Source organism: Amycolatopsis roodepoortensis (assembly GCF_024628825.1).
In the GTDB taxonomy this organism is placed as follows: domain Bacteria; phylum Actinomycetota; class Actinomycetes; order Mycobacteriales; family Pseudonocardiaceae; genus Amycolatopsis; species Amycolatopsis roodepoortensis.
Genome location: NZ_CP102415.1, coordinates 2,325,840 through 2,438,937, shown reverse-complemented (window position 1 = coordinate 2,438,937; position 113,098 = coordinate 2,325,840). Strand labels below are relative to the sequence as shown.

Here is a 113,098-nt window from a genome sequence, read left to right as displayed (position 1 = left end):
CCCGTCCAGAGACGAGGGCGGCGGTGTCGCCCCCGGACCCGGCTGCTCCGGCTTCGGCCGGTTGAGCCGGTCCACCTCGGTCTTGAGCGCCGCCGCGTGCGCGGCCCGCGCGGTGGCGACCGCTTCGCCCTCGGCGCCCAGCGCCTTCGCGCCGGCCGCGTCGTTCTCCGCCGCGCGCAGCAGCGGACCCAGCGGGTCGGGGCTTTCGTCGAAGCCGGGGGAGCAGGCGGACGCCAGCGGCACGGCCAGCGCGGCCAGCGCTCCCATCCGCAGGAAAGTGCGACGGCTCGGCTCTGTCGATCTTCCGGTCACGCCGCCCCATCCTGCCAGTACCCCGCGCGGGGCCGCCGCTCGCGCGTCACGCGGGGGTGACCGGATAAGCTGGTCCACTACCGAACCCGGATCCACGCCGCCGGGTCGCCCACAGCCGAACAGGAGCGCTCCACCGTGCCCAACGACCTCGCCAGCAGGCTGGAGCCCATCGTGGCCGAAGCCGTCAAGGCCGCGGGTTTCGACCTCGATTCCTTCGAGGTCCAGCAGGCAGGCCGCCGCCAGCTGGTCAAGGTCGTCGTCGACGGGGACGACGGCGTCGGGCTGGACGAGGTGGCGAGCGTCAGCCGCGCCGTCTCCGCCGCGCTCGACGAGAACGAGCACGTGATCGCGAGCGCGTACACGCTCGAAGTCACGTCGCCGGGTCTCGACCGGCCACTGACCGTGCAACGGCACTGGCGGCGCGCGAAGTTCCGCCTCGTCAAGATCACCCCGGCCGAAGGCGCGGCGTTCATCGGCCGCGTCGGGCACGCGGGCGAGAAATCCGCGCGAGTGCTCGTGGACGGCGAGATCCGGGACGTCACCTACGCCTCGGTGACCAAGGCGGTCATCGAGATCGAGTTCAAGCAACCACCTGCCGAGGACCTGAAACTGTTGGAAAACGATGCGTCGGCCCTGAACGCCGCCACCACGGAGCCGAAGGAGGAGCCGAAGTGAACGTCGACATCGCCGCGCTGCGCGCGATCGAACGGGACAAGGACATCCCCTTCGAGACGGTGATCGAAGCGATCGAAACCGCGCTCCTCACCGCGTACAAGCACACCGAAGGCCACCAGCCGCACGCCAGGATCGACATCGACCGCAAGAGCGGACTGGTCCGCGTCCTCGCGCACACCCTCACCCCGGACGGCCAGACCGACGAGGAGTGGGACGACACCCCCGAGGGCTTCGGCCGGATCGCGGCGACCACCGCGCGGCAGGTCATCCTCCAGCGGCTGCGCGACGCCGAGCACGAGAAGACCTTCGGCGAGTTCTCCGCCAAGGAGAACGAGATCGTCGCCGGGGTGGTGCAGCGCGACGCCAGGGCCAACGCCCGCGGCATGGTCGTCATCCAGGTCGGCGACATCGAGGGCGTGCTGCCCGCGATCGAGCAGGTGCCCGGCGAGACCTACGAGCACGGCGACCGGATCAAGGCCTACGTCGTGACCGTCTCGCGCGGCAACCGCGGCCCGCAGATCACGCTGTCCCGTTCGCACCCGAAGCTGGTGCACAAGCTGTTCGCCCTCGAGGTCCCCGAAATCGCCGACGGCACGGTCGAGATCGCCGCCGTCGCGCGGGAGCCGGGACACCGGACCAAGATCGCGGTCCGCTCGACGGTGCCCGGCGTCAACGCCAAGGGCGCTTGCATCGGCCCGGTCGGCGCGCGCGTGCGCAACGTGATGAGCGAGCTGGCCGGCGAGAAGATCGACATCATCGACTTCTCCGAGGACCCGGCGAAGTTCGTCGGGAATGCGCTGTCGCCCGCGAAGGTTGTTTCAGTACGGGTCGTCGACGAGAAGGCCAAGACCGCTCGCGTCGTCGTCCCGGACTACCAGCTTTCGCTCGCGATCGGCAAGGAAGGGCAGAACGCCCGCCTCGCCGCCCGGCTCACCGGCTGGCGTATCGACATCCGCAGTGACGCCGCCCCTGAGCAGGGTGACGAAGCACACGCCGGGCAGGCGCGGCCCGCCGCGGCAACCGGTTCGGCTGAGTGAAGGTCGAAGCGCTAGACTTACGAGTGGTTCAGAGCCCGCGGCCGGGAACCGACCTCCAGCATGACCGGGAAACTCCGGTCCGCACGTGTGTGGGTTGCCGTAAGCGGGCCTTGATCGGCGAGTTGCTGCGAGTGGTCGCGGCGGACGGGCGGCTGATCGTCGACGAACGTCGGCGGTTGCCGGGCCGGGGTGCTTGGTTGCACCCCGTGCCGGACTGTCTGGCCAAGGCCGAGCGGCGCAGGGCGTTCCCCCGGGCACTACGTGTTCCAGGGCCGCTCGACGCCCAGGGTGTCCACGAACGCCTGGAGCGGCACGCCGAAGGCTAAAGGGCGCCGGGACATCCCCGGTGCCGGATGGAATCAGGAAGCAGGTCGACCCGTCATGAGTCAGCCGTGAAGCTGAATCAATGAACGCGCGACAATAGGACGAGGTCTGCGGGTCTGCCGCCGGCCTCCCCAGATGAGGAGAGCTGTGCCAGGCAAGGCCCGAGTACATGAGCTCGCGAAAGAGCTCGGCATCACCAGCAAGGAAGTTCTCGCCAAGTTGAAGGAACAGGGCGAGTTCGTGAAGTCCGCGTCGTCCACCGTCGAGGCGCCGGTCGCCCGTCGTCTCCGTGACGCGTATCCGTCCAAGGACGGCAAGAAGAAGCCGGTTCCGACCCCCGGCCCGCGTCCTTCACCCGCGCCGCCCGCGAAGCCCGCTGCCCCGGCTCCGGCCGCGAAGCCCGCTCAGCCCGCGCCCGCGGCGAAGTCCGAGGCCCCGGCCGCCCCCGCGGCGTCCGCTCCGGCGGCGTCGGAGAAGCCGGCCCCGGCCCAGCAGCCGTCCCGGCCCGCCACCCCGGGTGTCCGCCCGGGTCCGCGCCCCGGCCCCCGGCCGCCGGCGCCCAAGGAAGAGGTCGCTCCGGCGGCGAAGGCCGCTCCGGCCGAGCCGAAGAAGGAGACCCCGGCGGCACCCGCCACCCCGCCCGCGTCCCAGACGCCGTCGCAGGGTTCGGTCGTGCCGCCGAAGCCGCAGGGTCCCAAGCCCGGCGGCCCGAAGCCCGGCCCGCGCACTCCGCGCGTCGGCAACAACCCGTTCGGTGTGGGTTCCGGTTCGCCCGCCCCGCGTCCGTCCGGTCCGCGTCCCGGTGGCGGCAACCAGCAGGGCGGCGACAACCGTCCGCCGCGTCCCGGTGGCGGGCAGGGCGGCGACCGTCCGGCCCCGCGTCCCGGTGGCGGCGCTCCCGGTGGTAACCGGCCCAGCCCGGGCAACATGCCCCCGCGCCCGAACCCCGGCATGATGCCGGGCCGCCCGGCCCGTCCGGCCGGTGGTCCCGGTGGCGGCCGTGGTGGCCCCGGTGGCGGAGCCCGTGGTGGCCCCGGTGGCGGCGCTCGTGGCGGTCCCGGTGGCGGCGGCGGAGGTTTCCGCGGCGGTCCCGGTGGCGGCGGCGGTGGCGGTTTCCGTCCCGGCGGCGGCGGTGGCGGCGGTTTCCGTCCCGGTGGCGGTGGCCCCGGTGGCGGCGGCGGTGCCCCGGCCGGTGGCGGCGGTTTCCGTGGCGGTGGCGGTCGTGGTGGCCCCGGTGGCCGTGGCGGTACCGCGGGTGCCTTCGGGCGTCCCGGTGGCCCCTCGCGCAAGGGCCGCAAGTCGAAGCGGCAGAAGCGCCAGGAGTACATGGACAACATGCAGGCGCCCAGCGTCGGTGGTGTCCGTCTGCCCAAGGGGCAGGGCGAGACGATCCGCCTGCCGCGTGGTGCCTCGCTGACCGACTTCGCCGAGAAGATCGACGCCAACCCGGCTTCGCTGGTGCAGGTGCTGTTCCACCTCGGTGAGATGGTCACCGCGACGCAGTCGGTGTCCGACGACATCCTGGAACTGCTCGGCGGCGAAATGAACTACAACGTTCAGGTCGTCAGTCCCGAGGAAGAGGACCGGGAGCTGCTCGAGACCTTCGACATCACCTACGGCGAAGACGCGGGTGAGGAAGAGGATCTGCAGGTCCGTCCGCCGGTCGTGACCATCATGGGTCACGTCGACCACGGTAAGACCCGCCTGCTCGACACGATCCGCAAGACGAAGGTGCGCGAAGGTGAAGCCGGTGGCATCACCCAGCACATCGGCGCCTACCAGATCGAGACCGAGCTCGAGGGCAACCCGCGTCTGATCACCTTCATCGACACCCCGGGTCACGAGGCGTTCACCGCCATGCGTGCCCGTGGTGCCAACTCGACCGACATCGCGGTGATCGTGGTGGCGGCCGACGACGGTGTGATGCCGCAGACGGTCGAGGCGATCAACCACGCGCAGGCCGCCAAGGCGCCGATCGTGGTCGCGATCAACAAGATCGACAAGGAAGGCGCGAACCCGGACAAGATCCGGCAGCAGCTGACCGAGTACGGCCTGGTCGCCGAGGAGTACGGCGGCGACACGATGTTCGTCGAGATCTCCGCGCGGCAGAACATCAACATCGACGGCCTGCTCGAGGCGATCCTGCTGACCGCCGACGCCGCGCTGGACCTCCGGGCCAACCCGGACATGGAGGCCCAGGGTGTCGCGATCGAGGCCCACCTCGACCGCGGCCGCGGTCCGGTGGCCACGGTGCTGGTCCAGCGAGGCACGCTGCGCGTCGGTGACTCGGTCGTGGCGGGTGACGCCTACGGCCGCGTCCGCCGGATGGTCGACGAGCACAACGTCGACGTCACGGAGGCGTACCCGTCGCGTCCCGTCCAGGTCATCGGGTTCACCTCGGTGCCGGGCGCGGGCGACACCTTCCTGGTGGTCGACGAGGACCGCGTCGCCCGGCAGATCGCCGAGCGCCGTTCCGCCCGGACGCGCAACGCCCTCAACGCGTCGCGCCGCAAGCGGGTCAGCCTCGAGGACCTCGACTCCGCCTTGAAGGAGACGAACAGCCTCAACCTGATCATCAAGGGTGACAACTCCGGTACCGTCGAGGCGCTCGAAGCCTCGCTGGTGCAGCTCGAGGTCGGCGACGACGTCGAACTCAACGTCGTGCACCGCGGTGTCGGTGGCGTCACCGAGTCCGACATCGACCTGGCGACCGCGTCCGACGCGATCGTCCTGGGCTTCAACGTCCGTGCGCAGGGCAAGGCGACCGAGCGGGCCACCCGCGAAGGCGTCGACGTCCGGTACTACACGGTCATCTACCAGGCGATCGAGGAGATCGAGCAGGCTCTGAAGGGCATGCTCAAGCCGGAGTACGAAGAGGTCGAGCTCGGCAAGGCGGAGATCCGCGACGTCTTCAAGTCGTCGAAGATCGGCACCATCGCCGGTTGTCTCGTCGTCTCGGGCGAGATCCGCCGCAACGCGCGGGCCCGTCTGCTCCGCGACGCGACCGTCATCGCCGAGAACCTGCCGATCAGCTCGCTGCGGCGGTTCAAGGACGACGTGGTCGAGGTCCGCGACGGATTCGAGTGTGGTCTGACTCTGGGGTCGTACAGCGATCTCAAGGTCGGCGACATCATCGAGACCTACGAGCAGCGCGAAAAGCCGCGTGCGTAAGTGACAAAGCGGCGCTCTCCCGCATCTGGGCGGGGGAGCGCCGCTTCACCTTCTAAACAACCCAGAACCCCCCATGTTCGTAGGAGCTCTTGAGCTCGACATCCTGCTGGGCGACGTCCACTCGCTCAAGCAGAAGCGATCCGTGATCAAGCCGGTGCTGGCCGAGGTACGCAGGCGTTTCGACGTCTCCGTCGCCGAAGCCGGCCATCAAGACCTGCACCGGCGCGCGCTGATCGGTGTGGCCGTGGTCGCGGCGAGTGGCGAGCACGTTCGTGACGTGCTCGACTCGTGTGAGCGCCTCATGGCCGGGAGGCCGGAGTTCGAACTGCTCTCCACCCACCGCCGGCTGCTCGGCCCGGACGACTAGCAGAAGACCTTTCGAGGAGACGAAATCCCATGGCCGACCCCGCTCGGGCTCGTAAGCTCGCCAAGCGGATCTCACAGATCGTCGCGCACGCGATCGAGCACGACATCAAGGATCCGCGGCTGAACCACGTGACGATCACCGACACGAAGATCACGGCGGATCTGCACGACGCCACGGTCTACTACACGGTGCTCGGCGAGAATCTGGAGTCCACGCCCGACCACGCCGGCGCCGCGGCGGCGCTCGAGTCCGCCCGCGGTGTCCTGCGCACGAAGGTCGGGCAGGGCACGGGTGTCCGCTACACCCCGACGCTGGCCTTCGTGGCCGACAGCATTCCCGAGGACGCCAAGCGCATCGAAGACCTCCTCGCGAAGGCCAGGGAGGCCGACGCGGAGGTCGCCCGGCGGGCGACCGGGGCGCAGCACGCCGGTGAACCCGACCCGTACAAGCCACCGCGGGAAGAGGCCGAAGACGATGAGTTCGCCGACGAGGAGACCCGTCGCTGAGAGGGTGGACCACGCCGTGAGCCGGCGTGGCCTGCTGCTGGGGGCCGCGGCTCTCGGCGGCTCGGCGCTGCTTTCCGCTTGCGGCGCCGAGAAACCGCCCCTGGTGGGGCCGCCTCCGGTGGCCCCGCCGAGCACCCCGACGCCGCTCACCGAAGCGGTCACGGTGCAGAAGATGCGGTCCGCGGCGCGGAACCGCGACGTCAACCTCGTCATCATCGCGCCGGACGGGGTGTCACGGGTCGGGATGCCGGTCTGTGTCGCCCTGCACGGGCGCGGCGCCGACGCGCGCACGTTCCTGGACCTCGGTGTGCAGGAAGCGCTGAACCAGGCCGTCGCGGCCGGGCGGCCCGGGTTCGCGGTGGCCGCCGTCGACGGCGACAACTACTGGGTGGACGTCGGCAAGGGCGACGATCCGCAGCGGATGCTGTCCGACGAACTGCCCGGCTGGCTCGCCCAGCGTCAGCTGCGGCCGCCGTCGGCGATGTTCGGGATCTCGATGGGCGGGTTCGGCGCGCTGCGTTACGCCCGTGACCACAAGGACCTGAAAGCCGTCGCCGTCGCCAGCGCGGCGTTGTTCGTCAGCTGGCCCGATGCCAAGTCCCGCAAGGTCTTCGCGGATCGCGCGCAATGGGAATCGCATGAGCCGCTGCTGCACACCGGCGACCTTTCCGCCGGATCGACCGGCGTGTGGTGCGGGAACTCGGATCCCTTCGCCGGCGCCGACCGCAAGCTCATCAAGGCGCTGAACCCCGCCGTCGCGAAGATGGCCCCCGGCGCGCACAACGACGACTACTGGCGCGAGATCATGCCGGACGTGCTGAAGTTCGTGGGGGAACGCATCGTCTGACCCCGAAATGCGTGAGGCACGAGGGTGACCTTCCGGCGCCAGTGTCGCGAAAGCCACTTTCGGGACACCAGACGTCGCGAAAGTGGCTTTCGCGACATGCTCACCGGGGCCATTCGCGCCAAGCCCCGGACATGGTGCGCGATGCCGACTACCGCATTCAGAGGACGAAACGCCTGGAGTCAGGCGGGTTTCGCGGCGACGATCAGGTCCCGCACGATCGCCTGGTCCACCCGGTGCGCGAACTCCGCGAACGGCCCGTCCTCGCGGACCACCAAACCCGCCTTGTCCAGGATCGCGGCGAGTTCCTCGCGGGGCGCGACGTTGGTGTTCCAGGAGATGCCGAGCGCGCCGCCGGGCCGCAGCACCCGTGTCCACACGGGAACGGCGGCCGCGAGCAGGTCGCGCGGGCTGCGCGCGAGCGACGCGTCCTGGGTGCGGTGGCTGCCGTGCTGCACGCCGTACGGGGCGTCGGTGACGATGAGGTCCACCGAGTTCGGCCGCAGCAGTTCGTCGGTGGTGAGCGTGTCGCAGTTGAGGTAGCTCAGCTTGCGGACGTCACCGGCCTTGTACCGCTCCTTGGTGATCCCGAAACCGATGTCGAGCCGCCTGCCGAGGCGGACCTTGTTGCGGCGCACCTGACCGGATTCGGCGCTGTGCTTGATCCGCTTCTGCTTCAGCCAGGTCTTGATGAACAGCTCGTAGGAGTCGAAGTCCTTGCCGTCGACGTCGAGGCCGGTCGCGTCGAAGCCGTACATCATCGCCTGGTTCAGCGTGGTGCCTCGGCCGCAGAGCGGATCGAGCAGGTGCAGTGGTTCGTCCAGCATCGCCGCCGGGTTCGCCGTCGACATCAGGGTGACGTTGACGAGGAGCTTGGTGAACAGCTCGTTCGTCTTGCCAGGGTACTTCTGGATGGTCAGCAGATCCGAGTCGAAGTTCGCGAGCGGGCCGATCGTCACCGGCTTCAGGACGCCGTCGCCGAGTTCGAACAGCGCGTACAGCGCGGAAAGGTTCGAAAGGAGCGCGAGATCGCGTTCGCTCAGCGGGGCGGGCGTGGTGAAGGTGAGGTAGCCGACGCCGCCGAGTTCCGTCTCGCCGATCTCGGAGACCTCGGTCTCCAAAGCGGACAGACCGAACACCGCCAGCTCCGCCCGCAGCAGGGCCGGAGTGGAGTCGGTGTAGACCCGGTTGGCGGACGGGTAGACCAGGATCGCGTACTCGGACATCCGGTAGAGCGTAGCTTGACTGATTGTGACAACCACTCCAGTGCCGAACCTGAAGGAAGCCGCCGCCCTGCTGGCACGCGCGAACGACGTGACCCTGCTCGGCCATGTCCGCCCGGACGCCGACGCGCTCGGCAGCGCGCTGGCGCTGGGCCGGGCGCTCCAGCTGCGCGGCGGCGTGAAGGTCCGTGTCTCGGTCGGCGAGCCCGAGGAGATGCCCGAAACCCTGCGGAGCCTGGACGCGGGCGCGCTCTTCGTCCCCGCGAGCGAGCTGCCGGAGAGTGAACAGCTCCTGGTCGCGCTGGACACGCCCACCCCGGGCAGGCTCGGGAAGCTCGCGCCGCGGGTGGACGCCGTCCGCGCGGCGGGCGGTGACGTCCTGGTGATCGACCACCACGCGTCCAACGTCTTCTACGGCACGCATCACGTCGTCGACGACACCGCCGAAGCCACCGCCGTCCTCGTCTTCGCGTTGCTGGAGGAACTCGGCACCGAGATCGACGAGCCGATCGCGCGCTGCCTGTACGCGGGGCTCGTCACCGACACGAGCGGGTTCCGCCGGGCCCGTCCGTCGACCCATCTGATGGCCGCGAAGCTGCTGGAAGCCGGAGTCGACCCGGACAAGGTGGTCCGCGAGATCGTCGACGATCACCCGTTCGCGTGGTTGCCGATGCTGTCGGACGTCCTCGCGGGTGCCCGGCTCGAACCGGACGAGGCACGCGGTTTCGGCCTCGCCCACGCCGTCGTCACCCTCGACGCCGCGCGATCCGTGCGCGCCGAGGAGGTCGAGGCGGTCATCGACGTCGTCCGGTCCACTCGCGAGGCCGGGGTCGCCGTGGTGCTCAAGGAGGCCGAACCGACGGGGCCGCGGCAGCGATGGACGGTCTCGCTTCGCTCGGCGGGCGGCGTCGACGTCTCGGCGGCCGCGGGGGAGCTGGGCGGCGGCGGGCATCGCCAGGCGGCCGGGTGCACCGCGGAAGGCACGGCGGACGAGGTGCTCGGCAAGCTGCGGGAGGCCCTGTCGAGGGCGCCGCTGCTGTGATCCGCTGACGAGCGGTGTCATCGTAATTTCATCGGTCGTTCCTAACGTGATCCCCACGATGAACGACCGAGACTCCCTCCGCCGCCGGATCCTGGTCACGCTGGGCGTGATCGCGCTGTTCCGGCTGGGCCAGAGCCTGCCCACCCCGCATGTGACCGTCCGCGCGCCGGAAGCCGATCACCCGGTGCGCTGGATCCTCGACCTCCTCACCGGCGGCGGCCTGGCCACCCTGCCGGTGTTCGCTTTGGGTGTCCTGCCCTGCTTGGCCGCACCGCTGCTCCTGCGAGGACTGATCGCCCTGATCCCGCGGCTGGCCGCGCTCCGGGCCGAAGGCGAAGCCGGCGCGCGGGTACTGAAGCGGTACCAGCGGCGGCTCACCGTCGCGCTCGGTCTGCTGGGCGCAGCCGGGGCGCTCGTGTTCCGCGGCCAGAGCGTCCTCGACGGACACGGGGCCATCGCCGTCGTGTGCCTGACCGCGGGAACCGCGGTGGTCCTCCGGCTGACCGAGGTGATCACCGACCGGGGTTTCGGCGACGGCGTCCGTATCCTGCTGCTCGCGCAGGTCCTGGCGGTGCTGCCGCCGGAGTTCCTGCGGCTGTACGAAAGGACGGGCTGGGCCGCGATCGCGGTGACGATCGTGGTGACGCTGTCGATCACGGTGCTCACGATCGTCCTCGCGCAGGGACAGCGCCGTGTTCCGGTGCAGTACGCCAAGCGGATGATCGGCAGGCGCGCTTTCGGCGGGACGCCGACCTACGTTCCCTTCCGGTTCCCGCAAGCCAACAGTCCGGCCGTTCTCGCCGCGGTGCTGCTGTCGGTGCCGGCGTTTTTCTTCGGCCTGGGAGATCACTGGTGGATCGCGGGCTACTTCGTCCTCGTCTGCCTCTTCGCCTTCGCGAGGGCGGCCGTGCGGCAGGACATGGACAAGGTGGCGGGCGAACTGGTGCGGGTGGGCGGTTTCGTCCCCGGGATCCGGCCGGGCAACCCGACCGCCCAATACCTCGACCACGTGAGCCGCCGGATCATCGCCTTCGGCGCCCTCTGCTCGGGAGTGGTCGCGTTGATCCCGGCCGCCGGCCTGGCCCTGCTGGACGCGAGCCCGATGCCGCTCGTCGCCGGGGTCACCTTGCAGGTGGTCCTCGTCTTCCTCGTCAGTGTCTCGCTCGACACCACGCGGCAGATCGAATCACTGCGCCAGCAACGCCGCTACGCACCGTTCCTCCGCTGAAGTGCGGGAGCCGGCCGCCGCCGAGGGCGTCGGCGCCTACGTCACCGGTGCGAAGCAGGCCCGCTTCGGCCCGGCCGGTTTCCCGGCGACTGGGACTGTCGTACCAGACGTCTAGTCTGCATCGGTGCCTGAAGCTTCCGAACCCGACGAGCGCGTCCCGCCGAAACGCGTGCTCGGTCTCGCCGTGCCCGCGCTCGGCGTTCTCGCCGCCGAACCGCTGTACGTCCTGGTGGACACGGCCGTCGTCGGTCACCTCGGCGCGCTGCCGCTGGCCGGGCTCGCCGTCGGCGGTGTCGTGCTGTCGCAGGTTTCGAGCCAGCTGACGTTCCTGTCGTACGGCACCACGGCGCGGACGGCGCGGCTGCACGGCGCGGGCCGCCGGGGCGACGCGGTCCGCGAAGGCGTCCAGGCGACCTGGCTGGCGGTGATCGTCGGGCTGGTCGTGATCGTCGCCGGGCAGCTGCTGGCCGCGCCGATCGCCCGGGTCCTTTCCGGCGACGCCGCGATCACCGACGCTGCCGTCTCCTGGCTGCGGATCGCGTTGTTCGGCACGCCGTTCATCCTGATCACGATGGCGGGCAACGGCTGGATGCGCGGCGTCCAGGATTCCGCCAAACCGTTGCGCTATGTGCTGGCGGGCAACGGGATCTCCGCCGTGCTGTGCCCGGTGCTGGTGTACGGCGCGGACTGGGGGCTGGAAGGGTCGGCGATCGCGAACGTCGTCGCGCAGGTGATCTCTGCGTCGCTGTTCATCGCGGCGCTGGTGCGGGAGCGGGTCCCGCTGCGCCCGGAGCCGAAGGTGATGCGCGCCCAGCTCGGCCTCGGCCGGGATCTGGTGCTCCGCAGCCTCGCCTTCCAGGCGTGTTTCGTCTCCGCCGCCGCGGTCGCCGCGCGGACGTCGACCGAGGCCGTCGGCGCGCACCAGGTCGTGCTGCAGCTGTGGACCTTCCTCGCGCTGGTGCTGGACTCGCTAGCGATCGCCGCGCAGTCGCTCGTGGGCGCCGCCCTCGGTGCCGGCGCGAGCAAACGGGCCCGCGGGCTGTCGAGGCAGATCACCGGCTACGGGCTGGTGTTCGGCTGCTTCCTCGGCGTCGTGTTCGCGTCGGTGGCCGGGGTGCTGCCGCGGGTGTTCACCTCCGACGCGGCGGTGCTCGGCCAGATCCCGCACGCGTGGTGGTTCTTCGTCGCGCTGCAACCGATCGCCGGCGTGGTGTTCGCGCTGGACGGCGTCCTGCTCGGCGCGGGCGACGCCGCCTTCCTGCGCAACGCGACCCTGCTGAGCGCGGCGCTCGGGTTCCTGCCGCTGATCTGGCTGTCGCTCGCGTTCGGCTGGGGGCTGGCCGGGATCTGGACCGGGCTCTCGTTGTTCATGCTCCTGCGGCTGGCGACCCTGCTGGTGCGGTGGCGCTCGGGGCGGTGGGCCGTCGAGGGCGCCGTCCGCGTTTAGTCCTCTGGATGCGGTCCTTGCGCGGGCGACTACCGCATCCAGAGGACGAAATGCGGGAGGGGAGGCGTGTGGCGAAAAGCACCCGGGTAACGGCTATGTTTCGTCGTTGCTTACGCGCTACAACTATATGAGGCGGCAGTGCGGGCGTCTCCACGCCCGAACCGTGCTCAAGGAGGAAATACTGTGACAGGCCGAGCCACCCGCCGGTCCTGGTTCATCTGGTTCGCCGCCGTCACCGTCTACCTCCTCGCCGTCTTCCACCGCACCTCGTTCGGGGTCGCCGGGCTCCAGGCCGCCGACCGCTTCGGCGTCGGCGCGGCCGCGCTCGGCACGTTCACCGTCCTGCAGGTCGGCGTCTACGCCGCGATGCAGATCCCCACCGGCGTCCTCGTCGACCGTTACGGCCCGCGCCGCGTGCTCACCGCCGCCGTGTTCTTCCTCGGCCTCGGCCAGACCCTGCTCGCGGTCGCGGATTCGTACCCGCTCGGACTGATCGCCCGCGCGGTCGTCGGCTTCGGCGACGCGTTGACGTTCGTGAGCATCATGCGGCTGATCGCCGCGCATTTCCCCGGCCGCCAGTACGCGCTGCTCGCCGCGCTGACCGGGGCCATCGGTTACGTCGGCAACCTCGCCGCGACGGTCCCGCTCGGCCTGCTGCTCGACGGCCCCGGCTGGACCCCGACGTTCCTCGCCGTCGGCCTGGTGACCGCGCTGTACGCCGCCGTCGTCGCCCTTCGCGTCAAGGACTCCCCGCCCGGCGAGCCGGCGCCCGTGCGCGAACGGGTGCACCCGAAACTGCTGGGCCGCCAGGTCGCCGCCGCGTGGCGCACCCCGGGCACCCGGCTGGGTTTCTGGGTCCACTTCAGCACGATGTTCGCCCCCAACGTGCTGACCATGCTCTGGGGTGTCCCGTTCCTCGTGCAGGGGCAGGGCTATCCGAAGGCCACCGCGAGTTCGCTGCTGATCGTGTTCGTGTTCGGCTCGATGCTCGGCGGACCGTTGATCGGCGGACTGATCGGACGGCGCCCGTCGCTGCGGATGCCGCTCGTCGGCGGGTACATCGGCGGCGCCGCGGTGATGTGGGCGGTCCTGCTCGGCTGGGGCGGGACGATCCCGGTCGCGGTCCTGGTCCCCGTGTTCGCGTTCCTCTCCCTCGGCGGCCCGGCGTCGATGATCGGTTTCGCGCTGGCGCGGGACTACAACCCGCTCTCACGCGTCGGCACCGCGACCGGGGTGGTGAACGTCGGCGGCTTCGTGGCCACGACGATCTCGGCGCTCGCGGTCGGCGTGCTGCTGGAGTGGACTGGCGGCACGTTCCGCCTGGCGCTGCTGTCCGTGATCGCGGTGCTCGCGTTCGGCACCTTCCGGATGCTCGTGTGGTGGCGGCGCACCCGCGCCGTGCTGTTCGAGGCCGAAGCCCGCGGCGAGGCGATCCCGGTGCAGATCCGGCGCCGCCGCTGGGACGCCGAAGCACCGCTGCCCGTCTCGTCCTGGGCGAGAGGCTGAAAGATAGGGTTCGGCCCGTGTCGCGCCCCAATCAGGCTCAAGCCAAGAAACGTCCCGCCCCGCCGCCCGGCCTCGTCATCGTCGACAAACCGTCCGGGATGACCTCCCACGACGTCGTCGCCAGGGCGCGGCGCTTCATGGGCACCCGCAAGGTCGGGCACGCCGGCACCCTCGACCCGATGGCCACCGGCGTCCTCGTGCTCGGCATCGAACGCGCGACGAAACTCCTCGGCCACTTGGCGCTGGACCGCAAGACCTACCTCGCGACCCTCTCCTTGGGACTGTCCACCACGACCGACGACGCCGAGGGCGAGCCGATCGCCGAAGCCGCCCCGGACGTCGTCGAGAAGATCACCGACGAAGCGATCGCGGCCGGGATCGCCGCGCTGACCGGCGACATCCAGCAGGTGCCGAGCGCGGTCAGCGCGGTCAAGATCGACGGCAAACGCGCGTACGCCCGGGTCCGCGCCGGCGAAGAGGTCGTCATCCCGCCGCGTCCGGTCACCGTGCACCGCTTCGACCTGCTCGCCACCCGCCGCGAGGCGGGCCGGATCGAACTCGACGCCGTCGTCGAATGCTCGTCGGGGACCTACGTCCGGGCGCTGGCCCGCGATCTCGGCGCCGGGCTGGGCGTCGGCGGGCATCTGCTCGCGTTGCGGCGCACCACGGTCGGGCCGTTCACGCTCGCCAAGGCCCGCACCCTCGACCAGCTCGAAGACAAGCCGGAACTGTCGCTGGACCTCGACGCCGCCGTCGCCGCCGCGTTCCCGCGCCGCGATCTGGACGTCCGCATGGCGCAGGCGGTCCGATATGGACAGAGGGTGCCCGCGGCCGGGATCGAGGGCACGTACGGGATGTTCGGACCGGACGGCCGGGTGCTCGCGCTCGCCGCGGACGAAGGCGAACTGGCCCGGTCGGTGGTCGTGTTGCTGCCCGCCTAGGGTATTGACCGGAGCGGGCTTGAGGAGACGGGGCCAGAAGTGCAGCGTTGGCGTGGTTTGGGTGACCTCCCCGGGAGCTGGGGACGGTGCGTGGTGACGATCGGCGTCTTCGACGGCGTGCACCGCGGTCATCAGGAGCTGATTTCGAGGACGGTCCGCGCCGCCGCCGAACGCGGCGTGCCGAGCGTGGTGCTGACCTTCGATCCGCATCCGTCGGAGGTGATCCGGCCGGGCAGTCATCCGGCGCAGCTGACCACGTTGCGCCGCAAGGCGGAACTGGTCGAGGGCCTGGGCGCGGACGTCTTCTGCGTGCTGCCGTTCACGCTGGAGCTGTCGCGGCTGACGGCGCACGAGTTCGTGCACGAGGTGCTGGTGGACAAGCTGCACGCGGCCGCGGTGATCGTGGGGGAGAACTTCACCTTCGGCGCCAAGGCGGCCGGCGACGTCGAACTCCTTCGCACGCTGGGCAAGCGGTTCGGTTTCGTGGCGCAGGGAGCGGAACTGCAGGGACTGCTCGCCCAGGAGCAGGCGGACAACGACATCACCTTCTCCTCGACCTACGTCCGCTCGTGCATCGACGCCGGCGACGTCGTCGCCGCGTCCGAAGCGCTCGGCAGGCCGCACCGGCTGGAGGGCATCGTCGTCCGGGGCGACGGCCGGGGACACGACCTCGGCTACCCGACGGCGAACCTGTCGACGCCGCGGTTCGCCGCGGTGCCCGCCGACGGCGTCTACAGCGCCTGGTTCACCCGTTCGTCGGATTCCGGCCGACGGCTGCGCGCCGCCGTGTCGGTCGGCACCAACCCGACCTTCTCGGGGCGGGAACGCACCGTCGAGGCCTTCGTCCTCGACATCGACGAGGATTTCTACGGGCAGCACGTCGCGCTCGATTTCGTCACCAAGCTGCGGGATCAGGTCCGGTTCCCGACCTCGGAGGGGCTGGTGGCGCAGATCGACGAGGACGTCGCCCGCACCAGGGAACTGCTCGGCGAGCAGGACTGACGGTTCCGGCCTTGGCCGGGATGACAATCGGCAAACACACCCGCTCACGTGCGTTCCGGTGGCAAGATGTCACGGACCGCGCATGGCGTTCGATGGGGTTAAGGGGAGCGGACCAAGGTGGAGGACCACAAGATCGTCCAGCGGAACATCGCGCTGCAGAAGGAGTGGTACGGGGAGCCGCTCGGCGATCGCGTGCGGAGACTGGTCGTCGCCTTCGACATCTCCCAGGCCTTCCTCGCCGAGGTCCTCGGCATCAGCGCGCCCATGCTCAGCCAGGTGATGAGCGGGCGCCGCGCCAAGATCGGGAACCCCGTAGTCCTCGCCAAGATGATCATGCTGGAGCGCAAGGTGCTGGTCCCGGCGGTCGCCGCGGGGGACCGCAAGGCCATGCAGGAGGCGCTCGAGGACGTCCGCGACTCGCGGCCGACGGTGGGCCGGGACAGCATCCCGGTCGGCGCCGTCGCCGACGACCAGGGTGTGCTCGTGGCGCTGCGGGACATCGGCGAGGACGAAGACCTCACCGAAGCCGCGAAGCTGCTCGACGAGGACTTCCCGTCCCTGGCGGACCTGCTGCGCCGCGCCGCGCGGAACGGTTCCTGACGTAACTTGCGTGCTTGGCGGCGTAACTCGCGTGTTTGGAGGCGTAACTCACGAGTTACGCCTCCAAACACGCGAGTTACGGCTCTGATCACGTGAGTCACGCGCCCATGACGCTCTTCAGTGCGTTGATCCCGCCGGACGACGTCCTCGACGAGGTCGCCGCCGCCCTCGGCACGCCCGAAAAGGGCGATTTCCGCTGGTCACCGCGGGAGGACTGGCACATCACCCTCGGGTTCTACGGCCGGGACGACCCGGCGGACCGAGGCGACTGGCTCGCCGCGCGGCTGGACGGCGCGGCCCCGGTCGACCTCCGGCTGGAAAAGGCCGCGACATTCCCCGGGGTGCTGTGGTTGAGTGTGTCCGGAACCGGGCTCCACGAGCTGGCCCTGAAGGCCGGCGCGGAGAACGAGGGCAGGCCGTACGTGGCCCACCTGACACTGGCCCGCTTCCCCCGCGACCGGCCGCGAGCCGCGAGCGCGTGGGAGGAGCGGCTGGCCGGGTTCACCAGTGAGACCTGGACGGCGACCGAGGCCGTCCTGATGAGCAGTGACCGTGAACAGGGCGTTTCCCGCTACCGGGTGATCCGGTCGTACGCGCTGGACCACGCCCGCGCCTGAAGCCGCTGATCACGAGGCTGGTAGCCTTGATGATTGGGTCCGGCTGCAGTCCGTGGCGGCCGTGACCGTCTCACCCGGCGTGAAGACATCGTCCGGGCCGCACGGCACAGATATCTAGGAGCACCACTGTGGCTTTGTCCACCGAAGAGAAGAAGTCGATCCTTGCCGAGTACGGCGTGCACGACTCGGACACCGGATCCCCGGAGGCCCAGGTCGCGCTGCTGACCAAGCGCATCGTCGGCCTCACCGAGCACCTCAAGGCTCACAAGCACGACCACCACTCCCGTCGCGGGCTTCTGCTGCTGGTCGGCCGCCGCCGCCGGCTGCTGAACTACGTGATGAAGGTGGACATCGAGCGTTACCGTGCGCTGATCCAGCGTCTCGGCCTGCGCCGATAGCTTGAACCCGAGGGGGAGTGACCACAACGGTCGCTCCCCCTCGGTCCAAGTACAGAGAGCTCTGTCTTTTCGAAGAGCGTGGCGCGAGCGCGCACGAGGAACCGTCCGCCGGTCCTCGGTAGTGGTTCCCGGGCAACGGCCCGGGGGCTTCGATCGAAGACCGGCCTCACTCCTCGAGCGTCCGCAGGCGAAACAGGTCCCAGGGTGGGAGACTCGCGCCGTTACAGAGGATCAAAAGAGGAGATACACCCTATGACCGACTCCACCGGAGTCACCGTGCACGAAACCGAAGCCGTGATCGACAACGGCCGTTTCGGCACTCGCACCGTCCGCTTCGAGACCGGCCGCCTGGCCCGTCAGGCCGCCGGTTCCGTCGTCGCGTACCTCGACGAAGAGACCATGCTGCTGTCGGCGACCACCGCGTCGAAGCACCCGAAGGACCACTTCGACTTCTTCCCGCTGACCGTGGACGTCGAAGAGCGGATGTACGCCGCCGGCCGCATCCCCGGCGCGTTCTTCCGCCGTGAAGGCCGCCCGTCGACCGACGCGATCCTGACCTGCCGCCTGATCGACCGGCCGCTGCGCCCGTCGTTCGCCGACGGTCTCCGCAACGAGATCCAGGTCGTCATCACCGTCCAGAGCCTCAACCCGGACGACCCGTACGACGTGCTCGCGATCAACGCGGCCTCGGCCTCGACCCAGATCGCCGGTCTGCCGTTCTCCGGTCCGGTCGGCGGCGTCCGCGTCGCGCTGATCGAGGGCCAGTGGGTCGCGTTCCCGACCTGGAAGCAGCTGGAAGAGGCCACCTTCAACATGGTGGTCGCCGGCCGGATCGTCGGTGACGACGTCGCCATCATGATGGTCGAGGCCGAAGGCACCGAGAAGACCCTCGACCTGATCGCCGACGGCGGCAAGGCGCCGGACGAGATCGCCGTCGCCGAGGGCCTCGAGGCCTCGAAGCCGTTCATCAAGGTGCTGTGCGAGGCCCAGCAGCAGCTGGCCGAGCTCGCCGCCAAGCCGACCGGCGAGTTCCCGGTCTTCCTCGCCTACGAGCAGGACGCGTACGACGCCGTCGCCGCCATCGCGACCGACGACCTCGCGAACGCCCTGACCATCGCGGGCAAGCAGGACCGCGACAACGCGACCGACCAGGTCAAGGCCGCGGTGCTGGAGAAGGTCGGCCTCGGCGAGGGCGAAGCCTTCCAGGGCCGCGAGAAGGAGATCGGCGCGGCGTTCAAGGCCCTGTCGAAGAAGATCATGCGCAAGCGCGTCCTCACGGACAAGATCCGCATGGACGGCCGCGGGCTGACCGACATCCGCTCGCTCGCCGCCGAGGTCGCCGTGATCCCGCGGGCGCACGGTTCGGCGCTGTTCGAGCGCGGTGAGACCCAGATCCTGGGCGTCACCACGCTGAACATGCTCCGCATGGAGCAGCAGATCGACTCGCTCTCCCCGGAGACCACGAAGCGGTACCTGCACCACTACAACTTCCCGCCGTTCTCCACCGGCGAGACCGGCCGCGTCGGTTCGCCGAAGCGGCGCGAGATCGGCCACGGCATGCTCGCCGAGCGCGCCCTGGTCCCGGTCCTGCCGAAGCGGGACGAGTTCCCGTACGCGATCCGCCAGGTCTCCGAGGCGCTGGGCTCCAACGGCTCCACCTCGATGGGCTCGGTCTGCGCCTCGACCATGGCGCTGCTGAACGCGGGTGTCCCGCTGAAGGCGCCGGTCGCCGGTATCGCCATGGGCCTCATCTCCGACGAGGTCGACGGCGAGACCCGCTACGTCGCGCTGACCGACATCCTCGGTGCCGAGGACGCCATGGGCGACATGGACTTCAAGGTCGCCGGCACCAAGGACATCATCACCGCGCTGCAGCTGGACACGAAGCTCGACGGCATCCCGTCGGAGGTCCTCGCGGCCGCGCTGAAGCAGGCGAAGGACGCCCGTCTCACCATCCTGGAGGTCATCGCCGAGGCGATCGACGGCCCGGACGAGATGAGCCCGTTCGCCCCGCGCGTCACCAGCGTGAAGATCCCGGTGGACAAGATCGGCGAGGTCATCGGCCCGAAGGGCAAGATGATCAACTCGATCACCGAGGAGACCGGCGCCGACATCTCCATCGAGGACGACGGCACGATCTACGTGGGCGCGGCCGACGGCCCGTCGGCGGAGGCGGCGATCGACAAGATCAACGCCATCGCCAACCCGCAGCTGCCCAAGGTCGGCGAGCGCTTCCTCGGCACCGTGGTGAAGACGGCCGCGTTCGGCGCGTTCGTCTCGCTGCTGCCGGGCAAGGACGGCCTGGTGCACATCTCGAAGCTGGGCAACGGCAAGCGGATCGCCAAGGTCGAGGACGTGGTCAACGTGGGCGACAAGCTCCGCGTCGAGATCGCCGACATCGACAACCGCGGCAAGATCAGCCTGATCGTGGTCCAGGAAGAAGACGCCAAGGCGGCTGAAGGCGACAAGGCCGAGGCCCCGAAGGCCGACGCCCAGTAATCCTGGCTGAACCGATGTGAAACGTCGGGAAAGGGTCGTTCGGGACAACTTGTGTCCTGAACGACCCTTTCCTGACATGTGAGTAAGGAATCCGTTGGCTCGTCAGGTTCCCGGGCACGAACAGCCCGTCGGCAGCACCCGTACGCTGGAGTCCACTTCGGACGGTGCGGTGGTCAAACGCAGTGTGCTGGCCGGTGGCCTCCGGGTCATCACCGAGCACGTACCCGCCTCCCGGTCCGCGACGGTCGGGCTGTGGGTCGGGGTCGGATCGCGGGACGAGCCGTCGTCGGTCGAGGGCGCGGCGCATTACCTCGAACACCTACTGTTCAAGGGCACCACGAACCGGGACGCCACCCAGATCGCCGAGGAGATCGACGCGGTCGGCGGCGAGTTCAACGCGTTCACCGCGAAGGAGCACACCTGCTACTACGCGCAGGTGCTCGACGAGGATCTGCCGCTGGCGATGGACCTCGTCACCGACGTCGTGTTCGAGGCGCTGTGCACGGACAAGGACGTCGAGACCGAACGCAGCGTCGTGCTCGAAGAGATCTCGATGCGTGACGACGACCCCGAAGACCTGCTGCACGAGACGTTCGTCGGCGCGATCCTGGGCAGCCACGCGCTGGGCCGTCCGGTGCTGGGCAGCGAGAAGTCCATCGTCGAGATGTCCGCTTCGGCGTTGCGCGGGTTCTACCGGCGCCGCTACACCCTGCCGCGGATGGTGCTCGCGGTCGCCGGGAACGTCGAGCACGCCCAGGTGCTTCGCTTGGTGCGCAAGGCTTTGCGGACCAGGCTGACCGGGGCGGCGACGCCGGTGCCGCCGCGCGGCGGGCGGGCGCGGATCGCGATGGCGCCGAAACTCGCGCTGCACACCGACGACACCGAACAGGCGCACGTGATGCTCGGCCTGCGTTCGCTGTCACGGCACGACGACCGCCGGTTCGCGCAGTCGGTGCTCAACGCCGCGCTCGGCGGCGGGATGAGTTCGCGCCTGTTCCAGGAGGTCCGGGAGAAGCGCGGGCTGGCGTACCAGGTGTACTCGTCCGTCGCGAGTTACGCCGACACCGGGCACATGGCCGTGTACGCGGGCTGCCAGCCGGAAAAGCTCGGCGAGGTCGCCGGGGTGATCCGCGAGGTGCTCGAACTCGTCGGCAAGGACGGGCTGAGCGAAGCCGAGGTCGCGCGCGCGAAGGGGCAGTTGCGGGGCGGGCTCGTGCTCGGCCTCGAAGACACTTCGTCACGCATGTCGCGGATCGGCAAGAACGAACTCAACTACGGCCGCTATCTCGGCGTCGACGACACGGTGGCGCGGATCGACGCCGTCACCACCGAAGAGGTCTGTGCGCTCGCTCGCACTCTGCTCGCCCGCCCTGGTGGCGTCTCGGCGGCGGCGGTGGTCGGGCCGTACGCTCACGCCGACGACCTTCCGGACGATCTGCACGAGGTGATCGCATCATGACCGCTGGAATTCGCGTCGGTGTGCTGGGCGCACGCGGCCGGATGGGCCAGGAAGTGGTGAACGCCGTCGATGGCGCCGACGACATGGAGCTCGTCGCCGCGCTCGACGCCGGTGACGACCTCGCGGCGCTCAAGCAGGCGCAGGTCGTCGTCGACTTCACCCATCCCGACGCGGTGATGGACAACCTGGAGTTCCTGACCGGCAACGGGATCCACGCCGTGGTCGGCACCACCGGGTTCAGCGAGGAGCGGCTGGAGAAGCTGCGCTCGTGGCTCGCGGCCGACCCGTCGCTCGGCGTGCTGATCGCGCCGAACTTCGCGCTCGGCGCGGTGCTGGCGATGCGGTTCGCCCAGCAGGCGGCGCGGTTCTACAACTCGGCCGAGGTCATCGAGCTGCACCACAACCGCAAGGCCGACGCGCCCTCCGGCACGGCCGCGCACACCGCCCGGCTGATCGGCGAGGCCCGCGCGGCAGCCGGTCTCGCTCCCGGTGAAGACGCGACGACGTCCGAAGTGGACGGTGCCCGCGGCGCGCTCGTCGACGACGTCCGCGTGCACTCGGTGCGGCTGCCCGGACTGGTGGCGCACGAGGAGATCCTGTTCGGTGGCGAGGGAGAGACCTTGACCATCCGCCACGATTCGCTGCATCGCACGTCGTTCATGCCGGGTGTGCTGCTCGGTGTGCGTTCGGTGCTCACGCGGCCCGGCCTCACGGTCGGTCTCGAGAACATCCTCGACCTGTGAGGGCCCGCAACTTCGCGCTGGTGATGACGGCGGCGCTCGCCGTCTACGTCGTCCTGCTGGCGGGCCGGGGCATCGCGCTGGTGCGCACCGGCGAGACGGTGCCGGTGCTCTTCGGCGTCGGGGTCCTGCTGCTGCCGCTGCTCGGGATCTGGATCATCGTGACCACCTGGCGTTCCGGCGTCCAGATCCAGCGGCTCTCACGGCGGCTGGACGAGGAAGGCGGCCTGCCCGACGTCTCCGATCTGCCCCGGCGGCCTTCGGGCCGGGTGGATCGCGACGCGGCCGACGCCTGGTTCGAGGAGCGCCGCGCCGAAGTCGAGGCGGACCAGGAGAACTGGCGCGTCTGGTACCGGCTGGCGTACGCGTACGAGATCGCCGGCGACCGGAAACGGGCCCGCGCGACGATGCGTCGCGCCGTCGAACTCGAAGCCGCTTCCCGCACTTAGTCCTCTAAATGCGGGGCCGTGGCACCCTGAGACCGCCCGCCAGGGCATCGGTCCAGGTGGTCGTGAGTGGCGTTTCGGGTTCTAACCCGAAACGCCACTCACGACCCAGGGTCAGTAGTGGAACCAGCCCGCGAACAGGGCGGGGGAGGCGGCCAGCAGGCTGAAGCGCAGCCAGCGGCCCAGGAAACCGGTGGCCAGGAACGTCGCCAGCGGCATCCGCACCAGCCCCGCGAGGACACTCGTGGCCATGTACGGCGGCAGGCCGACGACCGAGCTCACCCCGTACGTGCCCGCCATCCAATGCGGATGCCGGTGGCACCGTTCGCGCAGTGCGTCGAGCCGGGCGCGCATCTTCTTGGTGCGCGCCCGCCATCTTTCCCGGCGCGCGGTGGGCGGCCGCTGCCGGTGCAGGCGGTCGTGCAGCGGTTTCGGCAGCTTGATCGTGCCCTTCGCGGCGAGGTAGTAGAGCGTCTTCCCGCCCACCTGACCGGCCGCGACGATGGCGCCGAGCAGCAGCCACGGCATCGTCGGCTGGCTCGCGCACAGGCCGATGAGGAACATCTCGATGCTGACGACGGGGAGGATCGCGGAGCCGAAGGCGACGCCGAACGACAGGAGCAACCAGCCTGCCATCGTTGCCTCCCCGTTATCTTCGTTCTCTCCAAGCTATCAGTTGAAAACCAGGACGCACTGGGGCCAGCCCCCGTTCCCGGCTTCCGGGCCGCACCAGAAGATCACCTGTTCGTCGGCTCGCGGCCACCTGCCGCTGCCATGCTGAACCCGTGGCCGACGTGCACGACGCGGTCCGCGGCAAAGGTTTCGCGGATCGCTTCGCCGACTTCTGCGCGGCCGTGGTGCGGCGCCTCCCCTTCGGGCTTTCCCGGCTGGTGGCGCCGAGTTTCCTCGGTTTCGCGCTCATCAACGGGTTCACCTTCGGGGTCGACCTGATCCTGCTGGTGCTGCTCCGGAGCTGGCTCGGCCTGCCGGTGTGGCTGGCGATCACGCTCGCGTACGCGACGGCGTTCGGTCTGAGCTTCGTGCTGAACCGCAGCATGAACTTCCGTTCGCACGCGCCCGTCGGCAGACAGGCGGTGCTGTACGTCATCGCGATCGTCATCAACTACGTGGCGTTCCTGCTGGGTGTCGGCGCCGGGCTGGCCGCGCTGGGCGTCGACTACCGCCTCTCCCGGCTCATCGCCGGGGCGTGCGAAGGCGCCTTCATGTACTCGGTGATGCGCTGGGTCGTGTTCGCGAAGTCACGGAGCGAGCTCGAGGTCGAGACCGCCGGTGAGCCGGACTTCGCGCACGTTCGTGCTTCCGGTGTCGAGGATGCGGACGGTCCCGTCGGGCGACCAGCCCGCGCGGCGGAAGAAACCCAGTGACGCGTGATCGGTCTGGGCGACCCAGCTGATCCCGCGCGTGGCGCCGTCCTCGCGCAGCCAGGCGGACGCGTTCGCCAGCAGCCGTCCCGCGTGCCCGCGCCGTCCCCAGCGCGGCTCGACCAGCAGCGAGGCGATGAGCGCCGTCGTCGAAGCGTCGTCGGGCAGTGAGCCGTCGGCGGTGGCGACCTCGCTCTCCGGAGCGCGGCCGGCGACGCAGAAACCGACGGTGAACTCGCCTTCGGTGGCGAGGAAGACGCGCGTGCCCGGGTACTCGATCGTTTCGGTCCAGGTCTTTTCGAGTTCGTCGATGTCGAGCCCGGCGACGGCCGCTTCGCCGAGCAACTCCGTGTAGGCGCTTCGCCACGTGTCACGCTGGATGCGGGCGATCTCGGGGGCGTCGGACACGACTGCTGGGCGGACTTCGGCGGCGGCCATGCTGCGCAGATTAGCGGTGCGGCCGGAAACTGTCGGTGGTGGATGGCAGCATGCGCAGGATGAGCACTACGACCATCAGCGGGCCGGTCGCGCGCCGGATCGCGCTGGCCGCACAGGGGTTCGCCGAGGCGCGTCCGGGCGGAGCGGCGACAAGGCGGCATCTGCAACGCGTGCTGTCGCGAATCCAGTTGCTGCAACTGGATTCGGTGAACGTCGCGGTCCGCGCGCACTACATGCCGCTGTTCTCCCGGCTCGGTGCGTACGAGCCCGCGCTGGTGGACGACGCGGCCTGGTCCCATTCCGCGCGCAAACCCCGGCTGCTGGTCGAAACCTGGGCCCACGAGGCGAGTCTGCTGCCGATCGCGGACTGGCCGCTCCTGCGGTCCGGGGCGAAACGCATGGGCTGGTGGACGAACTACGCGCGGGTGCTGGAGCAGACGCCCCAGCTGGTGGACGACATCCTGACCGTGGTCAAGGAACTCGGGCCGATCGGCGCGGGCGGTATCGAGCGGGCGCTGGAGGGTAAGGGGACCGGCACGAAACCCGGCTCGTGGTGGGAGCGGTCGGAGGTCAAGAAGGCCTGCGAGTGGCTCTTCGGCATGGGCCAGCTGACCACCGGCACCCGCCGGTCGTTCGAGCGGCTGTACGACCTGACCGAACGCGTCGTCCCGCCGGAGATCCTGTCGCGGACCGTCAGCCCGGAGGAAGGCGCCCGCGAGCTGATCACCCGCGCGGCCGTCGCGCTGGGCATCGGCACCGAACCGGATCTGCGGGACTACTACCGGCTCGGGCCGGACGTCAGCAAGCGGGCGGTGGCCGAACTGGTCGAGGCGGGTGTACTCGAACCGGTGACCGTGGACGGCTGGCCCGCCCCCGCGTACCGGCACGTCGCGGCGAAGGCGCCTCGCCGTGTCACCGGCCGGGCCCTGCTGTCGCCGTTCGACCCGCTGATCTGGGAACGCGCCCGCACCGAGCGCATCTTCGACTTCTTCTACCGCATCGAGATCTACGTGCCGGAGCCGAAGCGGATCTACGGGTACTACGTGTTCCCGTTCCTGCTCGACGGCGAACTCGTCGGCCGGGTCGACCTCAAATGCGATCGGGCCGCCGGGGTGCTTCGCGTTCAGGGCGCCTTCGCGGAGCCCGGTGTGGATGTCGCGCGCGTGGCCAGTGAGCTGGCGGGCGAGCTGCGGCTGATGGCGGACTGGCAGGGGCTGGACGGGGTCGTGATGGGGGAGCGGGGCGATCTCGCTCCGGTGCTTTCACGCCTGGTGCAGTGAGGCTTTGACCACCGAAGTACATGAAGGCCCCCTTCCTTGCGTCAGGCGCAAGGAAGGGGGCCTTCATGTACTAGCTGGATACCTGGACGCCTCGGCCGCTCGTACCCCACGCCAAGGTTGCGAAAGCCACTTTCGCAACCTTCAACGTTGCGAAAGTGGCTTTCGCAACACGCCACCGGCAGCATGAAGAAATGAGCGAGGGACCTTCGCTCCCACCCCCGTGGAAAAGTGAGAGCAAAGGTCCCTCGATCCCCCTGCGGTCCGCGACCTCAGCTGGCCGCGCTGGTCACCACCGCGTCGCCGGTGCCGGTGCGCGCCCGCACCTTCAGCGAAACCTCCGCGGGCGCGGTCTCCGCGACCTCCAGCTCGCTCGACACCGACCCGGTCGTCGACGAAAGGTCGATCTCCGCCTGAACGCCGCCGCGGATCCCGACGCGGACTTCACCCGATCCGGTGGTCAGCTCCAGCGTCCCGGAGGCGGCGTCCGCCACCGAGAGGGAGCCGCTGCCGGTGCGCGCCAGGACCTCGCCCGCGACCTCGCCGAGCCAGACGTCACCCGTGCCGGTGGCGAGCGTGACCGAACCGCTCACCGAGGCCGCTTCGACGGAGCCGCTGCCGGTGCGCAGCTGGAGACCGGACAGGGTCGGCCCGAGTTTGATGTCCCCGGTGCCGGTGCGGACGATCGCCGAACCGTCGGCCCGTTCGAGGCCGATCTTGCCGGCGCCGGTCAGGAGGTCCGCCCGCCCGGCGGAGCCGGTCACCGTGACATCGGCCGCCCCGGCCCGCACCTCCAGATGCGAACCGGCGGGGGCCCGGACGGTGACGGCGAGCGGGACGTTCTTCAGCTGCCAGGCCTTCGGCGCCTGGACGACCAGCCGGTTGCCGACCTTCTCGATCCGAGTCTGCGCCACGGCGTCACCCGCCGACCCCACCGGTGAACCGCCGAGCTGATCTCCGAAACGTTCCCCGACCCAGCTGAGCAGGCTCGTCATCCCGTCCACCCACGGCTGCTGTTCGCCGCCGTCCCGGCGGACCTCGGCGTGGACGCCGCTCTCGCCGGTCAGTTCGATGGTCACCCGGCCGATGCCCACGCTCACGTCGATCTCGATCGGGCCTTCGGCCTCGAAGTCCTCGACGCGCACGGTCTCTTCACCCGCGGGAGTGTTTTCCTCGGTCATTTCCGTCCCCCTCAGCCCTGGACCCAGCCGTGCAGGTGCGACCCCGCACCGCCGCCCGGCTTCTGCTTGTAGTGCCAGTGCTCGCTCCCGCTCTTGCCCAGCGCCCCCTGGACGGCCTGCGAGACGAACGTGTTCAGCGAAACGCCCTGAGCGGCGGCCGCGGCTTCGGCCTGGCCCTTGACCTGCTCGAACAGGCGCAGCGTGATGCGGGTGATGTCGCCCGTGTCCACCTTGGGCGCGCGTGGCGCCTCCTGGCGTGGCGCGGACTGCTCGGCACCCTCGGCCGAGCCGGAGCCCGCGCCGGTGACGACGACGCGCACGTCGCGGCCGTCGAGCCGGACGTCGACGACGTGCCCCGGCAGCGCCGAAGTCACTTCGGCGGCGAGGTCGGCGAGGGCGTTCATGATGGTCAGGCGGGCGGCCGGCTCCAGCGCCGACGACAGCAGCGCGGCAGCGCGCCGCGTCTGCTCGTCGCCGGCCGAAGCCGTGTTCGCGAGGTCCTCGCGAAGGCTTGTGATGTACGGCGTCAGATCCATGACGCCACTATGGTGTCACTTGTGATGTCACGTCAAGGAGAGCTGACGTCACCGTGATGTCTCCCCGGCGTCGAAGACGCTTGCGGTTACGCTGCCCGGAGTCGTGGAGCAGGGGTCGAAAAGGAGTGCGAACGTGGCCGAGACCGTGTCACCCAAGGTTCAACTGATCGCGAAGACGGAGTTCTTCCCGCCGTCGGACGTACCGTGGTCGACCGATGCCGACGGTGGTGAGGCGCTGGCCGAATTCGCGGGCCGGGCCTGCTACCAGTCCTGGAAGAAGCCGAACCCGAAGACGGCCACCAACGCCGGCTACCTCGAGCACATCATCGACGTCGGCCACCTTTCGGTGCTGGAGCACGGCTCCGTCAGCTTCTACATCACCGGGATCTCCCGGTCGCTGACGCACGAGCTGATCCGTCACCGTCACTTCTCCTACTCGCAGCTTTCGCAGCGCTACGTGCCGGAGCGCGACGCCGCGTTCGTCGAGCCCGACGTCATCGCGCAGGACCCGGAGCTGCACGCGAAGTTCCTCGCCGCCTCGCAGGCCGCCGTCGACGCCTACACCGAGCTGCTCGCCGGGCTGGAGGAGAAGTTCGCCGACGTGCCGAGCGCGACCCTGCGCCGCAAGCAGGCCCGCCAGGCCGCCCGCGCCGTGCTGCCGAACGCGACCGAGACCCGCATCGTGGTCACCGGCAATTACCGCGCCTGGCGGCACTTCATCGCGATGCGCGCCACCGAGCACGCCGACGTCGAGATCCGCGCCCTGGCCATCGAGTGCCTGCGCGAGCTGCAGAAGGCTTCGAGCAACGTGTTCGCGGACTTCACCATCTCCGCGCTGCCCGACGGCACCGAGGTCGCGTCCAGCCCGAAGGTCCTCGAGGGCTGATGCGACGCCTCGCGATCGACGTCCGGCCCGGCGAGTACACGGTCGCCCGCCTCGCCCCGGACGCGCCGGTTCCGGCGAACCTGCTCGACCCCGGCGAGCCCGTGCTGATCTCGATCACGCGCACCCCGGAAGAGTTGTCGGTGATCTGCCCGGCCGGTCTCACGCCGGCCGGGGCCACCGTCGAGGACGGCTGGCGGCTGCTGTCGGTGCGCGGGCCGCTGGCCTTCACGCTGACCGGCATCATCGCGGCGCTGTCCAGCGAGCTGGCCGCCGCCGGGGTGGCGCTGTTCTCGATGTCCACTTTCGACACCGACCACGTCCTGGTCCGTGCCCCGGAGCTGGAGCGTGCGGTGAAGGCGCTCCGGGAAGCCGGGCACGAGGTCACGGTCTGATTCACGAGCCAGGCGAAGGAACCTTTCGGCGCGCGAACGGGTCCGAGTTAGCATCCTGCGCGAACCGAAGGAGCACCGAACCTTGACCGACGAACAGACCCGTCCGTACGGGCCGCCCCAGCAGACGCAGCAGGCCTCCGGCGCGCGGATCGTCGCCGGCCGATACGCCCTGCTGGGCGAGCTCGGCCGCGGCGGGATGGGCATCGTCTGGCGCGCGCAGGACCAGGTGATCGGCCGTCAGGTCGCGATCAAGGAGCTCAAGTTCCCGAACGCGCCCGAGGACGCCTCGGTGCTGTCGGAGCGGATGCTGCGCGAGGTCCGCTCGGGTGGGCGCCTCAACGACCCGGCCGTCGTGACGGTGTACGACGTCGTCACCGAGAACGGCGCGACCTACATCGTGATGGAGCTGGTCGAGGCGCCGACCCTGGCCGACCTGGTGCGCGACCACGGCCCCTTGCCCGCCCAGCAGGTCGCGCTGGTGGGAGAGCGGGTGCTGTCCGCGCTGCGCGCCGCGCACGCCGCCGGGATCGTGCACCGCGACGTCAAACCCGCGAACATCATGGTCGCGCCGGACGGCCGGGTGAAGCTCACCGACTTCGGTATCGCGCACGCCGCCGACGACCCGCGCCTGACCACCAGCGGCATGATCGTCGGCTCGCCCGCGTTCATGGCGCCGGAACGGGTCGAGGGCCGCGACGCGATGCCCGAATCCGATCTCTGGTCACTGGGCACGACGCTGTTCTTCGCCGCGGAGGGCATCGTCGCGTTCGAACGGTCGACCACCGCCGCGACACTGCACGCGATCATGACCGAGGCCCCGTACCTGACCAGGGTCCAGGGCCCGCTGGCCGCCGCGATCCTCGGCCTGCTGGTCACCAAACCCGAGGCGCGGATGTCGTACGACCAGGTGCGCAGCCTGCTCGCGGCCGCGCAGGGCGTGCAGGCCCAGCCGACGCCGCCTTCGGGCGGCACGGCGATGATGCCGCAGCACGGACAGCCGATGACCCGGCTCGCCCCGGCCCCGGTTCCGGCGAAGCGCAACCTGCGCCCGCTGTGGCTGAGCCTGGCCGCGGTCGCCGTGATCGGCGCACTGGTCGGCGGCATCTTCCTCGGCCGCTGGATGGCCGCGCCGGAGGGGAGCAACCAGGCCCAGCCCACCCTGACCTACGGCATCAACGGGCAGATCAAGCTCGGTTCCTCCGGTGACTGCTACAACGTGCCGCTCAAAGAGGGCGTCAACCTGAACGACGGCATCAGCTGCGGCAAGGACCATCTGCTGGAGGTCTTCGCCAAGGGCAGCCTGCTCGAAGTCCAGTCCTATTCGGACGACGAAGCCCAGGTCGCGGTGTATCCCGGCGCGGACGCGGTCAACCGGATCGCCGAGTCGCTGTGTTCGGCGACCTTCAATTCGAACGTCGTGCCCGGGGCGCAGCGGGCCTCGCTGACCTGGCGGGCCGTCGTGCCGACCGAAGCCGAATGGAACCGGCCGCCCAACGAGGACGACCGGAGCTATTCGCGCGGCTACTACTGCCTGCTCGCCAAGACCGACGGCAGCCAGATCCCCGCGCAGATCACGACCAAGGTCAAATAGCTCACAGAGAGTTTGCGCCGAGTTCGCCTTCGTCGCGGAAAATCTCCCGCATTCGGCGGGAGCGACCACGTCGGCAAGGGGTTCGGCGCTGGCAGGAGGTACCTTCACAGCATGTCCACTCCACCCACCGCAGCGCCGGGAAGACCGTTCGGGCGCGTGCTCACCGCGATGGCCACCCCCTTCGACGCCGACGGCGCGCTGGACCTGAAGCGGGCGCAGGAGCTGGCCGAACATCTCGTGGAACTGGGCAACGACGGTCTCGTCGTGAACGGCACGACCGGGGAGAGCCCCACCACGACCGACGCCGAGAAGAGCGAACTGGTCCGGGCCGTCGTCGAGGCCGTCGGTGACCGCGCGACGATCGTCGCCGGGGCCGGCACGAACAACACCGCGCACAGCATCGAGCAGGCGAAGCAGGCCGAAGCGGCCGGCGCCCACGGCATCCTCGTCGTCACCCCGTACTACTCGCGGCCCAGCCAGGCCGGGCTCTACGCGCACTTCACCACGGTCGCCGATGCCACCGAGCTGCCGGTGATGCTCTACGACATCCCGCCGCGCTCGATCGTCCCCATCGAGGTCGACACGCTGCTGCGGCTGGCCGAGCACCCGCGCATCCTCGCGGTCAAGGACGCCAAGGGCGACCTGATCGCCGGCTCCGAGGTCATCGCGAACACCCAGCTCGCCTACTACTCCGGTGACGACGGCCTCAACCTCCCGTGGGTCTCGGTCGGCGGCACCGGCGTGGTCAGCGTGATCGGGCACGTCGTGGCGGGCCGCATCCGCGGCATGATGGACGCCTACGAGTCCGGCGACACCTCCACCGCGCGCACCAACCACCGCGGCATGCTGCCGGTCCTGCGGGCGATGTCCCGGGTCGGCGGCGTCGCCTTCTCGAAGGCGGCCCTGCGGCTGCGCGGATTCGACATCGGTGACCCGCGGCTGCCCATCGTGGCCGCGAGCGACGAGCAGCTCCAGGCGATTTCCGCGGATCTCGCCCAGGGGGGCGTGCCGCTCGGGGAAAGCGCCGCCAGTGACTGGCATGGTGCACGAGTGGCACAAGCAGATTCAGCGGCGGCCTACACGGCGCCGACCTCACATACCAGCGTAGGGACCATGCCTCGGTGAGTTCATTGCCAACCGGACCCGGACCGACCACCCCACCGCCCGCGCTGCCCGAAGGCGCCTTGCGCGTGGTCGCGCTCGGCGGGATCGGCGAAGTCGGCCGCAACATGACCGTCTTCGAGTTCGGCGGCCGCCTGCTGATCGTCGACTGCGGGGTGCTCTTCCCCGAAGACGACCAGCCCGGCGTCGACCTGATCCTGCCCGACTTCCGCGCGATCGAAGACCGCCTCGAGGACATCGACGGCCTCGTCCTCACCCACGGGCACGAGGACCACATCGGCGCCGTCCCGTTCCTGCTGCGGCTGGTCCCGGACCTGAAGATCTACGGCTCCCGGTTCACGAACGCGCTGCTCGCGGCCAAGGCCAAGGAGCACCGCCAGCGGCCGAACCTGATCGAGGTCCGCGAGGGCGAGCGACGCAAGGTCGGCGAGTTCGACCTGGAGTTCTTCGCGGTCAACCACTCGATCCCGGACGCGCTCGCGGTGGCCATCCGCACACCCGCGGGTGTCGTGCTGCACACCGGCGACATCAAGCTCGACCAGCTCCCGCTCGACGGCAGGCTGACCGACCTCGCCGGGTTCTCCCGGCTCGGCGACGAGGGCGTGGACCTGTTCTGCGTCGACTCGACCAACGCCGAGGTGCCCGGGTTCGTCATGCCGGAACGCGACATCGGCCCGGTGCTCGACGACGTCGTCCGCAAGGTCGGCCAGCGCGTCATCGTCGCCTGCTTCGCGAGCCACGTGCACCGCGTCCAGCAGGTGCTCGACGCCGCCGTCCGCCACGGCCGCCGGGTCGCCTTCGTCGGCCGCTCGATGGTCCGGAACATGGGGATCGCCGCCGACCTCGGGCTGCTGAACGTGCCCGACGGCCTGCTGGTCAACCTCGACCAGGCGGGTGACCTGCCCGAGAGCAAGGTGCTGTTCGTGTCGACCGGTTCGCAGGGCGAGCCGCTGTCGGCGCTGTCGCGGATGGCGCGCGGCGAGCACCGGCAGATCTCGATCCGCGCCGGCGACACCGTCGTACTGGCCAGCTCGATGATCCCGGGCAACGAGACCGCGGTCTTCGGCGTCGTCAACGGCCTCACCAGGCTCGGCGCGAACGTCGTGCACCAGGGCAACGCCAAGGTGCACGTGTCCGGGCACGCGTCGGCGGGCGAGCTGCTGTACCTGTACAACGCGGTGCGCCCCAGCAACGTCATGCCGGTGCACGGCGAGTGGAAGCACCTGCGCGCCAACGGCGAGCTGGCCGTGCGCACCGGTGTCGCGCCGGAGAACGTGGTCATCGCCGAGGACGGCGTCGTGGTCGACCTCGTCGACGGCAAGGCCACGCGGACCGGCCGGGTCGAGGTCGGGCACGTGTACGTCGACGGCCTCTCGGTCGGCGACGTCGGCGAGTCGACGTTGTCGGACAGGCTCGTGCTCGGCGAAGGCGGTTTCATCGCCATCACGGTCGCCGTCGACACCAGCACCGGCCGCGCGGTGACCCGCCCGACGGTGTCCGGGCGCGGGTTCTCCGACGACCCGAAGGCGCTCGACGCCGTGCTCCCGATGGTGGAGATGGAACTCGCCAGGACCGAGGCCGAGGGCATCACCGACACGCACCGCATCGCGCAGGCCGTGCGCCGCGTCGTCGGCCGCTGGGTCGCCGACACCTACCGGCGCCGCCCGATGATCGTGCCGACGGTCATCCCGGTCTAGTCCCGAACGCGCGTGAAGGCCCCCTTCCCTCGGCTCAGCCGAGGGAAGGGGGCCTTCACGCGCGAGTGGCGGCCGCCAGCAGCAGGGCGAAGGCGACCGTGAGCGCCTGGCCGAAGAGGGCGTTGCGGGCTTTGCGCTGTTCCGCACGAGTGGGCCGGTTCATCACGAATTCCCCCGGTTTCGAGTGCTTTCCTTACCGGGCAAGTGTTCCGCGCCCCGCGTCGGGGCACCTCCCGCCTCGGTGGGGTCTTTCTCCGCCGAAAGTCGCGGCCTTCCCCTAGGGTTGCGGTCGGCGTACCCTCGGACGCTCCTCGATCCCCATGCCGGGAGACCGGGAGAGTTCATGGGACGCCACGCCACCGCCCGGACCCGAAGACGGATACTGCTCCCCCTGCTGGCGATCGCGCTGGCGGCCGTGCTCGGCGCGGCCACCTGGGCCGTCGTGGCGATGGCGAGGTCCGATCCCGGCTGCGAGCCCGTGCGGGTGGTCGTCGCGGCGTCGCCCGACATCGCCCCCGCGGTCACCGAAGCCGCCCGCGCTCTCGATCTCGCCTGCGTCGCCTTCGACGTCCAGCCCAGGGAATCCCACCAGGTCGCGGCCGAGCTGTCCGGGACGGCGTCCCGGCCGCAGGCCTGGATCCCGTCCTCGACGTTGTTCCTGAGAAAGGCCGGCGGCGTTCCCCTTTCCGGGCCGTCGATCGCCAGTTCGCCGGTGGTGCTCGCGGTCGCGGAGCCGGTCGCGCGGGAACTCGGCTGGCCCCGTAAGCCGCTGACTTGGCCGGAAGTCCTCGCTCACACCGGAATCGTCGCCGGGATGCCGGATCCGGGACACGATCCCGCCGGGGTTTCAGCGCTGGTGGCACTGCGCGAGCTCACCAAGGACGCCTCGGATCCGGCCGCCGCGTACGTGGCTTCGCTCCGGCATTTCTCGCCCACCACATCCGGCGCGACGGTGTTCCCCGCGGCCGAGAACGCGGTGCTGCGGCACAATTCCGGGCTTCTCGAAGGCGAGACCGCGTCGGTGGCGGTGTACTCGTCCGCCGCTCCCGCGCTCGACTACCCGTTCGTCGAGGTCGAGGGGGCGACCGCGCAGCAGGGCAAGGCCGTCGCGGAACTGAAACGCGCGCTGCTCCGCGGTGCCGCGACCGGCCCGAGGTCGGAGCTGCGCGCCGCCGGCGGGCAGGCGTTGCGGCTCACCGAAACCGATCAACGCGTCGAGGCCCAAGGACAGCGCAGCGCCGAAATCCCGGACGCCGCGGAGGTCGCCAAGGCGCTCAGCCAGTGGGCCGCGGTGAACGCGAGCGCCCGGGTCCAGGTGCTGATCGACGTGTCCGGTTCGATGAGCGCGCCGGTCCCGGGAACGGGCAAGTCCCGGCTGCGGATCACGCTTGAGGCGGCGGAGAACGCCCTGCACCTGTTCAGATCCACGTCACAGGTCCGTTTTCTGGCCTTCGCGACCAAAGTGGACGGTGACCGCGACTACCGGGAGATCCTGCCGATGGCGCCGATCCGTCAGCAGCTGGCCGCCGTCGACCGGCTGCGCGCGGTCCGCGCCGTGCCGGACGGGCAGACCGGGCTGTACGACAGTGTCCTCGACATCTACCGGCTGGCGCACGAGGAATGGGAGCGGGGGAAGCTGAACCTCGTCATCGTGATGACCGACGGCCGCGACACCGATCCCGGTGGCATCAGCCGCGAGAACCTGGTGGCGGAACTGGGAAAGCTGAGCGACCGGGACCGCCCGGTGCCGTTGATCGCCATCGGGATCGGGCCGGAGGCCGACGAGACCGAACTCCGTCAGCTCGTCGCGCCCGCCGGCGGCCAGGCCTTCCTCAGCCGTGATCCCGCGAAGATCGGAGAGGTGTTCTACGGTGCTCTGGGCCGGATCGCCGGCGCTGGATGAAGTAGACGCCGAGGATCACCGCCAGGCTGATCAGGCTCAGGTACAGCTGGGCCCGCGTGTCCGCGTCCACGAACAGCATCGACGCGACCACGGCCAGCGTCCCGGCGAGGGTGAGCCAGCTCAGCCACGGGTAGCCCCACATGCGCAGTTTCAGCCGCTCCGGTGCCTCGGCCTCCAGACGGCGCCGCATCCGGAGCTGTGAGCCGGCGATGATCGCGTAGACGAACAATGCGACCGCCCCGGCGGAGTTGATGATGAAGTAGAAGATCTTGTCCGGGGACACGAAGTTCATCACCACGGCCACGTAGCCGACCGACGTGGACACCAGGATCGCCTTCCACGGCACGCCGCGCCGGTTCGTGTCCGCGACCCATTTCGGCGCCCAGCCGTTGCCGCGCAACGCGAACAGCATGCGGGAAGCGGTGTACAGGCCCGAATTCAGCACCGACAGCACGGCCGTCAGCACCACCGCGCTGACCACCGTCTCGGCGGCGGGGATGCCGAACCGCCCGAACGCGGCGGCGAACGGGCTCGTCGTGGTCGGGATGTCGCGCCAGCCGGTGATCATCACCAGCAGCGTCACGGAGCCGACGTAGAAGACGATGACCCGCCAGACGATCGACGAGGTCGCCTTGCGCACGGCCGTTTCGGGCTCGCGCGATTCGGCGGCGGCGATGGTGACGATCTCCGCGCCGAAGTAGGAGAAGATCACGATCACCACGCCGTGCACCACCGAGAACGGGCCGTGGGCCAGGAAACCGTCCTGCGCGATGTTGCCGACCGAGAACGATCCGCCGGGCCAGGCCCCGAGCACGAACAGGACGCCCACCACGAGGAACACCACGATCGTGGCGATCTTGACCGACGCTAGCCAGAACTCCGTCTCCCCGAAGGAACGGGCCGAAGCGAGGTTGGTCGCGGTCAGCAGCAGCATCAGCACGAGCGAGAAGATCCATTGCGGCACAACGGGAATCCACGTCTGCAGGATCTTCGCCCCGGCGACGGCCTCGAACGCGACCACGCCGACCCAGAAGTACCAGTACAGCCAGCCGACCGTGAAGCCCGCCCAGCCGCCGAGCGAGGTCCGCGCGTATTCCATGAAGGAACCCTGCGACGGCGCGGCCGTCGCCATCTCGCCGAGCATCCGCATCACCAGCACGACGATCAGGCCGCCGATGGCGTAGGAGAGGACGGCCGCCGGGCCGACGGTGTGGATGACCGCGCCGCTGCCGATGAACAGGCTCGCGCCGATGATGCCGCCGAGGGCGATCATCCGGACGTGGCGTTGCCGCAGGTCCGGGCGCAGACCCGCCCGTTCGGAACCGGCTTCTGCACCCATGTCGCGGTTACCTCCTGTCGGAGTGACGGCGGATCGCGGGATTGTCGCACCGCGAGGCCGGGAGGAAAAGTGTTTGCGCAACCCCAGGTGAACAGGCCGATGTGGACTCTGCCAACCTAGGCACCTCCACCGCGCGTTCCGAGGAGCTCTTCGATGCCGCACGCCGTCCTCCGGTTCCTGCCCGCCGTCGCCCTGGCCGCCGCGCTCGCGGGCTGCTCGGACGAGGCACCCCAGTCGCAGACGGCGCCTCCGGCGTCATCACCGGTGGCGCAGCAGGCCGCCGTTCCGTTCAACGACGCTGATGTCGCGTTCGCGCGGCAAGCCCTCGCGCACCACCAGCAGGGCGTGGATCTGGCTTCCCTGGCGGAAACCCGCGCGGCGAACGAGCAGCTGAAGGCGCTCGCGAAGCGGGTCATCGACACGCACGAACCGGAGATCGCGCGGCTGTCCGGGCTCATCGAGGCGTGGGGTCAGCCCGCGCCGGACGACCCGAACCTCGAGCACATCCAGCGCGACGGGTACATCAGCCCGGGTGACATGGCGGCACTGGCCGGACTGTCCGGAAAGGACTTCGACCGGCAGTTCGCCGCGCGGCTGCTGCGCCAGCGCGAAGCGGGTGTCCGCATCGCCGACGCCGAAACCCAGCACGGCCGCAACCCCGACGCCCGCGATCTCGCCGCGACGACCTCGCGTTCGCAGCAGCAGGAGATCAGCGACCTACGGGGCTTCCAGCAGGGTTGAGTCCGTCTGGACCACGTTCGAATTCAGCTGGACGATGTACGCGCCGGTCAGCAGCACCACCGCGCCGGCGGCTTGGATCCAGCTGAGGGCCTCGCCCAGCAGCAGCCAGGCCGCGGTGGCCGCGATCAACGGCTCCACCAGCCCGACGACGCTCGCCACCGGCGCCGGAAGATGGCGCAGCGCCGCCATCCCCGTCGCGTAGGCGAGGACGGTCGCGATCAGCACCAGCGCGATCAGCAACGACCACACCGGCGGCTCCCACGGCCCGAACGTCGCCGGGGTGTCGAGGACGCCCCACGGGATCGTCCACGGCGGAGCGACCGCGCACACCAGGACCGCGCCGATCGTCATGCCCCAGGTGACCATGCCGAGCGGGTCGCGGTCCGCGACGCCTCGCTCGCCCAGGAGGAAGTAGCCCGCCGAGCAGACGGCCGCGCCCAGCCCGGCGAGCAACCCGAGGACGTCCAGGCTGAGCCCCTCCCAGACCTGCGCGACCAGCATCAGCCCGATCATCGCCAACGCGATGCCCGCCCACATCACCCTCGGCAACCGCACGCGGCGCACGAACCGCACCCACAGCGCGATCAGCACGGGAGAGGTGAACTCGAGCAGGATCGCGATCCCGACCGGGATCCGGCCCGCCGCCAGGAAGTACATGAGCTGGACGCCCGCGACACCGAGGGAGCCGTACGCGAGCAGCAGCGGCCACTCGTTCTTCGTGACTTTGAGGAGCTTCGGCCGGAAGACGGCGACCAGCGCGAGCAGGACGATCGCCGAGAGCCCGATGCGGATCGCCGCGACCTGCTCCGGGGACAACCCGGCCTGCATCGCCGGTTTGCCCAGCACACCCGAGGTCCCGAAGAAGAGCGCGGCGAGCAGGATCAGTGTGATGCCCCGGCCGCGATGCGCGACGTGCTGGCTGGGGGCGGCGGCGAGTTCGGCGGTCACGGCCGGAGGGTAGAGGCCGGGTGGCGGCGGGTCGACCCGTTTTCCCAGCTGCTGGTCTTCGGCCCGGGTGGTCGTGAGTGGCGATTCGTGTTCTAACCCTAATCGCCACTCACGACCGGCCCGCGGGCGCGTTCACCGGAAACCGCGAGTAAGGGAAGGCCGCGAGCCGGTCAGAAGGAGGTGCCGCCGTCGGTCCAGTCGGTCTGGGCGAAGTCCTCGTCGTCGACGGGGGCTCGACGCGGTTTGCGGACCGGTTCTGGTGGCGGGGGAGCGGCGACCGGCTGCTCGGGTTCGCCGGCTTCGAGGGCCTGGGGTTCGGGCGTGCCGTTCGGCCAGACGCAGGGGGAGGTCGCGCCGACGTAGAACTTGCCGAGGTCGTTCGCCTTGATCGACATGTCGAAGGCATCGCCGGTGTTGCGTGCGAAGACATACTGATCCGTCGGCCGGGCGTCGGTCAGGATCTTGAAGGCGTTCGCTTCCCACCACCGAGTGATCGCGGTGAAGTGCTCGGCGAACCGCGCGGAGTCCAGGCCGACGATCTCGTAGGTCGCTGAGATCTCGAAGCGGCCCAGCGGGCCCTTGTCGGTCGGATCGGTGCATTCCGAACGGTTCCGCGTGAACGGCTTCAATTCGGCGTCGGCGGGCAACGCCGACAACGCGCCTTGGATGTACTGCTCGACCTTGTCGCGAGCCTGCTGTTCGGTGATCGTCGATTCCATGTCGTCCCCACCTCCAGGGGAACAGGCCGCCGAGAACATCAGCGAGGCGAGGATGAATGTTCGTGCCCGGTTCACGTCGTCGGTTTCCCGGCGATGATCTGGCCGAGATTGTTCAGCGACGGGTTGTTGTCCTCCCAGTATTCGCTGTGCGCCTCCGTGCTGTACCCGCCCCACCCGTCCGTCCCCGGCGCCGAGGTGAACACCTGCCCGCCGAAGTCCGCGTCGGTCGGGTCCTGGCCGAGGATCGGGTCGTACCCCGCGATCTCGACGTTGGCCAGGTTGATCATGTCGTGTTCGGCGACCGTCGCGTGCACGTGCTTGCCGATCTCGTCCTGATTCACCCCGTCGAGGTGCAGCTCGCTCACGTCGTGCGCGCCGACACCGGGGCTCGCCACGAAGACGAGTTCGTCCGCGGCGAGGCCGCCGTCACCGGCCGCGTGCCCGACGACGGTGGTGCCGTAGCTGTGCCCCAGCACCGTGTTGTGCGACGGCGGTCCTTGGTGCGTTTCCCGCAGCCCGTCTTGGAACTGGTCGAGGGCCGCCTTGCCACCCTCGGCGTACTTGTCGCTCGCGGCGTCGGTGAGCTCGTTCGGCGCGTCGTAGCCGAGCCAGGTGATCACGGCCGTCGAGGGCGAGCCCGACGTGGTCGCCGCGGCCCACATCTTGTCCGACCGGTTGAGATCGCCGCCGATTTTCGACAACTCCGAACCGGTCCCCGGCACGTACGTCGCCACGTTCGCGGCGGTGTCGGGATTCCCCGCGGACACGATCGCCTTCCCGTCGCCGCTGGTGTCCAGTCCCAGCAGGAACGCCTGGGGGTCCGACCGGTCCAGCCGCTGTTGGATGGCTTCGAGTCCCCTGAGTTTGGGATCGCCTTGGAGCCGCGCGATCTCGCGCGCGAGGACGGCGCGGTTGGCGGCGTCGCGGTCGGCCGCCGGGATCCCGTCGAGATTGCCGACGAGCCCCGGATTTCCTTGCAGCAGCGCGACTTTCGCCGTGTCCGACAGGCTCGCCCACCAAGCCTTGTTGTCGCCGGGGGTGCCGTTCTCCGGTGGGCCGATGATCGACAGCCCGCTCTGCGCGGCTCCGGCTTCGGCCGCTTGGGCGAGCGTGCCGCCACCCTCTTCGGTGATCTCGCCACGTAAGGCCCGCCGCAGGATCTCGGCGAAATCGGCGTCGACGTCTGCCGCGCGGCGCAGGCCCTGTTCGATCCTGTCGGCCAGTTCCACCAGCACGCGTGCCTGGTCCGGCTGTGGAACGCCGACCGAAATGTCGCCACCGGCGCCGATGGTCAGGCCGTTCCGGTGGGCCAGTTCGTCGGTCTCCCGTACGAACGCGACGATCCGGTCCAGTGCGATCTGCACTTCGTGAGCGCCTCGCCGGACCGCGGAAGCCTCGGCGACGAGCCGTTCCAAGGTGGAGGTCAGCGACGCGCCCCGCGTCGCCGCGGCGGTGGCCGCGTCGCCGGTCCAGCCCGGGAAGCGGGTCATGGCCTCGACGTCGTCGTTCGCGGCGATGATCTTGGTGCAGCCGTCGTTGAGCGCGTCGGCGACGCGGCCGATCGCGGCCGGATCCCACCGGCGCACGTCTCCCCAGGTGAGCATCAGACGGGAAGTTCCCGCGACGCCGCCAGTTCGTTCGAGCGGTAACGCGCGGCCGCCGCGTCGAGCCGTGCGGAGTAGTCCGCGGTGTTCTCGGCCCAGCCGGGCACCGCGCGGCCCCAGGAGTCCGCGAGCAAGCGGGCCGCTTCACCGGACACGCCACCCGGCAGACCCGCCGCGACGCCGGAAAGCGCGGCCGCCAGGTTCACCTTCCCGACGTCGTCCGACGCCCGTTTCGCCGCGCTCGACGCCGCGCCGATCGCCTCCAAGGCCACCTCGTACCCGCCGGTCATCCCGCTTCCTCCCCGTAGCGTGACGCTGTGTGACCACACTATGACGCGGGAGCCGGACGCGCGGTTCCCTTCACCCGTCCTTGAAAAGACCGTCGGCGATGTAACCCGAAACGGTGGCGAGGCGCCGCCCCTGGAGACGGAGGGCGTCCAGGGCGAGATCGTCCGGTTCGGCGGACTTGCGCGAGACGAACGAACCGCCGTACGGATTGCCCGATTCGAGCAGCCGCGGATCGGTGTAGCCGAGCGGCAGGACGATGGCGCCCCAGTGGTAGAAGATGTTGTTCGTCGCCAGCACGGTTGCTTCGAGGCCGCCGTGCGCGGTGGAGGCGGTGGTGAACGATGTCGCGACCTTGTTCACCAGCTTTCCCTTGGCCCACAGGCCGCCGGTACTGTCCAAAAAGGACTTAAGCTGGGCGGCGGGCCCGCCGAAGCGGGTCGGGCTCCCGGCCGCGAACCCGTCGGCCCACTCCAGGTCTTCCAGCGTCGCCGTCTCGTGGTGCGGCCCCGCGTCCACCCACGCCTGCCAGCGCGGATTGCTCGCCACCGCGCCGGGCGGGGCGGTTTCGGGAACCGTGCGGACGCGGACTTCGGCCTCGGCCTCGCGGGCGCCGTCGGCCAGCGCCGACGCCAGTTTCGCGGTGTTGCCGGTCGCGCTGTAGTAGACGACGAGGATGCGGGTGCTCACGTCCGCCGACCTTAGGCGAGCGTGAGCACCCGTCTCAGGATCCGGACTCAGTACTTCTTCCAGGGGCTGACGGTGTCCGTCGGCCGCGTCGGGTCGTGGAAACGCGGCTTGTCCAGTTCGTCGCGGCGCAGCGGGACGAGACCGTCGGTGATCGCCTGCATGATCTTGGCGTGCGCGCGGACTCCGGCGCCCGGCCGCTCCGGCTCGACCTCCGACAGATCCACCGGATCGCCGAAGTGCACCTTGAACCGCGGCCGCCGCATGGGCGCGCTCAGCCCGGACTTCGCGAGCGGCACCAGATCGGCGGGGCCGTTGACGGTCTCCGTGCCCCAGTACACGGCTTCGTGCGCGCCCCACTGGCTGATCGGGATCACCGGCACCCCGGCGGCCAGCGCGAGCCGCGCCGCGCCGGTCTTGCCGCGTTCCGGCCACAGACCGGGGTCGTGGCTGATCCGGCCCTCGGGATAGACGATCAGCGGGTCGCGGGTGGTCCGCAGGGCTGCGGTGGCTTCGGCGAACTGGCCGATGGCCGTCGACGCCTGTTTGCGGTCGACCCGCAGGTGACCGCTGAGCCGCAGCGCGGGGCCGATGACCGGCGCGTCCAGGATGCCGCCCGCCAGCATGAACCGCGGATTGATGCCGATCCGCTTGCAGGCGGCCATCAGCACGAACGCGTCGAAGACGCCGATGTGGTTGGCCGTCATGAGCAAGGGCTTGCGGCGCAGTTCTGCCGGGACACCGCCGGTCACGGTGAGTTTGCCGACGAAGTTGACCAGCCCCCGGTCGATGTTCAGCATCGTGCGCCAGATTGCCGGGGCGCGGCGAGCCGAATTCTCATCCTGATGCAGCGCGAACATGGGGCAGAGCATGTCATGGCCCGCTTTTCACCCGGATGGCCGCTCAAGCTGTGACCTGAGACGAATGTTCCGGATGTGCTCCGAGTGGCAGCCGGGGCTGGAGGGTCGAGGCGGTTACCGTGGAGACATGGCTAGCGGGTCGACGACCAGGAAACGGAGTACGGCGCGAAGCGGCGGCAGCAAGGGGCCGGCGCGAAAGCCGCGTACCCCGGCGAAGCCCAGGTCAACGGCTGCGAGGAAGCCCGCTCCACGGCGTCCGGCGCCGCGGAAGAAGTCGTCCGGCACGTTCGCGAAGGGCGTGCGCGGCACCTGGAACCTGCTCGCGAAGGGCCTCGGCACCCTCGCGCGGACGGTCGGCCGCGGCCGCGAACTCGAACCCGAGCACCGTCGTGACGGTCTCGCGCTGGGCCTCATCGCCCTGGCGCTGGTGATCGCCTTCGGTGTCTGGTGGCGGGCCGCTGGCCCGATCGGCGGCTGGGTCGAGGTCGGTGCCCGCTCACTGCTGGGCGCCGGGGCCGTGACGCTCCCGCTGGTGCTGACCGTGGTCGCCGTCGCGCTGATGCGGTCGGAACCGATGCCGGAGGCCCGGCCGCGGATGGTCATCGGCACCCTGCTGGTGGTCCTGGCGGTACTGGGCCTGCTGCACATCTTCACCGCGCTGCCCGAGACCAACGACGGCCGGATGTACGCCGGCGGGGTGATCGGCGCGTTCTCCGGCGGCCTGCTGACCATGGGGGTCACCACTTGGGTCGCGGTGCCGCTGCTGGTGCTCGCGCTACTGTTCGGCACGCTCGTGTTCACCGGGACGCCGGTCCGAGAGATCCCGCACCGCCTGCGGAACTGGGGTCTCGACCCCGAAGAGATCGAAGAGGCCGAGGCCGAGCGCAAGGCCATCCACGACGAACGCGACGCCGTCACCGAAGCCGACCCGAAGTCGGTCCGCCTGCGGAAACCGTCGCGACGTCGTCAGGCCACGGGCGACCACGAGGGCGAGCAACTCGACATCGAGGCCGCGCTGGCCGAAGCGCCGACGCCGCTGCGCCCGCCGAAGCCGGCTCCCAAGCCTGTCGAAGAGAAGAAGCCGAAGAAGGCCGAGGCACCGCTGGCGGTCACCAGGACCGTCGAAGGCGACTACCAGCTCCCGCCGCCGGACCTGCTGAAGCTCGGCGACGCGCCGAAGTCCCGCAGCAAGGCCAACGACGCCATGATCGAGGCGATCACCGGCGTGCTGGAGCAGTTCAACGTCGACGCGCAGGTCACCGGCTTCACGCGGGGCCCGACGGTCACCCGGTACGAGGTCGAACTCGGCCCCGGCGTGAAGGTCGAGAAGATCACCGCGCTGACCAAGAACATCGCTTACGCGGTGGCGACCGACAACGTCCGGCTGCTGGCGCCGATCCCCGGCAAATCCGCGGTCGGTATCGAGGTGCCGAACTCCGACCGCGAGATGGTGCGCCTCGGCGACGTGCTGCGCGCGCCGTCGACGGTCAAGGACAACCACCCGATGGTCATCGGGCTCGGCAAGGACATCGAGGGCCATTTCGTCACCGCGAACCTGACGAAGATGCCGCACCTGCTGGTGGCGGGGTCCACCGGTTCCGGTAAGTCGAGCTTCGTGAACTCGATGCTGGTGTCGCTGCTCGCGCGGTCGACGCCGGACGAATGCCGGATGATCCTGATCGACCCGAAGATGGTCGAGCTGACCCCGTACGAGGGCATCCCGCACCTGATCACGCCCATCATCACCCAGCCGAAGAAGGCCGCCGCGGCGCTGGCCTGGCTGGTGGAGGAGATGGAGCAGCGCTATCAGGACATGCAGGTCAACAAGGTCCGGCACATCGACGACTACAACAAGAAGGTGCGCTCCGGCGAGATCACCGCGCCGCCCGGTAGCGAGCGCGTCTACCAGCCGTACCCGTACATCATGGCGATCGTCGACGAGCTCGCCGACCTGATGATGACCGCCCCGCGCGACGTCGAGGACGCGATCGTCCGGATCACCCAGAAGGCGCGTGCCGCCGGTATCCACCTGGTGCTGGCGACCCAGCGCCCGTCGGTCGACGTCGTGACCGGCCTGATCAAGACGAACGTGCCGTCGCGGCTGGCGTTCGCGACCTCTTCGCTCACCGACTCGCGGGTCATCCTCGACCAGCCGGGCGCGGAGAAGCTCATCGGTATGGGTGACGCGCTGTACCTGCCGATGGGTGCCGGGAAACCGGTCCGGATCCAGGGTGCCTTCGTCGGCGACGAAGAGATCTCCGCGGTGGTGAACTTCGCCAAGGAGCAGGCGCAGCCGGACTACCAGGACGGCGTCACCGCGGCGAAGGCCGGCGAGAAGAAGGAAATCGACTCCGACATCGGCGACGACCTCGACGTCCTGCTGCAGGCCGCCGAGCTGATCGTCACCTCGCAGTTCGGCTCGACGTCCATGCTGCAGCGCAAGCTGCGGGTCGGCTTCGCCAAGGCCGGTCGCCTGATGGACCTGCTGGAAAGCCGTGGCGTCGTCGGGCCTTCGGAGGGCTCGAAGGCGCGGGACGTGCTGATCAAGCCGGAGGAACTGGAGTCGGTGCTGTTCATGATCCGCGGCGGCGGGGACGCGAACGGCGGCGACGTCTCGGACGACTGAACCGAACCCCTGTGGTGATCCTCAGGCCCGGGTCCGTGAAGGCCCCCTTCCCTCGGCTCAGCCGAGGAGACTCGACCTTCACACCCCTCCCCGAAGTACATGAAGGCCCCCTTCAGTGCGCTAGACGCAAGGAAGGGGGCCTTCATGTACTTCGGGCCGGCAAGAACTCTGGTCTCACGAGGCTTTTGGAGCGCGGGTGCAACGGACCGGAGCCTCCGCTACGTCCAGAGCACGTGGACCTCAAGAAGCTGCTCGTCGTCTTCTGCGCCCTGGTCGGCCTCGCCTGCGGAGCCGGCAGCTCCGCCGCGCGCGAAGAACCCGCCGCGAGCCGGGCGCCGGTGGCCCAGCCCGCGCCGGTACAGCGGCCTGTTCAAGGGGCCGTCGAGCTGGGGGAGACCGTCGACCTCAAGGCCGGTGAAACGACCGAGGTCGCGTCGAAGGACGTCAGCATCCGTTTCGCTCGCCTGGTGTCCGATTCCCGCTGCGCCGAGGGAATGGTCTGCGTCTGGGAAGGGGAGGCCGTGATCGAGCTGACACTGGCCGAACCGGGACGCGGCGAGCGGACGACGGCGGCCCTCGCCTCCACCGGGCGTGGGGGCAGGCAGTCCGTCGAGTTCGCCGCCTGCCGGGTGGACCTGGTCGCCGTGAGTTCGGGGGGCGACCAGGTCACCCTGCGGGTGTCGAAGGCTTAGCGTCCGTGCCTCCCCGAGTACATGAAGGTCCCCATCCTTGCGCCTAGGTACAGGATGGGGTCCTTCACGTACTTCGGGCAGGCTCCGGCACGGACTGCTTCACTGGAGCGGGTTGCCCCAGCCGTCGAGGTACGCCACTTCCGACACCGGCACCCGCGCCGCAGGTTTGAAATCCGGCACCGTCGTGTAGGCGACCGGCAGCAGCCCGACCTGCGTGACATCGGCGGGGATGCCGAGGATTTCGGCCGCCTCCGCCTCGTGGGTCAGGTGGTACGTCGTGAGCGTCGAGCCGAGGCCGCGTGACCGCAGCGCCAGCTGGAAGTTCCACACCGCCGGGAAGATCCCGCCGTAGAACGCGGCGTCGGCGGCGTTGTCACCGCTGGGCCTGCCGGTCAGGCACGGGATGACGAACACGGGCACGCGGTCGATCACGTCGATCAGGTGCTGCCCCGACGCGAACGCCCGCGCCACCGAAGGCTCGGTGATCGCTTCGCCCAACGCCGCCGCGTTCGTCTCCAGATACGCCTTCCCGACCCGCCGGAACAGCTCCGACAGCCGGTCCTTCACGCCCTGATCCCGCACCACGAGCCATCGCCACGCCTGCTGGTTGCCCGGCGTGGGCGCCTGGAGCGCGAGCCGGAGGCACTCTTCGATCACCTCGGGTTCCACCGGCCGGTCCAGGTCGAGCTTGCGGCGCACCGCGCGCGTCGTGCTGAGCAGGTGGTCGGTGACCGAGGTGTCCATGAGCCGCCTTTCAGAGATGTTGCGCGAGGAAGCGGTCGATCAGTTCGCTGATCGGTTCGAGGTCCTCTTCCAGTGCGAAATGCCCGGTGTCGAAGAGGTGAACCTCCGCCGAGGGAACATCATTCCGGAACGCTTCGGCGCCCGCAGGGACGAAGAACGGGTCGTTGCGCCCCCACACGGCGAGTACGGGTGGCTGGGCTTCGCGCAGCCAGGCCTGGAAGCGCGGGTACGCGGGCGGGTTGTTCCGGTAGTCCCAGAACAGGTCCAGCATCGCCTCCGCCCGGCCGGGCAGGCCGAGGAAGTACTGGTCCAGCAGGTGGTTCGCGGGGTCGACGGTCTCCGGATCGCGGGCGCCGCTGTACTGGAACCGGATCTGCTCCGGTTCGAGGATCGCCTCGAACCCGCGCCGCGCCTCGGTTTCGTCGGTCAGGGAAGGGAAGTCCGGCATCGCCGGGCCGAGCCCTTCGACGTAGGCGTTGCCGTTCTGCGTGATCAGCGCCGTGATCTGGGACGGGCGCGAGACGGCCAGCCGCAGGCCGGTCGGGGCGCCGAAATCGAAGACGTAGAGCGCGTAGCGGCGCAGCTCCAGCGCGTCCACGAAGTCGCCGACCACCTCCGCGAGCCGGTCGAAGGTGAACGTGAAGCCCTCGGGTGTGACGGTCTGCCCGAAGCCGGGCAGGTCCGGTGCGATGAGCCGCCACCGGCCGGCGAGACGGCGCATCAGCCGCACGAACTGGTGTGAAGACGTCGGGAAGCCGTGCAGCAGGAGCAGCACGGGTGCTTCGGGGTCGCCTGCTTCGCGATAGAAGACCTCGACGTCGCCGACTTTGACGGAACGGTGCCGGATGGCGGCCATGGACACTCCCTAATGGTTAAAACTGTCTCGAACCATTAGTACCTGATAGTGTCACGGCATGCTCGATCTCGACTCGCTTCCCGGTGACGATCTCGCGGTGAACCTCGCCGACACCGTGATGCTGGCCGTCTCACCGCCGATCGACCTGCTCGACGGCGGTCACGCGAAGTTCTGGGCGACCCAAGATTTGCCAGAAGGCGCCCGGGCGCCTTCGGTCGAGCAGACGAGGCGCCTGCGTTCAGCGGTGCGTGAACTGCTGGAGGCGACCGTGGCCGCAAGGGAGCCCGAGGCGTGGGCGGTGGAGCGGGTCAACGCGGCCGCGGCGGCCGTCCCGACCAGCCCACGGCTCACCGCCGACGGAGCGGAGACGTGCTGGCATGGCGAGGACGGCGGCGAGATCGCGCTGGCCGCCGTGGCGGTCGCGGCGATCGATCTCGTTTCCGGGCCGCGTGCCGCACAGCTGCGGCGATGCGGCGCGCACGACTGCTCGATGCTGTTCGTGGCGGCCAACAGCAGGCGGGTGTGGTGCACGCCGTCGCTGTGCGGCAACCGGGTGCGAGTCGCGCGCCACGCCAAGAAGGGCTGAAAGCGCCTCTTCATGAGGTTTCGATCTGGGTACCCGCTGGTCTGGTGTCTCCAATGGCGCATTCGGGACACTCAGCGTCTCCAATGCGACATTGGGGACACTGGGCGTGGGGCTCTCTGGGCAACTGAGGGCTGAAAGCGTCCTTCGCTGAGTGCATGCGGTGAAAGCGCCCTTCATCAGGTTCGATGTGGGTGTCCGCTGGTCTTGTCCCTGTCGCATTGGGGACGGGGAGCGTGGGGCCCTCTGGACGGCTGAGTGGTGAAAGCGCCCTTCGCCGCGTCTCTCGCGGCTGAAAGCGTCCTTCAGCTAGAGCTCCAGCAGCATCCGGCTGTTGCCCAAGGTGTTCGGCTTCACGTACGGCAGGTCCAGGAACTCCGCGACACCCGGGTCGGCCGAGCGCCGCATCTCCTCGTAGACCTCCTGGGTCACCGGGGTGCCGTCGATCTCGACGAACCCGTGCCCGGCGAAGAAGTGGGTCTCGAAGGTCAGCACGAAGAGCCGCTTCAGCCCGATCTCGCGGGCGAAATCGATCAGCTGCGCCACCAGCGCGTGCCCGATGCCGCGTCCCCGGGAGTCCTTGTCGACCGCGATGGTGCGCAGCTCGGCGATGTCCTCCCACAGCACGTGCAGCGCGCCGCAGCCGAGCACGTCGTCACCGTCTTCGACGACCCAGAACTCCTGGACGCTCTCGTAGAGGGTGACGAGTTCCTTCTCCAGCAGCACCGTCCCGGCGTCGGAATCGACCAGCGCCTTGATCTTGCGGACGTCCGCGATCCGCGCCCGGCGGACGGTGGGGCGGCGGCGCGGGAGAGGGTCTGAGGGCACGTCCACCATTAAGCCATCCCCGGCGCCCGGGCCGGCCGAGGGCTCGCCCGAGCGAGCGATCGCCGGCCCCGTGGGCAGGCCAGCTACCCTAAGGCACGTGCCTTCTCCCACCACTGATCCTGTCGCCACCCGTCGCGTTTCCTTGTTGACCCTCGGTTGCGCCCGCAACGAGGTCGATTCCGAGGAACTCGCCGGACGGCTGGCGGCGGGCGGCTGGGAGCTCGCCGCCGAGCCCGAGGACTCCGACGTCGTGGTGGTCAACACCTGCGGCTTCGTCGAGTCCGCCAAGAAGGACTCGGTCGACACGCTGCTCGCGGCGTCCGACACCGGCAAGAAGGTCGTCGCCGTCGGCTGCATGGCCGAGCGCTACGGCAACGAGCTGGCCGAGAGCCTGCCCGAGGCCGACGCGGTCCTGGGTTTCGACCACTACGCCGACCTCGCGGAGCGGCTCGACGACGTCGTGGCAGGCCGCAAGGTCGAGTCCCACACCCCGTCCGACCGCCGCAAGCTGCTGCCGATCAGCCCGGTCCAGCGCCCGACCGCCGCCGAGTCGGTCGAGGTGCCGGGGCACGCGCAGCACGGCTGGGGCCCGCGTGTGCTGCGGACCAGGCTCGACACCTCCCCGGTGGCCGCGCTGAAGATCGCCTCCGGCTGCGACCGCCGCTGCTCGTTCTGCGCGATCCCGTCGTTCCGCGGGTCCTTCGTGTCCCGGCAGCCGGACGAGATCGTCGCCGAGGCGATGTGGCTCGCGGAGAACGGCGTCAAGGAGGTCTTCCTCGTCTCGGAGAACTCCACCTCCTACGGCAAGGACTTCGGCCGTGACGGCGCCCGCGCGCTGGAGCTGCTGGTCCCGCGCCTGGCCGCGGTGCCGGGGATCGAACGCGTCCGCGTCTCGTACCTGCAGCCCGCCGAGACCCGTCCCGGCCTGGTCAAGGCCATCGCGACCACGCCGGGCGTCGCCGACTACTTCGACCTCTCCTTCCAGCACTCCAGCGAGACCGTGCTGCGCCGCATGCGCCGCTTCGGCTCCACGGACTCCTTCCTCGCGCTGTGCGACCAGATCCGGGAGTACTCGCCCAACGCCGGCATCCGCACCAACGTCATCGTCGGCTTCCCCGGCGAGACCGAGGAGGACCTCGCCGAGCTGGAGCGCTTCCTGACCGGCGCGCGGCTGGACGCGGTGGGCGTCTTCGGGTACTCGGACGAGGACGGCACCGAGGCCGAGACCTTCGACGGCAAACTCGACGAGTCCGTGGTGGCCGAGCGGGTCGCGCGGATATCCGCGCTGGTCGAGGAGCTGACCTCGCAGCGGGCCGAGGACCGGATCGGCGACTTCGTCGACGTCCTGATCGAGCAGGCCGAGGACGGCGAGGACCCGATCGGCCGCGCCGCGCACCAGGCCCCCGAGGTCGACGGCGAATGCGTCCTGATCGAGACCGAGGACCTGCCCCCGCTGGCGGTGGGTGACTTCGTGCGCTGCGAGGTCGTCGACTCCGAGGGTGTCGACCTGATCGTGCGGCCCGCGCCGCCCGAGGCCGACCGGTGAATGCCGCCCCGAGCGACGCCGGGGCCGGTGAGGGGACGGGCGGTGAGCACGCCCGGGTCCCCGAGGCCACCCCGGTCCCGACGCTGAACCTGGCGAACCTGCTCACGATGTCGCGGCTGGTGCTGGTGCCGCTGTTCGTGCTGGCGCTGTTCACCGGCGACGGGGCGGACACCTTCTGGCGCGCGATCGCCACCGCGCTGTTCGCGATCGCGTCGTTCACCGACCAGGTCGACGGCTGGGTCGCGCGCAAGTACGGGCTGATCACCGACTTCGGCAAGATCGCCGATCCGATCGCGGACAAGGCGCTGATCGGCGCCGCGCTGATCGGGCTGAGCGTGCTCGGCGAACTGGGCTGGTGGGTCACCATCGTCATCGCGGTCCGCGAGATCGGCGTGACGCTGCTGCGGTTCTGGGTGATCCGGCACGGCGTCATCCCGGCCAGCCGGGGCGGCAAGGCCAAGACGCTCGCCCAGATCGCGGCCATCACGGCGTACCTGCTGCCCCTGCCCGAGGCCGCCGAGCCGGTGCGCTGGGTGCTGATGGGGCTCGCGCTCGTGCTGACCGTCGTGACCGGGCTCGATTACGTCGTGCGCGCGGTCCGGCTGCGCGCGGCCGGAAGGCGTGCCGCGGGCGCATGAAACCTGAGACCTTGATCACTCACCTGATCGAGCGGGGGGAGACGGTGGCGACGGCCGAGTCGCTGACCGCCGGACTCGTCTGCGCGACGCTGACCGAGGTTCCCGGTTCGAGTGCCGTCGTCCGGGGTGGACTGGTGGTCTACGCCACCGACCTCAAGGCGAAGCTGGCCGGGGTCGACGAAGACCTCCTCGCCGCGCACGGCGCCGTCCATCCCGAGGTCGCGGCGCAATTGGCCGCCGGCGCGCGGGATCGATGCGGCGCCACCTGGGGCCTCGGCCTGACCGGCGTCGCGGGTCCGGACGGGCAGGACGGCGTCGCGCCGGGCACCGTCCACGTCGGCCTCGCGGGCCCGGAGGTGCTCACCGTTCGCACACTGGACTTGAGCGGTGATCGAGCTTCGGTCAGGGCCGGGTCGGTCTCGGGCGCGTTCGCCCTGCTGGGGGAACATCTCGCATGATCGCCGCGTTCGCCCTTGGCGTATTGCCGTGTCAACACCTGCGCCCGGGGCACCGCTCTGGGTAACGTAGGGGGTAGTCAGTCCTGGAAGGGAGGCGCGTGATGACCGTGCTGTTGCGCGAGGCGATCGGCGACCGGCTCCGACACGCCCGCACGAACCAGCGTCGAACGCTGCGGGACATCTCCCGCGCCGCCAGGGTGAGCCTCGGTTACCTGTCCGAGGTCGAGCGCGGGCAGAAGGAGGCGTCCAGCGAGCTGCTGGCGTCCATTTGCGAGGCCCTGGACCTTCCGCTGGGCGAACTCCTGCACAAGGTCGCGGCGGACGTCTCGGCGATGGACAACGTCGAGGTCGCCCCGGTGGACGAGAAGGTCGAAGCGGGCAAGCGGCGCGCTCCGGAGCGGGAAGGCGCCGAAGCGGGCGAGCTCGAAGGCGGCCGCCTGGTGTCCGAGCTGATCGGCAACGACCTGGCCGACCTGCGGATCTCGCCGCCGCCGCGGATGAGCCCCGCGCTGCGGACGACGATCTCCGCACCGAAGATGGTCGCCGCCTAGCGACGCTGTGAACGGCAAGAGGCCCCAGGCAGTCCGCCTGGGGCCTCTTCCGTCAGTTGTCGAACGTGCCCGGCTGGTAGGAGCCGCCCTTGGTGTGGGTGACGACGAGCAGCCGGTTGGCGGCGTTGATCATCGCGACCAGGTAGATCAGCGCGGCGACCTGGTCGTCGTCGTAGTGCTCGCGCACCTGGGCCCAGGTCTCGTCGGAGACGCCCTGGTGCGCGTCGGCGATGCGGGTGCCTTCCTCCGCGAGCGCCAGCGCGGCCTGCTCGGCCTCGGTGAACACCGTGGATTCGCGCCAGGCGGCGACCAGGTTGACGCGGACCGCGGGTTCGCCGGCGGCCGCCAGGTCCTTGGCGTGGGCGTCGACGCAGAAGCCGCAGCCGTTGAGCTGGCTGGCCCGCAGCGACACCAGCTCCTGGGTGACCTTCGGCAGGGTCGAGCCCTTGATGGCCACGCTGACATTGGCGAAGCGCTTGCCGAGCTTGGCGCCGAGCTCGTTGGCGTTCAGATCGAAACGGGAATCCATGATCGTCCTCTTTCGTGGTCGTCTGCTGAACCGGACGACCACCAGATGCCGGTGGCCCGGCGCCGCTGACAGCACCAGGGCGTGACGTGTGTCACGGCACTGACATGTCAGAAATCGAGGGGACGCGGCGTCTGGTGGTGGCACCTTCGCCGAGAACAGGAGCCGTCCATGTCCGACACCGCCACGGAGGCGTTCGTCGCCCACCGGAACCTGCTGTTCACCGTCGCCTACGAGATGCTCGGCTCCGCCGCCGACGCCGAAGACGTCCTCCAGGAGACGTGGCTGCGCTGGTCGGGCGTCGATCTCGGCACCGTGGAGAACCCGAGGGCGTACCTGGTCCGCATCACCACCCGGCAGGCGCTCGGGAGGCTGCGCACGCTCGGCAGGCGCAAGGAGTCCTACGTCGGTCCGTGGCTGCCCGAGCCCCTGCTCACCAGCCCCGACGTGGCCGAAGACGTGGAACTGGCCGACAGCGTCTCGATGGCCATGCTGCTAGTGCTCGAGACCCTCACCCCGACCGAACGCGCGGTGTTCGTGCTGCGCGAGGTGTTCGACGTGCCCTACGCCGAGATCGCCGAAGCCGTCGGCAAGACCCCGGCCGCGGTCCACCAGATCGCCCACCGGGCGCGGGCGCACGTCGCCGCGCGGAGGCCCCGTGGTGCGGCGTCGCCCGGCGAGACCAAGGGCGTGCTCGACGCGTTCCACCGCGCGGTCCGGACCGGTGACCTGCAAGGACTGCTGGACGTCCTCTCGCCGGACGTCGTCTTCCTCGGCGACGGCGGCGGAGTGGCGCAGGCCCTGCTGGAGCCCGTGACCGGCGCCGCGCTGGTCGCGCCGCTGCTGGCCGCGAGCCGTCCGGTGCGGGACGACGCGGCGACGATGCGGACGGCGCAGGTCAACGGGTATCCCGCGCTGATCCTCCGGCTCGGTGACGAGGTCGACACCGTCGTCGCGCTGCGGGTGGAGGACGGGCTCATCACCGGGCTCTACGCCGTGCGCAATCCCGAGAAGCTGTCACGCATGGACGAGGAGACCGCGCTGCGCCGCTGACGGAGGGCCGAGCCGAAAGGTCGTGGACATCACAGTCAGGGGGATCCCTGAATTCCGTCGGGGTCGCCTGGAACGCGGGACGCCGACCTGACACGATGGAACTCAACGCCGGGGTCGGGACGTTGCAACATCACAGAGGGGACGCCCCACCTCGAGGTAACAGCCCGTGGGATGCGAGAAGGCAGGCGGAGGAGATGGCCAACCCGTTCGTGAAGTTCTGGAAGTACATGATGGCGGCGTTCTCGTCGAAGATCGACGAGCACGCCGACCCGAAGGTACAGATCCAGCAGGCCATCGAGGAGGCGCAGCGCAACCACCAGGCGCTGACCCAGCAGGCCGCCTCGGTGATCGGTAACCAGCGTCAGCTGGAGATGAAGCTGAACCGCCAGCTCGGCGACGTGGAGAAGCTGCAGGCTTCGACCCGCCAGGCGCTGGTGCTCGCCGACGAGGCGCGTGCCAAGGGCGACGAGCAGAAGGCGACCGAGTTCGAGAACGCGGCGGAGAGCTTCGCCGCGCAGCTCGTCACCGCCGAGCAGAGCATCGAAGACCTCAAGACCCTGCACGACCAGTCGCTTCAGGCTGCGGAGCAGGCGAAGAAGGCCGTCGAGCGCAACGCGACCATGCTGCAGCAGAAGCTGGCCGAGCGCACCAAGCTGCTCTCGCAGCTGGAGCAGGCGAAGATGCAGGAGCAGGTCTCCGCCTCGCTGAACCAGATGAGCCAGCTGGCCGCGCCGGGCAACACCCCGTCGCTGGAAGACGTTCGCGACAAGATCGAGAAGCGCTACACCACCGCGCTGGGCTCGGCCGAACTCGCACAGAACTCCGTCCAGGGCCGGATGATGGAGGTCCAGGCCTCCACGACGCAGCTCGCGGGGCACTCGCGGCTGGAGCAGATCCGCGCGTCCATGAAGGGTGACTCCGTCGCCCAGGTGACCGACGGCAAGACCGCCGCCGCGCCGGCGAAGGGGTCGAGCTCCGCGGACATCCAGCGTGAGATCCAGGCACGGGTTCAGGCCGAACAGGGCAAGAACCCCGCCTGACACACCAACGGGAGCCGGTCCCGCACCCCGCGCGGGTGCGGGACCGGTCTCACCAGAAGACAGGGGAGAGGGCAATGGGCCAGGGCAGGCGCAAGGACTTCGGGGAGTTCACCGCCAAGCTTGAGAAGCACATCGAGAAGCTGCCCGACTACGCCCAGCGCGCGCAGGAGAAGCTGCAGCGCTACATCCCGCCCTCCGAGCAGGGTTCTCCGCGGCCCGCTCAGCCGGCGCCGCCCAAGCCGCGCCCGCAGATGCCCGCGATGCCGGCCATGCCGAAGATCTCCCAGCAGCTGACGTCGATGGCCGCGGGCCAGATCCCGGTCGTCGCCGACGCGAAGGCCAAATGGGCGCGCTGGAACGAACCCGCCGCCAAGCTGGAGCGCCGCAAGCGCCGCACCTCGCGGGCGCTGACGTTCTGGATCCTCCTCACCTTCCTTTGTGGACTGTTCGCCGTCGTCGCGGGCACCGGCCTGTTGAAGGACGGCCAGGCCGACGTCCTCCAGGCCATCGCGGGCGGCGCGTTCGCCGTCATCTTCGGCACCTTCGGAGTCAAGTCGGGGCTGCGGCTTCGGGAGCTCAAGCGCACCGTGCTGCCCGCGGCGCCCGCCGCTCCGCCGCCGCTGCCTCCGGCGCGGTCCGTCGCGCGGGAGCCGATGGAGCGCCTCGCCGAGAGCGAGGCTTCGCTGGCGGAGCTGCTTCGCCAGCTTTCGCAGCCGACGTCGCTCGGCACCATGCCGGTCTCGGAGATCGCCGTCGCGGACGCCCGGACCACCGCCGCCGAGGCGGCGCAGGCCCTGCGCGGGCTGGCAGGCCGGATCCAGGCCATCGAACGCGGACGTGACGCCGCGCCGGAGCGGGAACGCGGCGCCCTCGACGCCGCCGTCAAGCAACTCCGCGAGCAGCTCGACGACGGTCTCGACGGCTACGGCGGTCTCGTCGCGGCCGCCGGCCACACCGTCGCCGCGAGCTCGGACGGCATGACGTCGTCCAAGGAGCAGCTCTCCGACGCGACCGACAAGCTCGCCGGCCTCGCGATGGCCCTGCGCGAACTGTCCTGACGCGTAACTCGCGTGCTTGGAGCCGTAACTCGCGTGTTTGAAGGCGTATCTCTTGAGTTACGCCTTCAAGCACGCGAGTTACGCGTTCGATCACGCGAGTTACGGAAACGGGTAGGCTCTGAGCAGGCGCTTTCCTGGACCATCGTCTCATTCGTCGTCGCTAATACTCCATTGCGTAACGACATGCTCACTGTGTGATACCGAAACGCTCGCGTAACCCGAAACCGCTGGTGAGGGCGACTCGCGATGCCTAACGTTTCCTTCATGCACGTAGTGCTCTTCCCAGCTCGGGCCTGAACCCAGCCCGCGTGAGCGGGCGTCCCAGGGTGGCGGACCGGACACAGTGGATCTCGCGCAGTGGTCTTTCTCGTCCCCACCGAGGAAAGGACGCCCAGTGACGACGCTCCCCCCGGAACCAGAACCGACCCCCGCTCCTCCTCCCAGTGCCTATCAGCGCGTCATCGCCGCCTACGACCGGATCGTCGAGGTCGACCGGCCCGACGTCTGGATCACCTTGCGTCCCGTGGAAGACGCCCTCGTGGACGCGAAGGCGGTCGACGAACGTCTTCGCGCGGGCGCGGAACTGCCGCTCGCGGGGACGTTGGTGGCGGTCGCCGACGTCATCGACGTCGCCAGTGCCACCTCCGTCTCCCGCCTGACCGCGGCCGGCGCGGTCGTGATCGGCAAGACCAACTGCGACCGGTTCGGCAGCGACCTCGAACACACCCGCAGCCCATACGGCGCCGTGAGCGCCGCGCTCAACACCGATCGGGTCTCCGGGAGCGCGAGCAGCGGCGCGGCCGTCGCCGTCGCGCTCGGCCTCGTCGATCTGGCGGTCGGCACGGACACGGCCGGCGCGGGCCGGGTTCCCGCTTCCCTCAACGGGATCGTCGGGTTGAAGCCGACGCTGGGGCTCGTGCCGAAGACCGGCGCCGCGCCGTGCGGCGGGATCGCCGTCTTCGCCCGCAGCCTCACCTTGGGACAGCGCGCCCTGGGGCTGATGACCGGTCCCGACGGGATCGACCCGCTTTCCCGTGACTGGCCGCCGGACGTCCGGCTGTCCGCGGGCGACCGGCCGCGGGTGGCGATCCCGGGCTCCGGCACGCTCACCGGCCTGTCGCTGCAGTCCCGGTCCGCCTTCCTCGGCGCGGTTTCCGCGCTTCGGGCGTCCGGCGCACGGGTGGAGACCGTGGAGGTCTCGGCGTTGCTGACGGTGGGCGGGTTGATCCACGACGACGGCTTCACCGCCGACCGGGTGCGTGTCGCCGAGGCCGGGATGCTCGCGCTCCGAATGCTGTCGGAGTACGACGCCCTCGTGCTCCCGACGGTCGCGGATCACCCCTCGGTCGCCGAGGCACTGTCCGATCCGGACGGTGTCGCGAAACGGCTGGAGCGGTTCACCGCGTTCGTCAACCTGCTCGACCTCGCCGCGGTCACGGTGCCGTCGTCGCCGTCGGATCTGGGGCCGTACGGGGTTTCCGTGGTGGTGCGGCCGTTCGACGACCAGGTCGCCATCGACCTCGCCGCCGTGCTGACCGACGAACAGGCCGATTTCCCTTATCCCGCACCGGGTGCGGATCTCGTGGTGTTCGGCGCGCATCTGCGCGGCCAGCCGTTGAACGGAAGCCTGGTCGCCGCGGGGGCCCGGTTCACCGGCCTGGTCCGGACCGGCGAGGGCTATCGGATGTTGTTGCTGCCCACCGATCCACCCCAGCCGGGAGTCGTGCCGGTGAGCGCCACGGGCGAGCACACGATGCTTTCGGGTGAACGGTGGCGGCTCTCGCCAGCCGCGCTCGGTGCCTTCGCGGCGACGCTGCCCGCCCCGTTCGTCCTGGGCCGGATCCGGTTGGAGCACGGGGAAACCCCGCTGGCGGTCCTGTGCGACCAGGCCGCCGCGGCGACGGCGACGGAGTTGACGAGATACCAGTGCTGGCGTGCCTACCTGAGGTTCGTCAGTACGGCCGGGCCGCGAGACCTCGGGCGACCCGCTTGACCAAACCGGGGCCGTGCAGGGCGAAACCGGTGTAGAGCTGGACCAGTCCGGCGCCGGCGTCGAGCATCCGGGCGGCGGCGCCGGCGTCGAAGATCCCGCCGACGCCGATGATCGGCAGCTTGCCGCCGGTCTCGTCGTGCACGAACCGCACCACCTCGACCGAGCGCGCGGTGAGCGGGCGGCCGGACAACCCGCCCGCCTGCTCGCCGATGGCCGCTTCAGTCGGGGCGATTCCTTCGCGTGACAACGTCGTGTTGGTCGCAATCAGCCCGGCGACACCGTGGTCGAGGCAGACCTCCAGCAGCTCCGCGAGCGCTTCGTCGGTGAGGTCGGGGGCGACCTTCACCAGCACCGGCGTCGGCTTCGCGTCCCCGGCGAGCTCGGCCGAGGTCTTCCGCAGCTCGGCCAGCAGCTCGGCCAGCGCGGACTTGTCCTGCAGCGCCCGCAGCCCCGGCGTGTTCGGGGAACTGACGTTGATCGCGAAGTAGTCGGCGTACGGGTACAGCGCCCGCAGCGAGAACCGATAGTCCTCGACGGCTTCGTCGAGCGGGGTCACCTTGGACTTGCCGATGCTGACGCCGAGCGGCACGGGCGGTTTCCCGGTCGCGGCGAGACGGGCGGCGAGCGCCTCCGCGCCCTCGTTGTTGAAGCCCATCCGGTTGATCACGGCGTCGGTCTCGGCGAGGGTGAACAGCCGCGGTTTGTCGTTGCCCGGCTGCGGATGCCGGGTGACCGTGCCGACCTCGACGAAGCCGAAACCGAGCGCGGGCCAGGCGTGCAGGGCGCGGCCGTTCTTGTCCATCCCGGCGGCGAGGCCGACCCGGTTCGGGAAGCGGAGCCCGAGGAAGGTGACCGGATCGTCCGTCCGGTAGACGCGGCCGAGCGCGGCGAGCGCGGGGGAGACCCGGCTCAGCCTGGCGAGCGTGCCGATGGTGCGTTCGTGCACGGTTTCGGGGTCGCTGCCGGAGACCCGGTAGAGAGCGGGGCGGACGATCTTGTCGAAGAGCACGGCCCCATCATGCCTGGTGGGTTCCGGAGTCAGTCGCCGAGTTCGCCGAGCCGGACGCGGGCCAGGGAGAATCCCCGGTCCAGCAGCGTGACGCGGTCCGCCGTGCCCCCGGATCGCAGCCATTCGGCCGACACGGCTTCGAGTACGGCCGTGGCGGCGTTCGTGAGCAGGTCCGCGGTGAACGCGTCCAGACCGGCACCCGGCCGGTCACGGAGTGCGTCGCTCACCCGCCTCCGCCATTCGGTCCGCCGCTGATACAGCCGTCCGCCCAGCGCCGGCGTCGCTTCGATGAGCCGGTGGGTCGCCAGCGTTCGTTCACTCGCGTGGATCTCTTCCTGCCAGTGCCGGAGGACGTGCTGCAGGGAGGTCCACGGGTCCTCCTCGGCGGGGCGGGCGGCGATGGCGGAGACCACGTTCTCTCCGGTGACGTCGATGCTGTCGAAGACGGCGTCCTCCTTCGTGGGGAAGTAGCGAAAGAAGCTGCGTTTGGTCAGCCCCGCCGCGCGCGCGATCTCGTCGACGGTCGTCTCTTCGAAGCCTTGGCGGGCGAACAGTTCGATGGCCACGTCGGCGAGTTCGGCCCGCACCGCGCGGCGCGTTCGTTCGCGTAGTCCTTCCGGCATGCACCGCAGTCTACTTTGCGTCATGTAGTGTCTATTATGACACCAAGTGACAGCTTTGGAGGCCGGATGAGGACGATGGACGGAAAGACGGTGCTCGTGACCGGGAGCACCGGCGGCATCGGCAAGGAAAGTGCCCGGCGGCTTGCCACCCTCGGGGCCCGGGTGATCCTCGTCGGCCGCGACAAGGCACGAGCCGAGGAGGCCGCGAAGGAACTACGCCGATCGAGCGGGCACACGAAGGTCGACGCGATCACCGCGGACCTGTCGCGGCTCCGTGACGTACGCCGGCTCGCCGAACAGGTCGCCGACCGGGTGGACCGCTTGGACGTGCTGATCAACAACGCCGGGGCGGCCCGGTCCCGGCGTGAACTGACCGAGGACGGGATCGAAACCGCCTTCGCGGTCAACGTCGTGGCGCCGTTCAGCCTGACGCATCGGCTACTGCCCACGTTGAAGCGGTCGGAGGCCGCTCGCGTCATCAACATCACGGGGGGCATCCCGCGCGGACGGATCGATCTCGACAATCTGCAGGGAGAGAAATCGTATGTGGGACTGTCGTTCTACAACCAGACCAAGCTGGCCCAGATGGCGATGAGTCATACCTTCGCGAAGCGGCTCGAAGGGACCGGCGTAACGCTGAACGTCGCGTATCCCGGCCATGCCCACACCTCGATGAACAAGGACCTCACCGCCGATACCTACCCGCCACTGGCCCGCCCGATCGTGCCGCTGCTCCGGCTGGTCATGCCCGTCCTCTACGGCCATCGCGCGGTGCTCAAAGCGACGAAGTCGAGCGTTCATCTCGCCTCCAGCCCCGAGGTCCGGGAAATCACCGGGGCCTATTTCACCAGCAAGGCCGTCCGTGCTCCTTGGCCCGAGGCCGTCCTTGACGAAACCACTCGTGGCGCGATCTGGGACCTCTGCGAGAAAATGTGCGGTGACCGGGCCTAGCGGCTCGCCTTCCACTCGTCTTCGAGCATCGCGAAGACGAGCTCGTCACACCACTCGCCCTTCACGATCTCGTTCTCCCGCAGATGCGCTTCCTTCTTCATGCCGAGGCGTTCCATCAGCGCGGCGGACGCGGTGTTGCGCCCGTCACAGCGGCCGATGATCCGGTGCAGGCCGAGGTCTTCGAACCCGAGCCGCAGCACCTCGACGGCGGCTTCCGCGGCGAGCCCCTTCCCGTGGTGATCGGGATGGAAGACGAATCCGATCTCGCCTTGGCGGTGCTCGCTGCTGAGGTATTCGAGGTTCAGGTCGCCGATCAGCCGACCGGTCTCGGTCAGTTCCGCTGCCACCGCGAGGAACTGGCCTTCCTTGGACACGGTGCTGCTGTGCACCCGTTTGGCGAGCGCGGCGGCGGATTCGGCCCGGCTGCGCGGGCCCCAGTAGAGGTAACGGGCGACGTCGGCACGGGACTGGAAGGAGTTGAGTTCGTCGAGATCCGCCGGCGTGAAGGCACGGAGGGTCAGGCGCTGGGTGATGATCGGGAAATCGGGCCTCAGCATGGCGTCAGGCTATCGAGTCGGCGAGGTTCCTGGGGGCGGAACCGCGGCGGACGGTCCTTCGGGGCGGCGGACGGCGCACACCCCGGAAATAGGGGTACCCCCGAGGCGGCTCCCGGACGCCGGAATCGGCGGCCGGGCCCGAGCCGGACCGGTGCTCGGGAACCTCGGGGGCCCGGTGACTGCCTGGTATTCGCTATCAGGCATCACGCGAAGCAGAGACGACGAGCCGAAGGTGGCTCCAACTTGCGTTGTATCGCTGCTCTGAAGTCCTACGCGTGGGGTCCGCTAGCGGACAGCCACCTCACGAGTCCTGTTGGAATACAACTTTGGACCACCTCCTCTCTCGTGTACCGCCACGCTATGCGAGGAGTTCGGGGTCCTGCAACAAGATTTCTTCGATCTCCGTCACCAGGACGGTCTTGTCCGCCGACGGCAGAAAAGAGGCGTCCACGGCATTCTTCGCGAACAGGGCGATTTCGGCCGCCGTCAGGCCCAGGGTCTCGGCCACCGCCACGTACTCGCCGTCGAGGGTGGCGCCGAACATCGGCGGGTCGTCGGTGTTGAGCGTGACCAGCACACCGTGATCGAGCAGCCGCCGCACGGGGTGCGCCGCGATCGACGCGAACTGCCCGGTCCGGATATTGGAAGTCGGGCAGACCTCCAGCGGGATCCGTTGCACGGCAAGGTGTTCCAGGAGCGCCGGGTCGGTGTGCGCGCCGACGCCGTGCCCGATCCGCTCGGCGCCGAGATCGTGTACCGCAGACCAGACGGTGGCGGGCCCGGTGGTCTCGCCCGCGTGCGGGACGCTATGCAGCCCCGCCTCCCTGGCCGCGGTGAAGAACGGGGCGAACTGGGCGCGGCCGACGCCGACCTCGGGGCCGCCGAGCCCGAAGGAGACCAGTCCTTCGGGGCGTTCGCGGAGCGCGAACACCACCGTCTCCCGGCCGGCCACGACGCCCTTCTCGCCGGGAATGTCGAAGCACCAGGCCAGCTCCACGCCGTGGTCCGCCCGTGCCGCCGCCCGTCCGGTGGCGAGACCGGTGAGGAGATCGTCCGCCGACATGCCGTCGAGGACGTGGTTGTACGGCGTCACGGTCACCTCGGCGTAGCGGGCGTTCTGCGCGGCCAGATCCGCCGCCAGCCCGGTGACGAGGGTGTGGATGTCGCGGGCGTCGCGCACCAGCGACGTCACCGCCAGGTAGTTGCGGAGGAAATGCGGGAAATCGCGGAAGGTGAAGAACTCGGCGAGCGCCGACGGCTCCGTCGGCACCCCCGCGGACGGGCGGCGGCGGGCCAGTTCCAGCACCGTGGGCAGGCTCGCCGAACCGACGAGGTGGACGTGGAGTTCGACCTTGGGCAGGGCGTGCACGAACGCGCGCAGCGCCGTGCCCGTGAGAATTCCGGGCATGACAAAGCTCCCTGGGAGAGAAGAGAAAGGTGACGTGCGGAGGGAGCGGGCGGCTCAGGGAGCGAGGTCGCCGCGTTCGGTGTCGGCCCCGTAGAGCGGGAGCTTGAACAGCGTCACGAGGCCAGCTTAGCCGCTCGGGGCGGGCCCGGACTGGCATTTCGGGCAGAACCACGTCGGCCTCGCCTGATGCCCGGCGCCCTGGGGTGCGACGCGAAGCCGTCCGCCGCAACGGAAGCAGCCCTGCTTGGTCCGCTCGTAGACCCAGTGCTCGCGGCCGCGGCGCAGATCGCCGGTGGTGGTCTGCGACGTGCGCCAGGCGTTGCTCTTCAGTAGCTTCCGGCCGAGCGCGACGGCCCTCGCCGGGTCCACTTCGGACACCGGTGTCCACGGCGTGACGCCGAGCAGAAAGCACATCTCGACCTTGTACATGTTCCCGATCCCCGCCATGATCCGCTGATCCAGCAGGGCATCGCCGAGTTCGCGGGCCGGATCCGCGGCCAGCGCGGCCGCCGCCCGTTCCGCGAGCTCGTCCGTCCATTGTGGATCGAGCAGATCCGGGCCGAGGTGCCCGACCAAGCGGTCTTCCTCATTCGTGGGCACGAGTTCCAGGTCGTGCACACGGAAACCGATCGCCTGCAGCTCCTCGGTGGCCAGGATGACCCGCGCCTGATGCGCCGGATGCCGCCAGCGCGCGCCCGCCCGGTAGACGTCCCACTTGCCGTCCATGCGGAGATGGCTGTGGAGGGTGAGGTCGCCGGAGAGGCGGGTCAGCAGATGTTTGCCGACCGTGCCGACGCCGAGCACGTCGCGTCCGGCGAGATCCGTCGTCGCCAGCTGGGGGACCCTGAACTCGCCTCGCAGCAAGGTCTTGCCCGCCAACGCCTTGTCGAGGACCTTGCCGGCGAGGAAGACGGTGTCGCCTTCGGGCATCGGACGTCAGCCCGTGCCGGTGTCGCTCAGCTTGGCGGGTGCCTCGGGCTCTTCTTCGCCGCGGACGCGATGCCGCCCGGCCCGGCCCGAGCGCAGGACCTTCGCGAGCACCATGTTGAAGGTGAGTGCGATCTCCTGCGCGCCGGGGGAATGCCACTCGTGGATCGGGCTGCACGCGCCCTGTGCCTGCTGCACGGCGAGCCTGTCCGGGATGGCCGTCGGCATCACCAGCGGGCCGAAGTTCTCCCGCAGCTCGGCCACGCGGAACTGGTGCTCGTAGGAACGCACGCGGAGCTTGTTGACCACGACGCCGATCGGCCGCAGCCCCGGGTTCTGCTCTTCGCGGATCTTCTCGATCGCGTCGAGCGCGCGGCGTGCGCCGGAGACGGCGTACATCGTCGGCTCGGTGACGATCAGGGCGCTGTCCGCGGCCACCAGCGCGGAGCGGGTCAGCCTGCCGAGCGACGGCGGGCAGTCGAGGATCACCAGTTCGTAGGGTTCCTCGCGCAGCGGGTTCGTGTGCAGCTCGTCGAGCGCGCGGGAGAGGTTCTCCAGGCGGCGGCTGTCGGCGTCGGGCTCGTTGAGCATCTCCAGCTCTTCGGCGCCGACGAGGACGTCGATCTGGTCGCTCCACACGCTGGGCGCGATCGCGCGTTCGAGCACCGAGCGCACCGGCGTCTCCAGGACGTCGGCCAGCGTGCGATCCGTGAAGGGCGGGTCCAGCGAGGTGGTGGCGTTGCCTTGCGGGTCGAGGTCGGCCACGAGAGTCCGGGCGCCCCTACGCAGCGCGGCGGACGCGACACCGAGGGCGACCGTCGTTTTACCGACGCCACCCTTCAGGCTGAGAACAGCGACCGTGTGCACTCGATACAGCCTACGGGCAGTCGGCGGGGTGGCTCCGTGGCAAGGTGTCGAACACCGCATCGGACTACACCCGGCGGGCCGGCGAAGGCGGGCATTACCCTGTGCGTTTATGAAGACGGACACCGTGGCCACGCGGGGATCGGGGGCGGTTCGCCGGGTTCTCGAAGCAGAACTCCGGGCCGCACGGGCGCGAGGCGCACAACAGCCGCACGTCGTCGACGTCGGCGGCGGCAGCGGCGGCTGGGCGGTGCCGCTGGCCTCGGCGGGTTGCCTGGTGACCGTGGTCGAGCCGAACCCCAACGCGCTGGCGACCCTGCGCCGCCGCGCCGAGGAAGAGGGCGTCTCCGGCAGCATCACGGTGATCGCCGACGACTCCGACGCGCTCGGCGCCCACGTCGCGGCGGGCTCGGCCGATCTCGTGCTCGCGCACGGGCTGATCGAGGTCGTCGACGACCCGGCGCTCGTGCTCACCGCGCTGGCCGCCGCGGTCAAACCCGGCGGCGCGGTCTCGGTGCTGGTGGCGAACCGCCACGCCGCGATCCTGCAGCGCGCGCTGGCCGGACGCCTCGGTGAGGCGAGGGAACTCCTCGCGGCCGAGAGCGGCGTCCTCGGCGGCGGCCGCGAGACCGTGCTGCGGCGCTTCGACGCGGAAGGCCTCCGCGCCCAGCTGGTCGCGGTGGGGCTCGAGGTGACCTCGCTGCAGGGCGACGGTGTCGTGGCGGACTTCGTGCCCGGCGGGGTGCGGGAAGAGGACCTGGCCGAGTTCGAGCTGGCGGCGGCTTCGGTCCCGCCGCTGCGGGACGTCGCCAGCAGGCTGCACGTCCTGGCCCATCGGCCGGCCTGACCTCCTCGTGAGTGGTGAGGACGGCTCGCCAGGGCGGTGTCGTGCCCGGCCACGGCCGACGTTGCGAAAGCCACTTTCGCAACGTTGAAGGTTGCGAAAGTGGCTTTCGCAACCCCCTGTCAAGCCCCCACAAGACACTGTCCCTGACCACTCACGAGACTGTCGGTGGTCCGGGCTAACGTCCGGGCGTGGGACGAAACGCTGAACTGCCCGGCGGGATGGCCCGCTACCGCGTGACGACCGGCGCCACCACCTGGCCCGACGACACCGGCTGCGGCCTGCTGCACGTCGACATGGACGCCTTCTTCGTGTCCTGCGAGCTGCGCACGCGCCCCGAGCTGGAGGGCGAGCCGGTGGTCGTCTCCGGCGGCGGGCCGAGGTCCGTTGTCGCGGCGGCGAGCTATGCGGCACGCGAGTTCGGCGTCCGGTCGGCCATGCCGTTCTCGACGGCCAAACGCCTCTGCCCCCAGCTGATCTGCATCACGCCGACGCCGGGGCTCTACGGCGAGGTCTCCAAGGGTGTCATGGGGATCTTCCGCGAGCTGACGCCGCTGGTGGAGCCGCTGAGCCTGGACGAGGCGTTCCTGGACGTCAGCGGGGCGCTCAAACGGCTGGACTCCTCACCCGCGCGGCTCGGCGCCTGGATCCGGGAGCGGGTCGCCGCCGACTTCGGGATCAGCTGCTCGGTCGGCGTCGCGAAGGTCAAGTTCGTCGCCAAGCTGGCGTCCGGGATGGCGAAACCGGACGGCATGGTCGTCGTCCCGGCGGCCGAGACGCTCGCGTTCCTGCACCCGTTGCCCGTGTCGGCGCTGTGGGGAGTCGGCAAGCGCACCGAGGAGCAGCTGCGGCAGCAGGGACTCGACACCGTCGCCGACGTCGCCGCCGCTCCGCTGTCCAGGCTGAGGCGGTCGCTCGGGCGGGCGCTGGGGGAGCATCTGTACGCGCTCGCGAACGGGCACGACGATCGCAAGGTCGTCCCGGAGTCGCCGGACAAGTCGATCGGCGCCGAAGTGACCTTCGACGTGGATCTCCACGACCGCGCGGCGCTGGGGCTGGAACTGCTCCGGCTGTCGGAACGCGTCGCCGCCACCCTGCGCCGCCGGGGGCTGCGCGGGCGGACTGTGTCGATCAAGGTCAGGTTCGCGGATTTCAAGACGATCACCCGCGCCAGGACGACCGCCGTCGGAGTGGACGTGGCCCGCGACATCCACCGCACCGCCGTCGAACTCCTCACCGAACACGCGCCGACGGGCGCAGTCCGCCTGATCGGGGTAAGGGTCGAGGGGTTGGACACGGAGAGTGACGGAGAGCAGCTGCTTTTCGAGTCACCCGAACCCCGTTGGCGGGACGCGGAAGTCGCCGCCGACGTCGCGAGGTCGAAGTTCGGGGCCGCCGCGGTGCGGCCCGCGTCACTGCTGACCCCTCGTGACCAGTGACTTAGCCCGCTCGGCCGTCTTCGAGAGAGCCGAGCCGGGTGGTTTCGGGCAATTCGATCCCTACTGGATACGGGATCGGGTAGTCGGACGAGCGCGGGGCTCGTATCCTGGACAGAGACACCCCGCCTGGGGTTGTCTGTTGGGTCCATGACGTTGCGCGGCCCGGCGCCCGCGACAGCTGTGCCGGAGGAGGAAAGATGCCACTCTCCGAGCATGAGCAGCGGCTGCTCGATCAGATCGAGCGCGAGCTCTATGCCGAGGACCCCAAGTTCGCATCCACGGTGCGAGGCACCCGGTTGCGCCGCCCCGCCCGCCGACGGCGTTTGCAGGGCATCGCCCTGTTCGTAGTGGGCGTCGCACTGTTGGTGCTCGGCGTGGTGGTCAACATCCGGGTCGCCGAGATCCCCGTGATCAGCGTGCTCGGGTTCCTCGTGATGTTCTTCGGAGTCATGATGGCCGTCACATCGATTCGGCAAGGAGCCGAAACGGAAGGCGGTAAGGACAGCGGTGGCCCGGGGGCCGGCGGAGGTGGCGGCAAGGCGTCCCCGCGCCGGAGCTCGTTCACCCAGCGCATGGAAGAGCGCTTCCGCCAGCGCTTCGAGGAGCAATAGCTCCCACACACGCGAACATGCCGGCAGGGCGACGCCCTGCCGGCATGTTCGCGTTGTCGTGCGCCGGGATGGCCGACGCCCGTACCACGTGGGTCGGGTTGGTCGTGAGTGGCGTTTCGGGTTAGAACACGAAACGCCACTCACGACCACCCCGACGCGGTACCGCCCGGGCGAGCATGTCGCGAAAGCCACTTTCGAGACGTCTGATGCCCCGAAAGTGGCTTTCGCGACACACCTCGAGAATCCCTGACCAGGGAGCCGTCGCGTACGAGGGCTACTTGTTCCGCCGCCGCAGCGAGCGCGGGAACAGGCGGCCCTTCCACGACATCGGCGCGTTGCGCTTGAGGCTCTTGCGCACCTCGTCGAAGGCCGGGCCCAGCGTCTGGTCGTCCGCGGGCCGGTCCGAGTACCAGGACCGCTCCACGACACCGATGACCGTCCGCAGGCCTGTGCGGCCTTCCTCGTCCAGACGGTGCTTCTCGACGACCTTCCGGCCCGCCACGCGCACCGTGTCGCCGTCGGAGAGCGGCAGGCCGCGGTCCGCGCATTCGTCCATCAGCTCGCGCCACGCCGCGTCGGCCGCTGCGGGGGAGCGGGACGCGATCTTCTGCAGCCGCAGCCGCCGCTTGATCTCCCGGATCGCCGTCGGCGTGCCGAGCCCGCCGAGGACGACGACCAGCACCAGCGCGAACCACCACGACACCCAGGCCGCCAGGAACGCGAACGCCGCGACCCACAGCCCGATCGCGATCAGCGGCAGCCAGTTCGTCACGTTCTGGTTGTCCAGGAACCCGCCGTCGTCGCGGACCGGGACTGGCGCGTCCGGGGCGCGGTACGGGGCGGGCGACGAGCGCAGCAGCGCCCGATATCGCAGATGCGACCGCACGATCGTCACGACGGTCAGCGCGGCCGCCAGCCCACCGAGGATCCCGGCGAGGATCGCGGGCCACATCGGCTCCTCCTCCGGCTGGCCCGTGCCGCCGTCCGCGCCGAGGTCGGCGCCGGGGTCACGGGGCGTGCCGGTGGCGGGGGCGCTCGACGCGGGCGCGCTCGGCACTTCCTGGGTGTCGTTCGTCGTGGAGCTGCCGGCGTCGTTCTGCAGGTACGGCGGGACGACCGCGCGTCCGTCGAGCAGCGGGGTCGGGTCGAAGCTGACCCAGCCCTTCGTCTGGAAATAGACCTCGACCCACGCGTGCGCGTCCTCGGAGGTGATCGACAGGTAGTCGCCCTTCGAGGTGCCGGAGGTGAACCCGATGGCGACCCGCGACGGGATGCCGACCGCCCGCAGCATCACGGCCATCGCGGACGCGTACTGCTCGCAGAACCCGCGTTTGCCGTTGAGGATGAAGTCGGCCAGCGCGTCGGAGTCGGTGGCGTCCGCGGTCTTGGTGTCGTAGACGAAACCGTTCTGCGCGGTGAAGAACGACCAGAGCGCCTGCGCCTTGTCGAAGTTGTTGGTCTCGTTTTCCGTCAGCTGCTTGGCCTTCGCGACCACGCGGGGATCGACCCGGTCGACCTGGGTGAACTGCGGCGGCACCTCGGCCAGGCGGGCGTCGTCGAGCCGGAGCTGGTCCTTCGACGGGTTCTCGATGGACGCGGTCTCGGTGTAGGCGGGCGCGTTCTGCTTGGTCGTGGTGAACACGGCGCCGCCGACCGGGTCGTACAGCCAGTTGTCGGCCAGCCCGGTGAGCGCCCTCGGCGCGCCGTAGACGGGCAGCCAGTTGTCGACCCAGTTGGTCGGCTCGATCCGGATCTCCCGCGCGGGGCCGGAGCCGTCGTCGCCAGGAGCGGGCGGAAGTCCCCTGTTGGCCTGCACGCCCTGCTGGGCGCGGCCGTTCTGCGCGAGCCCCCAGCCCTTGTTCGGTGTGTACGTGTCGAGGGTGAAGGCGCGCAGCAGTCGCTTGTCCGCGCCCATCCCGTAGACCTTGAACAGCTCCACGTTCTCGCCCTGGTCGAGCAGGCCGCGCAGCTGAGTGAACGGCTCGACGCCGAAACCACCGGCGCCACCGCGGCCCGAGCCGGTCCCGCCGGGAAGGCTGCCGACCGTGCCGACCCCGGTGACGGCCGTGCCGATCACCAGCCCCATCGCGATCGCGGCGGCGACCACACCGACAGGGGCCGACAACGTGCTCGCCGAATTGCCCAGCCCTGGCGCGTCCCGGTTGCGCCAGCGGCGATGCCGGTGGTTGCCGTCGACGGCGAGCAGGGCGGCGAACGCGGCCGCGCCGAGCAGGAACGTCCACCACGGCAGCATGTCCTCGGCCAGCGCGGCCGGAACGGCGTATACGCACAGCAGGACCAGGCCGGTCGCGGCGGGCGCGGCGGCGGCCACGGCCAGCGTGTCGACCAGGACCGCGACCAGGCCGATCGCGATGGTGATCAGGCAGAGGATCGGCGGGGTGCCCTCGACCGGCGGCAGGCCGACGCGGATCTGCTCGGCCGCCGCGGCGAGGACGCCACCCAGCTCCCCGAACGCGTCCGGGCCGGGGAAGATCCGCAGGACGCCGCTGGTGGTGAACGCCCCGGTGATCAGCAGCAACAGCACCAGCAGCTGCGCCAGGCCGACGACGATGGTCGGCGCGCGCAGCGAGCGCAGGGCGAGCCCGGTCGAGGCGATCAGCACGACGGCGACCAGCAGGTAGCCGAACCACGCCCAGCCGGCGACGACGCCGGTGAGCGAGGTCGAGGCGAACAGCGTGGCGAGCCCGGCGGCGACCGGCGCGAGCACGCTGCTCGTCCAGACCGGGGGCGGGGCGGCCGGTCGCGGTCGGGGGGTGTGCGGCCGGGGTGGCGCGGTCGCGGTCACAGGCCGCCTCCGATCAGCGTGCCCCGGCGGGTGGCCGTCTGGCAGAGCTCGGCCCAGACCTGCGGCATGGGCGATCCGGGACCGGCGACGACGACGCCCCAGCCCGCGGCCCGCAGCAGCGCCACCGATTCCTCGGTGGCGGCGGCCCGGTTCTCGGGCCGGTTGACGCCGGACGACCAGCCGGGGGTGTCGAGCAGCACGGCGAGGCTCCGGATCCCGCGCGGGCGGTACCGGGACAGCTCGTGCACGGATTCGTTGCTGACGGTGCCGAGCACCGCGATGAGTTCCTGTCCCTCGGCCGGGTCGTGGCCGAGGGTGATGTCGCGCTGGTGCGCGGGCTGCAGCGCGGCGAGGACGTCGAGTACGACGTTGTCGTAGTGCTCGCCACCCTCGCCGGGGGTGTCGGCCAGGGTCTGGCCGTGTTCGGTGATCAGCCGGACCCGGTGCCCGGAACGGCGCAGGTGCAGGGACACCGAAGCGGCGAACGAGACGGCCCATTCGAGGCTCGCCGCGGGGCCGGTGCCGTGGTGCGCCGCCGCGCGGTGGTCCAGCAGCACCGTGGTGCCGCCGCGCCACGGCTTTTCCTCGACGCGGACCATGATCTCGTCGCGGCGGGCGGTCGAGCGCCAGTGGACCTTCCGCAGGTCGTCGCCCTGCCGGTACTGCCGGACGATCACGTCCGATTCGCCCTGACCGGCGTGCAGACGGATGCTGCCGTCGTCGCCGGCGCCGATCCCGGCGCCGCTGGGCAGCCCCCACAGGCCGACCACCTTCGGCACGACGACCAGACGGGAGTGCCCGATCAGCTCACGTTCGAACTCGCACAGCCCGAACGGGTCGGTGATCGTCGCCCGCAACGGGCCGACCTGCTGGACCCCGCGCAGCACCGGCTGCAGCGGGTAGCGCAGCGCGACCCGGCGGTCGTGGGGAAGGCGTTCGACGACGAACCTCGGCCGCGAACCCAGCGCGTAGGGCACGCCGTCTTCGAGCAGCACCTCACCCGCCGGGAGCCTGCCGTCCCGCCAGAGTTCGAGCTGGACCTCGCCCGGCGAGCCGACCGCGACCCGTTCCGGGCGCAGCGAGCGGGCCGCGCCCAGCCGCAGCCGGGTCGCCGAGATGAAGAAGGCGACCAGCAGCGGCAGGGCGATGACGAACACCGCGACGCGCAGCAGATCCCGTTCGTTGAGCACGAACGAGCACACCGCCGCGGCCACGCCGGCGGCGAGGAGGCAGCGGCCGCGTGTGGTCAGGCCGGACAGAGCACGCAGCATGGCCCCGTATTCCTTTACTCAGCGGTGGTTCGAGCCCTGCGGGACCGGGACGCGGTGCAGGATCGCGCGGACCACGTCGGTGGCCGACCGGCGGGCGGCGTGCGCCTCGGTGGTGAGCACCATGCGGTGCGCCAGCACCGGGACCGCGACCGTGTGCAGGTCGTCCGGGACGACGAACTCACGGCCCGAGAGCGCGGCCTGCGCGCGGGCCGCGCGGACCAGCTGCAGGGTCGCCCGCGGCGAGGCGCCGAGACGGATCTCCGGCACCTGACGGGTCGCGGCCACCAGGTCGACGGCGTACCGGCGGATCTCCGGCGACATGTGCACCGACCGCACCGTCTCGATCAGCCGCTGCACCGACTGGCGGTCGGAGACCGGCTCGAGGTCGGCCAGCGGGTTGTGCCCGGCGTGCTCGTCGACCATGGCCAGTTCGGCCTGCTGGTCGGGGTAGCCGATGGACACCCGCGCGGTGAACCGGTCCCGCTGGGCCTCGGGCAGCGCGTAGGTGCCCTCCATCTCGATGGGGTTCTGGGTGGCGATCACCATGAACGGCTCTTCGAGATGGTAGGTCGAGGTGTCGACGGTGACCTGGTGCTCTTCCATGCATTCGAGCAGGGCCGACTGCGTCTTCGGCGAGGCGCGGTTGATCTCGTCGCCGACCACGATGTTCGCGAAGACCGGGCCGGGACGGAACTCGAACTCGCCGCTCTGCCGGTTGTAGATGGACACCCCGGTGACGTCGCTGGGCAACAGGTCGGGGGTGAACTGGATCCGGCTGACAGTGCAGTCGATCGAGCGGGCCAGCGCCTTCGCCAGCGAGGTCTTGCCGACCCCGGGGACGTCTTCGACCAGGAGGTGGCCTTCGGCGAGCAGGGTCACGAGCGCGATCCGGATGACGTCGGGTTTGCCGACGAGCACCCGCTCCACGTTGGCGGCGATCCGCCGCGCCGTCTCGTGCAGTTCGTCCAGCGACGCTGGGGCTTCACGGCCGTTCTGCCGGCCGCTGACCGAGCCGGCGCCCGTGGGGTACGGGGCTTGCCCGGTTGCCTGCTCGCCCTGGTGTTCGCCGGGCGTCGCAGACTGGATTCTCGACGTCACTCGACCTCCTGATGCCGCGTGGCTGGATTTCCGCTGGGTCCTCTGCCGGACCGTTTCAGTCCCCCGGGCAGCGGTCAGCCTCCCACGAAGTGTGTCAAACTCGGGCGAACTCGTGGGGGGAACCCCGCCAACCCCAGTCGATGACTCTGTGCAACCGGAGACCTTACCTCGATCGGGTGAGGTGAGCGCGTTTTCAGGTGCTCCCGCTGACGCCTTGTTTTGTCGTATGCTCCGGTGCGAGGTCGCTCGACTACGGAGAGGCGTAATCGCATATGAGCGAGGTGAGCACCGCCAAGCCCCGGTTCGATCTGAGCGGGTTCGCGGTCGCGCCGGAGCTGGCCGCCGACGCCCACGCGAAGATCTCCGCCCTGCAAGACGTGGTCGGCCAGATGGTCCGCGAGGCCAAGGTGCTCGGCCGCACGGTTCCCCTCGGCGGGGGATACGCGGACGAGGTCGGCAGGTTCATGGCGCAGTACGGGATCGGTGCCGAAGGCTCCGCCGTCGAGGCGCTGACCGCGTTCGGCAAGGAACTAGAGGCGCTCAAGAATCGGATCGAGAAGGCCCTGGCGAAGTACACCCGACAGGATGAACAAGCGGCGGCGGACGTGGACTGTGTCGGCGGCTGACCCCATGAACCCCCGCCTCGCCGCGCTCGGCGTCCTCGTCCTGCTGGCCGTGTCCGCCTGCGGGCAAGGGGCCGCGGGTCAGGCGCCTGCTCCGTCCACCCAGGTGGTGGTGACCGGCGGTTCGTCCCGGGTCGTCGTCCCGCCTGCCGCGCTGGATCCGTGCGCGCTGCTCGGCCCGCAGGACCGGTCGACGGCGGGGTTGAACGTGCTCGGCGTCGCGAAGGAGATCAACGGCGCCCGCGCCTGCGACTGGACGGTGCCCGCGACCTTCGGCGTCACCATCACCGTGGACGAGCGCAACGGCCTGAAGGATCTCGAGGTCGCGCGCAAGACCGCCACCAAGACCAAGGTCGGCGGCCGCGACGCGCTCAAGGTCGCCGACAAGAAGGCCGCCGACGGGACCTGCGCGATCTTGCTCGGCATGGGGGAGAAGGCGAGCGTCCAGATCGACGTGAGCAACACGAACTTCACCGACACCCCGCTCGCCTGCGAGCGCGCGATGACGGTGGCGGGACTGGCCGAACCCAAACTGCCTTAGGAGAACTGCCGTGCCTGAAGGAGAGACGCCGGGGCGCGAGGTCCCGGTCGCGGCCACGCGGTACGAGGCCTACAGCCACGAAGCGCTGGCCGCCGAGGTCGAAGCGGGCAACGATCCCGAAGCGGCCGGCGGGATCGGCGCCGCCTGGGACGCGCTCGCGCGGCGCATGCACGACGCGACGTCCGAACTGGCCGGCCTGGTCGGCAGCAGCGAAGAGAACTGGCGCGGCGAAGCGGGCGACGCGCTCCGCGGCGTGCTGGCCACCGCTTCCGGCTGGCTGACCTGGTCCGCGGACATCTCGTCCGCGCTCGGGAAGGCCGTCTCCGGGCAGGCCGAAGCGGCGGCGCGGGCCCGAGCCGACATGCCGCCGCCGGTGGACTACGACCCCGGCGCGATGATCCGCGGCGCCGCCGCCGGCGGGAACCTCGCGCTCCTCGCCGCGCTCGCCGACGAGATGGAGGCCAAGCACGCGGAGGCCGAGGAGGCGCGGCGCAAGGCCGTCGACGTCATGAACACCCGCGACGCCTCCCTGCGTTCGCTGACCCCGCGGGTCTCCTTCGGGAAGCCGCCCGAGCTGGGGCGGTCTTGATCCGCGTTTCCGCGTCGGCGTTCGACGTCCTCTGGTCCGACCTGGGACACGCGGCCCCGCCCTGGCCGCTGTCCGTCCGCAGCGTCGGCGTCACGGAAGCGGAACGCGCCGAGATCCGCGGCGCGGTCTACGAAAACCTCGCCGAACGGGGCCTTTACGACGGGGACCGGCTCGACGCCGCCCTGGAAGCGCGCCTGGATCTGCTCGCGTGCGCCGAGGTCTACGTCGAATGCGAGGCGCTGGCCGACATGACGGCTCAGGCGCCGTTCCGCGCGGTCGCGGCCGCGCGCGGACGGCACGGTGTGCTGGCCACGCAGCCGGAACAGACCATCGCGCTGTCCGGGATCACCGACGGCGAGGTGTTCGCCGCGATCGTCGACGTCCTGCCGGAACTCCGGCCCGGCCCCGGCTACGGGGTCAGCCTCCCCGCGGCGCGGTTCGGCGACGACCTGGAGGACCCGGTGTTCGGCGAAGGCAGGCGATCGTCGGCTTCGGACAGTCAGCTGCGCGAGGTGCTCGCGATCCAGGCGCGGCCCGTCTACAGCGCGGGCCAGTTCACCGTGCGGACCCGCGGCCGAGACGGCCGGGCGCACCGGGCCGGCGGGCTGACCTGGTTCGACACCGACGTCGGCGCGTACTGCGCGGCGCGGACCGAGGGCCGCGGCGGGCAGGCGTGGGTGAACGTGTCCCCTGTGGACGGTCCCCGGCTGGCCGCGCGGCTGGCTTCGCTGCTGGACGAGGACCGCTAGCTTGTGACGAGCCGAAAGCCTGAGGGGGCCTTCGGGAACAGGGGGTTCGGAATGACCGTGCCATTCGGTGGCAACGTACGCGATCCGCAGGAGTGGATGCGCGACCAGGAGCGGCGCAGCGCCGCCCTACTCGCAAAGGCGGAACAGGCGAAAGCCGATCTGGAGAACAACGTCGTCACCCTGAGCAGCCCGGATCGGCTGGTCACCGTGACCGTCAACCCCGGTGGTGGCCTCACCTCGCTCTCACTGTCCCCGCAAGCGCAGGAACGGCCGCCCGCTCAGCTCGCCTCGCTGATCATGAGCACCTACCGCAAGGCGACCACCAGGGCCGCGGACCGGACCCTGGAGATCATGGCCGGCCTGACCGGCGAAGACTCCGACGCGGTCGACTTCATCAAGAGCACCCTGCCGCCGCGCGAGGAGCAGCAGCCCGCGCCGGAACCGGACGACTCCGCGCGCTTCGGCGTGCCGTCCGAGCCACCTCCCGCTCCTCCCGCGAAGCCAAGGCCGTCTCGTCCCGTTTCGGATGACGACGATGGTGAAGACTTCCAGCACGTCGACTGGACCGGCCGCTCGTGAGCGGGCCGGGATACGGCGTCTCGCCGGAACGGCTCAAGGCGCACGCGGACCAGGTCTCCGACCTCGCGGACCGCATCCGCGGCGCGGCCTCGGCGGCGAACCAGGTCGGGATGGGCGGCTTCCAGGGCTATGGCCTGTTGTGCGCGGTGCCCGTCGGCGGCGTCCTGCAGCTGGCCCAAGGCGACGCGGACGAGCTGATGACCAGCGCGGCGAACCTCGGGAGCGCGTTGTCGGAAGCGCTGCACAAGGCCGCCACGGACTACACGAAGATCGACGACGACGCGGCGCAGCTCAGCCGGGACCTGGGGAAGAAGCTGTGAGCGAAGACCTGATAGCGAAGAAGGAGGACAAGTCCGAGCCGTTCAAGGGCGGGGGTGTTTTCGACAGCGGCTCGAGTGTCGTCGGAGACATCTACAAAGGGACGAAGGGCGAAGACCTCGACGCGTTCGCGGTCGCGATGGACGGCGTCTCCTTCGGACTGGACGTACTGTCGATGGTCCTGAACCCACTCGGTGAGCTGGTGAAGGCCGGCGTCGGCTGGCTGATGGAGAATCTCGACTTCATCCGCGAACCGCTGGAGATCCTGACCGGTTATCCCGATCTGGTCCAGCAGGCGGCGCAGACCTGGAACAACATCGCCGCCGAACTCGAAGCCGTGGCAGGGGACTACGAAGGGGCACTGTCCACGACGTCCGGCTGGGATGGCGACGCGGCCATCGCCTACCGAAGGGTCGCGCTGCAATACACGCAGTCTTTGCGTGACGTCGCGGCCGAAGCGAAGGACTCGGCGCAATGGATCACCACCGGCGGCATGGTGGTGGCCACCGCGCGGGCGCTGATCTTCGACATCATCGCGACCTTCATCAGCGATGTGATTACCCGTGCGCTGCTCGCGCTCGCGTCGTCGTGGTTCACCTTGGGCGGCTCGGTGGCGGCCTTCACCGCGAGCATCTTCGCCGATGCCGTGAAGGTGATGGCGAAGATCCAGAAGAAGCTCGGCAAACTGCTCAGCGCGATCCAGAAGTTCGTGAAGCGGTTCGAAGGATCGAGTGAGCGTGCTCGCGAGGCGGCGCGGGCGCTGGGACGGAAGTCATCCGAACTGGGGCGGGAGGCGAACAAGGCGATCAAGGCGAGCGACAAGACGCTGGACGGCCTCCAAGGCGACAACCTCAAGTACCTTCGCGGCGCGAAAGACCGCATGGAGAACACGACCTTGGGCAAGATCGCCGACAACACTGGACTCAAGGCCGCCAAGGAGGCGGGAAAGGCGGCTGCCGCGGACTACAACCAGTACAGCGGCGGCTCTTCTGAACGCGGCCGGGTCACGCCGCCCAACAGCGGCCGGATCAGCGGCTCGCTCGACGACGATGGCTGATCGCTCGACGGCTAGCCGCCGGACTCGGTGGTGGCCTCCAGGCGTGATGGGCGCCGTCGGCGTGCTCCTCACCTTGTGGCTGATGTTCTCCCTGCAGTGGGTGGCCGGGTTCGAGCCGTGGGGCACGCTTACCCGGGCCGGTACCGCTCAGGTCGAGCGATGCGAGCGGAACGCGATCCACCTGTGGATGACGTACTCGTGCGAGGCGGAAGTCCGGTGGCACGACGTTCCCGAGGGTGGAGAACAGGTCTCCGCCACGGTGATCACCTCCGTTTCGGCGCTTTCGGGCAGCGTGCCGGTGGAGGAGTACAAGTACCGGAAGAAGAACAGCTCGCGAAGCGGGTCTTCAGTGGTCCCGGTCGACCGGCCGATGTGGCCGGTGGCCGACGGCTGGTGGATCCTTCTCGTCTTCGTCAGCGTGATCCCCGGCTGGGCCGCGGGGTTCTGGGTAGGTGGCCGTCTCGGCCGGCTCCTGCCCGAACCGAAGGAGAAACCCAAGGATTGGCGCGGTGTCCGCCGTCGGGCCACGTCGGGGATGAATGGACGCCGCCGCAAGCGTGGCCGCCGCTGACGTACGTTCTGCCGGTGCGCGGACGACGCGCGTGATTGGACGGACGACGCGCGTGAGCAGGCGGACGGCTCTCGCCGCACCCCCGGCCGCGCATGTCGTCCGGTCGGTCACGTGACATCGCCGGTGCTGAGCCTCGTGAGTGGTAAGGACGGTTAGAACGGTCCTTACCCCTCACGAGGACGGGACCGCTGTCCTTTGTCGACACGGGTCGTGGGATGACCCGACGTCGTCACCCTCCACAATGTCCCCGGCCATCCCCACCGCGCCCCACCGGATTCCCCACTTTCACCCCCACTCCGCCCCACAGCAGGGTTCCGGCTGCCGATTTCCGGACGTCTCAGGCATGGATGAGGTTGCTTCGATACCCGCCCAGGGGGATCTTGGCCACCGTCCCCCACCGAGCCCCCACCTGGCCCCACTTGGCTGACCAGCGAAAACGTCTGACACGACGGAGTGGTCGCGGCTTTTGCCGCGTTGACTGTGGTGAAAAGTGGGGTACGGTGGTGCGCAGTGGGGCAGAAGGGAGCCCCGTGGCCGAGCTCGGTTGTTCGCAGCCGGGATCGGTAGGGAGGTGGAGCCGGTGTTCCTCGGCACCCACACCCCGAAACTGGACGACAAAGGGCGGCTCACGCTGCCCGCGAAGTTCCGCGACGCGCTCGCCGGTGGGCTGATGGTCACCAAGGGGCAGGATCACTGTCTCTTCGTCTTTCCCCGGGCCGAGTTCGAGCAGATGGCGAGGAAGGTCGCCGACGCCCCGTTCACGAACGAGGCGGTCCGGGCCTACCAGCGTTATCTCTTCGCCGGGACGGACGAACAACGCCCGGACGGGCAAGGACGTATCGCGATCGCGTCCGAGCTCCGACGCTACGCCGGGCTGAACAAGGAGTGCGTGGTGATCGGGGCGATCACCAGGCTCGAGATCTGGGACGCCCAAGCGTGGCAGGGCTACCTGGACGAACACGAGGACAGCTACGCGAAGGCTCGAGAGGAAGTTCTGCCGGGCGTCTTCTAGACGTGGCCGAGGAAGCACCCACGCCGTCGGGGGGCGCGGGTTCACGCTTCGGACACTCCGGAAACCGTCCACACGGATGCCGTGAGGCCTCTGTCCGCTCAGTGGCCCTGGTACACCTTCCCCGGTACCAGGTCAGCAGGCGGGCGGACAGGGACCTGACGGCATCCGGCATCTTCCCCGGCACTACAGGAAAGGGGGGAAGACATGGCAGACGAACACGAGCACGTACCGGTGCTGCTGGACCGCATCGTCGAGCTGTTCGCGCCGGTCTTCTCCGACCGCGAGGCCGTGCTGGTCGACGCGACCGTCGGACTCGGCGGTCATTCCGACGCGCTGCTCACCGCGTTCCCCTTGCTGCGCCTGGTCGCCCTCGACCGCGACCCCAACGCGCTGGAACTCTCCGCGAAACGGCTCGCACGCCACGGTGACCGGGTCGACTTCGTGCACGCCGTCTACGACGAGATGCCGTCCGCGCTGCAGGGTCTCGGACTGTCTAGAGTGGACGGGATCCTCTTCGACCTCGGGGTCTCCTCGATGCAGCTCGACCGTGCCGAGCGCGGTTTCGCCTACTCCAAGGATTCCCCGCTCGACATGCGGATGGATCCGACCACCGGGTTCACCGCGGCCGACGTGCTCAACACCTACGCCCCCGGCGAGCTGATCCGGATCCTGCGCGACTACGGCGAGGAACGGTTCGCCCAGCGGATCGTCAAAGCCGTTGTGGCGGAACGAGAGAAGGAACCCTTCACCCGCAGCGGGCGCCTGGTGGAGCTGCTGTACGACGCGGTCCCCGCGGCGAGCAGGCGCACCGGCGGGCATCCGGCGAAGCGCACCTTCCAGGCGTTGCGGATCGAGGTCAACGGCGAGCTGGAGGTGCTGCGGCGCGCGATGCCGCGGGCGTTGTCCTCGCTCGCCGTCGGCGGCCGCATCGTCGTGGAGTCCTATCAGTCCCTCGAAGACAGGCTGGTCAAGCAGGCCTTCGCGGAACTGGCGAAATCCCGGACGCCGGAAGGGCTTCCGGTGGAACTGCCGGGCCACGGCCCGGAACTGAAACTGCTCACCAGAGGGGCCGAGAAGGCCGGCGAGGCGGAGACCGAACTGAACACGCGGGCCGCCTCCGTGCGGCTGCGCGCCGCCGAACGGATCGGAGACCGAGCACGATGACCGCTCCCGCGAAGTCCCGCGGCCGCCGGACACCGGCGCCCGGACGGCGTGCCCGCGCGACCAGCACGGTCGAGCAGACGCCCGAAACCACCGAGACCACGAAGTCCACCCGTGCCTCCCGCGGCCGCACTTCGGCGGCCGAACGCGCCTACGCCCGCCGCGCTCAGCGCGCCGACCTGCTGCAGCGAGACCAGCAGCGCAACCGTCCCGACGCGGAAGGCGGTGCGGGCAAAGAAGAGCCGAAGAAGAAGCTCTCGCTGCGCTGGCCGCGTTCGCGGGCGTCGTTCGTGCTGATGATGATGGGCATGCTGGCCGTCGGCGTGGCGTGCACGCTGTGGTTGACCACGCAGGCCATCGCCGATTCGTACCGGCTCGAACAACTCCGCACGACCAACGCCGGGCTCGCCGAGGCGAAGGAACGGCTGCAGCGCGAGGTCGCGAAGGCCGAGTCGCCCGCATCGCTGGCGCCCAAGGCCAGGGAACTGGGCATGGTGCCCGGCGGCGACCCCGCGCATATCGTGGTCGGCCCGGACGGAAAGTCCACAGTGGTCGGTGAGCCGAAGAAGGCCGAAGCCGAAGCGCCCGCCGCCTCGGCCGAGTCGACGGCGCCGCCGCCCGCCGAGGGAACGCAGCAGGGCACGCCGTACGAAGGTGACCAGCCCGCGGTGCCGCAGGAGAACGCGGCCCCGGCGCAGGGAGGTCAGTGATGTCGCCCGGCCGCCCGGCACAGGCCAGGGTCCGGTCGGCGGGGAGCGCGCGGCGGACCTACGCCGCCGGGACCCGTCGTGCCACCGCCCGCCGGGGCAACGGGGGGAACCGGAGCCGGTTCACCGGCGTCCGGATCCTGCTGATCGTCGTGATGGTGCTCGCCGGCCTCAAACTGGTGCAGGTGCAGTGGTTCGAGGCCGGCGCGCTCTCCGAAGCGGCGGAGCGGCAGCGGACGTCGGTGATCGAAAGTCCCGCGCAGCGCGGGTCCATCCTGGACCGCAACGGCACGAAGATCGCGTTCAGTGTCGAGGTGCGCACGCTCGCCGTGAGCCTGAACTGGGTTCGCAAGACGATGGACGACTTCGCCGCGAAGAATCCCACCAAGGGCAAGAACTTCGAGTCCGAGGTGGCGGGCGCGGCGAAACTGATCGCGGCCAAGCTGCCCGGCGTGATCACCGAGAAGGAACTGCTGGACAAGTTCCACAAGCCGGACGGGTTCACCTACCTGGTCCACGACATCGAACCTTCGGTCGCCGAGGCGATCGTCAAGGAATACCCGTGGATCAGCGTCGAGAAGCGCTCGAAGCGGGAGTACCCCGGTGACTCGATCGGCGCGAACATCGTCGGCTACGCGAACTGGCGCACCGACGACAAGGACGTCTCCAAGCACAACCTGCACGGTGGCTACGGCCTCGAAGCCTCGCGGGACAACGACCTCGCCGGAACGCCGGGCCGCAAGATCGTCAACACCCGTAACGGCAACGACAACCTCGTCATCCCAGGCACCGAGCGGGACATCCAGAACGCCGTCCCCGGTTCGGACCTGCAGCTCACGATCGACACGGACCTGCAGTACGAACTGCAGCGGCAGCTGAGCGAGTACGTCGTCAAGTCGAAGGCCAAGGGCGGCCAGGCGGTGATCCTGGACTCCAAGACCGGTGAGGTCTACGCGCTGGCCAACGACAAGACCGTCAACCTCAACGACCCGGCTTCGCGCAGCGAGACCGAGAACCTGAACAACCGCGCGGTGACCACGCCGTTCGAACCCGGTTCGGTGAACAAGATCGTCACCGCCGCCGGCGCGATCGACGCGGGGATCACCACGCCGGAGGCGTCCCTGCCGGTGCCGGGCTCGCTGCAGGTGGCGGACAAGATCGTCAAGGACGCCTGGCATCACGGCACGCAGCAGTTCACCACCACCGGCATCTTCGCGAAGTCGTCGAACGTCGGCACGCTGTTGCTGGCGCAGAAACTCGGTGAGGACCGGTACGCGGACCTGCTGAAGAAGTTCGGGCTCGGCCAGCGCACGGGTCTCGGCCTCCCCGGCGAGAGCCCCGGTGTCGTCCCGCCGCGCAACCAGTGGTCGGCCACGACCTTCGGGAACCTGCCGATCGGGCAGGGTCTTTCGATGACCGTCGTGCAGATGGCCGGGATGTACCAGGCCATCGCGAACGACGGGCTGCGCGTGGAACCCCGGGTGGTCAAGGCGAAGGTCAATCCGGACGGGACCGTCGTCCCCGAACCGGCGCCGAAGACCGTCCAGGTCATCAGCCCGCAGGCGGCGAAGACAGTGCGCGACATGATGCGCGCCGTCACGCAGAAGGGCCGCGGACAGCAGAGCGGCACCGGGCCGAAGGCAGCGCTGGAGGGCTACCAGATCTCGGGGAAGACGGGCACCGGCCAGCAGGTCGACCCGCAGACGAAGACGTACAGCAACCACCTGTACAACATCACCTTCGCCGGGATCCTGCCCGCCGACAACCCGCGCTTCGTGATCGGCATCCGGCTCGACGCCCCGGACGCCACCCTGCAGCAGGGGCTCTCGGCCGCGCCGCTGTTCCACTCGGTGGCCGCGTACCTGGCGCAGCGGTTCCAGATCCCGCTTTCGGACGGCCCGTCGCCCCAGGTTCCGCTGGTGCTCTCCTGACGTAACTCGCGTGATCGAAGGCGTAACTCGCGTGCTTGAAGGCGTAACTCGCGAAATACGCCTCCAGACACGCGAGTTACGGCTTCAAGCACGCGAGTTACGGCTTCGGTCACCGCGGCTGAGCGGCCCGGCACCCACGTTGCGAAAGCCACTTTCGCAACCTTGAACGTTGCGAAAGTGGCTTTCGCAACCTCCGTGACCGACACCGGAGCGACCGATCGTGATCGTCGCTGTGCGTGAACGGGTCTCCGCGCTGAGCATCGTGCGGGAACGCGGGCCCGCGCGCGGCGAAGTCCTCAAGCGACAGTCGGAAGCCCTTGCGTGCCAAGGAGAGCCCGCGAAACCCAATACCACGAGCATGATCGCCGCGCTCACACCCCGCACCGCTTCAGTCACCCGAATGCCGCGCCGGTAACCTCCTTTGCTGTGTCGGTGCCTACTTCAGATCCCCGCAGCGGTCCCGCCGTCGAAAGCGGGTCCGGCGCGTCGGCTGCCCAGGTCCCGGACAGCCCGGTCAAGGCCGTCGCCGCACCCCCTCGCCCGGCCAGGATCGAGCCGATGCCGCTGGGCACGCTGCTCGCCAGGGCGGGCGCGCGGCTCGTGGTGGGCGGCGACGACTACCCGGCCGCGGCCGAGCTGACGGTCACGGGCAGCACGCTGCGCGCGCAGCACGTCCTCCCCGGTGACCTCTTCGCCGCGCTTCCCGGCGCCCGCGCCCACGGCGCGGACTTCAGCGATCAGGCCATCGCGGCCGGCGCGGCCGCCGTGCTCACCGACGAGGCCGGCGCCGAGCGCCCCGTGCTCCGCGACGCCGGCGTGCCGATCCTGGTGCACCCGGACCCGCGGGCCGCCCTCGGCGAGATCGCCGCCTGGATCTACGGCGAGCCGTCGCTGGAGCTGTCCGTCCTCGGCATCACCGGGACGTCGGGCAAGACCACGACGTCGTACCTGGTCGACGCCGGGCTCAAGGCGGCCGGGCTCACCACCGGGCTCATCGGCACGGTCGAGACCCGGATCGCGGGGGAGCGGCTGGTCAGCGGGTTCACCACCCCCGAGGCGCCGGATCTGCAGGCGCTCCTCGCGGTGATGGTGGAGCGCGGCGTCACGCACGTGCCGATGGAGGTCTCCAGCCACGCGCTGTCGCTGGGCCGGGTCAACGGAACGCGCTTCGCGGTCGGCGCCTTCACCAACCTCTCCCAAGACCACCTGGACTTCCACAAGGACATGGAGGAGTACTTCGCCGCCAAGTCGCTGCTGTTCGACGGCCGGTCCACCGCCGAGGTGGTCGTCGTCGACAGCGCCTGGGGCCAGGCACTCCTCACCCCGCACACGGTCACCGTGTCCACCGAGCCGGGCACGGACGCGCTGTGGCGCGCCACCGAGCTGACCCCCACCCCGGCGGGGGAACAGACCTTCACCCTCCACGGTCCCGAAGGCCTCACCGCCGCGGCCAAGATCCCGCTGCCGGGCGAGTTCAACGTGGCGAACGCCGTGCTCGCGGCCGCGATCCTGAACACCGCCGGTGTCCCGCTCGACGCCATCGTCGCCGGGCTCGCCGCGGTCGAGGTGCCGGGCCGGATGGAGCGGGTCTACCTCGGCCAGCCGTTCACCGCCGTCGTCGACTACGCGCACAAGCCCGCCGCCGTCGCGCAGGGGCTCGACGCGCTGCGTGCCCGGACCGAGGGCCGGATCATCACCGTCCTCGGCTGCGGCGGGGACCGCGACACCGCCAAACGCCCGGTGATGGGCGAGGCGGCGGTCCGGCGCAGCGAGGTCCTGATCGTGACCGACGACAACCCGCGTTCGGAGGACCCGGCCGCGATCCGGGCGGCGATGCTGGCCGGTGCCCGCAACGCCGGGCCGGCCCTCGGCGGCGAGATCGTCGAGATCGCCGACCGCCGGGAAGCCATCATCCACGCGGTCGAGCTGGCCCGGCCCGGCGACATCGTGTTCATCGCGGGCAAGGGTCACGAGACCGGCCAGGAGGTCCAGGGTGTCGTGCACCCGTTCTCCGACCGGGAAGAGCTGGCCTCCGCCATCCGCAGACGTCTGGAGTCAGAGTGATCGTGCTCAGCCTGGCCGAGATCGCCGCCATCGTCGGCGGCAGGCTGCATCGGACCGACGGGACCGCCGAGGTCACCGGAAGCGTCGAATTCGACACCCGTGAGGTCACTCCCGGCGGTCTGTTCATCGCGTTGCCCGGGGCGAAGGTCGACGGTCACGACTTCGCCGCGCGGGCCGTCGAGGCGGGCGCCGTCGCGGTGCTCGCCGCCCGCGAGGTCGACGCCCCGGCCGTGATCGTTCCGCCGCTGGAGGCGGGCGAGGGGCACGAGCGGGCCTTCGCCCTGGTCTCGGACAAGGACGGGGCGGGTGCCGCGGTGCTGGCCGCGCTCGCCAAGATCGCCCGGCACGTGATCCAGAAGCTCGCGGGCGACCACCTGACCGTCGTCGGGGTCACCGGTTCGGCGGGCAAGACCTCCACCAAGGACATCATCGCCCAGTTGCTGGAGCCGCTCGGCCCGACGGTGGCGCCGCCGGGATCGTTCAACAACGAACTCGGCCACCCCTGGACGGCGCTGCGGGCCGACGACACGACCCGGCAGCTCGTGCTGGAGCTCTCCGCCCGCGGACCCGGCCACATCGCCGAACTGGCGGCCATCGCGCCGCCGCGGATCGGGGTCGTGCTCAACGTCGGCACCGCCCACGTCGGCGAGTTCGGCTCCCGCGAGGGCATCGCCAAGGGCAAGGGCGAACTCGTCGAGGCGCTGCCGAGCGCGGAGGACGGCGGTGTCGCGGTCCTGAACCTCGACGACCCGTACGTCGCGGCCATGGCGAGCCGGACGAAGGCCCGCGTGGTGTTCGTCGGCGAGAGCGAGTCCGCGCAGGTCCGCGCGGCCGACATCACCCTCGACGGCGAAGCGCGCGCGTCGTTCCGGCTGGTCACCCCGAGCGGCGAAGCGCCGGTCAAGCTGCCGCTCTACGGCGAGCACCACGTCGCGAACGCGCTCAGCGCGGCCGCCGTGGCGCTGGAGATGGGCTCGACGGTCGAGGAGGTCGCGGCCCGCCTGTCGAGCCTCGAACGGCGCTCCGAACGCCGCATGGAGGTCACCACCCGCGCCGACGGCGTCACGGTCCTCAACGACTCCTTCAACGCCAGCCCAGAGTCGATGCGCGCCGCCCTCAAGGCGCTCGCGTCGATGAGCGCGAACCGCCGCTCCTGGGCCGTCCTCGGCGTGATGGGCGACCTCGGCGAGAACTCGGTCGAGGCCCACGACGGCATCGGCAGGCTCGTCGTCCGGCTCAACATCGACAAGCTCGTCGTCATCGGCCAGGCGGCCGCGGCGACCCATCAGGGCGCGCAGCAGGAGGGTTCCTGGGGCGAGGAGTCGGTACTGGTACCCGACGTCGAGGCCGCCATCGCCCTGCTGCATGATCAGCTCCGCGCGGGAGACGTGGTGCTGGTGAAGGCGTCCAAGGCCGCCGCCCTGTGGCGAGTCGCCGACGCCGTGCTCGCCGCTCCCGTGACCGACGCTGAATCCCCTGTAGTAGCCCCTTCCCCCTCTCAAGAACGCTCGAACGGTGGTGACGCGTGATCAGCATCCTGATCGCGGCCGCGGCGGGCCTGCTGGTCTCCATCCTCCTCACTCCTTATCTGATCCGGGTGTTCTCCCGGCAGGGCTTCGGCCAGGAGATCCGGGAGGAAGGACCGCAGGGACACAAATCCAAACGCGGTACCCCGACGATGGGTGGTGTCGCGATCATCGTCGCGATGGTCGTCGGGTATTTCGTGGCGCATCTGATCAGCGCGCTCAGCGGCGGCAACGGCACCGGCGGCCCGTCCGCCTCGGGGCTGCTGGTCCTCCTGCTGGCCGTCGGCCTCGGGCTCGTCGGCTTCCTCGACGACTTCATCAAGATCCGCAAGCAGCGCAACCTCGGCCTGAACAAGACCGCGAAGCTGGTCGGCCAGCTCGTGGTCACGATCGCCTTCGCGATCCTGGCGCTGCAGTTCGCCGACGAACGCGGGCTCACCCCGGCGTCGGAGAGCCTGTCCTACGTGCGGGACCTCGCGCTGATCACCTTCCCGTCGGTGTTCTTCGTGATCTTCTGCTACATCGTGATCTCCGGCTGGTCGAACGCGGTGAACTTCACCGACGGCCTCGACGGTCTCGCCGGCGGCACCGCGGCGATGGTGCTGGCGACCTACGTCGTCATCGCCTTCTGGCAGACCCGCCTCTCGTGCGCGGTCACCCCGCAGGCCGCCTGCTACGACGTCCGTGACCCGCTGGACCTGGCCGTGGTGGCCGCCGCGGCGACGGGAGCCTGTGTCGGCTTCCTGTGGTGGAACGCGGCACCGGCGAAGATCTTCATGGGGGACACCGGTTCGCTGGCCCTCGGTGGCCTCGTCGCCGGTCTGTCGATGACCACCCGCACCGAACTGCTCGCCATCGTCATCGGTGGTCTGTTCATGGTCGAGATGATCTCGGTGGTCGCGCAGATCGCGGTGTTCCGCACAACCCGGCGCCGGCTGTTCCGGATGGCGCCGTTCCATCACCACTTCGAGCTCGCGGGCTGGGCCGAAACCACCGTCATCATCCGGTTCTGGCTGCTTTCGGCCATCTGCTGCATGTTCGGTCTCGGCCTGTTCTACAGCGAGCAGCTCGGTCTCGGGGGTTAGCAAGTGGAACTGGCCGGGCGTCACGTCCTCGTCGCCGGAGCCGGGGTCACCGGCAAGTCCATCGTCCCCGTCCTGGCGGATCTGGGCGCGCGGATCACCGTTACCGACGGCAACGCCGAGCGGCTGGCGGAACTCGAAGGGCTCGGCGCCGACCTGGTGCCGGGCCTGACCGAGCCGCCCGAAGGTGTCGAGCTGGTCGTGACCAGCCCCGGCTGGAAGCCGACGTCGCCGTTGCTGGTGGCGGCGGCCGAGGCGGGGATCGAGGTGATCGGCGACGTCGAGCTGGCGTGGCGCGTCGGGCAGCTGCGCGACAAGCCGCCGGTGTGGCTCGCGATCACCGGCACCAACGGCAAGACCACCACGGTCGGGATGCTGGAGTCGATCCTGCGCACCGCCGGTGTCGACGCCGTGGCCTGCGGGAACGTCGGTTTCGCGGTGCTCGACGCGGTGCGGGCCGGGCACGAGGTGCTCGCCGTGGAGCTGTCGAGCTTCCAGCTGCACTGGTCGTCGACGCTGGCGCCGCTCGCCTCGGTGGTGCTGAACCTCGCCGAGGACCACCTCGACTGGCACGGCTCGATGGAGGAGTACGCGGCCGCGAAGGGGCGGGTCCACACCCACTCCCGGAACGTCGTGCACAACCTCCACGAGGAGTGGTCCGTCCGGCTCGCCGACGAGCACGCGCCCGCGGACGCCCGCCGTATCGCCTTCGGCATGGACACCCCGCGCCCCGGCGAACTCGGGATCGTGGAAGACCTGCTGGTCGACCGTGCTTTCGTGGCCGACCCGGCGACCAGCGCCGACGAACTCGGCACGCTGGCCGACGTGCGGCCCGCCGGCCCGCACAACGTCTCCAACGCGCTCGCCGCGGCCGCGCTGGCCCGCGCGTACGGCGTCACCGGCGAGGACGTCGCCAAGGGCCTGCGCGAGTACCGGCCCGCCCCGCACCGGGCCGAGGAGATCGGCGAGATCGACGGCGTCCGGTACATCAACGACTCCAAGGCGACCAACCCGCACGCGGCGAGCGGTTCGCTGCGCGCCCATCTGAACGTCGTCTGGATCGCCGGTGGCCAGCTCAAGGGCGCTTCCGTGGACGAACTCGTCGGTTCGATCGCCGGGCGGCTGCGCGGCGTCGTGCTGTTCGGCGTCGATTCACCCGTGATCGCCGCCGCTGTCGCGCGACACGCGCCGGATGTCCCGGTGAACAGCCTCCCTTCGGGTGACGATGACACCATGACTGCGGCGGTGAAGGCGGCCCGAGCCCTGGCGCGCCCTGGAGATGTGGTGCTGCTGGCCCCCGCCGCGGCGTCGTTGGACATGTACTCGAGCTATGGCGCACGCGGCGACGCGTTCGCGAGCGCGGTCCGTGTCCTGCGCGACGGTGCGGGGGAGACCAGTGACGGCGGTTGAGGAGAGAAAGCGCGACGCCCCGCCCCGCAAGCGCCGTGAGCGCAAGGAAAGCCCGTTCGTCGCCTTCCGTACCGCGCTGACGGCCTGGCTTTCGCGGCCGCTCGCCTCGTTCCACCTGGTCCTGGCGCTCACCGGCGTGCTGACCGTGATCGGCATCGTGATGGTGCTGTCCGCGTCTTCGGTCGCTTCGTACAACCCCAAGACCGGCACCGGCGTGTACGCCCAGTTCAGCAAGCACCTCATGTTCGTCGCGATCGGCGCGGTGGTGTTCTGGGTCGGGCTGCGGGTCCCGCTGGAACGCGTCCGGAGGCTGTCGGCGACGGCGACGGTGGTCTGCCTCGGGCTGCTCGTGCTGGTGCTGACCCCGCTCGGCTCCGAGGTCAACGGCTCGCAGGGCTGGTTCCGGCTCGGCGGATTCGCCTTCCAGCCGGTCGAGGCGGCCAAGGTCGCGCTGGCCTTCTGGGGCGCGCACATCCTGGTGATCAAGTACAACATCATCAACCAGTGGCGCCATCTGCTCGTCCCGGTCGTGCCGATCGCACTGCTGATGTTCGCGCTGGTCATGATGCAGCCCGACCTCGGCGGCACGATCACCCTCGCGGTGGTGCTGATGGCCCTGCTGTGGTTCGCGGGCGCGCCGAAACGGCTGTTCGGCGTCATCCTCGCCGGTGGCCTGGCCGGGGTCCTGGTGCTGGCGATCATCGCGCCGTACCGGCTCGCGCGGGTCATGTCGTTCGTCTCCGGCGACCCCGACACCAGCGCGGACGGCTTCCAGGCCAACCAGGCGAAACTCGCGCTCGCCGACGGCGGGATGTTCGGCAAGGGCCTCGGCCAGGGCCAGTCCAACTGGGGCTACCTGCCGAACGTGCAGAACGACTTCATCTTCGCCCTGATCGGCGAGGAACTCGGCTTCATCGGCTGCGTGGTGGTGCTCGGGCTGTTCGCCGGGGTCGCCGTCGTCGGCCTGCGGATCGCCACCCGCAACCTCGACCCGTGGATCCGTATCGTGTCCGGCACGCTGACCGTCTTCCTGGTCGCGCAGGCGGGGATCAACATCGGCTACGTGGTCGGCCTGCTGCCGGTCACCGGGGTCACGCTGCCGTTGATCTCCTACGGCGGGACGTCGCTGGTGATCACCATGCTCATCATGGGGATCCTCGCCAACGCCGCCCGGCACGAACCGGAGGCGGTGGCCGCACTGCGTTCGCAGGGGCCGGGTAAATTCGGACGCCTGCTGAGGCTTCCCGCGCCCGAGCCGTACCGCCCGCCCGCCAAGCGGAAGGGCACCGCGGCCAGGGGAGGCGCCGCCAAGGCGGCGAGGCCCGCGCCGAGGACGGCGAGGCCTTCGCCCGCACAGGAGCGGCGCCGTTCGGTACGGGAACCCGGCAGGAGGACGGCCGCGCGAACGGCGGCGAACCGCGGTACCGCGAAACGGGGTACCGCAAACCGGAGAGGTCATAGGTGAACAACCCCGTCAGAGGTGGCGCCGCAGGCGAGGTCGCCGGCAAGGCACCGGTGGTCGTGGTCGCCGGCGGTGGTACCGCAGGGCATATCGAACCGGCGCTCGCCCTCGCCGACGCGGTGATGCGCCTGCGTCCCGACGCGAAGGTGATCGCGCTCGGGACCGAGCGCGGGCTGGAGAACAAGCTCGTCCCGGCGCGCGGCTACCCGCTGGAGCTGATCCCGCCGGTGCCGATGCCCCGCAAGCCGACACCCGAACTGCTGAAGATGCCGCTGAAGGTCCGCGACGCGGTCAAGCGCACCCGTGAGGTCCTGGACCGGGTCGGCGCGGACGTCGTCGTCGGCTTCGGCGGGTACGTCGCGCTCCCGGCGTACCTCGCCGCGCGCGGCCGCACGCCGATCGTGGTGCACGAGGCCAACGAGAAGCCGGGCCTGGCGAACAAGGTCGGCGCGCGGTTCGCCGTCCGCGTCGCCGTCGCGGTCCCGGGGACGCCGCTGGCGAAGGCCGAGGTCATCGGCATTCCGCTGCGCCGCTCCATCACCTCGCTCGACAGGGCCGGGCTGCGCGCCGAAGCCCGTGAGCACTTCGGGCTCGACCCCGACGCCCCGACGCTGCTGGTCTTCGGCGGCTCGCAGGGCGCGGTGTCGATCAACAATGCCGTTTCGGGCGCCGCCAAGGAGTTCGCGGACGCCGGTGTCGGTGTCCTGCACGCCCACGGGCCGAAGAACACGCTGGTCGTCCAGGAGTTCCCCGGGAGGCCCGCGTACGTGCCGGTGCCGTACCTGGAGCGCATGGACCTGGCCTACGCCGCCGCCGACGCGGTGCTGTGCCGCTCCGGCGCGATGACCGTCGCCGAGGTGTCCGCCGTCGGCCTGCCCGCCGTGTTCGTCCCGCTGCCCTACGGCAACGGCGAACAGGCGGTCAACGCCCGGCCCGCGGTCGACGCCGGTGCCGGGCTGATGGTCGACGACGCCGACCTCACCCCCGCCAAGGTCGCGGAGCTGGTGATCCCGCTGGTTTCCGACGCCGACAGGGTCGCGAAGATGAGTGCGGCCGCGGTCGGCCTCGGCCACCGCGAGGCCGACGAGACCCTTGCCAAGATCGTGCTGGAGGCCGCAGGTGCCTGACAACGGATCGGGGGCGCGGCCGCGGCCGGACTGGGCTATCGCGCGGACCGACGAGACACTTGCCAAGATCGTGCTGGAGGCCGCAGGTGCCTGACCAACTCCCCGACACGCTGACGCGTGCCCATCTGATCGGGATCGGCGGCGCCGGGATGAGCGGTATCGCCCGGATCCTGCTGGCCCGCGGGGCCCAGGTGTCCGGATCCGACGCCAAGGAGTCGCGCGCGTTCCTTTCGCTGCGGGCCCAGGGCGCCGAGATCGCCGTCGGCCAGCGCGCCGAGAACCTCGACGCGTTCCCCGAAGGCCCGTCCTCGGTGATCGTGTCGACCGCGATCAAGGACGACAACCCGGAACTGGTGGCCGCGCGGGAACGCGGGATCACCGTGCTGCACCGCGCCGAGGCGCTGGCCGGGCTGATGGAGGGGCACCGCGTCGCCTGCATCGCAGGGACGCACGGCAAGACGTCGACGACGTCGATGCTGACCGTCGCGCTGCAGCAGTGCCGTCTCGACCCGTCGTTCGCCATCGGCGGCGACCTCAACGAGTCGGGCGCCAACGCGCACCACGGCGAAGGCGGGATCTTCGTCGCCGAGGCCGACGAGAGCGACGGGTCGTTCCTGGCGTACTCGCCGTCTGTCGCCGTGGTGACCAACGTCGAGCCGGACCACCTGGACCACCACGGCACGGCCGAGGCGTACGTCTCGGTGTTCGGCGATTTCCTAAGCCGGATCGTGCCGGGCGGGCTGCTGATCGTCTGCGGTGACGACGAGGGCGCCTCGGAGCTGGGCGCGCGGGCGTCCGAGCAGGGCATCCGTGTCCGCCGCTACGGGCGTTCCGTCACCGGCGCGGACGACGCCAAGATCCTGGACTTCGCGCCAGCCCCGGACGGCGGCGTCGTCCGGATCTCGTTGCGGGGCGAGGAAATCGTCCTGCGGGTCGCGGTGCCGGGCGAGCATATGGCGCTGAACGCGATCGCCGCGCTGCTGGCCGGGATCGAGCTCGGCGCGCCGGTCGAGGGGCTGGCCGAAGGGCTCGCCGCGTTCGGCGGCGTCCGGCGGCGGTTCGAGTTCAAGGGCCGCTCGGGCGACGTCCGCGTGTACGACGACTACGCGCACCACCCGACCGAGGTCGACGCGCAGCTGCGCGCGGTGCGGACCGCCGCGGGCCCGGGCCGGGTCATCGTGGTCTTCCAGCCGCATCTGTACTCGCGCACGAAGACGTTCTCGAAGGAGTTCGCGGCCGCGCTGTCGCTGGCCGACGAGGTCGTCGTGCTGGACGTCTTCGGGGCGCGCGAGAAGCCGGAGCCCGGCGTGAGCGGCGCGCTCATCGCCGACCAGATCTCCGGCGTCCCGGTGCACTACCAGCCCGCGTTCGACGTCGCGGCGAAGCTCGCGGCGGATCTGGTCAAACCCGGTGACCTGCTGGTGACCATGGGCGCCGGCGACGTCACGCAGCTCGGCCCGGAGATCCTGGCCGAACTGGACCGGCGGGCGGGGTAGCCATGCCGCAGACCGGGGAACGCCGCCGCCCGGCCGAACCCGGTCGGCGTCCGCGCACGGACCGCGCTGAGCGGACTCAGCGCTTGAAGGAACGGCGCGGCAGGCGGTCGGTGTACGACCGCCGCCGCACCGCCCGGCCGGCCAGGCACAAGGAGATGCGGCGCCGCTGGGTCGCGCTGCTGTCGGTGCTGACCGTCGTCGCCCTCGTGTACCTGCTGTGGTTCAGCTCGATGCTGGGCGTGCAGCAGGTCGATGTCGTCGGGGCCAGTTCGGTGCCCGCGGACCAGGTCCGCGCCGCGGCGGCGGTGCCGGACCAGAAGCCGATGCTGCGCCTGGACACCGACGACATCCGCGACCGGGTGGCGCAGATGCCCGGTATCGCGACCGTCGACGTCTCGCGGTCCTGGCCGAGCACCCTCGAGATCACGGTGACCGAACGGACCGCGATCGCGTTCTTCGACAGCGGGCCCGGCGGCGACGGCGTGCACCTCGTCGACGGCGGGGGAGTGGTGTTCAAGACCGTCAAGGAGCGGCCCGCCGGGCTGCCCGAGCTGAAGCTGCCGTCGGTGTCGGCCGACGACCCGGTGACCCGCGCGGTCACCGGCGTCCTCGGGGTGATCCCGCAGCAGCTGCTCAAGCAGGTCACCACCGCGACGGCGAAGACCCCCGGAAGTGTCGAGTTCGCGCTGGCCGACGGGAAGACCGTGCGGTGGGGGACCTCGGCCGACACCGAACGCAAGGCGAAGGTCCTGGCCGCGCTGCTCACCCGCGAGGGCAAGGTCTTCGACGTCTCGGCCCCCGATCTGCCGACCGTCTCCTGACGCGTTTCGTCCTCTGGATGCGGTAATGCTCAGCGGGTGACGAGGGCTTCGATGCCGTCCAGCAGGCGTTCCAGGCCGAACGCGAAGGTCTCGTCGGCGGCTTCGCAGGTGTCCGCGTCGTAGCCGCCGCTTTCCCAGATCCGCGTCATCGCCGGATGGCGTTCCACGTCGAAGTACTTTTCCCAGAACACCGACCGCTGCCCCCACCAGGCGTCGGTCGACTGCCCGGTCTCCTGTTCGACCTGCGCGGTCTCGGCGAACAGCGTCGCGTTGGCCTGCACGTAGATCTCGATGCTGTTCGCGGCCGCGGCCGCCTGGCGCGGCTCCAGCCCGATGTCCGACACCGCCGCGATCACGTACTCCTGGCCCGCCATCAGCCCGGGGCCGAGCACCGGCCGCACCATCGACGTCGAGCGCAGCCACGGATGCGCCCGGAAGACGGCCAGGGTTCGGTCGGCGTAGAGCCGCACCTGCTCGCGCCAGCCGTCCGGCCGCGGATCGCCGGGGCCGGGGAGGTTCCGTTCGGCGAGCACGGAGTCGACCATGAGGTCGAGCAGTTCCGTCTTGCCCGGGACGTAGGTGTAGAGCGTCATCGTGCCGGCGCCGAGCTTCTTGGCGATCTGGCTCATCGACACGGTCGCCTCGCCCGCGCTGTCGGCGAGCGCGACGGCGGTGGCGATCACCTGGTCGAGGGTCAGTTTCGGCTTCCGCCCCCTGGTCGGCTGCCGGGCTTCGCCGCGGTCACGCCACAACAGTTCGAGGCTGCGCTCGAAGTCCATCCACACTCCACTCGGCCGTGAAGCTGGATTCTACATTCTCGTATGCGGTACGGTTAAGATTATCCCGTAGGGCGTACGAAAAGGAGTGGGGAATCGTGACGATCCTGGTGACCGGTGCGACCGGCAGCGTCGGCAGGCTGCTCGTCGACGAACTGGTGGAGGCCGGGGCGCCGGTGCGGGCGCTGACCGTCAACCCGGCGAAGGCGGCCTTGCCCGCGCAGGTGGAGGTCGCCAAGGGGTACCTGGGCAAGCCGGAGACCCTGCCGGAAGCCTTGAAAGGCATCGAAACCGTGTACCTGGCGCCGCTTGCGGCCAAGGTGGACGACTTCGTGAAGCTCGCAAAGGAGGCCGGAGTGCGCCGGGTGGTGGCGCTGTCCGGCAGCAACGCCGACGACCCGGCGGAGAACTCGAGCGGCGTGGACTACGCGATCATCGAGAAGGCCGTCCGTGAGGCGGGCTTCGACTGGACGTTCCTGCGGCCGGGCGCGTTCATGAACAACACTCTCGGCTGGGCCGAGACGATCAAGGCCGAGCGCGTGGTCCGCGAGGCCTACCCCGAGGCGCGGATGACGCCGATCGACCTCGCGGACATCGCCGCCGTCGCGGCGCACGTCATCCTGACCGACGGGCACGTCGGCAAGAAGCACACGCTGAGCGGACCGACGGCGATCAGCCAGCGCGAACAGGTCGCCGCCATCTCGGCCGCGCTCGGCGAGGAGGTGGTCTTCGAGGAGCTGACCCGGGAAGAGGCGAACAAGCAGTGGGCCGCCGCCGGCATCCCGGCGGAGATCGCCGAGTGGCTCCTCGACGGCTTCGCGTACTTCACCGAAAACCCCGACACGCCGACAGGCGTCGTGCAGGAACTCACCGGGCGGCCCGGCGTCACCTATGCGGAGTGGGCGGTGGCGAACGTCGACGCGTTCCGCTGAACTCGTAACTCGCGTGATTGAAGCCGTAACTCACGTGATTGAAGGCGTAACTCGTGAGTTACGGCTTCAATCACGCGAGATACGGCCAGGATCACGCGAGATACGAGTTACGGACCCTCAGCGGGCCCGGCGCGGGAGCCGGGTGGGCAGCGGAGCGCCGCGTCGCGGCTGGGCGGCGGCCTCGGCGGGCGGAGAAGGCGCGCGCTGCGGCTGGGGCAGGGGCGGTTGGGGCAGGGGCGGCGGGCCCTGCGATTCGCGGGGCCACGCCGGGGTGATCATCGCCTGCGCCCCGACCCGGCGGACCGGCAGTCCGTGCGCCTCCCGCGCGGGCAGGCCGGGCCAGATCTCGCCGGCCTCCTTGGCGGCGTCGCGGATCGCGGTGCCGTCGAGCGCGGTGCGCGTCTCCTCGATGTCGCGGTCGAGCCACTGGACGATGAGCTCCAGTGGCCCGTCGGGCGGCAGCGGCCACAGGAAGATCTCGTGGTCGACGTGGAACGCCGTACCGCCCAGCCCCTGCGCGCGCAGCACCGGCTGATCCGGTTTGGTGGCCGACGGCACGGAGATGGTCTCCGAACTGGCGCGCCTCCCGTCGGGGAAGAGCACTCCGACCAGCAGCGCGTTGTAGTCAGGGACCCGGCGATGGTCGATCAGGCCTTCGCCGGGTTCGTCCAGCAGCAGGTCACGCGAGTACACCGACAGCTGGAACGACACGGACTCGGGCCACACCTCGATACCGCGCAGCGCCACGATGGTCCGCTCGGCGCGCCCCAGCGGCATCGACCAGGGCAGGATCGCCGGGACGATGTACTCGTGCGGCGTCTCCACCCAGGGGCGGCCGTTGTAGCCGAACAGCTCCTGTTCCGGCACCGGGAACAGGGGGCGGTTGCGCGGAGCGTCGGTGAAGAAGCTCATCGTGGACCGGGCGCGGCAGAACGCGGGGTGAACCTGTCCGACCTGCCGCTCACGCCGTCAACGACCACCATGCGCTTCACGGTATCCGATGACCACGCCGGTACTGAACGGTTTCACCGCACCTTTCGCGTCACCCGAAGCCCTTGAGCTTCACTTTCGTGCCCTTCGGCACCTTCGTGCCCGGCTTCGGATCCTGCTCCAGGACGAAGTCGAAACCACCGTTTCCGCCGCCGTTCCCGTTGCCGTTTCCGCGACCCTGACGGTCGGGCTCCAGCCCCGCCTGCCGCAGGATCTGGAACGCCTCCTCCATCCGCTTGAACGTCACGTTCGGTACTTCGACGGCGTTCGAAACGAACACCCCGATGCGGCGGTTGCTCGCCTTGCCGCCGCCCTTCGGGTCGGTGCGGATCACCTGGCCGGCGGCGAACTGGTCGGAGAACTCCTCGCCCGCCTGGAACGGCTGGAAGCCCGCCTGCTGCAGGATCTGGAACGCGGCGTCCTTGCTCTGCCCGGTGACGTCCGGGACCGGCGGCAGCGGTTCGGGGCCCTTCGACAGGATGATCGTGACCTGCCCGCCGATGTTCAGCTGCGAACCGGGGCTCGGGTCGACGCGGATCACCTTGTTCTTGGCGACGTCGCTGTACTCCTGCTCGCCCTGGACCGGGGTCAGCTGCGCGGCCTTGATCGCCGTCTCCGCGTCCTGCGGGCTCGTCCCGGCCTGGATGTCCGGCACGATCGGACGGCCCTTCGACAGCACGACGTTGACCGTGGAACCCGGGGCGAGCGACGAGCCCTCGGCCGGGTCGGACCGGATCACCGTGTGCTGGGCGGCGGTGTCGCTGTACTCCTCGGTGTAGGCCGGGGTCAGCTTCGCCGAGCGGAGCGCGTCGCCGGCGGCGGCCTGGTTCATCCCCGCCAGTTTCGGCACGGACGACGACGTCGGACCGGTGTCGTTGAGGATGAAGGCGAACGCGCCGATCAGGCCGCCGAGGACCAGTACCGCGGCGGCGATCATGACGTAGAGCCGCTTGCGGGACCCAGGCTGCTCGCCGTCCGCAGCCGGTTGGGGCCGGGGCGGAGGCGTGCGGGGCGGCTGGGTGGCGGGAATATGCGGTTCGCGGTGCAGTGCCTGCGTTCCGCGCGGTCCCGTGACCGGCATGGTCGCCTCGGCGACCGGGGCCAGCACCGTCGTCGCCAAGGCCGGGTTCGCCGCCGGGACGGCGGGGATACCGGGGGTGGTGCGTTCGGCGTCGGTCTCCCGGTCGGCGTCCGCGGGCAGCGGTACGGGCACCGGGACGGCCGGGACACCCAGGACGGTGCGCAGATGGTGCAGTTCGGCGAGGAACGCCGCGGCGTCGGCCGGACGCTGCTCGGGGTCGCGGCGCGTGGCGCGCAGGATCAGCTCGTCCAGCTGCGGCGGGATACCCGGCCGCAGCTCGCTCGGGCGCGGGACGTCGTCGTTGACGTGCCGGTACGCCACCGAAAGCGCGGTGTCGCCGGTGTACGGCGGGCGTCCGGTGAGCATTTCGTACAGCAGGATCCCGGCCGAGTAGACGTCGCCGCGCGAGGTGGTCGCGCCGGTCGCGACCTGTTCGGGCGAGACGTAGGCGACGGTGCCGAGGATGACGCTCGAACTGGTGGTGCCCGCGCTGGCGACCGCGCGGACCAGGCCGAAGTCGCCCACCTTGACCACGCCGCCCGAAAGCGCCGTGCCGCCGCGGCCGATCAGGACGTTCTCCGGTTTGACGTCGCGGTGCACCAGGCCGGCGGCGTGCGCCGCGGCCAGCGCGGACAGGACGGGTTCGGTGATGCTCAGCGCGAGCGCGATGTCCAGCGGACCGCGTTCGGCGAGCAGTTCGCGCAGGGTCCCGCCGTCGACGAGCTCCATGACCAGGAACGCGCGGCCGGACTCCTCGCCGCCGGGGGTGTCGAAACCCTGGTCGTGCACCGCCACCACGTGGGGATGATGAAGCCGGGCCGCCGACCTGGCCTCCCGCTCGAACCGCTCGACGAACGACCTGTCGTCGGCGAACCGCGGGTCCATGATCTTGATGGCGACCTGGCGGTCGAGGCGGGTGTCGACGCCGCGGTACACCGACGACATCCCACCGCGTGCGAGCAGCTTGTCCACCCGGTAGCGGCCCTCGAGCAGAGTGCCCACCAGCGTGGGGTCCGTGCGTGTCACGGCTATGGATCGTACGGAAGTACCCATGTTCTGGTGTACGGGACCTGGCGCGCCGAGGATCACGATTCCCGCCATTTCGTCGGATCGGCGGTATCCGTGACCGGGCGGGCACGCATGGTCACGTCCGGGTCGTCACCCATGCGTACTAACGGAGCGGGAGACGGAATGTGGCACAGTGTCACCTGTGAGTGGTATTCCCGTCGCCGACGACGTTCTCGACGCAGATGTGGCCGTTCTCCCGGTTCCGGAGGTCGCGACAGCGCTGAACGTCTCGGCCAACAAGGTCCGCCAGATGCTGCGCGACGGCCACCTGATCGCCGTCCGGCGCAAGGGCGAGCTGTACGTCCCGGTCGCGTTCCTGGTCAAGGACGGCGTGGTCAAGGGCCTGGCGGGCACCATCACGGTGCTCGCGGACGCCGGTTTCAGCCGGACCGAGATGCTGCGGTGGCTTTTCGCCGCGGACGAGACCCTGCCGGGGACGACCCCGGTCAACGCGCTCCGCACCAGCCACGGCACCGAGGTCAAGCGGCGCGCGCAGGCGATGGCCTTCTAGCTCGGACCAGCACATACGTCGCGGTCGCCAGGATCTGGCAGCCCGCCGCGGCGCTCAGCGCGACGGTTACGGAGAGTGCGCTCAGCGGTCCCGCGAGCGCGGCGCCCGCCGCGAGCCCGGTGATCTTCACGCTCGCCGCCGTCGTGAACACCTGAGCCCGGACCGCCGCGGGCGCTTCGCGATGCCGGATGGCGAACAGTGCCGAAAGCTGGGGTCCTTCGGCGAATCCGGCGAGCACGGCGGCGGCCGACAGGGTCGCCATGTCGTGCCCGTACGCCGCGAGGACGAAGCTCGCGCCCAGTAGAAGCGTGCTGGCGAGCACGGTGCGGTCCGGCGGCGGTGGTTTGCGGGCCAGCGCCGCGTTCGCGACCAGCGACGCGGCGGCCAGCACGGTGAGCAGCAGTGCGCCGAAGCCCGGGTTCCCCAGCCGTTGGGCGCCGAGCAGCGGGTAGCAGACGATGGCCATCCCGATGCCGACGAAGGACACCGTGGACGTCGCGGTGGCTCGCAGCAGGGCGCTGTTGCGGAAGAGGACCGCGAATCCGTCGGCGAGTTGACGGCGGATCGGTCTCGTGGGCTTCGCTTCGGCGGCCGGAAGTGACCACGCGGCCGGGAAGGCGGCGACGACCAGTGTGATCGCGAGCGCCACGGCGGCCGGGGCTCCGGCGTACGCGGCCACGAGGCCGGCGAGTCCCGGTCCGGCGAGGCTCGCGGCGGTGAACGTCATCGCGTCGAGCGTGCTCGCCCTCGCCAGCGGTGTCGTGCCGCGGACGTTCGGCAGTTGCGCCGTCCAACCGCCCGCCAGGGCGGGGTTCAGCAGCCCGGCCCCGACGGCCACCGCGATCGCCGCGGGGATTTCGACCAACGCCAGCACCGCGCCGAGCCCGCCCGCGTAGGCCAGTAGCGCCCAAGCCAGCAACCGCCCTGGTCGGGGACTGCGGTCGAGCAGGGCGCCGAGCAGCGGCCCGCCCGCCGCCGCGGAGATCGTCAGGCCCGCGAGCAGCGCCGACCCGGTGGCGGCCGATCCGTCGACAGCGATGCCGAGCAGCAGCAACGCCGGTCCGGACAGCTCGTCGCCGGTCCTCGCGATCGTCGCGCCGGTCAAATAGGCGGCGAGCCTGTAACGGCCTCTCATAGGTGAGACGTTACAGTGGGATATGACTTCAGCGCAGCGGGATTTCCTGCCTGGCCGTTCGGCCCGGGCGGCGGCGCAACGGGCGGTGGATCTGCTGACGGTGCTGCTCGCACCGGACCCCTCGGCTTTGGACGTCCGTTCCGTCCTGGAAGCGCACGGCGAGACCTCTGTCGACTTGAAGCCGTCGGACGTGGCTTCGTTGCGTGAGGCGGCCTTCGAGCTGCGGGAGGTGTTCGCGGCGCGGGATGTCGAGGAGGCGGCCGGAGTGCTCAACCGGCTGCTGGCTCGCCACGCGCATCCGCCGCGGCTGACCGATCACGCCGACGGGTTCGGCTGGCATCTCCACGTGGACGTCGACGACGACGGGCCGTGGGGCGCGTGGCTGGTGACGTCGTCCGCGCTCGCGCTGGCCGTGCTGCTCGCGGACCGTCAGGCGCCGCCGGGCGGACTGTGCGCCGCTGCGGGTTGCGGGAAGCCGTTCGCGCACCTGGGTGGGGGGAGCCCGCGGCGGTACTGCTCGACGCGGTGCGCCACCCGAGAGCGGGTCGCGGCTCACCGGCGGCAACGCTCGTGAGCGTAAATGCGGCTCCAGCCGAGGTGTCTTAGGTATCTACTGGCTTCCGGCCGCTGGTGATGCCGGGCCTGGCCCGTGGAGGCCTGGGGGTCGAGACGTCTGGTGTCGCGAAAGCCACTTTCGGGACACCAGATGTCTCGAAAGTGGCTTTCGCGACATGATCACCAGGGCGGTGCCGGGCCCGGCCACGGCCGACGTTGCGAAAGTGGCTTTCGCAACCTCCGGCCAAGCCCGGCACAACCCCGGTACCAAGCGGGTCAGGACTGCTGCTTGTCCCGCCAAGCGATCCAGGACCGCAGCTTGTCGAGGTTGTAGTCCGGCCCGCCGGTCGCCACGGTGAACAGCGAGACACCCAGCTCCAGCAGCTTCGGGCCCAGCTCCTCGGGCTCGCCCTCGACGGCGACCGAACGCTCGATCTCCTTCGGGTCCCGGCCGACGTCGGCGCAGTGCTGGTCGAGGATCTTGACCTTGCGCTCCACGACCTCCGGGTCGCCGAAGCCGTGCCAGATGTCGGCGTGCTTCGCGACCAGACGCAGGGTCTTCTTCTCGCCGCCGCCGCCGATCAGCACCGGGATGTCCCGGACCGGCTGCGGGTTCAGCTTGCCCAGCCTGCTCTCGATCCGCGGGAGCGCCTCCGCGAGGTTGTCGAGCCGCCCGCCCGCGGTGCCGAACTCGTAGCCGTACTCGTCGTAGTCCTTCTCGAACCAGCCGGAGCCGATGCCGAGGATCAGCCGCCCGTCGGAGATGTTGTCGACGGTGCGGGCCATGTCGGCCAGCAGTTCGGGGTTGCGGTAGCTGTTGCACGTCACCAGCGCGCCGATCTCGACCCGCGACGTGGACTCCGCCCAGGCGCCCAGCATGGTCCAGCACTCGTAGTGCAGACCCTCGGGCTCACCGTAGAGCGGATAGAAATGGTCCCAGTTGAAGACGATGTCCACACCGAGGTCTTCGGCCTCCGAAGCCGCCCGGCGGATCGCCTTGTACTCGGCGTGCTGGGGCTGCAGCTGGACGCCGATCCGGATCTTCCTGTTCTCAGCAGTGGTCATGTTCGCACCCTAAGCCTGGAGTTGCTCCACGCGCTCGCCAAAAACCTCGGCAGTGCGACACCCAGCCGACGACGGCGCGGGACGACCGCGCGCGTGTTCAGCACGTCGTAACCCAGGGCCGCGATTTCGTCGAGAATGCCTTCGTAGAGCACGAGCGCCGTCCGCACGCAGTCGCGGGATTCCGGGCGCAGCAACGGGATACCCGCTTCGGCGCGGCGGTAGACCGCCCGGTTGCGCGCCACCGCGACGGCGAGCGCGCGCCGCACCCGCCGATCGGGCAGGCCGCGGGCACGCGACCATTCGAGCAGTTCGCGGTCGACGCCGAACGCGGCCAGCTCCTCGGTCGGCAGGTACAGCCGCCCCCGGTCGAGGTCTTCGCCGACGTCGCGCAGGAAGTTGGTCAGCTGGAACGCCTCACCGAGCGCCGCGGCCCCGGGCACGGCTTCGGCGACCGGGACGACGGTGCCGAAGACGGGCAGCATCTGCAGCCCGATCACCTCGGCCGAACCGTGGATGTACTCGTGCAGTTCGGCGTAGGTGGCGTACTCGGTGACCTTGAGGTCCATCGCCATGGACCGCAGGAACGCGTCGAACAGCTCGCGGTCCAGGTCGTGGCGCCGCACGGTGTCGGCGAGTGCGGCCAGCACCGGGTCGGCGGGCGTGCCGCCGTCGAAGACCCGCGCGACCATGACGGCGACCTCGTCGAGGGCGACCGCGGGATCGGTGCCGGGCGCGGGGTTGTCGACCACTTCGTCCGCCATCCGCGCGAAGCCGTACAGCGCGTGCGCGAACGGACGCGTCCGCGCCGGCAGCAGCCTGGTCGCGAGGAAGAACGTGCGTCCGTAGTGCGCGTTGATGCGGCGGCATTCGGTGTACGCGGCCCGCAACGACGGCTCGGTGACCCCCGCGGCGTCGAGCTCGTTCACCGGCCGGTGACCCTTCCCGCCGCGAGCCTGCCCGAGATCACCACCGGCGGGATGCCGACGCCGGGCGTGGTCCCGCAGCCCGCCAGTACGACGTTTTCCGCCGCTCGCACGAGGTTCCCCGGCCGGAACGGGCCGGTCTGGGCGAAGGTGTGCGCGAGCGAGAACGGCGTGCCCGCGGTGAGCCCGCGCTCCGCCCAACCCTCCGGGGTGATCGTCTCGTCGACGGAGAAGTCGTCCGTGAATCCGGTGAGACCGCGCTTTTCCAGAGTGCGCACCAGTTCCGCGCGATAGGCGGGCCCTACCCGGCGCCAGTCGATCTTGCCGCGGCGCAGGTTCGGCGCCGGGGCCAGCACCGAGATCACCTGGCCGCCGCCGGGGGCGAGTCCCGGTTCGGTCGCGGTCGGCCGGGTCACCAGAAGCGACGGGTCGCTCATCAGCTTGCCCTCGCGGATGATCTCCGAGAAGGTCCGCTCCCAGGCGTGACCGAAGAAGATGGTGTGGTGGCCCAGATCCGGCCAGGATTTCGGCGCGTGCCCGTGCAGGACGACGGCCGACGGCGAGTACCGCAGCGGCAGCGGCCGCCGGGGGCGGGCGCCGAGCAGCCGGTACGCGGTGCCGAGTTCGGTCGCCAGAACCACCGTGTCGCAAGGGATCCGCTCACCGGTCCGGGTTCGCACCGCACGCACCCGCGAGGAAACCCTTTCCAGCCAAGCGGCTTCGGTGCCGAAGCGCAGTTCCGCGCCGGCACGTTCGGCCGCCTTCGCCATGGCCCGCGCGATCTCGCCCATCCCGCCCGATGGGTAGTAGACCCCGCCGACGGTGTCCATGTAGGAGATGACGCCGTACGCGCCGATCGCGCGCGCCGGATCGAGGCCCGCGTAGAGCGCCTGGAAGGAGAACAGGCGGCGCACCCGGTCGTCACGCAGGAACCGGCCGATCTTCGGACCGAGGCGGCCGAAACCGCCCAGCGCGGCCAATTTCGCCAGCTCCGGGCGGACGAGATCGAGTGGGGAATCGAAGTTCGCGCCGATGAAATGGTCCTTCTGGACCGCGTACAGCTCGGTCAGCCAGCGGCGGAGTCTGCGATATCCGTCGGCCTCGGCCGGGCCCGCGGCCGCGCGGATCTCGGCCTCCATGGCCGCCGCGTCGGTGTGCACGGCGATCGTGCTGCCGTCGGCGAACCTCGCGCGATACGCCGGGTCGAGCCGGGTCAGCGTGAGATTGCCCGCCAGGGATTCGCCGACCGCCGAAAAGGCCTCGTCGAGCAGTTCCGGCATGGTCAGCACGCTGGCGCCGGTGTCGACGGTGTTGCCGCCGATATCCGCCTGACCGGCCCGGCCTCCCGGGCTCTTGTCCTGCTCCAGCAGGGTCACCCGGCGGCCGGCGCCGAGCAGGTGCAGCGTCGCCGACAGCCCGGCGAGCCCGCCACCGATCACCACCACGTGGTCACTCGGACCGGTGACAGTGCGCATCAGTACGTCCGCTGGGTCGCCTTGACGACCAGTCCGGTCAGCGCGGCGGGAGCGGGCTCGGCCAGGTGAGCGCGGTCCAGCGCCGCCATCGCGGAGTCGGTGAGCTCGTCGATCCGGCGTTCCACCGCGTCGACGGCGCCGACGTCCTGCAGCGCCTCCCGCACGGTCTCGACGGCCTCTTCGGACAGGTGGGCGTCACCGATGGCGTCGGAGATGACCTTCGCCGCCGCGTCCTTGCCCTGCTCGGCCGCGCGCTGGAGCCCGAGCGCGACCAGCAGCGTCCGCTTGCCCTCCCGCAGGTCGTCGCCCGCGGGCTTGCCGGTGACCGACGGGTCGCCGAACACGCCGAGCAGGTCGTCCCGCAGCTGGAATGCCACGCCGACCTCGTCCCCGAACTCACGCAACGTCTCGATCAGGGCGTCGTCGGCGCCACCGAGCGCGGCACCGAGGTGCAACGGGCGCTGGACGGTGTACGCGGCCGTCTTGAGCTTGCAGATGTGCAGCGCCGCCTCGGGGGAGGCGTCGCCGGTCGCCTGCGTGCGGACGTCGAGGTACTGGCCGGCGAGCACTTCGGTGCGCATCGCGCGCCATGCCGGCCGTGCCGCCGCGAGGGCCGCGGGTGGGAGCGGGGCCTCGCCGAACATGTCGTCGGCCCAGGCCAGCGCGAGGTCGCCGACCAGGACTGCGGTCGCGAGCCCGAACGTGCTCGGCGAGCCGAGCCAGCCGCTGTCGGCGTGCAGTTTGGCGCCCGCGATGTGCACCGTCGGGGAACCGCGTCGCGAATCGGAGGAGTCGATGAGGTCGTCGTGGATCAGCGCGCACGCCTGGATCAGCTCCAGGCTCGCCACCGCCTGCAGCACGCCTTCGACGTCCGGCCCCGCCGGATCGCCGCCCGCGCCGCGCCAGCCCCACCAAGCGAACGTCGGGCGCAGGCGTTTGCCGCCGCCCAGGACGAACCCGGCCAGCGCGTCGATCCCGACGCCGACGACCGGTTCGGTGCGGCGGATCTCGGCACCGGCGCGCTCGAGGAATCCGGCCAGCGCCCGCTCGACGTGGGCGGGCAGATCGGCGTCGTAGGCGGACGTGTCCATGAGCACATCCTCCGGGAAGGACGTCCCCGTGACCCAGTCGGGTGCCTTCGAATGTGGCGAACGAGACGTCAGCCGCGGGTCTTGTCGTAGTGCCGTTTCGCCCGCGCCCGGTTCCCGCAGTCCGACGAACTGCACCAGCGCCGCGACCGGTTGCGCGTGTGGTCGGTGAAGATCCAGCCGCACCCCGGGCCCTCGCACTCGCGGATGCGCTCCAGATTCCCGGTCCGGAGCAGGTCTTCGGCCGCCAGCGCGAGGAAGTGCGGCAGCGCGTCGCCGTTCTCCAGCGGCACCACCCACCTCAGTGGCAAGGACGGCGGGAGCGAGGCGTGCCGGTAGGCCTCGATAAGCGGCTTTCGCAGCGCCGCGGGGTCCGGCGGAGCCGAGACGAGGACGCGGTAGAGCGTTTCGCGGAAGGCCTTCACCTTCTCCAGTACGGCTTCGGAGATCTCCAGCCGCTCGGTGCCCGCGCCGACCAGGACCACCCACTCGGACAGCCGTTCCGGGGTGGAGAGCCGGTCTTGCCGCCGGGCCGGGTCGCGCCGCCAGGAAACGGTGTTGACCAGGTCCAACGGCACGCTACCGCCGATGCTGTCGTACCCGTCCCAGTGGGTGTCCACTCGTTCTCCTAATGGTCAAACTGAGTTTAGCTTGTTAGGGTCGAGCTATGACAACGCTCCGGCGCAGCTACCTGGCCGGCGCCCGTGTCGGGCTTGGGCTGGGTGTCGCGACCTTCGTTCTCGGTGTCACCTTCGGCGCGTACAGCCAGACCCTGGGCTGGGGGATCGCCGCCCCGATCGTCGCGTCGATCGTCGTGTTCTCCGGTTCGGCCCAGTTCGCGATGGCCACCGCGCTCGCGGGCGGCGGGAATCTCGCCGTCGCGGTCGGCGCGGCGGCCCTGATCAACGCCCGGTTCCTGCCGATGGGCGCCGCCGTCGCCTCGGATCTGCGCGGTGGACGCCTGCGCCGCGCGTGGGAGGGCCAGGCCGTCGTCGACGGGTCGTGGGTGGCCGCCCACCTCGGCGAAGGGCGCTTCGATCGCGAAAAGCTCATCGGCTGCACTCTCGTCCAGCTGCCCGCGTGGGTGCTGGGGACGGTGCTCGGCGTCCTGGCCGCGCCGCCACCGGACGTCGTCGCGCGGTTCGGGCTCGACGTCGTGTTCCCCGGCTTCTTCCTGGTCCTGCTCATCGACGAGCTGCGCCGTTCGCGCCAGGCGGTCCTCACGGCGGCGCTCGCCGCCTGCCTGGCCGGGATCCTGGTGCTGTTCGTCCCGGTCGGCCTCGCCCTGATCGGCGCCGGGGCCGCCGCGCTGCTCGGCTTGGGGGTGCGGCGATGACACTCTGGCTCGCCATCGTCCTCGTGGCGCTGGTCAGCATCGGGTTCAAGGCGGCGGGGCCGGTCCTGCTCGGCGACCGGACGCTGCCGCCGCGGGTCGCGGCCGTGATCGCGCTGCTCGCGCCCGCCTTGCTGGCCGGTCTCGTGCTCACGGACGTGACCGGTCCGGACTGGTCCGGGCTCGACTGGACGCTCTGCGCCGGACTGGCCGCGATCGCGGTGACCTACGCGCTGCGCGTGCCGGCGCTCGTCGCGATCCTATGCGGGGTCGTCGTCACGGCGGTGCTGCGGTTCCTCGGCTAGCGAGCGGGCACGTGTCGCGAAAGCCACTTTCGGGACGTCAGATGTCCCGAAAGTGGCTTTCGCGACACGCCTTGGGACGCCCGTCCGCTGCCTCCACCGACGAAGCGACAGCCACCTTGCTGCGGTTCCTGGTCTAGCTCCAGAACGGCCCGCTCAGCCCGGCCTGCGCGAAGTACGCGGCCGCGGCGGCCGGATCCCGGCGGGTGTACCCGTGCTCGAGCCTGCCCTCGTACCACCCGGCCGCGAGCCGCCACAGCGTCGCCAGATCCATGACGTAACCCTTGTCCTGCCCCGTTTCCGTCAGCCATTCGTCCACACAGGACTCGCCGCAGAACAGGCGCTGGTTGGCGCAGGTGTGCACGACGTCGTCCCACATCCGCGCCACCGGCACCAGGAAGTGCGCGACCAGTTCACCCTTCGGTGGGGTGCGGTCGTTCACCAGCAGGGCGTGCGGCTCCCCGCAGCCGCGGCAGCGCGTGGACACCAGCACCTCGGGTTCGGCCTTGACCAGATGGGGGATCGCGAACGCGTCCCACGCGCAGCCGCCCCACCACAGCGTGTGCGCGCCCATCACGGAGAACCCCAGCGGGATCGCCGCGAACGGATGCGCCAGCACGACGTGCTCGCATTCGTCGAGCACGAGATGCCGCCGCTCGGCGAGCCGGTGCAGCGCCTGTTTCGCCACCGCGAGTGATCCGTGGGCGGCGTCGGCCAGTTCCGGGGCCGTCGGCGGCCTCCCGTGCTCGGCGAACGCGCGGTAGACCGCGACGCGGACGTCCTCGTCCCAGCTGGTGTCGGTTTCGGCGCTCATGGCGGCTCCCTGTGCTCGCCATCGAGTCTCCCCAGGCCCGCGCCGCTCGGCAACCGCTCGTACGTGGCTGACGTCGCACGCCCAAAGCCTGAGAGGGGGCTCCCAGCCAGCGGACATTCCCCCCTAAAATGGCGGAATGACTTCGGTGGTCGAGCGGTTGCAGGGTGATGGACCCGTGTTCTCCATCGAGTTCTTCCCGCCCCGCGACGCGGCCGACGAAGCCGTGCTGTGGAAGTCGATCCGGGAGCTCGAGCCGCTGGACCCGGCGTACATGTCGATCACCTACGGCGCCGGCGGCTCCAGCCGCGACGGCACGATCCGCAGCATCGCCCGCGTCGCCACCGAGACCACGCTGGTGCCGATGGCGCACCTCACCGCCGTGAACCACTCGGTCGCGGAACTGCGCAACGTCATCGGCTGGTACGCCGCCGTCGGCGTGCGGAACATCCTCGCGCTGCGGGGCGACCCGCCGGGTGACGTCTACGGCGACTGGGTCCCGCATCCGCAGGGGCTCAACTACGCCGAGGAACTCGTCGAGCTGGTGCGTTCGCTCGGCGACTTCTGCGTCGGCGTCTCGGCCTTCCCGTACGGCCACCCGCGCTCGGCGAACCTCGAAGCCGACACCGAGTACCTCGTGCGCAAGCTCCGCGCGGGCGCGGATTTCGCGATCGCGCAGCTGTTCTTCGAGCCGGAGGACTTCCTCCGCCTGCGCGACCGGGTGGCGGCCACCGGCTGCGAGGCGCTGGTCATCCCCGGGATCATGCCGCTGACCACGCCGCGGACCCTGCACACGTCGATCAAGCTGTCCGGCGCGCCCGCGCCGCGGCGGCTGCTGGACCGGCTCGAACCGCTGGCCGGCGACCCGAAGGCGTTCCGTGCCGCGGGGATCGACGCGGTGACCGAACTGGGCGAGCGGCTCATCGCCGAAGGCGTCCCCGACCTGCACTTCTACACGTTCAACCGGTCCAAGGCCACCCGCGAGGTGGTCAGCAGGCTCGGGCTGGTCCCGGCCCGCGCGTAACTCCGTACCGAAGTCGCCCGCCGTCCCGGTAGCGTGCCGGTCATGGCTTCAACCGCGCGAAGTGTGCACCAGATCTGTGACCGGTACGTCGACGAGTACGCCGCGGCCGACCCCGTCGCCGCGACGACGTTCGGCATCACCGGATACGACGACCAGCTGACCGACTACTCGCCCGCCGGGCACGCGGCGCGGGCCGCCATCGCCGCCCGCGCGCTGGCCGACATCGAAGCGGCCGAACCCGCCGACGACGGCGAGCGCGCGGCCAAGGCGGTGTTCACCGAGCGGATCGGGCTGCAGCTGGAGATCCACGAGGCGGGTCTCGACCTCGCGGTGCTGAACGTGATCGAAAGCCCCGTGCAGGAAGTGCGCATGGTCTTCGACTACATGCCCACCGAGACCGCGGAGGACTGGGCGACGATCGCCGCCCGGATGGCGAGGGTGCCCGAAGCGCTCGACGGTCTCCGCACCTCGCTGCTCGCGGCCGCGGACGCGGGCCGGGTGTCGGCGTTGCGTCAGGTCGGCAAGGTCGCCACGCAGGCCGAAACCTGGGCGGGGCTGAAGGACGAAACCGGTTTCTTCGAGACCCTCGTCGCGGACGCGAAGAACGTCGACGAGAAGCTCCGCGCCGAACTCGGCCAGGCCGCTCACGCCGCCCAGGAGGCGTACGCGGAGTTCGCCGGTTTCCTCCGCGCCGAACTCGCCCCGCTGGCGCCGGTCAAGGACGCCGTCGGCGCCGAGGTGTACAAGCTGTGGTCCCGGGTGTTCACCGGCGCCACCCTGGACCTGGACGAGGCCTACGCCTGGGGCTGGGCCGAATTCACCCGCCTCGAAACCGAGATGCGCGAGGTCGCCGGCCGGATCAAGCCCGGCGCCACCCTCGCCGAGGCGGCCGCCGTCCTCGACGCCGATCCCAAGTACACCGTCCGCGGCCGGGCCGAATTCCAGGCCTGGATGCAGAATCTGTCCGACAACGCGCTGAAGTCGTTGCGTGGCAAGCACTTCGACATCTCCGACCGGGTGATGGCGCTGGAGTGCAAGATCGCCCCGCCCGGCGGCACCGTCGGCGCGTACTACACCGGCCCGAGCGAGGACTTCTCCCGCCCCGGCCGCATGTGGTGGTCGCTGCCGCAGGGCCGGGACGAGTTCACCACCTGGCGCGAGGTCAGCACCGTCTACCACGAGGGCGCGCCGGGTCACCACCTGCAGATCGCGACCGCGGTCGACCAGTCGGAGTCGCTCAACAAGTACCAGCGGCTGCTGGCGTTCACCTCCGGGCACGCCGAGGGCTGGGCGCTGTACTCCGAGCGGCTGATGGAGGACCTCGGATTCCTCGCCGACGACGGCGAACTGCTCGGCATGCTGTCCGAGCAGCTGTTCCGCGCCGCGCGGGTGATCGTCGACATCGGCATGCACCTGGAGCTGGAGATCCCGGCGGGCACCGGCTTCCACGAGGGCGAGCGGTGGACGCCCGAACTGGGCCTGGAGTTCATGCTCACCCGGACCGTCACCGACCCGGCCCACGTGCACGACGAGATCGACCGCTACCTGGGCTGGCCCGGGCAGGCGCCGTCGTACAAGCTCGGCGAACGGCTCTGGCTCGCCGCCCGCGAGGAGGCCCGCGCGCGGCAGGGCGACGCGTTCGACATCAAGCAGTTCCACACGCGGGCGCTGGCGCTCGGCGGGATGGGGCTGGACACGCTGCGGGAGATGCTGGCCGCGCTCGACTGAGCCGAACGAAGGGCGCTTTTCCCGCGTCACACGCGGGGAAAGCGCCCTTCGGCTTTATTCGCTTGCCCGCCTTGATACGTTCCCCTCGTGCACCGGATCTTTCTCGTCACCCCACCCCCCGCTTCCTGAGCGGGGTGTCTCCGGCCGCGCGGCGTTCCAGCCGCCCGGCCGATCTGTGCTGCACTGAAGCACCCCGCGTCGTCGACGTCCTTTCCGACCGACACAGACGCAGGAGCGTTTCCCCATGTCCGTTGCCGTACCCACGCGCGCCCGATCGTCGGCCGCGCTCGTCCTCGCCGGAGTCCTCTGGGGGACCGGCGGCCTCGCCGGCTCCCTGCTCGCCTCCCGCGCGGGACTGCATCCCCTGAGCGTCGCCGCGTACCGGCTGCTCATCGGCGGCGTGATCGCCACCGGCTATCTCTGGCTCACCGGAGGCCTTCGCGGCTTCCCCCGCACGCCCCAGGTCCGCCGTCGCCTCCTGGCGGTCGGCGGCTTGTTCGCCCTCTTCCAGACCAGCTACTTCGCCTCGGTCTCGCTGAGTTCGGTGAGCGTCGCGACGATGACCACCATCGGCAGCGCGCCCGTACTGCTCGCCGTCGCGACGGCCGTCAAGACCCGCCGCCTTCCCGGAGCGTGGACGGCGGTGTCCGTGGCCGGGTCCCTCGTCGGGCTCGCGCTGCTGCAGTGGACGCCCGGCCAGGAGGTCGACGTCGCCGGAGTGCTGTTCGCCCTGCTCGCCGCGGCCGGGTTCGCCGCGCTGACGCTGGTTACCGCGACCCGTGTCGAAGGCCTCGATCCCTTGCCCACCACGGCTTTCGGCTGCCTGATCGGCGGTGCCGCGCTCGCCCCCGCGGCGCTGTGGTTCGGGATGGCGGTGCCGTTCCAGGCCGACGTGCTCGCGCTCGTCGTCTACTTCGGCGTCGTGCCGACGGCGCTGGCGTACGCCGCGTACTTCCGCGGTCTCGAAAGCGCGCATCCCGTCCTGGCCGCGTTGTCCGCCCTGCTCGAACCGCTGACCGCCGCGCTGCTGTCGATGGCCGTGCTCGGGGAACGGCTCGGCGCCGTGGGCTGGTGCGGCGCGGTGGTGCTCATCGCCGCGCTCACCGTGGCGTATTCGAAGCCCTAGAGCGGCAGTGTCCGGCCGAGGATCGCGAACGGCCGCGGATCCCCGGCGAAGTGGTAGTCCCGCAGCACGTCGACGAACCCGACCCGCCGGTACAGGTTCCAGGCCCGGCTGGTGCCTTCCGGCGTGGAGAGGAGGACGTGGGCGCTGGGCACGCCGTCGAGCAGCCGTCGCAGGAGGTCCTCGCCGATCCGCTTCCCCTGGCTTTCGGGGCTGACGTGGATCTCGGTGAGCTCGAAGTAGTCGGACATCCAGTGCTCGGCGGCGGCCTGGCCCTCACGCCGGGTCAGGCCGTGGCGGACCTGTTCGTGCCACCACTGGCCGCCGCGGCCCTTGTAGCCGTAGGCGAGCCCGAGCAGGACGCCGTCCGCGTCGAGCGCGGCCATGCAGCGCCAGCCTTCGCGCAGCGCGTGCGTGAGCCACATCGGCGCGCGCTGCTCCGCCGTGCCTTCGGGGTAGCGCATGGCGTTGACGTAGATGGTCAGCGCCTCGGGGAGCCGGGCGCGGAACTCGTCCGCGGACAGCTGGACGTAACGGGTGCATTCCGAGGACATCGCGGTCACGGGCGCCCATCCTGCCCGCCGCCCGCGACGTCCGCGGGAGTGCCCCCGGTCAGCGCGACGAGGTCGTCGAACGTCGTGGGGTACACCGACTTCGGATGTCCGGCGGCGGCCCAGACCACCTCGTGTGCGCGTAACGCGGTGTCGACGAGGGTGGTCAACGCCTTCGGGTGACCGACCGGGGCGACGCCGCCGATCGGCTGACCGGTGTGCGCGCGGACGAAATCCGCGTCGGCCTTCCCGATCTCGTCGGCGCCGGTCAGCGAGGCGAGGAGACCGGTGTCGGCGCGGTGCGCGCCGGAGGTCAGGGCGAGCAGGGCCGTCTCCGTGTCACCGGCGCGGCTGCGGAAGACGAGGCTGTTCGCGATCGCGCCGACCTCGACACCGAGCGCTTCGGCGGCCTGCGCGGCCGTGCGGACTTCGGCGGGGAGGATCCGGATCCCGTCGGCGGCGGCGTGCTGGCCCGCTTCGGCGAGCGCGGCCGCGACCTTGGCCACCGAGGAATGACCGGACCGGTCGATGGTGCTCATACGCCTATGAGATCACGTGGCCGATGCCGTGTCCCGCACCACATGCGGCGATCACCCCGGTACGGGGTTGAGGAATGGGGCACTTCGGGGTTACATTGGACTTGTTCGAACAGACGTTCGACATTCGGTGAGCGCGCACCGGTAGGTGCCCGGCGCGGGGGCGGGGGAAGCGCCTCGGCGCCGGGCACCGGCAGGCGCTCACGTACAGGAGGAGGGTCGTCATGTCCGTTTCGGTCGTGTCCCCCGACGAAGCCGAGAGGCCGGGGGGCGCCGCACAGCCCGCCCTGCCCATGTCGTTGCGCCCGCCGGCACCACCCGCGGCGGTCTCCTTGTACGCACAGGCGAGGCGGGGGCTCGCCGAAGCAGAGCGGGAAAGCGATCCCGCCGAGCGGTTCATCGGGGCGTATCTCGCCGCGCTGCGGGGCGCTGCGGCGGTGCTGGAGGCCCGAGGCCGTCCGCACCGGGGCCGTGCCCGGCCGGCGAGCGGCTGGGTGCTGCTCGATTCCGTCGCGCCCGAGCTCAAGGAATGGGCGGCGTTCTTCGCGGCCAATTCGGCGACGCGGGCCGCCGCTCAGGCGGGGATCACCGGCAAGGTCACCGTCGAGCTGGCGGACGAGCTGACGCGGGCCGCCACGGTGTTCCTGGAACTGGTGCGACGGGTGGTGCACGGGCTGCCGATGGGTGATTCGGCGCATGTGGCTTAGCGGTCTGTTGGCGGAGCCGCGGTTCGTCCGGAAAGCGGCCATAGCCGTGAACACGCCTGGCCGGGCGCCTTCACCACCTTCGTGACTTGAAAGACCAGGTTGCGCCCTGCCGACGCCGATCGCGGACGCGGGTTCACCGAGAGACAGAGCGCGCCACGGAGAGGGGGTGCCCGATGGCCGGGCAGGCCATGATCGACCAGGGCAGGTTCCTGGAGGTGATCGGCGCCGAAACCGAGTTGATGGCCCAGGTGGCGCATACCGCGTCCGCCGACGCGCCGGTCCCGACCTGCCCGGGCTGGACGCTCGGGGAGGTCCTCAGGCACGTGGGCAGCGTGTACCGGGTCACCCGCCGCTGGATCACCGACGGACGGCGTCCCGAGCACTGGCAGCGCAAACCGGGGCCGGGACAGAGCCTGGCGGAGTACTTCCGCGAGGGCCGGGACGAACTCGTCGCCGAACTGTCCGCGCACGATCCGGACGAACTGGCGCCGACCTGGTGGCCGGCGGACCGCAGCTACGGGTTCTGGCGGCGGCGGATGGCGCACGAGACGACGATCCACCGGATCGACGCGGAGGGCGCGGCCGGCCGGGACGTCTCGGAGATCCCCGAAGACGTGGCACTCGACGGGATCGACGAGGCGCTGGTGCTCTGGTTCGGCCAGCGGCTGCCGTTGCTGGGGCTGTCCGGCACCAAGACCGGCTCGGTCGGCGTGCGCACCGCGGGCCACACCTGGATCGCCAGGGCGGGGCCCACGGAAACGGTCGCCTGGCGGTGTTCGGCCGAGGAGGCCCAGCGCGCGGACGACCTGGTCACCGGCAAACCGGACAAGATCTACCGCTGGCTCTGGGGCCGGGCGGGTCCGACGGCGGTGACGGTCAGCGGAGACCAGGACATGGCGGGACAACTCTGGGCCCTTCTGCGGCTCGCGACCCGATGACCGGTCGGTGGGGAAGCCAAACCGGTCAGCGACAGTCTGCGGAGCTGG

Annotated in this window: 111 protein-coding genes and 1 pseudogene (1 of these 112 running past the window's edge); 74 read left to right on the top strand and 38 right to left on the bottom strand. The window is 70.3% G+C overall.

All coding sequences use genetic code 11. From position 1 onward, the window contains the following. On the bottom strand, positions 1–312 hold the beginning of the coding sequence (locus NQK81_RS11285) for a ferritin-like domain-containing protein (protein ID WP_257488126.1). It extends 618 nt beyond the left edge of the window; 312 of the gene's 930 nt are visible here — the first part of the coding sequence; the start codon lies at positions 310–312; its stop codon lies off the left edge, out of view. Between the two features lie 135 nt (positions 313–447). Here NQK81_RS11285 and rimP point away from each other — a divergent pair, with 135 nt between their 5' ends. The 7 genes from rimP (at position 448) to NQK81_RS11250 (ending at position 7,239) form a co-directional block, all read left to right on the top strand. Then, complete coding sequence (gene rimP / locus NQK81_RS11280; RefSeq protein WP_126729277.1) at positions 448–987, top strand: ribosome maturation factor RimP; 540 nt, start codon at positions 448–450, stop codon at positions 985–987. Further along, complete coding sequence (gene nusA, locus NQK81_RS11275; RefSeq protein ID WP_126729275.1) at positions 984–2,024, top strand: transcription termination factor NusA; 1,041 nt, start codon at positions 984–986, stop codon at positions 2,022–2,024. Before rimP ends, nusA begins: the two co-directional genes overlap by 4 nt. 110 nt (positions 2,025–2,134) lie before the next feature. Beyond that, positions 2,135–2,350 carry a YlxR family protein gene (locus NQK81_RS11270; RefSeq protein ID WP_257488125.1) on the top strand — a complete coding sequence of 72 codons (216 nt, stop codon included), beginning with the start codon at positions 2,135–2,137 and terminating at the stop codon, positions 2,348–2,350. Positions 2,351–2,495: 145 nt separating this feature from the next. Continuing rightward, complete coding sequence (infB, locus tag NQK81_RS11265; RefSeq protein WP_257488124.1) at positions 2,496–5,519, top strand: translation initiation factor IF-2; 3,024 nt, start codon at positions 2,496–2,498, stop codon at positions 5,517–5,519. A 73-nt stretch (positions 5,520–5,592) separates the two neighbouring features. Beyond that, complete coding sequence (locus NQK81_RS11260; protein ID WP_126737748.1) at positions 5,593–5,886, top strand: DUF503 domain-containing protein; 294 nt, start codon at positions 5,593–5,595, stop codon at positions 5,884–5,886. 29 nt (positions 5,887–5,915) lie between these two features. After that, a complete protein-coding gene (rbfA, locus tag NQK81_RS11255) occupies positions 5,916–6,392 on the top strand; it encodes a 30S ribosome-binding factor RbfA (RefSeq protein ID WP_126737747.1) in 477 nt (158 codons plus the stop codon). A 16-nt stretch (positions 6,393–6,408) separates the two neighbouring features. After that, positions 6,409–7,239: an alpha/beta hydrolase gene (locus NQK81_RS11250; protein WP_257488123.1), complete on the top strand. Its 831-nt coding sequence runs from the start codon at positions 6,409–6,411 to the stop codon at positions 7,237–7,239. A gap of 179 nt (positions 7,240–7,418) precedes the next feature. On the opposite strand, the gene NQK81_RS11245 is transcribed toward NQK81_RS11250, so the two are convergent. After that, positions 7,419–8,462 carry a TRM11 family SAM-dependent methyltransferase gene (locus tag NQK81_RS11245; protein WP_257488122.1) on the bottom strand — a complete coding sequence of 348 codons (1,044 nt, stop codon included), beginning with the start codon at positions 8,460–8,462 and terminating at the stop codon, positions 7,419–7,421. Positions 8,463–8,502: 40 nt separating this feature from the next. Here NQK81_RS11245 and NQK81_RS11240 point away from each other — a divergent pair, with 40 nt between their 5' ends. From NQK81_RS11240 to NQK81_RS11180, 13 genes are all read left to right on the top strand, one after another. Further along, positions 8,503–9,501 (top strand): DHH family phosphoesterase, encoded by a 999-nt coding sequence (locus NQK81_RS11240; protein WP_257489739.1) that lies wholly within the window; start codon positions 8,503–8,505, stop codon positions 9,499–9,501. A gap of 58 nt (positions 9,502–9,559) precedes the next feature. Next, positions 9,560–10,729: a preprotein translocase subunit SecY gene (locus tag NQK81_RS11235; protein WP_257488121.1), complete on the top strand. Its 1,170-nt coding sequence runs from the start codon at positions 9,560–9,562 to the stop codon at positions 10,727–10,729. Between the two features lie 124 nt (positions 10,730–10,853). Then, a complete protein-coding gene (locus tag NQK81_RS11230; protein WP_257488120.1) occupies positions 10,854–12,176 on the top strand; it encodes an MATE family efflux transporter in 1,323 nt (440 codons plus the stop codon). A 183-nt stretch (positions 12,177–12,359) separates the two neighbouring features. Then, on the top strand, positions 12,360–13,682 hold the full coding sequence (locus NQK81_RS11225) for an MFS transporter (RefSeq protein WP_257488119.1): 1,323 nt from the start codon (positions 12,360–12,362) through the stop codon (positions 13,680–13,682). Between the two features lie 17 nt (positions 13,683–13,699). Then, a complete protein-coding gene (truB, locus tag NQK81_RS11220; protein WP_257488118.1) occupies positions 13,700–14,623 on the top strand; it encodes a tRNA pseudouridine(55) synthase TruB in 924 nt (307 codons plus the stop codon). Between the two features lie 39 nt (positions 14,624–14,662). After that, entirely contained in the window at positions 14,663–15,625 is a 963-nt protein-coding gene (locus NQK81_RS11215) for a bifunctional riboflavin kinase/FAD synthetase (protein ID WP_192745659.1), read from the top strand. 117 nt (positions 15,626–15,742) lie between these two features. Next, positions 15,743–16,225 carry a helix-turn-helix domain-containing protein gene (locus NQK81_RS11210; protein WP_125675891.1) on the top strand — a complete coding sequence of 161 codons (483 nt, stop codon included), beginning with the start codon at positions 15,743–15,745 and terminating at the stop codon, positions 16,223–16,225. 107 nt (positions 16,226–16,332) lie between these two features. Next, positions 16,333–16,842, top strand: a complete 510-nt coding sequence (gene thpR, locus NQK81_RS11205) for an RNA 2',3'-cyclic phosphodiesterase (protein ID WP_257488117.1) — start codon at positions 16,333–16,335, stop codon at positions 16,840–16,842. A 128-nt stretch (positions 16,843–16,970) separates the two neighbouring features. Continuing rightward, complete coding sequence (gene rpsO / locus NQK81_RS11200; RefSeq protein ID WP_003084034.1) at positions 16,971–17,240, top strand: 30S ribosomal protein S15; 270 nt, start codon at positions 16,971–16,973, stop codon at positions 17,238–17,240. 252 nt (positions 17,241–17,492) lie between these two features. After that, entirely contained in the window at positions 17,493–19,739 is a 2,247-nt protein-coding gene (locus NQK81_RS11195; RefSeq protein ID WP_257488116.1) for a polyribonucleotide nucleotidyltransferase, read from the top strand. Positions 19,740–19,833: 94 nt separating this feature from the next. Continuing rightward, a complete protein-coding gene (locus NQK81_RS11190) occupies positions 19,834–21,198 on the top strand; it encodes a M16 family metallopeptidase (RefSeq protein ID WP_126737738.1) in 1,365 nt (454 codons plus the stop codon). Beyond that, on the top strand, positions 21,195–21,941 hold the full coding sequence (gene dapB, locus NQK81_RS11185) for a 4-hydroxy-tetrahydrodipicolinate reductase (protein WP_257488115.1): 747 nt from the start codon (positions 21,195–21,197) through the stop codon (positions 21,939–21,941). The genes NQK81_RS11190 and dapB overlap by 4 nt, the downstream gene beginning before the upstream one ends. Then, the gene (locus NQK81_RS11180) at positions 21,938–22,387 is read left to right on the top strand and encodes a tetratricopeptide repeat protein (RefSeq protein WP_126737736.1); all 450 of its coding nucleotides are present in this window, start codon (positions 21,938–21,940) and stop codon (positions 22,385–22,387) included. The genes dapB and NQK81_RS11180 overlap by 4 nt, the downstream gene beginning before the upstream one ends. A 111-nt stretch (positions 22,388–22,498) precedes the next feature. Here NQK81_RS11180 and NQK81_RS11175 read toward each other — a convergent pair whose 3' ends face one another. Then, positions 22,499–23,020, bottom strand: a complete 522-nt coding sequence (locus NQK81_RS11175) for a YqaA family protein (protein WP_257488114.1) — start codon at positions 23,018–23,020, stop codon at positions 22,499–22,501. Positions 23,021–23,169: 149 nt separating this feature from the next. On the opposite strand from NQK81_RS11175, the pseudogene NQK81_RS45265 reads away from it, so the two are divergent. Beyond that, positions 23,170–23,577 (top strand): annotated as a pseudogene (locus NQK81_RS45265) (GtrA family protein); the annotation flags it as partial. A 66-nt stretch (positions 23,578–23,643) separates the two neighbouring features. On the opposite strand, the gene NQK81_RS11165 reads toward NQK81_RS45265, so the two are convergent. Then, positions 23,644–24,204 (bottom strand): GNAT family N-acetyltransferase, encoded by a 561-nt coding sequence (locus NQK81_RS11165; RefSeq protein WP_257488113.1) that lies wholly within the window; start codon positions 24,202–24,204, stop codon positions 23,644–23,646. 59 nt (positions 24,205–24,263) lie between these two features. Between NQK81_RS11165 and NQK81_RS11160 the strand changes: the two genes are divergently transcribed. Then, positions 24,264–25,484, top strand: a complete 1,221-nt coding sequence (locus NQK81_RS11160) for a winged helix-turn-helix domain-containing protein (RefSeq protein WP_257488112.1) — start codon at positions 24,264–24,266, stop codon at positions 25,482–25,484. A gap of 269 nt (positions 25,485–25,753) precedes the next feature. On the opposite strand, the gene NQK81_RS11155 is transcribed toward NQK81_RS11160, so the two are convergent. Together NQK81_RS11155 and NQK81_RS11150 are read right to left on the bottom strand one after the other, a co-directional pair. Then, complete coding sequence (locus NQK81_RS11155; RefSeq protein ID WP_257488111.1) at positions 25,754–26,662, bottom strand: DUF4097 family beta strand repeat-containing protein; 909 nt, start codon at positions 26,660–26,662, stop codon at positions 25,754–25,756. A gap of 11 nt (positions 26,663–26,673) precedes the next feature. Beyond that, the gene (locus tag NQK81_RS11150; RefSeq protein WP_257488110.1) at positions 26,674–27,198 is read right to left on the bottom strand and encodes a toxin-antitoxin system HicB family antitoxin; all 525 of its coding nucleotides are present in this window, start codon (positions 27,196–27,198) and stop codon (positions 26,674–26,676) included. Between the two features lie 133 nt (positions 27,199–27,331). Here NQK81_RS11150 and thyX point away from each other — a divergent pair, with 133 nt between their 5' ends. The 6 genes from thyX (at position 27,332) to NQK81_RS11120 (ending at position 34,789) form a co-directional block, all read left to right on the top strand. After that, a complete protein-coding gene (thyX, locus tag NQK81_RS11145; protein WP_007029376.1) occupies positions 27,332–28,084 on the top strand; it encodes an FAD-dependent thymidylate synthase in 753 nt (250 codons plus the stop codon). Further along, on the top strand, positions 28,084–28,476 hold the full coding sequence (locus NQK81_RS11140; RefSeq protein ID WP_257488109.1) for an ACT domain-containing protein: 393 nt from the start codon (positions 28,084–28,086) through the stop codon (positions 28,474–28,476). Before thyX ends, NQK81_RS11140 begins: the two co-directional genes overlap by 1 nt. Positions 28,477–28,558: 82 nt before the next feature. Beyond that, the gene (locus tag NQK81_RS11135) at positions 28,559–30,067 is read left to right on the top strand and encodes a serine/threonine-protein kinase (RefSeq protein ID WP_257488108.1); all 1,509 of its coding nucleotides are present in this window, start codon (positions 28,559–28,561) and stop codon (positions 30,065–30,067) included. 111 nt (positions 30,068–30,178) lie between these two features. Further along, positions 30,179–31,192: a 4-hydroxy-tetrahydrodipicolinate synthase gene (gene dapA, locus NQK81_RS11130; RefSeq protein WP_257488107.1), complete on the top strand. Its 1,014-nt coding sequence runs from the start codon at positions 30,179–30,181 to the stop codon at positions 31,190–31,192. Beyond that, positions 31,189–32,886, top strand: coding sequence for a ribonuclease J (locus NQK81_RS11125; protein ID WP_185927423.1), 1,698 nt, complete (start codon positions 31,189–31,191; stop codon positions 32,884–32,886). Before dapA ends, NQK81_RS11125 begins: the two co-directional genes overlap by 4 nt. 343 nt (positions 32,887–33,229) lie before the next feature. Continuing rightward, positions 33,230–34,789, top strand: a complete 1,560-nt coding sequence (locus tag NQK81_RS11120) for a VWA domain-containing protein (RefSeq protein WP_257488106.1) — start codon at positions 33,230–33,232, stop codon at positions 34,787–34,789. Here the strand turns inward: NQK81_RS11120 and NQK81_RS11115 are convergent. Then, positions 34,719–36,128 carry an amino acid permease gene (locus tag NQK81_RS11115; protein WP_257488105.1) on the bottom strand — a complete coding sequence of 470 codons (1,410 nt, stop codon included), beginning with the start codon at positions 36,126–36,128 and terminating at the stop codon, positions 34,719–34,721. The two genes, NQK81_RS11120 and NQK81_RS11115, sit on opposite strands and share 71 nt — an antisense overlap. 153 nt (positions 36,129–36,281) lie before the next feature. On the opposite strand from NQK81_RS11115, the gene NQK81_RS11110 reads away from it, so the two are divergent. Then, on the top strand, positions 36,282–36,869 hold the full coding sequence (locus NQK81_RS11110; protein WP_126737572.1) for a DUF305 domain-containing protein: 588 nt from the start codon (positions 36,282–36,284) through the stop codon (positions 36,867–36,869). Here the strand turns inward: NQK81_RS11110 and NQK81_RS11105 are convergent. The 6 genes from NQK81_RS11105 to NQK81_RS11080 form a co-directional block, all read right to left on the bottom strand. Beyond that, positions 36,846–37,817: an EamA family transporter gene (locus NQK81_RS11105; RefSeq protein ID WP_257488104.1), complete on the bottom strand. Its 972-nt coding sequence runs from the start codon at positions 37,815–37,817 to the stop codon at positions 36,846–36,848. The two genes, NQK81_RS11110 and NQK81_RS11105, sit on opposite strands and share 24 nt — an antisense overlap. A gap of 170 nt (positions 37,818–37,987) precedes the next feature. Further along, on the bottom strand, positions 37,988–38,536 hold the full coding sequence (locus NQK81_RS11100) for a hypothetical protein (protein ID WP_257488103.1): 549 nt from the start codon (positions 38,534–38,536) through the stop codon (positions 37,988–37,990). 71 nt (positions 38,537–38,607) lie between these two features. Next, positions 38,608–40,140, bottom strand: coding sequence for an alpha/beta hydrolase (locus NQK81_RS11095; RefSeq protein WP_257488102.1), 1,533 nt, complete (start codon positions 40,138–40,140; stop codon positions 38,608–38,610). Further along, entirely contained in the window at positions 40,140–40,430 is a 291-nt protein-coding gene (locus NQK81_RS11090; protein WP_126737576.1) for a hypothetical protein, read from the bottom strand. Before NQK81_RS11090 ends, NQK81_RS11095 begins: the two co-directional genes overlap by 1 nt. 70 nt (positions 40,431–40,500) lie before the next feature. Then, positions 40,501–41,115: an NAD(P)H:quinone oxidoreductase gene (wrbA, locus tag NQK81_RS11085; protein ID WP_257488101.1), complete on the bottom strand. Its 615-nt coding sequence runs from the start codon at positions 41,113–41,115 to the stop codon at positions 40,501–40,503. Positions 41,116–41,162: 47 nt separating this feature from the next. Further along, complete coding sequence (locus NQK81_RS11080) at positions 41,163–41,972, bottom strand: lysophospholipid acyltransferase family protein (RefSeq protein WP_257488100.1); 810 nt, start codon at positions 41,970–41,972, stop codon at positions 41,163–41,165. Between the two features lie 298 nt (positions 41,973–42,270). On the opposite strand from NQK81_RS11080, the gene NQK81_RS11075 reads away from it, so the two are divergent. Both NQK81_RS11075 and NQK81_RS11070 read left to right on the top strand, forming a co-directional pair. Then, positions 42,271–44,598, top strand: a complete 2,328-nt coding sequence (locus tag NQK81_RS11075) for a DNA translocase FtsK (protein WP_371878863.1) — start codon at positions 42,271–42,273, stop codon at positions 44,596–44,598. A 233-nt stretch (positions 44,599–44,831) separates the two neighbouring features. Beyond that, positions 44,832–45,290: a hypothetical protein gene (locus tag NQK81_RS11070; protein WP_257488098.1), complete on the top strand. Its 459-nt coding sequence runs from the start codon at positions 44,832–44,834 to the stop codon at positions 45,288–45,290. 99 nt (positions 45,291–45,389) lie between these two features. On the opposite strand, the gene NQK81_RS11065 is transcribed toward NQK81_RS11070, so the two are convergent. After that, positions 45,390–46,034 (bottom strand): nitroreductase family protein, encoded by a 645-nt coding sequence (locus NQK81_RS11065; protein ID WP_126737581.1) that lies wholly within the window; start codon positions 46,032–46,034, stop codon positions 45,390–45,392. A 10-nt stretch (positions 46,035–46,044) separates the two neighbouring features. Beyond that, entirely contained in the window at positions 46,045–46,890 is an 846-nt protein-coding gene (locus NQK81_RS11060) for an alpha/beta fold hydrolase (protein WP_257488097.1), read from the bottom strand. Positions 46,891–46,948: 58 nt separating this feature from the next. Here NQK81_RS11060 and NQK81_RS11055 point away from each other — a divergent pair, with 58 nt between their 5' ends. Then, positions 46,949–47,476, top strand: a complete 528-nt coding sequence (locus NQK81_RS11055; protein WP_257488096.1) for a CGNR zinc finger domain-containing protein — start codon at positions 46,949–46,951, stop codon at positions 47,474–47,476. 306 nt (positions 47,477–47,782) lie between these two features. Here the strand turns inward: NQK81_RS11055 and NQK81_RS11050 are convergent, their stop codons facing one another. Further along, positions 47,783–48,310 (bottom strand): amino-acid N-acetyltransferase, encoded by a 528-nt coding sequence (locus tag NQK81_RS11050; RefSeq protein ID WP_257488095.1) that lies wholly within the window; start codon positions 48,308–48,310, stop codon positions 47,783–47,785. 88 nt (positions 48,311–48,398) lie between these two features. On the opposite strand from NQK81_RS11050, the gene rimO reads away from it, so the two are divergent. From rimO to NQK81_RS11030, 4 genes are all read left to right on the top strand, one after another. Next, entirely contained in the window at positions 48,399–49,847 is a 1,449-nt protein-coding gene (gene rimO, locus NQK81_RS11045; RefSeq protein WP_126737585.1) for a 30S ribosomal protein S12 methylthiotransferase RimO, read from the top strand. Then, positions 49,844–50,485 carry a CDP-diacylglycerol--glycerol-3-phosphate 3-phosphatidyltransferase gene (pgsA, locus tag NQK81_RS11040; RefSeq protein WP_126737586.1) on the top strand — a complete coding sequence of 214 codons (642 nt, stop codon included), beginning with the start codon at positions 49,844–49,846 and terminating at the stop codon, positions 50,483–50,485. Before rimO ends, pgsA begins: the two co-directional genes overlap by 4 nt. Next, on the top strand, positions 50,482–50,943 hold the full coding sequence (locus tag NQK81_RS11035) for a CinA family protein (RefSeq protein WP_257488094.1): 462 nt from the start codon (positions 50,482–50,484) through the stop codon (positions 50,941–50,943). Before pgsA ends, NQK81_RS11035 begins: the two co-directional genes overlap by 4 nt. Positions 50,944–51,044: 101 nt before the next feature. Next, entirely contained in the window at positions 51,045–51,494 is a 450-nt protein-coding gene (locus NQK81_RS11030; RefSeq protein WP_185927427.1) for a helix-turn-helix domain-containing protein, read from the top strand. A 52-nt stretch (positions 51,495–51,546) separates the two neighbouring features. On the opposite strand, the gene NQK81_RS11025 is transcribed toward NQK81_RS11030, so the two are convergent. After that, positions 51,547–52,023 carry a carboxymuconolactone decarboxylase family protein gene (locus tag NQK81_RS11025; protein WP_257488093.1) on the bottom strand — a complete coding sequence of 159 codons (477 nt, stop codon included), beginning with the start codon at positions 52,021–52,023 and terminating at the stop codon, positions 51,547–51,549. Between the two features lie 168 nt (positions 52,024–52,191). Between NQK81_RS11025 and NQK81_RS11020 the strand changes: the two genes are divergently transcribed. The 4 genes from NQK81_RS11020 (at position 52,192) to NQK81_RS11005 (ending at position 57,164) form a co-directional block, all read left to right on the top strand. Further along, the gene (locus tag NQK81_RS11020) at positions 52,192–53,073 is read left to right on the top strand and encodes an RNA polymerase sigma-70 factor (RefSeq protein ID WP_257488092.1); all 882 of its coding nucleotides are present in this window, start codon (positions 52,192–52,194) and stop codon (positions 53,071–53,073) included. Between the two features lie 194 nt (positions 53,074–53,267). Then, the gene (locus tag NQK81_RS11015; RefSeq protein ID WP_126737591.1) at positions 53,268–54,113 is read left to right on the top strand and encodes a PspA/IM30 family protein; all 846 of its coding nucleotides are present in this window, start codon (positions 53,268–53,270) and stop codon (positions 54,111–54,113) included. Positions 54,114–54,187: 74 nt separating this feature from the next. Further along, positions 54,188–55,171, top strand: a complete 984-nt coding sequence (gene pspM / locus NQK81_RS11010; RefSeq protein ID WP_257488091.1) for a phage shock envelope stress response protein PspM — start codon at positions 54,188–54,190, stop codon at positions 55,169–55,171. A gap of 394 nt (positions 55,172–55,565) precedes the next feature. Beyond that, entirely contained in the window at positions 55,566–57,164 is a 1,599-nt protein-coding gene (locus NQK81_RS11005; protein ID WP_257488090.1) for an amidase family protein, read from the top strand. On the opposite strand, the gene NQK81_RS11000 is transcribed toward NQK81_RS11005, so the two are convergent. Beyond that, positions 57,124–58,173, bottom strand: coding sequence for a quinone-dependent dihydroorotate dehydrogenase (locus NQK81_RS11000; protein WP_257488089.1), 1,050 nt, complete (start codon positions 58,171–58,173; stop codon positions 57,124–57,126). The two genes, NQK81_RS11005 and NQK81_RS11000, sit on opposite strands and share 41 nt — an antisense overlap. 29 nt (positions 58,174–58,202) lie before the next feature. Beyond that, positions 58,203–58,796, bottom strand: coding sequence for a TetR family transcriptional regulator (locus tag NQK81_RS10995; RefSeq protein WP_257488088.1), 594 nt, complete (start codon positions 58,794–58,796; stop codon positions 58,203–58,205). 66 nt (positions 58,797–58,862) lie between these two features. Here NQK81_RS10995 and NQK81_RS10990 point away from each other — a divergent pair, with 66 nt between their 5' ends. Further along, the gene (locus NQK81_RS10990; RefSeq protein WP_257488087.1) at positions 58,863–59,747 is read left to right on the top strand and encodes an SDR family NAD(P)-dependent oxidoreductase; all 885 of its coding nucleotides are present in this window, start codon (positions 58,863–58,865) and stop codon (positions 59,745–59,747) included. On the opposite strand, the gene NQK81_RS10985 is transcribed toward NQK81_RS10990, so the two are convergent. From NQK81_RS10985 to NQK81_RS10970, 4 genes are all read right to left on the bottom strand, one after another. Next, positions 59,744–60,304 (bottom strand): GNAT family N-acetyltransferase, encoded by a 561-nt coding sequence (locus NQK81_RS10985; protein ID WP_257488086.1) that lies wholly within the window; start codon positions 60,302–60,304, stop codon positions 59,744–59,746. The two genes, NQK81_RS10990 and NQK81_RS10985, sit on opposite strands and share 4 nt — an antisense overlap. Before the next feature lie 358 nt (positions 60,305–60,662). Then, complete coding sequence (gene add, locus NQK81_RS10980; protein ID WP_257488085.1) at positions 60,663–61,712, bottom strand: adenosine deaminase; 1,050 nt, start codon at positions 61,710–61,712, stop codon at positions 60,663–60,665. 126 nt (positions 61,713–61,838) lie between these two features. Further along, complete coding sequence (locus NQK81_RS10975) at positions 61,839–62,642, bottom strand: DNA-formamidopyrimidine glycosylase family protein (RefSeq protein WP_257488084.1); 804 nt, start codon at positions 62,640–62,642, stop codon at positions 61,839–61,841. Between the two features lie 6 nt (positions 62,643–62,648). Continuing rightward, positions 62,649–63,506, bottom strand: coding sequence for a ParA family protein (locus tag NQK81_RS10970; protein ID WP_257488083.1), 858 nt, complete (start codon positions 63,504–63,506; stop codon positions 62,649–62,651). A 109-nt stretch (positions 63,507–63,615) separates the two neighbouring features. Between NQK81_RS10970 and NQK81_RS10965 the strand changes: the two genes are divergently transcribed. From NQK81_RS10965 to NQK81_RS10955, 3 genes are all read left to right on the top strand, one after another. Next, positions 63,616–64,350, top strand: a complete 735-nt coding sequence (locus NQK81_RS10965) for a methyltransferase domain-containing protein (protein ID WP_257488082.1) — start codon at positions 63,616–63,618, stop codon at positions 64,348–64,350. Positions 64,351–64,568: 218 nt separating this feature from the next. Next, entirely contained in the window at positions 64,569–65,786 is a 1,218-nt protein-coding gene (gene dinB, locus NQK81_RS10960; RefSeq protein WP_257489738.1) for a DNA polymerase IV, read from the top strand. Between the two features lie 197 nt (positions 65,787–65,983). Next, positions 65,984–66,397, top strand: a complete 414-nt coding sequence (locus tag NQK81_RS10955) for an SCO2097 family morphological protein (RefSeq protein ID WP_125675808.1) — start codon at positions 65,984–65,986, stop codon at positions 66,395–66,397. 274 nt (positions 66,398–66,671) lie between these two features. Here the strand turns inward: NQK81_RS10955 and NQK81_RS10950 are convergent, their stop codons facing one another. From NQK81_RS10950 to NQK81_RS10940, 3 genes are read right to left on the bottom strand one after another with little or no spacing between them, the layout of a single operon-like run. Next, positions 66,672–69,203, bottom strand: a complete 2,532-nt coding sequence (locus NQK81_RS10950) for a transglutaminase TgpA family protein (RefSeq protein WP_257488081.1) — start codon at positions 69,201–69,203, stop codon at positions 66,672–66,674. Continuing rightward, on the bottom strand, positions 69,200–70,474 hold the full coding sequence (locus tag NQK81_RS10945; protein ID WP_126734979.1) for a DUF58 domain-containing protein: 1,275 nt from the start codon (positions 70,472–70,474) through the stop codon (positions 69,200–69,202). The genes NQK81_RS10950 and NQK81_RS10945 overlap by 4 nt, the downstream gene beginning before the upstream one ends. An 18-nt stretch (positions 70,475–70,492) precedes the next feature. Beyond that, positions 70,493–71,572 carry an AAA family ATPase gene (locus NQK81_RS10940; protein WP_257488080.1) on the bottom strand — a complete coding sequence of 360 codons (1,080 nt, stop codon included), beginning with the start codon at positions 71,570–71,572 and terminating at the stop codon, positions 70,493–70,495. 272 nt (positions 71,573–71,844) lie between these two features. Between NQK81_RS10940 and NQK81_RS10935 the strand changes: the two genes are divergently transcribed. The 20 genes from NQK81_RS10935 to NQK81_RS10840 all read left to right on the top strand — a co-directional run bounded on the left by NQK81_RS10935 (position 71,845) and on the right by NQK81_RS10840 (position 92,398). Further along, positions 71,845–72,198: a hypothetical protein gene (locus NQK81_RS10935; protein WP_126734978.1), complete on the top strand. Its 354-nt coding sequence runs from the start codon at positions 71,845–71,847 to the stop codon at positions 72,196–72,198. A 4-nt stretch (positions 72,199–72,202) separates the two neighbouring features. Continuing rightward, positions 72,203–72,736, top strand: a complete 534-nt coding sequence (locus NQK81_RS10930) for a DUF3558 family protein (RefSeq protein WP_257488079.1) — start codon at positions 72,203–72,205, stop codon at positions 72,734–72,736. Between the two features lie 10 nt (positions 72,737–72,746). Next, a complete protein-coding gene (locus NQK81_RS10925; protein ID WP_257488078.1) occupies positions 72,747–73,325 on the top strand; it encodes a PPE domain-containing protein in 579 nt (192 codons plus the stop codon). Continuing rightward, positions 73,322–74,074, top strand: a complete 753-nt coding sequence (locus NQK81_RS10920; protein WP_257488077.1) for an ESX secretion-associated protein EspG — start codon at positions 73,322–73,324, stop codon at positions 74,072–74,074. Before NQK81_RS10925 ends, NQK81_RS10920 begins: the two co-directional genes overlap by 4 nt. Positions 74,075–74,125: 51 nt before the next feature. Continuing rightward, positions 74,126–74,653: a YbaB/EbfC family nucleoid-associated protein gene (locus tag NQK81_RS10915; protein WP_257488076.1), complete on the top strand. Its 528-nt coding sequence runs from the start codon at positions 74,126–74,128 to the stop codon at positions 74,651–74,653. Then, a complete protein-coding gene (locus tag NQK81_RS10910; RefSeq protein WP_126734973.1) occupies positions 74,650–74,973 on the top strand; it encodes a type VII secretion target in 324 nt (107 codons plus the stop codon). Before NQK81_RS10915 ends, NQK81_RS10910 begins: the two co-directional genes overlap by 4 nt. Next, positions 74,970–76,028, top strand: a complete 1,059-nt coding sequence (locus NQK81_RS10905; RefSeq protein WP_257488075.1) for a WXG100 family type VII secretion target — start codon at positions 74,970–74,972, stop codon at positions 76,026–76,028. Before NQK81_RS10910 ends, NQK81_RS10905 begins: the two co-directional genes overlap by 4 nt. Before the next feature lie 46 nt (positions 76,029–76,074). Beyond that, positions 76,075–76,599: a DUF6346 domain-containing protein gene (locus NQK81_RS10900; RefSeq protein ID WP_257489737.1), complete on the top strand. Its 525-nt coding sequence runs from the start codon at positions 76,075–76,077 to the stop codon at positions 76,597–76,599. A 580-nt stretch (positions 76,600–77,179) separates the two neighbouring features. Further along, positions 77,180–77,611 (top strand): division/cell wall cluster transcriptional repressor MraZ, encoded by a 432-nt coding sequence (mraZ, locus tag NQK81_RS10895; RefSeq protein ID WP_005156436.1) that lies wholly within the window; start codon positions 77,180–77,182, stop codon positions 77,609–77,611. Positions 77,612–77,815: 204 nt separating this feature from the next. Further along, entirely contained in the window at positions 77,816–78,775 is a 960-nt protein-coding gene (rsmH, locus tag NQK81_RS10890) for a 16S rRNA (cytosine(1402)-N(4))-methyltransferase RsmH (protein ID WP_034312074.1), read from the top strand. After that, the gene (gene ftsL, locus NQK81_RS10885) at positions 78,772–79,482 is read left to right on the top strand and encodes a cell division protein FtsL (RefSeq protein WP_126734971.1); all 711 of its coding nucleotides are present in this window, start codon (positions 78,772–78,774) and stop codon (positions 79,480–79,482) included. Before rsmH ends, ftsL begins: the two co-directional genes overlap by 4 nt. After that, positions 79,482–81,410: a peptidoglycan D,D-transpeptidase FtsI family protein gene (locus NQK81_RS10880; protein ID WP_257488074.1), complete on the top strand. Its 1,929-nt coding sequence runs from the start codon at positions 79,482–79,484 to the stop codon at positions 81,408–81,410. The genes ftsL and NQK81_RS10880 overlap by 1 nt, the downstream gene beginning before the upstream one ends. Positions 81,411–81,968: 558 nt before the next feature. Continuing rightward, positions 81,969–83,474, top strand: a complete 1,506-nt coding sequence (locus NQK81_RS10875; RefSeq protein ID WP_257489736.1) for a UDP-N-acetylmuramoyl-L-alanyl-D-glutamate--2,6-diaminopimelate ligase — start codon at positions 81,969–81,971, stop codon at positions 83,472–83,474. Continuing rightward, on the top strand, positions 83,471–85,003 hold the full coding sequence (locus tag NQK81_RS10870) for a UDP-N-acetylmuramoyl-tripeptide--D-alanyl-D-alanine ligase (RefSeq protein ID WP_257488073.1): 1,533 nt from the start codon (positions 83,471–83,473) through the stop codon (positions 85,001–85,003). The genes NQK81_RS10875 and NQK81_RS10870 overlap by 4 nt, the downstream gene beginning before the upstream one ends. Continuing rightward, positions 85,000–86,085, top strand: a complete 1,086-nt coding sequence (gene mraY, locus NQK81_RS10865) for a phospho-N-acetylmuramoyl-pentapeptide-transferase (protein WP_016332673.1) — start codon at positions 85,000–85,002, stop codon at positions 86,083–86,085. The genes NQK81_RS10870 and mraY overlap by 4 nt, the downstream gene beginning before the upstream one ends. Before the next feature lie 3 nt (positions 86,086–86,088). Continuing rightward, on the top strand, positions 86,089–87,492 hold the full coding sequence (gene murD, locus NQK81_RS10860) for a UDP-N-acetylmuramoyl-L-alanine--D-glutamate ligase (protein ID WP_257488072.1): 1,404 nt from the start codon (positions 86,089–86,091) through the stop codon (positions 87,490–87,492). Next, positions 87,479–88,957, top strand: a complete 1,479-nt coding sequence (ftsW, locus tag NQK81_RS10855; RefSeq protein WP_126734967.1) for a putative lipid II flippase FtsW — start codon at positions 87,479–87,481, stop codon at positions 88,955–88,957. Before murD ends, ftsW begins: the two co-directional genes overlap by 14 nt. Next, a complete protein-coding gene (murG, locus tag NQK81_RS10850) occupies positions 88,954–90,081 on the top strand; it encodes an undecaprenyldiphospho-muramoylpentapeptide beta-N-acetylglucosaminyltransferase (protein WP_126734966.1) in 1,128 nt (375 codons plus the stop codon). The genes ftsW and murG overlap by 4 nt, the downstream gene beginning before the upstream one ends. An 86-nt stretch (positions 90,082–90,167) precedes the next feature. After that, complete coding sequence (murC, locus tag NQK81_RS10845; protein ID WP_257488071.1) at positions 90,168–91,577, top strand: UDP-N-acetylmuramate--L-alanine ligase; 1,410 nt, start codon at positions 90,168–90,170, stop codon at positions 91,575–91,577. Between the two features lie 2 nt (positions 91,578–91,579). Then, positions 91,580–92,398, top strand: a complete 819-nt coding sequence (locus tag NQK81_RS10840) for a cell division protein FtsQ/DivIB (protein ID WP_257488070.1) — start codon at positions 91,580–91,582, stop codon at positions 92,396–92,398. 29 nt (positions 92,399–92,427) lie between these two features. Here NQK81_RS10840 and NQK81_RS10835 read toward each other — a convergent pair whose 3' ends face one another. Continuing rightward, positions 92,428–93,177, bottom strand: a complete 750-nt coding sequence (locus tag NQK81_RS10835; RefSeq protein ID WP_126734963.1) for a TetR/AcrR family transcriptional regulator — start codon at positions 93,175–93,177, stop codon at positions 92,428–92,430. Positions 93,178–93,272: 95 nt separating this feature from the next. Here NQK81_RS10835 and NQK81_RS10830 point away from each other — a divergent pair, with 95 nt between their 5' ends. Beyond that, on the top strand, positions 93,273–94,106 hold the full coding sequence (locus NQK81_RS10830; RefSeq protein WP_192745602.1) for an NAD(P)H-binding protein: 834 nt from the start codon (positions 93,273–93,275) through the stop codon (positions 94,104–94,106). A 117-nt stretch (positions 94,107–94,223) separates the two neighbouring features. Here NQK81_RS10830 and NQK81_RS10825 read toward each other — a convergent pair whose 3' ends face one another. Together NQK81_RS10825 and NQK81_RS10820 are read right to left on the bottom strand one after the other, a co-directional pair. Then, on the bottom strand, positions 94,224–95,018 hold the full coding sequence (locus NQK81_RS10825; protein WP_257488069.1) for a hypothetical protein: 795 nt from the start codon (positions 95,016–95,018) through the stop codon (positions 94,224–94,226). A 130-nt stretch (positions 95,019–95,148) separates the two neighbouring features. Next, positions 95,149–97,203, bottom strand: coding sequence for a PASTA domain-containing protein (locus tag NQK81_RS10820; RefSeq protein ID WP_257488068.1), 2,055 nt, complete (start codon positions 97,201–97,203; stop codon positions 95,149–95,151). 184 nt (positions 97,204–97,387) lie between these two features. Between NQK81_RS10820 and NQK81_RS10815 the strand changes: the two genes are divergently transcribed. Then, a complete protein-coding gene (locus NQK81_RS10815; protein WP_126734959.1) occupies positions 97,388–97,756 on the top strand; it encodes an Rv2175c family DNA-binding protein in 369 nt (122 codons plus the stop codon). On the opposite strand, the gene NQK81_RS10810 is transcribed toward NQK81_RS10815, so the two are convergent. Beyond that, positions 97,725–98,891, bottom strand: coding sequence for an MFS transporter (locus NQK81_RS10810; RefSeq protein ID WP_257488067.1), 1,167 nt, complete (start codon positions 98,889–98,891; stop codon positions 97,725–97,727). The two genes, NQK81_RS10815 and NQK81_RS10810, sit on opposite strands and share 32 nt — an antisense overlap. Before the next feature lie 22 nt (positions 98,892–98,913). Between NQK81_RS10810 and NQK81_RS10805 the strand changes: the two genes are divergently transcribed. Continuing rightward, positions 98,914–99,465: a CGNR zinc finger domain-containing protein gene (locus tag NQK81_RS10805; protein WP_257488066.1), complete on the top strand. Its 552-nt coding sequence runs from the start codon at positions 98,914–98,916 to the stop codon at positions 99,463–99,465. A 257-nt stretch (positions 99,466–99,722) separates the two neighbouring features. On the opposite strand, the gene NQK81_RS10800 is transcribed toward NQK81_RS10805, so the two are convergent. The 5 genes from NQK81_RS10800 to NQK81_RS10780 form a co-directional block, all read right to left on the bottom strand. Further along, positions 99,723–100,511 carry an LLM class F420-dependent oxidoreductase gene (locus tag NQK81_RS10800; protein ID WP_219153419.1) on the bottom strand — a complete coding sequence of 263 codons (789 nt, stop codon included), beginning with the start codon at positions 100,509–100,511 and terminating at the stop codon, positions 99,723–99,725. After that, a complete protein-coding gene (locus tag NQK81_RS10795; RefSeq protein ID WP_257488065.1) occupies positions 100,508–101,437 on the bottom strand; it encodes a phytoene/squalene synthase family protein in 930 nt (309 codons plus the stop codon). The genes NQK81_RS10800 and NQK81_RS10795 overlap by 4 nt, the downstream gene beginning before the upstream one ends. After that, positions 101,434–102,909 (bottom strand): phytoene desaturase family protein, encoded by a 1,476-nt coding sequence (gene crtI / locus NQK81_RS10790; RefSeq protein ID WP_257488064.1) that lies wholly within the window; start codon positions 102,907–102,909, stop codon positions 101,434–101,436. Before crtI ends, NQK81_RS10795 begins: the two co-directional genes overlap by 4 nt. After that, positions 102,909–104,000, bottom strand: coding sequence for a polyprenyl synthetase family protein (locus NQK81_RS10785; RefSeq protein ID WP_257488063.1), 1,092 nt, complete (start codon positions 103,998–104,000; stop codon positions 102,909–102,911). The genes crtI and NQK81_RS10785 overlap by 1 nt, the downstream gene beginning before the upstream one ends. Positions 104,001–104,068: 68 nt before the next feature. Continuing rightward, entirely contained in the window at positions 104,069–104,617 is a 549-nt protein-coding gene (locus NQK81_RS10780; RefSeq protein ID WP_257488062.1) for a CGNR zinc finger domain-containing protein, read from the bottom strand. 47 nt (positions 104,618–104,664) lie between these two features. Between NQK81_RS10780 and NQK81_RS10775 the strand changes: the two genes are divergently transcribed. Then, positions 104,665–105,333, top strand: coding sequence for an AzlC family ABC transporter permease (locus tag NQK81_RS10775; RefSeq protein ID WP_257488061.1), 669 nt, complete (start codon positions 104,665–104,667; stop codon positions 105,331–105,333). Further along, positions 105,330–105,635: an AzlD domain-containing protein gene (locus tag NQK81_RS10770; protein WP_257488060.1), complete on the top strand. Its 306-nt coding sequence runs from the start codon at positions 105,330–105,332 to the stop codon at positions 105,633–105,635. Before NQK81_RS10775 ends, NQK81_RS10770 begins: the two co-directional genes overlap by 4 nt. A 133-nt stretch (positions 105,636–105,768) precedes the next feature. Here the strand turns inward: NQK81_RS10770 and merB are convergent, their stop codons facing one another. After that, entirely contained in the window at positions 105,769–106,446 is a 678-nt protein-coding gene (merB, locus tag NQK81_RS10765) for an organomercurial lyase (protein ID WP_126734950.1), read from the bottom strand. Positions 106,447–106,582: 136 nt separating this feature from the next. On the opposite strand from merB, the gene NQK81_RS10760 reads away from it, so the two are divergent. From NQK81_RS10760 to NQK81_RS10750, 3 genes are all read left to right on the top strand, one after another. Next, positions 106,583–107,467, top strand: coding sequence for a methylenetetrahydrofolate reductase (locus NQK81_RS10760; protein ID WP_126734949.1), 885 nt, complete (start codon positions 106,583–106,585; stop codon positions 107,465–107,467). 42 nt (positions 107,468–107,509) lie between these two features. After that, positions 107,510–109,195: a DUF885 domain-containing protein gene (locus NQK81_RS10755; RefSeq protein ID WP_257488059.1), complete on the top strand. Its 1,686-nt coding sequence runs from the start codon at positions 107,510–107,512 to the stop codon at positions 109,193–109,195. A 244-nt stretch (positions 109,196–109,439) separates the two neighbouring features. Beyond that, a complete protein-coding gene (locus tag NQK81_RS10750) occupies positions 109,440–110,321 on the top strand; it encodes a DMT family transporter (protein ID WP_257488058.1) in 882 nt (293 codons plus the stop codon). Here NQK81_RS10750 and NQK81_RS10745 read toward each other — a convergent pair. Next, positions 110,318–110,881: a GNAT family N-acetyltransferase gene (locus NQK81_RS10745; RefSeq protein WP_016332697.1), complete on the bottom strand. Its 564-nt coding sequence runs from the start codon at positions 110,879–110,881 to the stop codon at positions 110,318–110,320. The two genes, NQK81_RS10750 and NQK81_RS10745, sit on opposite strands and share 4 nt — an antisense overlap. After that, a complete protein-coding gene (locus NQK81_RS10740; RefSeq protein ID WP_257488057.1) occupies positions 110,878–111,408 on the bottom strand; it encodes a YbaK/EbsC family protein in 531 nt (176 codons plus the stop codon). The genes NQK81_RS10745 and NQK81_RS10740 overlap by 4 nt, the downstream gene beginning before the upstream one ends. Before the next feature lie 221 nt (positions 111,409–111,629). On the opposite strand from NQK81_RS10740, the gene NQK81_RS10735 reads away from it, so the two are divergent. Both NQK81_RS10735 and NQK81_RS10730 read left to right on the top strand, forming a co-directional pair. Then, positions 111,630–112,112 (top strand): SAV_6107 family HEPN domain-containing protein, encoded by a 483-nt coding sequence (locus tag NQK81_RS10735; protein ID WP_126734945.1) that lies wholly within the window; start codon positions 111,630–111,632, stop codon positions 112,110–112,112. 173 nt (positions 112,113–112,285) lie between these two features. Then, complete coding sequence (locus tag NQK81_RS10730) at positions 112,286–113,050, top strand: maleylpyruvate isomerase family mycothiol-dependent enzyme (RefSeq protein WP_126734944.1); 765 nt, start codon at positions 112,286–112,288, stop codon at positions 113,048–113,050. Positions 113,051–113,098: the final 48 nt, after the last annotated feature.

Excerpts from the sequence above, each read along its gene's own strand:
- NQK81_RS11260 (WP_126737748.1), top strand. The coding sequence starts at position 5,593 with ATGTTCGTAGGAGCTCTTGAGCTCGACATCCTGCTGGGCGACGTCCAC.
- rbfA (WP_126737747.1), top strand. The coding sequence starts at position 5,916 with ATGGCCGACCCCGCTCGGGCTCGTAAGCTCGCCAAGCGGATCTCACAG.
- NQK81_RS11245 (WP_257488122.1), bottom strand. The coding sequence starts at position 8,462 with ATGTCCGAGTACGCGATCCTGGTCTACCCGTCCGCCAACCGGGTCTAC.
- NQK81_RS11235 (WP_257488121.1), top strand. The coding sequence starts at position 9,560 with ATGAACGACCGAGACTCCCTCCGCCGCCGGATCCTGGTCACGCTGGGC.
- thpR (WP_257488117.1), top strand. The coding sequence starts at position 16,333 with ATGACGCTCTTCAGTGCGTTGATCCCGCCGGACGACGTCCTCGACGAG.
- NQK81_RS11195 (WP_257488116.1), top strand. The coding sequence starts at position 17,493 with ATGACCGACTCCACCGGAGTCACCGTGCACGAAACCGAAGCCGTGATC.
- dapB (WP_257488115.1), top strand. The coding sequence starts at position 21,195 with ATGACCGCTGGAATTCGCGTCGGTGTGCTGGGCGCACGCGGCCGGATG.
- NQK81_RS11175 (WP_257488114.1), bottom strand. The coding sequence starts at position 23,020 with ATGGCAGGCTGGTTGCTCCTGTCGTTCGGCGTCGCCTTCGGCTCCGCG.
- NQK81_RS11165 (WP_257488113.1), bottom strand. The coding sequence starts at position 24,204 with ATGGCCGCCGCCGAAGTCCGCCCAGCAGTCGTGTCCGACGCCCCCGAG.
- NQK81_RS11160 (WP_257488112.1), top strand. The coding sequence starts at position 24,264 with ATGAGCACTACGACCATCAGCGGGCCGGTCGCGCGCCGGATCGCGCTG.
- NQK81_RS11155 (WP_257488111.1), bottom strand. The coding sequence starts at position 26,662 with ATGACCGAGGAAAACACTCCCGCGGGTGAAGAGACCGTGCGCGTCGAG.
- NQK81_RS11150 (WP_257488110.1), bottom strand. The coding sequence starts at position 27,198 with ATGGATCTGACGCCGTACATCACAAGCCTTCGCGAGGACCTCGCGAAC.
- NQK81_RS11140 (WP_257488109.1), top strand. The coding sequence starts at position 28,084 with ATGCGACGCCTCGCGATCGACGTCCGGCCCGGCGAGTACACGGTCGCC.
- dapA (WP_257488107.1), top strand. The coding sequence starts at position 30,179 with ATGTCCACTCCACCCACCGCAGCGCCGGGAAGACCGTTCGGGCGCGTG.
- NQK81_RS11120 (WP_257488106.1), top strand. The coding sequence starts at position 33,230 with ATGGGACGCCACGCCACCGCCCGGACCCGAAGACGGATACTGCTCCCC.
- NQK81_RS11115 (WP_257488105.1), bottom strand. The coding sequence starts at position 36,128 with ATGGGTGCAGAAGCCGGTTCCGAACGGGCGGGTCTGCGCCCGGACCTG.
- NQK81_RS11110 (WP_126737572.1), top strand. The coding sequence starts at position 36,282 with ATGCCGCACGCCGTCCTCCGGTTCCTGCCCGCCGTCGCCCTGGCCGCC.
- NQK81_RS11100 (WP_257488103.1), bottom strand. The coding sequence starts at position 38,536 with ATGGAATCGACGATCACCGAACAGCAGGCTCGCGACAAGGTCGAGCAG.
- NQK81_RS11095 (WP_257488102.1), bottom strand. The coding sequence starts at position 40,140 with ATGCTCACCTGGGGAGACGTGCGCCGGTGGGATCCGGCCGCGATCGGC.
- NQK81_RS11090 (WP_126737576.1), bottom strand. The coding sequence starts at position 40,430 with ATGACCGGCGGGTACGAGGTGGCCTTGGAGGCGATCGGCGCGGCGTCG.
- NQK81_RS11080 (WP_257488100.1), bottom strand. The coding sequence starts at position 41,972 with ATGTTCGCGCTGCATCAGGATGAGAATTCGGCTCGCCGCGCCCCGGCA.
- NQK81_RS11065 (WP_126737581.1), bottom strand. The coding sequence starts at position 46,034 with ATGGACACCTCGGTCACCGACCACCTGCTCAGCACGACGCGCGCGGTG.
- NQK81_RS11060 (WP_257488097.1), bottom strand. The coding sequence starts at position 46,890 with ATGGCCGCCATCCGGCACCGTTCCGTCAAAGTCGGCGACGTCGAGGTC.
- NQK81_RS11055 (WP_257488096.1), top strand. The coding sequence starts at position 46,949 with ATGCTCGATCTCGACTCGCTTCCCGGTGACGATCTCGCGGTGAACCTC.
- NQK81_RS11050 (WP_257488095.1), bottom strand. The coding sequence starts at position 48,310 with ATGGTGGACGTGCCCTCAGACCCTCTCCCGCGCCGCCGCCCCACCGTC.
- NQK81_RS11035 (WP_257488094.1), top strand. The coding sequence starts at position 50,482 with ATGAAACCTGAGACCTTGATCACTCACCTGATCGAGCGGGGGGAGACG.
- NQK81_RS11030 (WP_185927427.1), top strand. The coding sequence starts at position 51,045 with ATGACCGTGCTGTTGCGCGAGGCGATCGGCGACCGGCTCCGACACGCC.
- NQK81_RS11025 (WP_257488093.1), bottom strand. The coding sequence starts at position 52,023 with ATGGATTCCCGTTTCGATCTGAACGCCAACGAGCTCGGCGCCAAGCTC.
- NQK81_RS11020 (WP_257488092.1), top strand. The coding sequence starts at position 52,192 with ATGTCCGACACCGCCACGGAGGCGTTCGTCGCCCACCGGAACCTGCTG.
- NQK81_RS11015 (WP_126737591.1), top strand. The coding sequence starts at position 53,268 with ATGGCCAACCCGTTCGTGAAGTTCTGGAAGTACATGATGGCGGCGTTC.
- pspM (WP_257488091.1), top strand. The coding sequence starts at position 54,188 with ATGGGCCAGGGCAGGCGCAAGGACTTCGGGGAGTTCACCGCCAAGCTT.
- NQK81_RS10995 (WP_257488088.1), bottom strand. The coding sequence starts at position 58,796 with ATGCCGGAAGGACTACGCGAACGAACGCGCCGCGCGGTGCGGGCCGAA.
- NQK81_RS10990 (WP_257488087.1), top strand. The coding sequence starts at position 58,863 with ATGAGGACGATGGACGGAAAGACGGTGCTCGTGACCGGGAGCACCGGC.
- NQK81_RS10985 (WP_257488086.1), bottom strand. The coding sequence starts at position 60,304 with ATGCTGAGGCCCGATTTCCCGATCATCACCCAGCGCCTGACCCTCCGT.
- add (WP_257488085.1), bottom strand. The coding sequence starts at position 61,712 with ATGCCCGGAATTCTCACGGGCACGGCGCTGCGCGCGTTCGTGCACGCC.
- NQK81_RS10975 (WP_257488084.1), bottom strand. The coding sequence starts at position 62,642 with ATGCCCGAAGGCGACACCGTCTTCCTCGCCGGCAAGGTCCTCGACAAG.
- NQK81_RS10965 (WP_257488082.1), top strand. The coding sequence starts at position 63,616 with ATGAAGACGGACACCGTGGCCACGCGGGGATCGGGGGCGGTTCGCCGG.
- dinB (WP_257489738.1), top strand. The coding sequence starts at position 64,569 with ATGGCCCGCTACCGCGTGACGACCGGCGCCACCACCTGGCCCGACGAC.
- NQK81_RS10955 (WP_125675808.1), top strand. The coding sequence starts at position 65,984 with ATGCCACTCTCCGAGCATGAGCAGCGGCTGCTCGATCAGATCGAGCGC.
- NQK81_RS10945 (WP_126734979.1), bottom strand. The coding sequence starts at position 70,474 with ATGCTGCGTGCTCTGTCCGGCCTGACCACACGCGGCCGCTGCCTCCTC.
- NQK81_RS10935 (WP_126734978.1), top strand. The coding sequence starts at position 71,845 with ATGAGCGAGGTGAGCACCGCCAAGCCCCGGTTCGATCTGAGCGGGTTC.
- NQK81_RS10930 (WP_257488079.1), top strand. The coding sequence starts at position 72,203 with ATGAACCCCCGCCTCGCCGCGCTCGGCGTCCTCGTCCTGCTGGCCGTG.
- NQK81_RS10915 (WP_257488076.1), top strand. The coding sequence starts at position 74,126 with ATGACCGTGCCATTCGGTGGCAACGTACGCGATCCGCAGGAGTGGATG.
- NQK81_RS10900 (WP_257489737.1), top strand. The coding sequence starts at position 76,075 with ATGGGCGCCGTCGGCGTGCTCCTCACCTTGTGGCTGATGTTCTCCCTG.
- rsmH (WP_034312074.1), top strand. The coding sequence starts at position 77,816 with ATGGCAGACGAACACGAGCACGTACCGGTGCTGCTGGACCGCATCGTC.
- ftsL (WP_126734971.1), top strand. The coding sequence starts at position 78,772 with ATGACCGCTCCCGCGAAGTCCCGCGGCCGCCGGACACCGGCGCCCGGA.
- NQK81_RS10880 (WP_257488074.1), top strand. The coding sequence starts at position 79,482 with ATGTCGCCCGGCCGCCCGGCACAGGCCAGGGTCCGGTCGGCGGGGAGC.
- NQK81_RS10875 (WP_257489736.1), top strand. The coding sequence starts at position 81,969 with ATGCCGCTGGGCACGCTGCTCGCCAGGGCGGGCGCGCGGCTCGTGGTG.
- NQK81_RS10840 (WP_257488070.1), top strand. The coding sequence starts at position 91,580 with ATGCCGCAGACCGGGGAACGCCGCCGCCCGGCCGAACCCGGTCGGCGT.
- NQK81_RS10835 (WP_126734963.1), bottom strand. The coding sequence starts at position 93,177 with ATGGACTTCGAGCGCAGCCTCGAACTGTTGTGGCGTGACCGCGGCGAA.
- NQK81_RS10825 (WP_257488069.1), bottom strand. The coding sequence starts at position 95,018 with ATGAGCTTCTTCACCGACGCTCCGCGCAACCGCCCCCTGTTCCCGGTG.
- NQK81_RS10810 (WP_257488067.1), bottom strand. The coding sequence starts at position 98,891 with ATGAGAGGCCGTTACAGGCTCGCCGCCTATTTGACCGGCGCGACGATC.
- NQK81_RS10805 (WP_257488066.1), top strand. The coding sequence starts at position 98,914 with ATGACTTCAGCGCAGCGGGATTTCCTGCCTGGCCGTTCGGCCCGGGCG.
- NQK81_RS10800 (WP_219153419.1), bottom strand. The coding sequence starts at position 100,511 with ATGACCACTGCTGAGAACAGGAAGATCCGGATCGGCGTCCAGCTGCAG.
- crtI (WP_257488064.1), bottom strand. The coding sequence starts at position 102,909 with ATGCGCACTGTCACCGGTCCGAGTGACCACGTGGTGGTGATCGGTGGC.
- NQK81_RS10785 (WP_257488063.1), bottom strand. The coding sequence starts at position 104,000 with ATGGACACGTCCGCCTACGACGCCGATCTGCCCGCCCACGTCGAGCGG.
- NQK81_RS10775 (WP_257488061.1), top strand. The coding sequence starts at position 104,665 with ATGACAACGCTCCGGCGCAGCTACCTGGCCGGCGCCCGTGTCGGGCTT.
- NQK81_RS10770 (WP_257488060.1), top strand. The coding sequence starts at position 105,330 with ATGACACTCTGGCTCGCCATCGTCCTCGTGGCGCTGGTCAGCATCGGG.
- merB (WP_126734950.1), bottom strand. The coding sequence starts at position 106,446 with ATGAGCGCCGAAACCGACACCAGCTGGGACGAGGACGTCCGCGTCGCG.
- NQK81_RS10760 (WP_126734949.1), top strand. The coding sequence starts at position 106,583 with ATGACTTCGGTGGTCGAGCGGTTGCAGGGTGATGGACCCGTGTTCTCC.
- NQK81_RS10755 (WP_257488059.1), top strand. The coding sequence starts at position 107,510 with ATGGCTTCAACCGCGCGAAGTGTGCACCAGATCTGTGACCGGTACGTC.
- NQK81_RS10750 (WP_257488058.1), top strand. The coding sequence starts at position 109,440 with ATGTCCGTTGCCGTACCCACGCGCGCCCGATCGTCGGCCGCGCTCGTC.
- NQK81_RS10740 (WP_257488057.1), bottom strand. The coding sequence starts at position 111,408 with ATGAGCACCATCGACCGGTCCGGTCATTCCTCGGTGGCCAAGGTCGCG.
- NQK81_RS10735 (WP_126734945.1), top strand. The coding sequence starts at position 111,630 with ATGTCCGTTTCGGTCGTGTCCCCCGACGAAGCCGAGAGGCCGGGGGGC.
- NQK81_RS10730 (WP_126734944.1), top strand. The coding sequence starts at position 112,286 with ATGGCCGGGCAGGCCATGATCGACCAGGGCAGGTTCCTGGAGGTGATC.